At 73.6% G+C, this 113,394-nt stretch carries 102 protein-coding genes and 1 tRNA gene (2 of these 103 running past the window's edge); 47 read left to right on the top strand and 56 right to left on the bottom strand.

What is annotated here, in order from left to right; all coding sequences use genetic code 11:
* Together D6B71_RS09590 and D6B71_RS09585 are read right to left on the bottom strand one after the other, a co-directional pair.
* On the bottom strand, positions 1-170 hold the start of the coding sequence (locus D6B71_RS09590) for a hypothetical protein (RefSeq protein WP_121254380.1). Its footprint begins 874 nt before the window's first position; only the first 170 of its 1,044 coding nucleotides appear in the window; the start codon lies at positions 168-170; its stop codon lies beyond the left edge, outside the window.
* Positions 167-649 carry a SigE family RNA polymerase sigma factor gene (locus tag D6B71_RS09585; protein ID WP_164519592.1) on the bottom strand — a complete coding sequence of 161 codons (483 nt, stop codon included), beginning with the start codon at positions 647-649 and terminating at the stop codon, positions 167-169. Before D6B71_RS09585 ends, D6B71_RS09590 begins: the two co-directional genes overlap by 4 nt.
* Before the next feature lie 98 nt (positions 650-747).
* On the opposite strand from D6B71_RS09585, the gene D6B71_RS09580 reads away from it, so the two are divergent.
* From D6B71_RS09580 to D6B71_RS09565, 4 genes are all read left to right on the top strand, one after another.
* Positions 748-1,566, top strand: a complete 819-nt coding sequence (locus D6B71_RS09580) for an SGNH/GDSL hydrolase family protein (protein WP_121254376.1) — start codon at positions 748-750, stop codon at positions 1,564-1,566.
* A gap of 36 nt (positions 1,567-1,602) precedes the next feature.
* Positions 1,603-1,678, top strand: a tRNA-Gly gene (locus D6B71_RS09575).
* A 324-nt stretch (positions 1,679-2,002) separates the two neighbouring features.
* The gene (locus D6B71_RS09570; RefSeq protein ID WP_121254374.1) at positions 2,003-3,262 is read left to right on the top strand and encodes a fibronectin type III domain-containing protein; all 1,260 of its coding nucleotides are present in this window, start codon (positions 2,003-2,005) and stop codon (positions 3,260-3,262) included.
* 45 nt (positions 3,263-3,307) lie between these two features.
* Entirely contained in the window at positions 3,308-3,961 is a 654-nt protein-coding gene (locus D6B71_RS09565) for a DUF2461 domain-containing protein (protein ID WP_121254372.1), read from the top strand.
* A 50-nt stretch (positions 3,962-4,011) separates the two neighbouring features.
* On the opposite strand, the gene D6B71_RS09560 is transcribed toward D6B71_RS09565, so the two are convergent.
* On the bottom strand, positions 4,012-4,467 hold the full coding sequence (locus D6B71_RS09560) for a nuclear transport factor 2 family protein (RefSeq protein ID WP_121254370.1): 456 nt from the start codon (positions 4,465-4,467) through the stop codon (positions 4,012-4,014).
* A 127-nt stretch (positions 4,468-4,594) separates the two neighbouring features.
* On the opposite strand from D6B71_RS09560, the gene D6B71_RS09555 reads away from it, so the two are divergent.
* A complete protein-coding gene (locus D6B71_RS09555; protein ID WP_121254368.1) occupies positions 4,595-5,398 on the top strand; it encodes a hypothetical protein in 804 nt (267 codons plus the stop codon).
* A gap of 61 nt (positions 5,399-5,459) precedes the next feature.
* Here D6B71_RS09555 and D6B71_RS09550 read toward each other — a convergent pair whose 3' ends face one another.
* Together D6B71_RS09550 and D6B71_RS09545 are read right to left on the bottom strand one after the other, a co-directional pair.
* On the bottom strand, positions 5,460-5,918 hold the full coding sequence (locus D6B71_RS09550; protein WP_121254366.1) for an RrF2 family transcriptional regulator: 459 nt from the start codon (positions 5,916-5,918) through the stop codon (positions 5,460-5,462).
* A 71-nt stretch (positions 5,919-5,989) separates the two neighbouring features.
* On the bottom strand, positions 5,990-6,889 hold the full coding sequence (locus D6B71_RS09545) for a sulfite exporter TauE/SafE family protein (RefSeq protein WP_121254364.1): 900 nt from the start codon (positions 6,887-6,889) through the stop codon (positions 5,990-5,992).
* A 348-nt stretch (positions 6,890-7,237) separates the two neighbouring features.
* Between D6B71_RS09545 and D6B71_RS09540 the strand changes: the two genes are divergently transcribed.
* Together D6B71_RS09540 and D6B71_RS09535 are read left to right on the top strand one after the other, a co-directional pair.
* Positions 7,238-9,103 carry an acyl-CoA dehydrogenase gene (locus D6B71_RS09540; RefSeq protein WP_121254362.1) on the top strand — a complete coding sequence of 622 codons (1,866 nt, stop codon included), beginning with the start codon at positions 7,238-7,240 and terminating at the stop codon, positions 9,101-9,103.
* A 189-nt stretch (positions 9,104-9,292) separates the two neighbouring features.
* Complete coding sequence (locus tag D6B71_RS09535; RefSeq protein WP_121254360.1) at positions 9,293-9,499, top strand: DUF6458 family protein; 207 nt, start codon at positions 9,293-9,295, stop codon at positions 9,497-9,499.
* Positions 9,500-9,531: 32 nt separating this feature from the next.
* Here D6B71_RS09535 and D6B71_RS09530 read toward each other — a convergent pair whose 3' ends face one another.
* Positions 9,532-10,437, bottom strand: coding sequence for a LysR family transcriptional regulator ArgP (locus D6B71_RS09530; protein WP_121254358.1), 906 nt, complete (start codon positions 10,435-10,437; stop codon positions 9,532-9,534).
* Positions 10,438-10,507: 70 nt separating this feature from the next.
* Between D6B71_RS09530 and D6B71_RS09525 the strand changes: the two genes are divergently transcribed.
* The 3 genes from D6B71_RS09525 to D6B71_RS09515 all read left to right on the top strand — a co-directional run bounded on the left by D6B71_RS09525 (position 10,508) and on the right by D6B71_RS09515 (position 13,846).
* Positions 10,508-11,113 carry a LysE/ArgO family amino acid transporter gene (locus D6B71_RS09525; protein ID WP_121254356.1) on the top strand — a complete coding sequence of 202 codons (606 nt, stop codon included), beginning with the start codon at positions 10,508-10,510 and terminating at the stop codon, positions 11,111-11,113.
* A gap of 63 nt (positions 11,114-11,176) precedes the next feature.
* Positions 11,177-12,139, top strand: coding sequence for a TIGR03885 family FMN-dependent LLM class oxidoreductase (locus tag D6B71_RS09520; RefSeq protein ID WP_121254354.1), 963 nt, complete (start codon positions 11,177-11,179; stop codon positions 12,137-12,139).
* Between the two features lie 3 nt (positions 12,140-12,142).
* Complete coding sequence (locus D6B71_RS09515; RefSeq protein ID WP_121254352.1) at positions 12,143-13,846, top strand: alpha-amylase family protein; 1,704 nt, start codon at positions 12,143-12,145, stop codon at positions 13,844-13,846.
* A gap of 40 nt (positions 13,847-13,886) precedes the next feature.
* On the opposite strand, the gene D6B71_RS09510 is transcribed toward D6B71_RS09515, so the two are convergent.
* Together D6B71_RS09510 and D6B71_RS09505 are read right to left on the bottom strand one after the other, a co-directional pair.
* On the bottom strand, positions 13,887-15,242 hold the full coding sequence (locus D6B71_RS09510; protein ID WP_121254350.1) for an MFS transporter: 1,356 nt from the start codon (positions 15,240-15,242) through the stop codon (positions 13,887-13,889).
* Positions 15,243-15,443: 201 nt separating this feature from the next.
* Positions 15,444-17,219 carry an NHL domain-containing thioredoxin family protein gene (locus tag D6B71_RS09505; protein ID WP_206051647.1) on the bottom strand — a complete coding sequence of 592 codons (1,776 nt, stop codon included), beginning with the start codon at positions 17,217-17,219 and terminating at the stop codon, positions 15,444-15,446.
* Between the two features lie 218 nt (positions 17,220-17,437).
* On the opposite strand from D6B71_RS09505, the gene D6B71_RS09500 reads away from it, so the two are divergent.
* From D6B71_RS09500 to D6B71_RS09490, 3 genes are read left to right on the top strand one after another with little or no spacing between them, the layout of a single operon-like run.
* A complete protein-coding gene (locus D6B71_RS09500) occupies positions 17,438-19,150 on the top strand; it encodes a SpoIIE family protein phosphatase (RefSeq protein WP_164519591.1) in 1,713 nt (570 codons plus the stop codon).
* 57 nt (positions 19,151-19,207) lie between these two features.
* Positions 19,208-20,065 (top strand): maleylpyruvate isomerase family mycothiol-dependent enzyme, encoded by an 858-nt coding sequence (locus D6B71_RS09495; protein ID WP_121254344.1) that lies wholly within the window; start codon positions 19,208-19,210, stop codon positions 20,063-20,065.
* Complete coding sequence (locus tag D6B71_RS09490; RefSeq protein WP_121254342.1) at positions 20,062-21,006, top strand: oxidoreductase; 945 nt, start codon at positions 20,062-20,064, stop codon at positions 21,004-21,006. The genes D6B71_RS09495 and D6B71_RS09490 overlap by 4 nt, the downstream gene beginning before the upstream one ends.
* A 23-nt stretch (positions 21,007-21,029) precedes the next feature.
* On the opposite strand, the gene D6B71_RS09485 is transcribed toward D6B71_RS09490, so the two are convergent.
* The gene (locus D6B71_RS09485; RefSeq protein WP_121254471.1) at positions 21,030-21,674 is read right to left on the bottom strand and encodes a dihydrofolate reductase family protein; all 645 of its coding nucleotides are present in this window, start codon (positions 21,672-21,674) and stop codon (positions 21,030-21,032) included.
* A 115-nt stretch (positions 21,675-21,789) separates the two neighbouring features.
* On the opposite strand from D6B71_RS09485, the gene D6B71_RS09480 reads away from it, so the two are divergent.
* A complete protein-coding gene (locus tag D6B71_RS09480) occupies positions 21,790-23,052 on the top strand; it encodes a bifunctional 3'-5' exonuclease/DNA polymerase (protein ID WP_206051646.1) in 1,263 nt (420 codons plus the stop codon).
* A gap of 111 nt (positions 23,053-23,163) precedes the next feature.
* The gene (locus tag D6B71_RS23090; RefSeq protein WP_206051645.1) at positions 23,164-23,502 is read left to right on the top strand and encodes a hypothetical protein; all 339 of its coding nucleotides are present in this window, start codon (positions 23,164-23,166) and stop codon (positions 23,500-23,502) included.
* A gap of 8 nt (positions 23,503-23,510) precedes the next feature.
* Here the strand turns inward: D6B71_RS23090 and D6B71_RS09475 are convergent, their stop codons facing one another.
* The gene (locus tag D6B71_RS09475) at positions 23,511-23,921 is read right to left on the bottom strand and encodes a RidA family protein (RefSeq protein WP_121254339.1); all 411 of its coding nucleotides are present in this window, start codon (positions 23,919-23,921) and stop codon (positions 23,511-23,513) included.
* Between the two features lie 81 nt (positions 23,922-24,002).
* On the opposite strand from D6B71_RS09475, the gene D6B71_RS09470 reads away from it, so the two are divergent.
* Together D6B71_RS09470 and D6B71_RS09465 are read left to right on the top strand one after the other, a co-directional pair.
* Complete coding sequence (locus tag D6B71_RS09470; protein ID WP_121254337.1) at positions 24,003-24,386, top strand: winged helix-turn-helix transcriptional regulator; 384 nt, start codon at positions 24,003-24,005, stop codon at positions 24,384-24,386.
* Positions 24,387-24,589: 203 nt separating this feature from the next.
* Positions 24,590-25,348: a hypothetical protein gene (locus D6B71_RS09465; protein ID WP_121254335.1), complete on the top strand. Its 759-nt coding sequence runs from the start codon at positions 24,590-24,592 to the stop codon at positions 25,346-25,348.
* A 15-nt stretch (positions 25,349-25,363) separates the two neighbouring features.
* Here D6B71_RS09465 and D6B71_RS09460 read toward each other — a convergent pair whose 3' ends face one another.
* The gene (locus D6B71_RS09460; protein WP_121254333.1) at positions 25,364-26,980 is read right to left on the bottom strand and encodes a hypothetical protein; all 1,617 of its coding nucleotides are present in this window, start codon (positions 26,978-26,980) and stop codon (positions 25,364-25,366) included.
* Between the two features lie 90 nt (positions 26,981-27,070).
* On the opposite strand from D6B71_RS09460, the gene D6B71_RS09455 reads away from it, so the two are divergent.
* Positions 27,071-28,363 (top strand): hypothetical protein, encoded by a 1,293-nt coding sequence (locus D6B71_RS09455; protein ID WP_121254331.1) that lies wholly within the window; start codon positions 27,071-27,073, stop codon positions 28,361-28,363.
* Here the strand turns inward: D6B71_RS09455 and D6B71_RS09450 are convergent.
* Genes D6B71_RS09450 through D6B71_RS09440 form a run of 3 tightly spaced genes read right to left on the bottom strand, consistent with a single transcriptional unit; the run spans position 28,327 to position 30,148 of the window.
* The gene (locus tag D6B71_RS09450) at positions 28,327-28,944 is read right to left on the bottom strand and encodes a hypothetical protein (protein WP_121254329.1); all 618 of its coding nucleotides are present in this window, start codon (positions 28,942-28,944) and stop codon (positions 28,327-28,329) included. The genes D6B71_RS09455 and D6B71_RS09450 overlap by 37 nt on opposite strands.
* A complete protein-coding gene (locus D6B71_RS09445) occupies positions 28,941-29,558 on the bottom strand; it encodes a hypothetical protein (RefSeq protein WP_121254327.1) in 618 nt (205 codons plus the stop codon). The genes D6B71_RS09450 and D6B71_RS09445 overlap by 4 nt, the downstream gene beginning before the upstream one ends.
* Positions 29,555-30,148, bottom strand: a complete 594-nt coding sequence (locus D6B71_RS09440) for a hypothetical protein (protein WP_121254326.1) — start codon at positions 30,146-30,148, stop codon at positions 29,555-29,557. Before D6B71_RS09440 ends, D6B71_RS09445 begins: the two co-directional genes overlap by 4 nt.
* A gap of 120 nt (positions 30,149-30,268) precedes the next feature.
* Here D6B71_RS09440 and pgm point away from each other — a divergent pair, with 120 nt between their 5' ends.
* The gene (gene pgm, locus D6B71_RS09435) at positions 30,269-31,912 is read left to right on the top strand and encodes a phosphoglucomutase (alpha-D-glucose-1,6-bisphosphate-dependent) (protein ID WP_121254324.1); all 1,644 of its coding nucleotides are present in this window, start codon (positions 30,269-30,271) and stop codon (positions 31,910-31,912) included.
* A gap of 19 nt (positions 31,913-31,931) precedes the next feature.
* Here the strand turns inward: pgm and D6B71_RS09430 are convergent, their stop codons facing one another.
* A complete protein-coding gene (locus D6B71_RS09430) occupies positions 31,932-32,825 on the bottom strand; it encodes a helix-turn-helix domain-containing protein (RefSeq protein ID WP_206051644.1) in 894 nt (297 codons plus the stop codon).
* Positions 32,826-32,926: 101 nt separating this feature from the next.
* Here D6B71_RS09430 and D6B71_RS09425 point away from each other — a divergent pair, with 101 nt between their 5' ends.
* Complete coding sequence (locus tag D6B71_RS09425; RefSeq protein ID WP_121254320.1) at positions 32,927-33,850, top strand: aldo/keto reductase family oxidoreductase; 924 nt, start codon at positions 32,927-32,929, stop codon at positions 33,848-33,850.
* A 132-nt stretch (positions 33,851-33,982) separates the two neighbouring features.
* Here the strand turns inward: D6B71_RS09425 and D6B71_RS09420 are convergent, their stop codons facing one another.
* Complete coding sequence (locus D6B71_RS09420) at positions 33,983-34,381, bottom strand: hypothetical protein (RefSeq protein WP_121254318.1); 399 nt, start codon at positions 34,379-34,381, stop codon at positions 33,983-33,985.
* A gap of 45 nt (positions 34,382-34,426) precedes the next feature.
* On the opposite strand from D6B71_RS09420, the gene D6B71_RS09415 reads away from it, so the two are divergent.
* Together D6B71_RS09415 and D6B71_RS09410 are read left to right on the top strand one after the other, a co-directional pair.
* A complete protein-coding gene (locus D6B71_RS09415; RefSeq protein ID WP_121254470.1) occupies positions 34,427-35,233 on the top strand; it encodes a Type 1 glutamine amidotransferase-like domain-containing protein in 807 nt (268 codons plus the stop codon).
* Between the two features lie 25 nt (positions 35,234-35,258).
* Positions 35,259-36,242, top strand: a complete 984-nt coding sequence (locus D6B71_RS09410) for a sialidase family protein (RefSeq protein ID WP_121254316.1) — start codon at positions 35,259-35,261, stop codon at positions 36,240-36,242.
* Here the strand turns inward: D6B71_RS09410 and D6B71_RS09405 are convergent.
* From D6B71_RS09405 to D6B71_RS09395, 3 genes are all read right to left on the bottom strand, one after another.
* The gene (locus D6B71_RS09405) at positions 36,235-36,600 is read right to left on the bottom strand and encodes a DUF1330 domain-containing protein (protein ID WP_121254314.1); all 366 of its coding nucleotides are present in this window, start codon (positions 36,598-36,600) and stop codon (positions 36,235-36,237) included. The genes D6B71_RS09410 and D6B71_RS09405 overlap by 8 nt on opposite strands.
* Before the next feature lie 136 nt (positions 36,601-36,736).
* Positions 36,737-37,978, bottom strand: a complete 1,242-nt coding sequence (locus tag D6B71_RS09400; protein WP_121254312.1) for a fatty acid desaturase family protein — start codon at positions 37,976-37,978, stop codon at positions 36,737-36,739.
* Between the two features lie 73 nt (positions 37,979-38,051).
* Positions 38,052-39,182, bottom strand: coding sequence for a ferredoxin reductase (locus D6B71_RS09395; RefSeq protein ID WP_121254310.1), 1,131 nt, complete (start codon positions 39,180-39,182; stop codon positions 38,052-38,054).
* 106 nt (positions 39,183-39,288) lie between these two features.
* Between D6B71_RS09395 and D6B71_RS09390 the strand changes: the two genes are divergently transcribed.
* From D6B71_RS09390 to D6B71_RS09380, 3 genes are all read left to right on the top strand, one after another.
* Entirely contained in the window at positions 39,289-40,503 is a 1,215-nt protein-coding gene (locus tag D6B71_RS09390) for a PucR family transcriptional regulator (RefSeq protein ID WP_240641257.1), read from the top strand.
* A gap of 98 nt (positions 40,504-40,601) precedes the next feature.
* Complete coding sequence (locus tag D6B71_RS09385; RefSeq protein ID WP_121254308.1) at positions 40,602-41,276, top strand: fasciclin domain-containing protein; 675 nt, start codon at positions 40,602-40,604, stop codon at positions 41,274-41,276.
* Between the two features lie 171 nt (positions 41,277-41,447).
* Positions 41,448-42,395, top strand: coding sequence for an SGNH/GDSL hydrolase family protein (locus D6B71_RS09380; protein WP_121254306.1), 948 nt, complete (start codon positions 41,448-41,450; stop codon positions 42,393-42,395).
* A gap of 119 nt (positions 42,396-42,514) precedes the next feature.
* On the opposite strand, the gene D6B71_RS09375 is transcribed toward D6B71_RS09380, so the two are convergent.
* Positions 42,515-44,032, bottom strand: coding sequence for an amidohydrolase (locus D6B71_RS09375; RefSeq protein WP_121254466.1), 1,518 nt, complete (start codon positions 44,030-44,032; stop codon positions 42,515-42,517).
* 129 nt (positions 44,033-44,161) lie between these two features.
* The gene (gene rocD, locus D6B71_RS09370) at positions 44,162-45,418 is read right to left on the bottom strand and encodes an ornithine--oxo-acid transaminase (protein ID WP_121254303.1); all 1,257 of its coding nucleotides are present in this window, start codon (positions 45,416-45,418) and stop codon (positions 44,162-44,164) included.
* 104 nt (positions 45,419-45,522) lie between these two features.
* Between rocD and D6B71_RS09365 the strand changes: the two genes are divergently transcribed.
* On the top strand, positions 45,523-46,191 hold the full coding sequence (locus D6B71_RS09365; protein ID WP_126688224.1) for a hypothetical protein: 669 nt from the start codon (positions 45,523-45,525) through the stop codon (positions 46,189-46,191).
* A gap of 73 nt (positions 46,192-46,264) precedes the next feature.
* Here D6B71_RS09365 and D6B71_RS09360 read toward each other — a convergent pair whose 3' ends face one another.
* Positions 46,265-47,797, bottom strand: a complete 1,533-nt coding sequence (locus tag D6B71_RS09360; RefSeq protein WP_121254299.1) for a serine/threonine-protein kinase — start codon at positions 47,795-47,797, stop codon at positions 46,265-46,267.
* Between the two features lie 79 nt (positions 47,798-47,876).
* Here D6B71_RS09360 and D6B71_RS09355 point away from each other — a divergent pair, with 79 nt between their 5' ends.
* The 4 genes from D6B71_RS09355 to D6B71_RS09340 all read left to right on the top strand — a co-directional run bounded on the left by D6B71_RS09355 (position 47,877) and on the right by D6B71_RS09340 (position 52,605).
* On the top strand, positions 47,877-48,455 hold the full coding sequence (locus tag D6B71_RS09355; RefSeq protein WP_240641254.1) for an RNA polymerase sigma factor: 579 nt from the start codon (positions 47,877-47,879) through the stop codon (positions 48,453-48,455).
* Positions 48,452-49,966: a M1 family metallopeptidase gene (locus tag D6B71_RS09350; RefSeq protein ID WP_121254294.1), complete on the top strand. Its 1,515-nt coding sequence runs from the start codon at positions 48,452-48,454 to the stop codon at positions 49,964-49,966. The genes D6B71_RS09355 and D6B71_RS09350 overlap by 4 nt, the downstream gene beginning before the upstream one ends.
* 111 nt (positions 49,967-50,077) lie before the next feature.
* Positions 50,078-51,121 carry a Rossmann-fold NAD(P)-binding domain-containing protein gene (locus D6B71_RS09345; protein WP_121254292.1) on the top strand — a complete coding sequence of 348 codons (1,044 nt, stop codon included), beginning with the start codon at positions 50,078-50,080 and terminating at the stop codon, positions 51,119-51,121.
* Positions 51,118-52,605, top strand: coding sequence for a carboxyl transferase domain-containing protein (locus D6B71_RS09340; RefSeq protein ID WP_121254290.1), 1,488 nt, complete (start codon positions 51,118-51,120; stop codon positions 52,603-52,605). Before D6B71_RS09345 ends, D6B71_RS09340 begins: the two co-directional genes overlap by 4 nt.
* A 46-nt stretch (positions 52,606-52,651) precedes the next feature.
* Here the strand turns inward: D6B71_RS09340 and D6B71_RS09335 are convergent, their stop codons facing one another.
* Positions 52,652-53,572: an MBL fold metallo-hydrolase gene (locus D6B71_RS09335; protein WP_121254289.1), complete on the bottom strand. Its 921-nt coding sequence runs from the start codon at positions 53,570-53,572 to the stop codon at positions 52,652-52,654.
* A 42-nt stretch (positions 53,573-53,614) separates the two neighbouring features.
* Positions 53,615-53,848: a DUF3099 domain-containing protein gene (locus D6B71_RS09330; RefSeq protein WP_121254464.1), complete on the bottom strand. Its 234-nt coding sequence runs from the start codon at positions 53,846-53,848 to the stop codon at positions 53,615-53,617.
* 65 nt (positions 53,849-53,913) lie between these two features.
* Here D6B71_RS09330 and D6B71_RS09325 point away from each other — a divergent pair, with 65 nt between their 5' ends.
* The gene (locus D6B71_RS09325; RefSeq protein ID WP_240641244.1) at positions 53,914-54,801 is read left to right on the top strand and encodes an SDR family oxidoreductase; all 888 of its coding nucleotides are present in this window, start codon (positions 53,914-53,916) and stop codon (positions 54,799-54,801) included.
* A 106-nt stretch (positions 54,802-54,907) separates the two neighbouring features.
* On the opposite strand, the gene D6B71_RS09320 is transcribed toward D6B71_RS09325, so the two are convergent.
* The 10 genes from D6B71_RS09320 to hisC all read right to left on the bottom strand — a co-directional run bounded on the left by D6B71_RS09320 (position 54,908) and on the right by hisC (position 66,700).
* Complete coding sequence (locus tag D6B71_RS09320; protein ID WP_121254287.1) at positions 54,908-56,278, bottom strand: serine/threonine-protein kinase; 1,371 nt, start codon at positions 56,276-56,278, stop codon at positions 54,908-54,910.
* 138 nt (positions 56,279-56,416) lie between these two features.
* Entirely contained in the window at positions 56,417-56,770 is a 354-nt protein-coding gene (locus D6B71_RS09315; RefSeq protein WP_121254285.1) for a VOC family protein, read from the bottom strand.
* 312 nt (positions 56,771-57,082) lie between these two features.
* On the bottom strand, positions 57,083-58,099 hold the full coding sequence (locus tag D6B71_RS09310; protein WP_121254283.1) for a DUF2804 domain-containing protein: 1,017 nt from the start codon (positions 58,097-58,099) through the stop codon (positions 57,083-57,085).
* Between the two features lie 85 nt (positions 58,100-58,184).
* Positions 58,185-59,678, bottom strand: a complete 1,494-nt coding sequence (locus D6B71_RS09305; protein WP_121254281.1) for a dihydrolipoamide acetyltransferase family protein — start codon at positions 59,676-59,678, stop codon at positions 58,185-58,187.
* Positions 59,679-59,688: 10 nt separating this feature from the next.
* Positions 59,689-60,672 (bottom strand): alpha-ketoacid dehydrogenase subunit beta, encoded by a 984-nt coding sequence (locus tag D6B71_RS09300; protein ID WP_121254279.1) that lies wholly within the window; start codon positions 60,670-60,672, stop codon positions 59,689-59,691.
* The gene (pdhA, locus tag D6B71_RS09295; protein ID WP_121254277.1) at positions 60,669-61,865 is read right to left on the bottom strand and encodes a pyruvate dehydrogenase (acetyl-transferring) E1 component subunit alpha; all 1,197 of its coding nucleotides are present in this window, start codon (positions 61,863-61,865) and stop codon (positions 60,669-60,671) included. The genes D6B71_RS09300 and pdhA overlap by 4 nt, the downstream gene beginning before the upstream one ends.
* A 1,195-nt stretch (positions 61,866-63,060) precedes the next feature.
* Positions 63,061-63,981, bottom strand: coding sequence for a cation diffusion facilitator family transporter (locus D6B71_RS09290; protein WP_121254275.1), 921 nt, complete (start codon positions 63,979-63,981; stop codon positions 63,061-63,063).
* A 153-nt stretch (positions 63,982-64,134) separates the two neighbouring features.
* The gene (locus D6B71_RS09285) at positions 64,135-65,136 is read right to left on the bottom strand and encodes a glutathione S-transferase family protein (RefSeq protein WP_121254273.1); all 1,002 of its coding nucleotides are present in this window, start codon (positions 65,134-65,136) and stop codon (positions 64,135-64,137) included.
* A gap of 101 nt (positions 65,137-65,237) precedes the next feature.
* Entirely contained in the window at positions 65,238-65,480 is a 243-nt protein-coding gene (locus tag D6B71_RS09280) for a dsRBD fold-containing protein (protein ID WP_121254272.1), read from the bottom strand.
* 152 nt (positions 65,481-65,632) lie between these two features.
* Positions 65,633-66,700 (bottom strand): histidinol-phosphate transaminase, encoded by a 1,068-nt coding sequence (hisC, locus tag D6B71_RS09275; protein ID WP_121254270.1) that lies wholly within the window; start codon positions 66,698-66,700, stop codon positions 65,633-65,635.
* 59 nt (positions 66,701-66,759) lie between these two features.
* Here hisC and D6B71_RS09270 point away from each other — a divergent pair, with 59 nt between their 5' ends.
* Positions 66,760-67,212: a hypothetical protein gene (locus tag D6B71_RS09270; protein WP_121254268.1), complete on the top strand. Its 453-nt coding sequence runs from the start codon at positions 66,760-66,762 to the stop codon at positions 67,210-67,212.
* A 4-nt stretch (positions 67,213-67,216) separates the two neighbouring features.
* Here D6B71_RS09270 and D6B71_RS09265 read toward each other — a convergent pair whose 3' ends face one another.
* On the bottom strand, positions 67,217-67,771 hold the full coding sequence (locus tag D6B71_RS09265) for a VanZ family protein (protein ID WP_126688222.1): 555 nt from the start codon (positions 67,769-67,771) through the stop codon (positions 67,217-67,219).
* Positions 67,772-67,887: 116 nt separating this feature from the next.
* On the opposite strand from D6B71_RS09265, the gene D6B71_RS09260 reads away from it, so the two are divergent.
* From D6B71_RS09260 to D6B71_RS09225, 8 genes are all read left to right on the top strand, one after another.
* Positions 67,888-68,373 carry a hypothetical protein gene (locus tag D6B71_RS09260; RefSeq protein WP_121254264.1) on the top strand — a complete coding sequence of 162 codons (486 nt, stop codon included), beginning with the start codon at positions 67,888-67,890 and terminating at the stop codon, positions 68,371-68,373.
* Positions 68,374-68,434: 61 nt separating this feature from the next.
* A complete protein-coding gene (locus D6B71_RS09255; RefSeq protein ID WP_121254262.1) occupies positions 68,435-68,824 on the top strand; it encodes a phage holin family protein in 390 nt (129 codons plus the stop codon).
* Between the two features lie 11 nt (positions 68,825-68,835).
* Positions 68,836-69,363 (top strand): low molecular weight protein-tyrosine-phosphatase, encoded by a 528-nt coding sequence (locus D6B71_RS09250; protein WP_121254260.1) that lies wholly within the window; start codon positions 68,836-68,838, stop codon positions 69,361-69,363.
* Complete coding sequence (locus tag D6B71_RS09245) at positions 69,360-70,217, top strand: fructosamine kinase family protein (protein ID WP_121254258.1); 858 nt, start codon at positions 69,360-69,362, stop codon at positions 70,215-70,217. Before D6B71_RS09250 ends, D6B71_RS09245 begins: the two co-directional genes overlap by 4 nt.
* A gap of 61 nt (positions 70,218-70,278) precedes the next feature.
* Positions 70,279-70,971 carry a response regulator transcription factor gene (locus D6B71_RS09240; RefSeq protein ID WP_164519590.1) on the top strand — a complete coding sequence of 231 codons (693 nt, stop codon included), beginning with the start codon at positions 70,279-70,281 and terminating at the stop codon, positions 70,969-70,971.
* A gap of 110 nt (positions 70,972-71,081) precedes the next feature.
* Positions 71,082-72,563, top strand: coding sequence for a HAMP domain-containing sensor histidine kinase (locus D6B71_RS09235; protein ID WP_240641233.1), 1,482 nt, complete (start codon positions 71,082-71,084; stop codon positions 72,561-72,563).
* Entirely contained in the window at positions 72,560-73,141 is a 582-nt protein-coding gene (locus D6B71_RS09230) for a hypothetical protein (protein WP_121254254.1), read from the top strand. The genes D6B71_RS09235 and D6B71_RS09230 overlap by 4 nt, the downstream gene beginning before the upstream one ends.
* A gap of 187 nt (positions 73,142-73,328) precedes the next feature.
* Positions 73,329-73,622 (top strand): hypothetical protein, encoded by a 294-nt coding sequence (locus D6B71_RS09225; protein WP_121254252.1) that lies wholly within the window; start codon positions 73,329-73,331, stop codon positions 73,620-73,622.
* 14 nt (positions 73,623-73,636) lie between these two features.
* Here the strand turns inward: D6B71_RS09225 and D6B71_RS09220 are convergent, their stop codons facing one another.
* From D6B71_RS09220 to D6B71_RS09200, 5 genes are all read right to left on the bottom strand, one after another.
* Positions 73,637-74,896 (bottom strand): anthranilate synthase component I family protein, encoded by a 1,260-nt coding sequence (locus D6B71_RS09220; protein ID WP_240641232.1) that lies wholly within the window; start codon positions 74,894-74,896, stop codon positions 73,637-73,639.
* Positions 74,893-75,483 (bottom strand): anthranilate synthase component II, encoded by a 591-nt coding sequence (locus tag D6B71_RS09215; protein WP_121254455.1) that lies wholly within the window; start codon positions 75,481-75,483, stop codon positions 74,893-74,895. Before D6B71_RS09215 ends, D6B71_RS09220 begins: the two co-directional genes overlap by 4 nt.
* Before the next feature lie 171 nt (positions 75,484-75,654).
* On the bottom strand, positions 75,655-77,628 hold the full coding sequence (locus D6B71_RS09210) for an anthranilate synthase family protein (RefSeq protein WP_121254251.1): 1,974 nt from the start codon (positions 77,626-77,628) through the stop codon (positions 75,655-75,657).
* 66 nt (positions 77,629-77,694) lie between these two features.
* Positions 77,695-79,887, bottom strand: coding sequence for a HelD family protein (locus tag D6B71_RS09205; protein WP_121254249.1), 2,193 nt, complete (start codon positions 79,885-79,887; stop codon positions 77,695-77,697).
* A 294-nt stretch (positions 79,888-80,181) separates the two neighbouring features.
* Positions 80,182-80,958 (bottom strand): enoyl-CoA hydratase-related protein, encoded by a 777-nt coding sequence (locus D6B71_RS09200; protein WP_121254247.1) that lies wholly within the window; start codon positions 80,956-80,958, stop codon positions 80,182-80,184.
* Positions 80,959-81,013: 55 nt separating this feature from the next.
* On the opposite strand from D6B71_RS09200, the gene D6B71_RS09195 reads away from it, so the two are divergent.
* Positions 81,014-82,630, top strand: coding sequence for a molybdopterin-dependent oxidoreductase (locus D6B71_RS09195; RefSeq protein ID WP_121254245.1), 1,617 nt, complete (start codon positions 81,014-81,016; stop codon positions 82,628-82,630).
* 106 nt (positions 82,631-82,736) lie between these two features.
* Here D6B71_RS09195 and D6B71_RS09190 read toward each other — a convergent pair whose 3' ends face one another.
* The gene (locus D6B71_RS09190) at positions 82,737-87,488 is read right to left on the bottom strand and encodes a DUF7507 domain-containing protein (protein WP_164519589.1); all 4,752 of its coding nucleotides are present in this window, start codon (positions 87,486-87,488) and stop codon (positions 82,737-82,739) included.
* 411 nt (positions 87,489-87,899) lie between these two features.
* Between D6B71_RS09190 and D6B71_RS09185 the strand changes: the two genes are divergently transcribed.
* The 4 genes from D6B71_RS09185 to D6B71_RS09170 all read left to right on the top strand — a co-directional run bounded on the left by D6B71_RS09185 (position 87,900) and on the right by D6B71_RS09170 (position 90,754).
* Positions 87,900-88,574 carry a fasciclin domain-containing protein gene (locus D6B71_RS09185; protein ID WP_121254241.1) on the top strand — a complete coding sequence of 225 codons (675 nt, stop codon included), beginning with the start codon at positions 87,900-87,902 and terminating at the stop codon, positions 88,572-88,574.
* 36 nt (positions 88,575-88,610) lie between these two features.
* Positions 88,611-89,210 carry an ECF RNA polymerase sigma factor SigK gene (gene sigK / locus D6B71_RS09180; protein ID WP_121254239.1) on the top strand — a complete coding sequence of 200 codons (600 nt, stop codon included), beginning with the start codon at positions 88,611-88,613 and terminating at the stop codon, positions 89,208-89,210.
* The gene (locus D6B71_RS09175) at positions 89,207-89,995 is read left to right on the top strand and encodes an anti-sigma factor (RefSeq protein ID WP_121254237.1); all 789 of its coding nucleotides are present in this window, start codon (positions 89,207-89,209) and stop codon (positions 89,993-89,995) included. The genes sigK and D6B71_RS09175 overlap by 4 nt, the downstream gene beginning before the upstream one ends.
* A gap of 189 nt (positions 89,996-90,184) precedes the next feature.
* Positions 90,185-90,754, top strand: a complete 570-nt coding sequence (locus D6B71_RS09170; RefSeq protein ID WP_121254235.1) for a protein-L-isoaspartate O-methyltransferase family protein — start codon at positions 90,185-90,187, stop codon at positions 90,752-90,754.
* A gap of 24 nt (positions 90,755-90,778) precedes the next feature.
* Here the strand turns inward: D6B71_RS09170 and D6B71_RS09165 are convergent, their stop codons facing one another.
* From D6B71_RS09165 to D6B71_RS09150, 4 genes are all read right to left on the bottom strand, one after another.
* A complete protein-coding gene (locus tag D6B71_RS09165) occupies positions 90,779-91,342 on the bottom strand; it encodes a sugar O-acetyltransferase (protein ID WP_121254233.1) in 564 nt (187 codons plus the stop codon).
* 40 nt (positions 91,343-91,382) lie between these two features.
* Positions 91,383-91,883 carry a gluconokinase gene (locus D6B71_RS09160; protein WP_121254232.1) on the bottom strand — a complete coding sequence of 167 codons (501 nt, stop codon included), beginning with the start codon at positions 91,881-91,883 and terminating at the stop codon, positions 91,383-91,385.
* A complete protein-coding gene (locus D6B71_RS09155) occupies positions 91,883-93,265 on the bottom strand; it encodes a GntP family permease (protein ID WP_121254230.1) in 1,383 nt (460 codons plus the stop codon). The genes D6B71_RS09160 and D6B71_RS09155 overlap by 1 nt, the downstream gene beginning before the upstream one ends.
* A gap of 161 nt (positions 93,266-93,426) precedes the next feature.
* The gene (locus D6B71_RS09150) at positions 93,427-95,700 is read right to left on the bottom strand and encodes an alpha-glucosidase (RefSeq protein ID WP_121254228.1); all 2,274 of its coding nucleotides are present in this window, start codon (positions 95,698-95,700) and stop codon (positions 93,427-93,429) included.
* A gap of 69 nt (positions 95,701-95,769) precedes the next feature.
* On the opposite strand from D6B71_RS09150, the gene D6B71_RS09145 reads away from it, so the two are divergent.
* The gene (locus tag D6B71_RS09145) at positions 95,770-96,582 is read left to right on the top strand and encodes a tyrosine-protein phosphatase (protein WP_164519588.1); all 813 of its coding nucleotides are present in this window, start codon (positions 95,770-95,772) and stop codon (positions 96,580-96,582) included.
* Positions 96,583-96,631: 49 nt separating this feature from the next.
* Complete coding sequence (locus D6B71_RS09140; protein WP_206051643.1) at positions 96,632-96,988, top strand: DUF3054 domain-containing protein; 357 nt, start codon at positions 96,632-96,634, stop codon at positions 96,986-96,988.
* A gap of 195 nt (positions 96,989-97,183) precedes the next feature.
* On the opposite strand, the gene D6B71_RS09135 is transcribed toward D6B71_RS09140, so the two are convergent.
* The 11 genes from D6B71_RS09135 to D6B71_RS22675 all read right to left on the bottom strand — a co-directional run.
* Positions 97,184-98,347, bottom strand: coding sequence for an acyl-CoA dehydrogenase family protein (locus D6B71_RS09135; protein ID WP_121254225.1), 1,164 nt, complete (start codon positions 98,345-98,347; stop codon positions 97,184-97,186).
* The gene (locus tag D6B71_RS09130) at positions 98,344-100,398 is read right to left on the bottom strand and encodes an acetyl/propionyl/methylcrotonyl-CoA carboxylase subunit alpha (protein WP_121254223.1); all 2,055 of its coding nucleotides are present in this window, start codon (positions 100,396-100,398) and stop codon (positions 98,344-98,346) included. The genes D6B71_RS09135 and D6B71_RS09130 overlap by 4 nt, the downstream gene beginning before the upstream one ends.
* Positions 100,398-102,083: an acyl-CoA carboxylase subunit beta gene (locus D6B71_RS09125; RefSeq protein ID WP_121254222.1), complete on the bottom strand. Its 1,686-nt coding sequence runs from the start codon at positions 102,081-102,083 to the stop codon at positions 100,398-100,400. Before D6B71_RS09125 ends, D6B71_RS09130 begins: the two co-directional genes overlap by 1 nt.
* Positions 102,080-103,204 (bottom strand): acyl-CoA dehydrogenase family protein, encoded by a 1,125-nt coding sequence (locus tag D6B71_RS09120; protein ID WP_121254449.1) that lies wholly within the window; start codon positions 103,202-103,204, stop codon positions 102,080-102,082. Before D6B71_RS09120 ends, D6B71_RS09125 begins: the two co-directional genes overlap by 4 nt.
* 80 nt (positions 103,205-103,284) lie before the next feature.
* A complete protein-coding gene (locus tag D6B71_RS09115) occupies positions 103,285-105,054 on the bottom strand; it encodes an acyclic terpene utilization AtuA family protein (protein ID WP_121254220.1) in 1,770 nt (589 codons plus the stop codon).
* Positions 105,051-105,890, bottom strand: a complete 840-nt coding sequence (locus D6B71_RS09110; protein ID WP_121254218.1) for a TIGR03084 family metal-binding protein — start codon at positions 105,888-105,890, stop codon at positions 105,051-105,053. The genes D6B71_RS09115 and D6B71_RS09110 overlap by 4 nt, the downstream gene beginning before the upstream one ends.
* A complete protein-coding gene (locus D6B71_RS09105) occupies positions 105,887-106,516 on the bottom strand; it encodes a TetR/AcrR family transcriptional regulator (RefSeq protein ID WP_338036791.1) in 630 nt (209 codons plus the stop codon). The genes D6B71_RS09110 and D6B71_RS09105 overlap by 4 nt, the downstream gene beginning before the upstream one ends.
* 191 nt (positions 106,517-106,707) lie before the next feature.
* Positions 106,708-109,722 (bottom strand): S8 family serine peptidase, encoded by a 3,015-nt coding sequence (locus D6B71_RS09100; RefSeq protein ID WP_126688220.1) that lies wholly within the window; start codon positions 109,720-109,722, stop codon positions 106,708-106,710.
* A gap of 182 nt (positions 109,723-109,904) precedes the next feature.
* Positions 109,905-112,544 carry an ABC transporter permease gene (locus tag D6B71_RS09095; RefSeq protein ID WP_126688219.1) on the bottom strand — a complete coding sequence of 880 codons (2,640 nt, stop codon included), beginning with the start codon at positions 112,542-112,544 and terminating at the stop codon, positions 109,905-109,907.
* Positions 112,541-113,272, bottom strand: coding sequence for an ABC transporter ATP-binding protein (locus D6B71_RS09085; RefSeq protein WP_121254209.1), 732 nt, complete (start codon positions 113,270-113,272; stop codon positions 112,541-112,543). The genes D6B71_RS09095 and D6B71_RS09085 overlap by 4 nt, the downstream gene beginning before the upstream one ends.
* Positions 113,269-113,394: the 3' portion of a hypothetical protein gene (locus tag D6B71_RS22675; protein WP_164519587.1), read on the bottom strand. 48 nt of this gene lie beyond the right edge of the window; 126 of the gene's 174 nt are visible here — the last part of the coding sequence; its start codon lies beyond the right edge, outside the window — the gene reads right to left on this strand; the stop codon is at positions 113,269-113,271. The genes D6B71_RS09085 and D6B71_RS22675 overlap by 4 nt, the downstream gene beginning before the upstream one ends.

Below are 113,394 nucleotides of genomic sequence, written 5' to 3'. Positions count from 1 at the left end.
GCACCGGCGGCTCGCTGCCGGCGCCGGCGGCGTACCGCCGCACGGAGCACCGGAGCGACCGGCCCCGACGGGCGCGCGGACGCCGCGGCGGCCCGCAACCGGTCGTGGACCTCGCCGGGCACCTGCTCGTCGCCGTACCGGTCCTGGGACTCGTGCTGGTGCCCGTTCATCGGCGTACCTCCTCGTGCTGGGCCGCGGCATCGCGGATGCGGGCGAGCCCGCGGGAGAGATGGCTGCGGGCGGTGCCGACCGAGCAGCCGAGCCGCGCGGCGATGCCGGCATGGTCGAGGTCGTCGACACAGCGCAGCACCACCGCCGCCCGCTGGTGCGGCGTCAGGGTCCCCAGCGCGTCCAGCAGCCACGGGTCGAGGCTCTCGTCGACGATCACCGGCGCCGGGGCGTCGGGCACCCGGCCCGGAAGCAGCTCACGGCGGAGCCGCCGCAACCGGTCGACGTTGAGCCGGACCAGCGTGGTGCGCGCGTAGCCGCCAGGGTTCTGGTCGGCCAGGCGGTGCCAGCGCATGCAGACCCGCACCAGCGCCTCCTGGACCAGGTCCCACGCGTCGTGCGGGTCGCCGGTCAGCGCATAGGCGAGCCCGAGCAGCCGGGGCGTCTCCGCCTCGACGAACTCCTCGAACCCTGCGTCCACGCCGACTCCTCGCCCCCCTCGGCCCACCCTGCCCCTGCCATCCTCCAACGCGGAGACCCCCCGGAACGTTGAGACGGCCGCGGCCGGAGAATGGACCCATGGCCTTCCACCGCTACGTCGCGATCGGGGACTCCTTCACCGAGGGCGTCGGCGACCCCGACCCCACCCGGCCCAACGGCCTGCGGGGCTGGGCCGACCGGGTCGCCGAGGTGCTCGCCGGCAACACCGACGACTTCGCCTACGCCAACCTCGCGATCCGCGGACGCAAGCTCGACGCCATCCTCGACGAGCAGGTCGACCCCGCGGTCGCGATGTCGCCCGACCTGGTCACCGTCTACGCCGGCGCCAACGACATCCTGCGCCCCAAGGTCGACCTCGACGCGCTCGCCGAGCGGTACGCCGCGGGCGTGGCGAAGCTGGCCGCCACCGGTGCGCAGCTGGTGCTGTTCACCGCGTTCGACCCCGGCTCCGGAGGCATCTACGGGCCGGTGCGCGGGCGGTTCGCGCTCTACAACGAGCACGTGCGCGGCATCGCCGACGCCCACGGGGCCGTGATCGCCGACTCGTGGCGGGTCTCCCAGCGACTCCCCGACGGCCTGCTCTCCAGCGACCCGCGGATGTGGGACGTCGACCGGATGCACCTCGGCGCGGTCGGCCACCAGGTGACCGCGATGATGGTGCTCGACGCGCTCGGCATCGCCCACGAGCTGCAGCCGCTGCCGCTGCCCGACCTGGCGCAGGTCACCCGCGCCGAGAAGCTGCGCGGCGACGCCCGCTGGGCCCGCGACTTCCTCGCACCATGGGTGCACCGGCGGATCACCGGCCGCTCCTCGGGCGACTCCGTCTCGCCGAAGTACCCCACCCCGACCCCGTTCACCCCCGCCGGCCCCCGGGTCGGGTCACCGACGGAGCGCTGAATCGTCTAGCATGTCGGCGACCGGTTCGCCGGTCGTGCGGATGTAGCTCAGTTGGTAGAGCGCGACCTTCCCAAGGTCGATGTCGCGAGTTCGAATCTCGTCATCCGCTCCACTCCCCGCGGACCGCCTGAACGTAGGCCGCGCTCACGAGCGCGACACTCCGCCGAGCGTCGATCTCGCGAGTTCGAATCTCGTCATCCGCTCCACTCCCCCACGACCCGCCTGAACGTAGGCCGCGCTCACGAGCGCGACACTCCGCCGAACGTCGATCTCGCGAGTTCGCATCTCGTCATCCGCTCCAACTCCCCGCGGGCGTCACACGCCCCGGTCGCTCCGACGACCACCACGTATGACCTCCCCCGCGAAGATCCGAACCACCCGCGGGCCAGCCCGTTCGGGTCTGCCGGCCGCCGTCGGCCCGGCGTAGCGTCGAGAGATGGCCATCCTTCGGCGCGGCCTGCGCTCGGCCGCCCTCCTCCTGCTCCTCCCTGCCCTCGCCACCCTGGCGCCCACCGGCCCAGCGGCCGCCGACCCCGTCCCGCCCGACGGCTACTCCTGGCCCGCCTGCGGCACGGTCCCCGACGACGACGGTCGCTACTGCGTGGTCTCGGTGACCCGCAACGGCGTACCGGTGCCACCGGTCGACTACGGCACCGACGGGGTCTACCTCGACCCATACATCGACCTGATCGGCGCCGGCGACATCCGCTTCGGCGTCCAAAGGCTCTCCGTCGCGGGTGGCGGGGCGGTCGCCGCCGGCGGCGACGTGTCGCCGGCCGACACCTACCGCTGGGTGGTCAACACCGGCTCGATCCGACCGCGCGAGCTCTACGGGCACGTGCGCGACGCGTCGTTCAGCGTCTCCGGAGACACCTCCACCGGCTGGGTGCTCACGCTCGAGCTCAAGCCCACGCCGATCGCCTGGATGTGGCCGCCGGACGGCGACGGTGACGGTTGGGCGGACTGCTCCTACGAGGGTGGGTGCGGGGACGACTCGACGGTGGCGGGCCTCGTCTACGACGGCTTCGTGACCGGCTACGTGACCGACCTGGAGGGCGAGGGCCTGCCCGCGGCCGAGATCACCGATCGGACCGGGCTGGTGCGCGCCTACAACGCCCAGGACGCCTACGTCCTCCACGACCCGGACCGCAACACCCTCGAGGTCCGGATGGCCAACCCGCACCTGCGCGCCCCCGGGGTGCCGGCGACCGGCTACTACGAGACGTTCCTGCCCACGGACTTCCTGATCCACCAGCTGGGCGTGGTCGCCCCGTCCTCACTCGCCGGCGGGTCGTTCGTGGTGCGCCGCACGGGCGTCTCGACACCGGTCCCGTTCGTGCTGACCCACGAGCCGGGCGGGGTGCGCATCGAGATCGACGCGATCACCTACTCCACACCCGCCTACCGGATCCGGCCACGGGCCACCGCGCCCGGCCGCCCTCGGGTGCGGGCGATCACCCGGGTCTCCGCCCACGAGGTGTGGGTCCGGCTGCGCGAGCCGTCAGCCGACGGCGGCGCCAAGATCACCCGGTACGACGTCCGGTGCCGCGCCGGTGCGAGCAGCGACTGGGCGCGCGGTCGCGCCGACCGCACGGAGGTGCTGGTCCGCGGCGTCCCCCGGCGTGCGGTGTCGTGCCAGGGGCGGGCCGTGAACCGAGTCGGCGCCGGACGGTGGAGTGCGGCCGCCGCGGAGTGACGGCCCCGAGGGGAGAGCCGACACGCCGCTCAATAGTCTGGCCGGATGAGCAGCGGCGACACCGGCGCGGCGTTCTCGGGGATCCCCGTGGCCGCGCTCGACTTCTACGACGACCTCGAGATGGACAACACCCGGACCTTCTGGGAGAAGCACAAGCAGGTCTACCTCGAGTCGGTCCGCGCGCCGATGCTCGCGCTGGCCGCCGCCCTCGAGCCGGAGTTCGGGGCGGCCAAGGTGTTCCGGCCCTACCGGGACGTGCGCTTCGCGAAGGACAAGACGCCGTACAAGACCCATCAGGGGGTCTTCGTGCCGGTCGGCCCGGCCACCGGCTGGTACGTCCAGGTCTCCGCGCGCGGGGTGAGCACCGACGCCGGCTTCTACCGCGCCGACGCGACCCGGCTGGGCCAGATCCGCGACGCGATCGGCGACGAGCGCACCGGCGCCGAGCTCGAGGGGCTGCTCGCCGGACTGCGCGCGGAGGGCTGGGAGATCGGCGGCGATCGCCTCAAGACCTCACCTCGCGGGTGGCCGGCCGACCACCCGCGCATCGAGCTGCTGCGCCACCGCTCGCTGACCGCCCACCACGACCTCGGTTTCGAGCCGGTCGTGCACACCCCCGAGCTGCTCGACCTGGTGCGTGCCGACTGGCGCCGGATGCGGCCGCTCGTGGAGTGGGTCGACCGGCACACCCGCGACTGAACCCGGATCCAGGCTGGACGAGGTCGCGCAGGCGTCCGGTCAGGGCCAGATCAGCCCCGGTCGGGCCGCCGCATCGTGGCCATCGCCCGCTCCGGCTCCCAGTAGGCGCGCATCGACGCGACCCGGCCGTCGGGGTGCACGGTGTAGACCATCACCAGGTCGGTGTCGACCTCGGACCCGTCGGAAAACGAGGTCGTGATCGTGCCGACGTTGGCGCACGTGTTGCCGTTGGCGTGGGAGTCGTGGATGACGAAACGGAACGAGGAGATCGGCGCGATCGCCAACTCCCAGAAGGCCCGGATGCCGTCGTGCCCGCGGTGGCCCCGCCCCTCGGGGTCGAACATCGACGGGCCGACGGGGTCCTCGATGACCGCGTCCTCGGCATAGACGGTGAGCCACTCGTCGAGGTCGCCCTTGGCGACGGCGGAGTAGGAGCGCTGCGAGGCCGCCCGAGCGGGGTGCTCACCGGTCGGGGCGTTCCACACGACGGCTGCTGAGGTGATCATGCGCCGCATCCTAAGCCCGCGTCTAGAACACGTTCTAGCTACTGTGTCACGGGACCCTCACGCAGCGCACACGCGGCCCTCACGCGGCGTTCACCCGCCGGCCTCCCCCGGCGCCGACGGTGGAGCCATGGCACGACGCAGGGCGATCCTCCACCTCCCGCTGCCCGACGGCGGCGGCGACCTGGTCGAGGCGGCGATCGAGGCACACGCGAGCACGCTGGAGGCGCGGGGCGTACGCCGACCCGCGCGCGGCCAGGAGGAGATGCTGCGGGCCGCGGTCGAGCTGCGTCGTGACCATCGCGCTTGGGGCTTCCGCCGCCGCGATGTCGAGGGCAGCTGGGCCGACCTGTGCCGGCGCGCCCGGAGCGGCCGGCCTCGCCCCCACACGGTGCTCTTCGGCCATCCGCTGCTCACCGGGCTGACCGCCGAGCAGGCGGCACTGCTGCTCGACGGCCTGGCCGACTTCGAGGTGCACGTCGTGCTGACCGGCCCCGGCGGGACGGCTCCGGATCGTGGCATCGCCGCGGGAGCGACCCCGGCGGTCGAGACGGTGGCCGACCTGTGGCGCTCGGCGCTGCGCCGTCCCGAGCGGGTGCACGTGGTCGCGGCCGACACCAGCGAGGGGGGCCGCTCCGTCGGCGTGTGGACCGGGTTCGGCCGCGCGGCCGGCCTGGACGTGAGCGACCTGTCCGTGCCGCACCGCACGCTGGAGGAGCCGGTCCGCCGGCTCGCCGCCCGCCACCTGGCGTCCCGGCCGCAGCCGACCGGGCGGGACCCGCTGGCCGCGGCGGAGCTGGCGCTGGGCGAGTCGCTGCTCCAGTTGCACCAGCTCAGGGCGCGTCAGGAGCTGCTCGAGGCCAGGCATGCCCAGCTCGCCCGCCGGCGCCGAGGCTGGAAGCTCAGGATCGCCTCCGTGGCGGCCGGCAGCTGACGACCCGACCGGCGGCGCGGCGGGCCGCTCGGGCGCGGCGCACCGGCAGGTCGGCGGCAGATCAGTGTGGCTGCCAGGCGTCCTCGTCGGCGGTGCGGACTGCCACGTTCTCGGGCAGCTCGCCGTCGGCCAGCTGCTGGATCGAGACCCGCTCGAAGACGTCGCGCAGCGAGTGCCGCGCGGCGATCCACACGTGCTGGAGGACCTCCGCGGACTCGTTGTAGGACACCGCCTCCGGGCGCAGCCCGTAGACCGAGACCAGCGGCCCGTCGACGGCGCGGATCACGTCGGCGACCGAGACGTCGCCGGCCGGGCGCGCCATCCGCCAGCCGCCGGACTGGCCTCGCTGGGAGATCACGACCCCCGCCCGGCGCAGGTCGGCCAGGATCGCCTGCAGGAAGCCGTGCGGGATGTCTTGGAGTCGGCCCAGCTCCTCGGCGCTCACCGCCCGCCCGTCGGCCCGGCCGGCCATCTCGATGAGCGCGCGCAAGGCGTAGTCGGACTTCGCCGAAACTCGCATGGATCCCAGTCTGGCAGAGATGTCGACCCTCCTACTCGACAAGGGCGACATCGCGACCTGGGATCGACGGCTCAGGCGGCAACGAGCTCGACCTCGTCGTCGTCGGCCGTCTGGCGGGCGGCGCGCTCCTGCCGGACCGCCCAGACGATGCCGGAGACCCAGAGCGCGGCCACCACGGCGGCGAGCGCTGCCACCTCGGCGCCGGAGGCGCCCAGCGCCTCGGCGATCGTCTTCGAGTTCGTCAGCACGATGAGCCCACCCGCGGCCACGCCCAGCACCCGGGCCGCCAGCTTCCTGACCAGCCAGGCTGCGATGGGCGCCGCCACGACACCGCCGGCCAGCAGGGCCACCGCGTAGGACCACTCGATGCCCTGCGAGCCGAGCGCGAGGATGAAGCCCAGCGAGCCGCCGACCGCGACCACGAACTCCGAGGTGTCGATGGACCCGATCACCTTGCGCGGCTCGAGACGCCCCGAGGAGAGCAGCGTCGTGGTGCCGACCGGGCCCCACCCGCCACCACCGATGGCGTCGAGGGCGCCGCCGACCACACCCATCGGCGCCAGGAACCTGGCGGACGGGCGGGACTTGAAGGTGGGGCGCCGGCCGCCGAGCACCAGGAACCGCCAGATCACGTAGATCCCGAGGCCGAGCAGGATGCCCGCCACCCAGGGCTTGGCGGTGTCTCCGTCGAGACTGACCAGGAAGGTGGCGCCCGCGAAGGCGCCCACGAAGCCGGGCACGGCCAGGATCGAGACCGTGCGCCAGTCGACGTTGCCGAGCTTGTGGTGGGAGAACCCGGAGACCAGGGACGTGCCGATCTCGGAGAAGTGCACCGCCGCGGAGGCGGCCGCCGGGGCGACGCCGGCGGCGAGCAGCAGCGTGGAGGACGTGACGCCGTACGCCATGCCCAGCGAACCGTCGATCAACTGGGCGAGGAGTCCGACGAACCCCAGAACGATGAGCTTGCGCACGGCCGGCAACCCTTCAAGCATTAAGTTACTCAACCCGGTTGGTTGACTAGTTTTATAGACATTACCCCATTGCGCGTCGCCTCGCTCTCTCCTGGCTGCCGACGGCCGCCGGACGCCGCCCGCGGACCCGCCTCGTCGGCGACCGGTCGGCCGGGCAGGGCGGGCCGCCGGGCGCGCCCGGCGCCCAGGTGGCGGTCCCGCCGGCGAGACGCCCTTGCTCGCTGGGAATAGGGCCGGTTACCATGAAGTTACCCATGAGTAAGGTCGTGCGGCGACGTCGCTGCCGCACGGCTTCTGTCCGGGCCGGAACTCCCTGTCGTCCGGACCCACGATCGCGAAGGTGGGGCAGTGAGCCACTACAAGAGCAACATCCGAGACATCGAGTTCAACCTGTTCGAGGTCTTCGGTCGCCAGGACGTCCTCGGCACCGGACCCTTCTCCGAGGTGGACGTCGACACGGCCCGCGAGATCCTCGCCGAGGTCGACCGCCTCGCCCGGGAGGACCTCGCCGCGTCCTTCGAGGACAGCGACCGCAACCCGCCGGTCTTCGACCCGGCCACCCACTCGGCCCCGCTGCCCGAGTCGTTCAAGAACAGCTACCGGGCCTGGATGGACTCCGAGTTCTGGCGGCTGCAGATCCGCGAGGAGCTCGGCGGCACCCCGGCGCCGCCGTCGATCGTCTGGGCGCTCGGCGAGATGGTGCTGGGCTCGAACGCCCCGGTGTGGATGTACGCCGCCGGCGCACCGTTCGCGGGCGTCATCTGGAACAACAGCAACGGGGTCGAGCGCGACCAGCGCGTCGCCCAGATCATGGTCGAGCGCCAGTGGGGCTGCACGATGGTGCTGACCGAGCCCGACGCCGGCTCCGACGTGGGCGCGGGCCGCAGCAAGGCCACCCCGAACGACGACGGCTCGTGGAACATCACCGGCGTGAAGCGCTTCATCACCTCCGCCACCAACGACATGACCGAGAACGTCATGCACCTGGTGCTGGCCCGCCCCGAGGGCGTCGAGGGCGCCGGCGGCCCGGGCACCAAGGGCCTGTCGCTGTTCTGGATGCCCGAGTGGCACTTCGACCACGAGACCGGCGAGCTCACCGGTGAGCGCAACGGCATCTACGTGACCAACGTCGAGCACAAGATGGGCATCAAGGTCTCCAACACCTGCGAGCTGACGTTCGGCGACCCGCAGGTCGGCGGCGGCGAGCCGGCCAAGGGCTGGCTGGTCGGCGAGGTGCACAACGGCATCGCGCAGATGTTCGACGTGATCGAGAACGCCCGGATGATGGTCGGCACCAAGGCCATCGCCACCCTGTCGACCGGCTACCTCAACGCTCTGGAGTACGCCAAGAGCCGGGTGCAGGGCGCCGACCTCACCCAGTCGGCCGACAAGACCGCCCCGCGGGTCACGATCACCCACCACCCCGACGTGCGTCGCTCGCTGATGACCCAGAAGTCGTTCGCCGAGGCGATGCGCGCGCTGGTCCTCTACACCGCCACCTGGCAGGACAAGGTGATGCTGGCCGAGCACGCCGGCGAGCGCGACGAGCTCGCCGAGGCGGTCAACGACCTGCTGCTGCCGATCGTGAAGGGCTACGGCTCGGAGCGCTCGTGGGTGCTGCTGGGCACCGAGTCACTGCAGACCTTCGGCGGCTCCGGCTTCCTGCAGGAGTACCCGATCGAGCAGTACGTCCGTGACGCCAAGATCGACACGCTCTACGAGGGCACCACCGCGATCCAGGGCCAGGACTTCTTCTTCCGCAAGATCGTCAAGGACCAGGGCCGCGCGCTGGGCCACCTGGCGACCGAGATCGGTCAGTTCGTCACCAGCGAGGCCGGCAACGGCCGGCTCAAGGTGGAGCGCGAGCTCCTCGCCACCGCCCTCGACGACGCCCAGGCCGTGGTCGGTCACATGATCAACGACCTGATGTCGGCCCAGGAGGAGATCGGCAACATCTACAAGGTGGGGCTGAACACCACCCGCCTGCTGATGGTGCTCGGCGACGTCGTCTGCGCATGGCTGCTGCTGCGCCAGGCCGAGGTCGCGCTGGAGAAGCTGGCCGGCGACCCGGGCCGCGACAAGGCGTTCTACGAGGGCAAGGTGGCGGCCGCGCAGTTCTTCGCCCGCACCAACCTGCCCAAGATCGCCGCCGAGCGCGCGATCGCCGAGGCGACCGACCTGTCGCTGATGGAGATCGACGAAGCCGCGTTCTGATATCCGCTCCCCGCGCCAGCGGGGCGCACCCCGCACGCCGACCCGCCCGGTCCTCCGGGCGGGTCGGTGGCATTTCCGGCCCCGACGGCGGCGCCGTTTCCGGGCCGCGGTGGTCGGGTACCGGCTGCTCGAAGGCGGTCTCGGGGGGTCGCCCGCCATTCGTCCACCCCACGAGAGGAGACCACCACCATGGGCATCGGACTCGGCATCGTCCTGCTCGCGATCGGCCTGATCCTGGCGCTCGACGTCGTCAACGTCGGCACCTCCGTCCTCGACGAGGGGCCGCTGGGCTGGATCCTGATCGTCGTCGGCGCGCTGGCCATCGTGCTCGCGCTGGTGATGAACCAGCAGCGCTCGCGCACCACGCACGTCCAGGAGCGCCGCTACGAGGCCTGAGCCCCTGAGGCCTCGGGCTTCATCACCTCTGCTCACTGCGCCCCGGCCGGACGGCCGGGGCGCAGTTGCGTCCGGGCGGCGGCGCGCACGGCCGCGGTCAACCGGTCCAGCAGCGGCGAGCCCAGCCGCCACCGCTGCCAGTGCAGCGGTACGTCGACCCGGGCGCGGCCCGCGAGCGGCACCAGCGAGCCGTCGGCCACCGCCGGCTCCAGCTGCGGCTCCGGCAGCACGCCCCAGCCCAGGCCGGACCGCACGGCGGCCAGGAAGTCCGCCGAGGTCGGCACCCGGTGCACCACCGGAGGCGACTGGTCGACACCCCTCCCGCGCAGCAGGTCGTGTTGCAGGGTGTCCAGGTCGTTGAAGACCACCACCGGCATCGCCGCCCAATCGTGCCCCCGCCCGACCCGCCACCGCTCGGCGAACCCGGGCGCCGCCGCCGGCCGGTAGCGCAGCACCCCGAGGGGCTCCACCGAGCAGCCCTGCACGGGCACCGGGTCGGAGGTCACCGCGGCCAGCACCTCCCCGCGGCGCAGGTGGTCGACCGAGTAGGCCTGGTCCTCGACCTGCAACTGCAGCGCGACACCCGGCCAGCCGCCGATCTCGGCGACGACGTCTCGGAACCAGGTCGCCAGCGAGTCGGCGTTGACCGCCACCGGGAGCCGCCCCTGCGGCCCGGCGCCGGCACCCGACAGCTCGGCCCGCGCCTCGTCGTACAGCAGCTGCACCTGGCGGGCCAGCCGCAGCAGCCGCTCGCCGGCGACGGTCGGGCGGCAGGGCGCCGTACGCCGGACGACCACCTGGCCGACGGCCGTCTCCAGCGCCCGGATCCGCTGGCTGACCGCCGAGGGTGTCACCTGCAGCGCGCGAGCGGCGGCCTCGAAGGTGCCGTGGTCGGCGACCGCGGCGAGCGCGGCCAGCTGAGCGGGTTGGGGATCCATGAAGCGATGCTAATGACTCATCAGATTCTTTCGCTGGTCTAAGCACCAGCGGGCGCTTAGCGTCGTTCCCGTGCTCGACTCCTCGCTCGCCGGTCTGCTCACCGGGCTCTCCCTCATCGTGGCGATCGGGGCGCAGAACGCGTTCGTGCTCCGCCAGGGCCTGGCCCGCGAGCACGTCGGTGTGGTGGTCGCGATCTGCGCGGTCTCCGACCTGGTGCTGATCCTGGCCGGGGTCGCCGGCATCGGCGTGCTCGTGGAGCGCGCCCCGCTGGCCCTCGACGTGGTGCGCTGGCTCGGCGTCGCCTTCCTGACCTGGTACGCCGTGTCGTCGCTGCTGCGGGCCAGGCGCGACGAGGCGCTGCGCGCGAACGGCACCGGCGGCCGGGCCACCCTGCGCGGCGCGGTGCTGGGGGCGGCGGCGCTGACCTGGCTCAACCCGCACGTCTACCTCGACACCGTGCTGCTGCTCGGCTCGATCGCGGCCAACGAGGGGCCGACCGGACGGTGGTGGTTCGCGGGAGGAGCCTGCCTGGGCAGCGTGCTGTGGTTCAGCGGGCTCGGCTACGGCGCGCGACTGCTGTCACCGCTGCTGTCCAGCCCCCGCGCCTGGCGGGTCCTCGACGTGCTGATCGGCCTCACGATGCTCGGCATCGCGGTGCTGCTGGCGCGTGGCTGAGCATCGCACCGGGTACGGGTCCCGCATGAGTCGACGCGACCCCCGACCCCGCCAGGTGCGGCGATGACCCGCTACGGGTTCCACGCCAGCCACGAGCAGATCGGGCCGAGCCGGCTGCTGGCCGACGTTCAGCACGCCGAGCGGGCCGGGTTCGAGCTGGCGATGTGCTCCGACCACTTCTCGCCGTGGAGCGCCCGGCAGGGCCACTCCGCCTTCGCCTGGTCCTGGCTCGGCGCGGCCCTGGCCACGACCGGCCTCACCTTCGGCGCGGTCAACGCCCCGGGCCAGCGCTACCACCCCGCGATCGTGGCGCAGGCCGTGGCCACGCTCGGCTCGATGTTCCCGGGCCGGTTCTGGGTCGCGCTCGGCAGCGGCGAGGCCAGCAACGAGCACATCACCGGCGACGGGTGGCCGCGCAAGGAGGTCCGCACCCAGCGGCTCGAGGAGTGCGTCGAGGTGATCCGGCGGCTGCTCGACGGTGAGGAGGTCAGCCACGACGGGCTGGTCACCGTCGACCGGGCGCGGCTGTGGGAGGTTCCCGAGCCCCGCCCCCGCCTGGTCGCGCCGGCGGTGTCCCTGCCCAGCGCGGCCCGGGTGGCCGCCTGGGGCGAGGGCATGGTGACGGTGAACCAGCCGCCCGAGCAGCTGCGACGGATGGTCGCGGCGTACCGCGAGAACGGCGGCGCCGGCCCCCTGGCCCTGCAGGTGCACCTGTCCTGGGCACCGACCGAGGCCGAGGCGGAGCGGATCGCCCACGACCAGTGGCGCAGCAACGTGTTCCCCGAGCCGATCTGCTGGGACCTCGAGACCCCCGTCGCGTTCGACACCGTCGCCGAGGACGTCTCGATCGAGAAGGTGCGGACCGTGGTCGACGTCTCCTCCGACCTGGGTCGGCACCGCGAGCTGCTCGCCGGCTACGCCGCGCTCGGCTTCGACGAGATCTACCTGCACCACGTCGGGCAGTCCCAGGAGCGGTTCATCGACGCCTTCGGCGAGCACGTGCTCCCGGCCCTGCGGGAGGGCTGAGCGATGCCGCGCGGCGTGAGCACCGGCGACCTGTGGTGGAAGAACGCGGTCATCTACTGCGTCGACGTCGAGACCTACTTCGACTCCGACGGCGACGGCGTCGGCGACCTCACCGGCCTGACCCAGCGCATCGACTACCTCGCCGAGCTCGGCGTCACCTGCCTGTGGCTGATGCCGTTCTACCCCACGCCGGACCGCGACGACGGCTACGACGTCACCGACCTGTTCGGGGTCGACGGCCGGCTCGGCACCCACGGCGACCTGGTCGAGCTGCTCCGGGCCGCCCAGGACCGGGGCATCCGGGTGATCGCCGACCTGGTCGTCAACCACACCTCCGACCAGCACCCGTGGTTCAAGGCGGCCCGCCGCAGCGTCGACAACCGCTACCGCGACTACTACGTCTGGCGCTCCGACCCGCCGCCGGACACCTCCGGCAAGGTCGTCTTCCCCGACCAGGAGGACAGCATCTGGGAGCTCGACGACCGCACCGGCGAGTGGTACCTCCACCACTTCTACGCCCACCAGCCCGACCTGAACATCGCCAACCCCGAGGTGCGCGACCACATCGCCAAGGCGTTGGGCTTCTGGCTCCAGCTCGGTCTCTCCGGCTTCCGGGTCGACGCGGTGCCCTACATCGTCAGCGACGTCGAGACCGCCGGCGACGACGTGCCGGCCGACCCGCACGAGCACCTCAAGTCGTTGCGCTCGTTCCTCGGCCGCCGCCGGGGCGACGCGGTGCTGCTCGGCGAGGTGAACCTGCCCCACGAGGAGCAGCGCGCCTACTTCGGGGGCGACGACGGCGACGAGCTGACGATGCAGTTCGACTTCGTCGGCATGCAGGCGATGTACCTCTCCCTGGCCCGCGAGGACGCCGCCCCGCTGGCCACCGCGCTCGAGTCACGGCCTGCGGTCCACCCCGACTGCCAGTGGGCGACGTTCGTGCGCAACCACGACGAGCTGACGCTCGACAAGCTCAGCGAGGAGGAGCGCCAGGAGGTCTTCGCCGCGTTCGGGCCCGAGCCCGAGATGCAGATCTTCGGCCGCGGGCTGAAGCGGCGGCTGCCTCCGATGGTGGGCGGCGACCCCCGCCGCGTCCGCATGGTCTACAGCCTGCTGTTCAGCCTGCCGGGCACCCCGACGCTGTTCTACGGCGAGGAGATCGGGATGGGTGAGGACCTCGCGGCGGAGGGACGGATGGCCGTGCGCACCCCGATGCAGTGGGAGCCCACCCGCAACGGCGGGTTCTCCACCGCCGAGCCGCGCCGGCTGGTGCAGCGTCCGGTGCCGGGCGGCTACGGCCCCGAGCACGTCAACGTGGCGGACCAGCGGCGCGACCCCGACTCGCTGTGGAGCTTCGTCCGGTCGCTGATCTCGACCTACCGCGAGTGCCCGGAGCTCGGCTGGGGCGCGTTCTCCGTGCTGGACCAGCCGCACCCCCAGGTGCTGGCGCACCGTTGCCATTGGGAGGGCGGCACCGTCGTCGCCGTGCACAACCTCTCCGCGGAGCCGCTGACCACCCCGGTCACCCTGGACGCCGCCTGCCTCGACGGCTCCGGCGGCGAGGGGGCCGGTGAGGGACGGCTGTGGCTGGAGGACCTGTTCGCCCACCACGAGCTCGAGCCCTCGCCGCGCGGCGTCGTCGAGGTGACCCTCGAGAGCTACGGCCACCGGTGGTTCCGGGTACGCCGCGAGGCGCGCTCGAACTGACCGTGCCGGCCGGCGCCGTCCCGGGCCCGGCCGGCGCCGGTCAGTCGCGTTCGGGAGCGGGCGCCACCGGGTCCTCGGCGTCGATGAGCGACGGCGGGCCCACCGCGACGTGCTCCTCGGGGGCGAGGGTGCCGGCCCGGGCGGCGGCGAGCACGTCGGCCGGCACGTTCTTCTCCAGGAACCGGAGGGCCAGCCGGGTCGAGGGGTGGATGCCGATGGTCGCGACCACGATGATCCCGGCGATGACCAGCCAGCCGGTGGCTCCCCACTCCATCGCCAGGAACGTGTAGACCGCGGGCGCCCAGACCCGGCCGAGGGTGCCACTGAGCTCGGCGGCGCCCTGGTAGGCGCCGCGTTGCCGCGGGTCCATCAGCTCGGCCTCGAACGACCAGCTGGCGGCGGAGAGGTAGAGCTCGGCACCGGTCACGGTGACGTGGCCGAGCCAGACCAGCGCGATCGTCACCCAGCCCACGGTGTCGTGGGTGGCCAGCGTGATCAGGCAGGAGACCACGAAGAACGACGACGACAGCCGCACCGCCTTCAGCGCGGTCGGGACGTCCTCGACCCCGCGGGCCGCCGCCATCGGCAGGAAGATGCACATCACCGTGTTGGTGCCGAACAGGAAGGCCAGCAGCACCCGGGGCGCGTCGGTCTCCTGCACCAGCCACAACGGGATGACGATGTTGAGCAGCACCTGGTTGGTCCAGAACACGCCGCCGAAGAACGTGGTCAGCAGCCAGCCGGGGTTGCGCAGCGGACCGGGCCCGGGGATCTTGACCGCCCGCTCCTCGGCGGTGCGATCGTCGTGGGGGGCGCGCGGCAGCCGGGTGACCGCCAGCGCGTTGACCACGAACACCGCCGCGGTGAACCAGGGCAGCGCGTGCAGCACGTCGTTGGAGTCGAAGGCGAGCGCGATGCCGCCGAGCAGCGAGCCGAGCGTGAAGCCGACGTTCAGCGCGGAGTACATGTAGGCCCGCGACCGGACCCGCTCGCCCGGTGGGAGCACGTCGATCGTGTAGGCGCCGTGCGCGGCACCGCCGAGCGCGCCGATCACCTCCATGCCGACCGCCATCGCGACATAGCCGCGGAAGTCGGTGATGAACGGCCACACCGCGAACATCGCGGCCTGCCCGCCCGCGCTGACCGCCCACATCCGCTTCGGCCCGAACCGGTCGACGAGCTTGCCCATCGGCACCGCGGCCACGAAGGCGGCGGCGCCGGCGATGGTCAGGCCGAGACCCACCTGGGCGGCCGTCAGCCCGACGATCTGGGTGAAGAACACCGCCGACCCGGTCATGAAGGTGCCCTCGCCGAGGGCGAAGAGCAGCGACTGGACCGCCAGCCTGCCGGCGAGCGGGGACGGTGGGCGCGCCTGGCGCAGGAGAGCGGTGAACATCGCGGCGATTCTCCCTGCTGCCGAGTACGGGTGTCGCCTCGTTTACGCCGGCCTGGGGCGTGGTGGTGACGGGGCTCACCCAGGCTCCTGCACGACCGGCCTCGCGAACCGCACGGTGCCGTCGTCGCGGCCTCCGCCAGCTCGTCGGGCAGGTGGTGCGGAGAGACCGTCGGCGCGCCACGGACCTCCGCGTCCGCACGGTCAGGCCTCGGCGCCGCCCAGCGGCAGCACCAGCCGGGGCGCCGCGCCGTCGGCCAGCCGCACCGGGACGCCCCAGTCCTGCTGGTGCATCCGGCAGGCCGCACCCTCGCCCCCGGCGGCGTCGCAGGACGCCGCGCGCGCCGCGACGTGCAGCACCCCCTCGCCCACCGACGGGTCGAGCACGAGCGTCCGGGTCAGGTCGGTGCCCCGGCCGCCGCCGTCGCGCAGCAGCGCCGGCGGCGTCGCCTCCACGACCAGCTGGGACGCGGGCCCGAACCGGTCGTCGACCTTCTGTCCCGGCGGCGGGGCGAACGAGACGACCAGCTCGAGTGTGGCAGCCACCTCGGTGACCGGACGCTGGGTGGTGTGCGCGAACCCGTCGACCGCTGTCGCAGCGGTGCCCAGCGGCAGCGCGGTGAGCCGGTGCGCCGCGGACTCGACGACGACCAGCTGCCCGGCCACGCTGTCGACGAACGCGCCGCTCGGCTCGGCCAGCCCGGTGGCCAGCGTGCCGAGCTGCGCGGACGCCGGGTCGTAGCGGCGGACCGCACCGTTGTAGGTGTCGGCGACCGCGACGCTGCCGTCGGGCAGCACGGTCACGCCGAGCGGATGCTGGAGCAGCGCCTGGTCGGCCGGGCCGTCGCGGAAGCCGAAGTCGAACAGCCCGGTGCCGACCGCGGTGTGCACCCCGAGGCCGTCGCCGGGAGCGCCGTCGGGCTCGAGCCACCGCAGGGACGAGGTCTCGCTGTCGGCCAGCCACAGCCGGTCACCGTCGGCGGCCAGCCCCGAGGTCTGCGCGAACCACGCCTCCCGCGCCGGACCGTCGAGCAGCCCCTCGTTGGTGGTGCCGGCCACGACGTCGACGGCTCCGGTGCGCGGGTCGAAGGTCCACAGCTGGTGGACGCCGGCCATCGCGATCCAGACCCGGTCCCGCCACCACGCGACGTCCCACGGGCTCGACAGCCGCGAGGTGCCGTCACCCTCGAACCACTGCGTGCCGTCGCCGGCGAGCACACCGACCTCGCCGCTCGCGAGCGCGATCGAGCGTAGCTGGTGGTGCACGGTGTCGGCGACCACCACGTCGTACCCGACCTCGGCGGCCACCTCGGCGGGCAGCAGGCACAGGCCGTTCGGCTCCCGGAAGCCCTCGAACCGGCGCCGCACCTCGCCGGCGGGGCCGAGCTCGACGACCTGGTCGTGCCCCGCGTCGGCGACCAGCACCCCGCCGCCCGGCAGCGGCACCGCCTTCGCCGGGAACCGCAGGTCGGTGGGCTCGACGACGGGCGGGACGTACGGCGAGTCGCCCGGCTGCAGCGTCCCCTTGGCCCGGTGCTCCTCGATCAGCTCGCCCACCAGCGCCTCGATCGCGTGCGCGTGGCCCTCGCCGGCGTACTGCGCGACCACGTAGCCCTCCGGGTCGACCAGCACCAGCGTCGGCCAGGCCCTCGCCGTGTAGGCCTGCCAGGTCACCAGGTCGGGGTCGTCGAGCACGGGGTGGTGCACCCCGTAGCGCTCCACCGCCCGGGCCAGGGCGACCGGGTCGGCCTCGTGCACGAACTTCGGCGAGTGCACGCCGACCACCACCAGCTCCTCGGGGTATGCCGCCTCCAGCGGGCGCAGCTCGTCGAGGACGTGGAGGCAGTTGACGCAGCAGAAGGTCCAGAAGTCGAGCAGCAGGAACCGGCCGCGGAAGTCGGCGAGCGTCTGGGTCCGACCGCCGGTGTTGAGCCAGCCGCGGCCCTCGAGCTCGGGGGCACGCACACGAGGTGATGGCACACGCACATTCTCCCGCGGGCGCAAGGCGGCCCCGGCACCGGTAGGTAAAGAGCACCCGTTGGGGTGAGTTCGCCCGAAACCGGGCGGGGGTATCGGCAGGTCGCACGGCTGGAGGACCCATCACCCACACAGAGCAGGCAGAGCCGACCACCTCGGTCGTCGGGCCAACCCCGACCTCTCAGATGGCCGACGACGCCGGTCTCGTCCGTTACGCACGGATGACCCGGCGTGCTCTCGCGGCTCCGGTGGCGGTGGTGTTCCTCCCCGACGACCCGCTGCCGCTGGCCGCCGCCGCGGGGCTGCCCGACTCCTGGCAGCGGGTCGTCGGAGATCCGGTGCGTTCGCCGTGCCGCTACGTCGTCGACGACCAGCGGCCCGTCGTGCTCGCCGACGCCCGCGAGGACGGGCGCCTGCAGCGCCACCCGGCGGTCGCCGAGCACGGCATCGCGGCGTACGCCGGCTGGCCGCTGTCCGACGCCACCGGCACGGTCGTCGGGGCGCTGGCCGCCTTCGACCCGGAGCCTCGCAACTGGGACGAGCGGGAGCTCGAGGATCTCGAGGACCTGGCCGCGGCGTGCTCGGCCGAGCTGGCCCGCCGCACTCTGGAGCGCGAAGCGGCCGAACGGCGCCGGCTCGTCGATGACGTCTCACACCGGGCCCAGGTGCTGCTGGCGCTCAGCGACGGGCTGTCCGCCACCCGCGACCTGACCGAGATCGCCACCGCCGTCGAGCGGATCGCGCTCGACCAGCTGGGCTGCCTGCGCGCCGGGCTGTGGCTGCGCTCGACCCCCGGCTCGGCGGGACGGGTGGCCGACCTCCCCGCGGCCCCCGACGGCGGGACCGAGTCGCTGAGGCTGGTCTGGGCGCCCGGCCGCAGCGGGCCCAACGACCGGGACTGGCGGCAGCCCGCCGACGGCAGCAACCCGGTCGGGGACGCGCTCTCCCGCAACCGTCCGCTGTTCCTCCGCAGCCGTCGCGAGCGCGACGAGCGCTACCCGCACCTGCGCGACCCCGAGCCCACCGGGCAGGCGCGCTGCTACATGCCGCTCTCGGTGCGGGGCCAGGCGCAGGGCACGCTCGCCCTGCTGTGGGACGACCACCGCGAGCTCTCCGACGAGGACCGCGTCACGATCGCGGCCCTCACCTCCTACACCGCCCAGGCCGTGCAGCGGGCGCAGCTCTTCCAGGAGCGGCTCGACGCCCTGGTGACCCTGCAACGCTCGATGCTGCCGCGGCTGCCGGAGCCCGACGACCTCGAACTGGCCGCCCGCTACCGCACCGCGGCCGAGCGCGACCAGGTCGGTGGCGACTGGTACGACGCCGTCACGATGCCGCACCCGCTCGGCGGTGCGGGCAGCACGGCGGTGATGATCGGCGACGTGGTGGGCCACGACATGGCCGCTGCGGCCACCATGGGTCAGCTCCGCACGATGCTGCGGGCGTTCGCCTGGGCGCTGGACGACGCCCCGTCGGAGAACGTGACCCGGCTCGACCGGGCGATGCGCGAGCTCGGCGTCGACGGGCTGGCCAGCCTGTTCTACGCCCGCATCGAGGACCCCCGGCCCGGGGGTGAGCGGGTGCTGCGCTGGACCAACGCCGGCCACCCACCGCCCGTGCTCGTCGAGCCGGACGGCACCGCCGTCCTGCTGCGCGAGGGGCCCGGTGACCTCCTGGTCGGGGTGAACCCCGAGACACCGCGCTCGGACAACCGCACCGCGATCCGGCCCGGCTCGACGCTGCTGCTCTACACCGACGGGCTGGTCGAGCGCCGCGGCGAGGACATCACCGTGGGCCTGGACCGGCTCGCGGCCTCGGCGTCCCGCCACCATGGCGCGGCGACGGTGGCCGACCTCCTCGACCTCGTCCTCGACGACCTGCTCGGCGACCGGCTCGACGACGACGTCGCGGTGCTCGGCGTCCGGTTCCGCTGACGCCCGCGACCCGGACGCCCTGTTCGGGATCGCCATCCTCTCCTAGGCTCCGACCCCATGAGCCGACCCGATGAGCCGCCGACCGCGACCACCTCCGACGCGCCGCGCCTTGCCGGCTACATCGAGGTCTGGTGGCAGGCGGTGAGCGACTTCGCCGGCCTGCTCGAGCAGCTCGACGATGAGGAGCTGTCGACCCCCACGGACCTGCCGGGCTGGGACGTGCGGGCGGTGGCCGCGCACGTCGCCCACCTGGAGCGGGTGCTGGCCACCGGCGAGGAGGAGACCACCGAGGTCGGCGAGCCGGCACACGTCACCTCGATGATGGGGCTCTACACCGAGATCGGCCCGGCGAACCGGCGCGACCGGACCGCCGCGCAGCTGGCCGCGGAGATCCGTGAGCACACCGAGGTGCGGCGCGCGGCGCTGCTCGCGCAGCCGCCGGCCGACGGCTCGGCGAAGCCCGAGCGCATCTTCGGCGGCGTGCCGTGGAGCTGGGAGACGCTGCTGCGCAACCGCCCCCTGGACGTGTGGATGCACGAGCAGGACATCCGGCGCGCGGTCGGTCGCCCGGGCGGCCTCGACAGCCCGGCGGCGCAGCACACCACCGACTACCTGATGGAGAGCCTCGGCTTCGTGCTGGTCAAGCGGGTCGGCGCCCCCGCGGGCACGACCGCGGTGCTCGAGGTCGAGGGCAGCACGCCGCTCGGCTTCGAGGTGGTCGACTTCGACGGCAAGCTCCGCGGCCGGCAGCTCGCGACCCCGCCCGAGAACCCGACGGTCCGGCTGCGCACCGACCGCGAGTCGTTCATCGTGCTCGCCGGCGGCCGGCGGCAGCCGCCGCCCGGCGCGGTCACGGTCGAGGGCGACCAGGAGCTGGGTGGGCGGATCGTCGCGGCGATGGCGACCACGCCGTGACCGGCCGGCCCGCCACCGACACCTGGGCGCTGGCGGACATCCCCGACCAGTCGGGCCGCACCATCGTGGTCACCGGCACGACCGTCGGCGGGCTGGGCCACTTCACCGCGCTCGAGCTGGCCCGACGCGGGGCGCGGGTGGTGCTCGCCGGGCGCACCCCGTCGCGGATCGAGGAGACCGAGCAGACGATCCGCCGGGAGGTCCCGAGCGCCGAGCTGGAGCGCCTCGAGGTCGACCTCTCCGAGCTGGCGTCCGTGCGCCGGGCCGCCGCGCAGGCCGCCTCGCTCGGGCCGATCGACGTCCTGGTCAACAACGCCGGCGTGATGGGCACGCCGTACTCCCGCACCGTCGACGGGCTCGAGCTGCAGCTGGCCACCAACCACTTCGGCCCGTTCCTGCTCACCGGGCTGCTGTTGCCGCAGCTGGCCGCGAGCGGCGCGGCCACGGTGGTGGCGGTCTCCTCGATCATGCACCGCTTCGCCCGGTCGGCCCCGCTCGACGACCCGCGGCAGCCGAACGGCCGCTACTCGCGGTGGCCGGTCTACAGCCAGTCCAAGCTGGCCAACCTGCTGTTCACCTACGAGCTGGACCGCAGGGCCCGGACGGCCGGCATCCCGGTGAAGGCGGTGGCGGCACACCCCGGCTTCTCGGGCACCCACCTGGCCGCGAACGGCCAGTACGGCCGGGCCAAGGGCGGCCGCGCGACGATCCTCGACGCCGCGATCAAGGCGGTCTCCCAGTCGGCCGCGAAGGGGGCCTGGCCCTCGCTGATGGCGGCCACCGCCGACCTGCCCGGCGGCACCTACGTCGGGCCGGGCGGCCTGCAGGAGTTCAGCGGCGCGCCGCGGGTGGTGTCGAGCACGAAGCTCTCGCACGACGAGTCGGCCCAGCGGCGGCTGTGGGAGATCAGCCAGGACGTCACCGGCATCCGCTACCCGTGAGCGGGTCGGCCGACCGGTGACGGTCAGCGCCGCCAGAACAGGTGGTGGACGACGCCGCTGGGGCTGGGCACCACGTCGCGGTGGTAGCGGTCGAGCAGCTCGTCGGGCGAGGCCCACAGCCGCGACCCGGCGCCGAGCTCGACCGGCGACACCGCGACGTGCAGCGTGTCGACCAGGTCGGCGTCGAGGAACTGCCGGAGCGTGTTCGCGCCGCCGCCGAGCCGGACGTCCTTGCCGTCGGCCGCCGCGAGCGCCTGCTCGAGCACCGTCGCGGGCTCGCCGCCGACGAAGTGGAACGTGGTGTCGGCGAGCGTGAACGAGGGGCGCTCGTGGTGGGTCATCACGTACACCGGGGTGTGGAACGGCGGCTCGTCGCCCCACCAGCCCTGCCACTCGTGGTCGGTCCACGGCCCGCGCTGGGGGCCGAACTTGTTGCGCCCCATGATCTCGGCGCCGATGTTGCGGTGGAAGTCGCGCACCAGGTAGTCGTCGAGCCCGCGGCTGCCGCCCGGGTCGGTGCGGCCCGGCCAACTGGCCGTGGCCCCGGCCCAGGCCATCATCACGCCGGGGTCCGCGTGGCCGAACGGCCGCTCCCGGCTCTGCCCCTCGCCCGCGGCGTACCCGTCGCTGGACACCACGATGTTGTGTGCCCGCACCAGCTGCGTCACTTCTGTCTGCCTCTCCCGAGTGGGTCGTGTGACCGGTTCGACCCGGCGAACGGGCAGGACTCATCGCAGCCCCGTGCGTGCCACGACGGAGGGCGGCAGGTGTCAGGCTGACCCCGTGTCCCGCATCGCGCTCTCCCGGCTGCCGGGCGAGCGCGTCCTCGCGGTCGAGGGAGACGAGGTGAGCGCGGGTGGGGGCGTGGAGCTGGCGCTGGCCGACCTGCCGGGCTACGTGCGCTCCCGCGAGCCCGAGGCGCCGCGCTGGGTCTGGGACGACACCGCGCGCTGGTACCCCCCGCTGCTCGCCGAGGGGGTCCGGGTCGGGCGGTGCCACGACCTGCGGCTCGGTCACCACCTGCTGCGCCGGGCACCCGCTGCCCGGGCCCGGCTGCTGGACGGAGCGCAGTCGGAGCACTGGGACCGGCTCGGTCCGGCCACGCTGTCGCACCCAGCGCTGTTCTCGGCCGACGAGGCCAGCGAGCACCTGCGCGCCGACCTCGAGGACGCCCGGCAGCTGGCCGCCGTCGCGGCAGCCGAAGGGGGTCCGGCCGAGGCCGCCCGGCTGCGGCTGCTGCTGGCGGCCGAGTCGGCGGGAGCGCTGGTCGCCGCCGAGATGACCGCCGCCGGGATGCCGTGGCGGGTCGACGTCCACGAGCGGCTGCTGGTCGAGCTGCTGGGGCCGCGGCCGCCGCGCGGCGCCCGGCCGCTGCTGCTGGAGTCCGTCGCCGCGGAGGTCCGGGCCGCGTTCGGCGCGCCGGGGCTCAACCCCGACTCCCAGCCGGAGCTGCTCGCCGCACTCCGCCACGCGGGGCTGGAGGCCACCGACACCCGGGCGTCGTCGCTGCGCCGTCTGGAGCACCCGGGCATCGCGCCGTTGCTGCGCTACCGCCAGCTCGCGCACCTGTTCTCGACCAACGGGTGGGCCTGGATCGACCAATGGGTCAGCGGCGGCCGGTTCCGCCCGTCGTACCAGCCGGCCGGCTCCGCGACCGGGCGCTGGTCCTCCAACGGCGGCGGCGCGCTGTCGATCCCGGCCCAGATCCGGCCGGCGGCCATCGCCGACGAGGGGTGGCGGCTGGTGGTCGCCGACGTGGCCCAGCTCGAGCCACGGGTGCTGGCCGGCATGAGCGGCGACCGGGCGCTGGCTCGCTCGGCCCGCGGCACCGACCTCTACCAGGGCATGGTCGACGACGGGGCCGTGGCGAGCCGCGACCAGGCCAAGCTCGGCCTGCTGGGAGCGATGTACGGCGGCACCAGCGGGGAGAGCGGGCGACTGGTCGCCGGGCTGACCAGGCGCTACCCCGAGGCGTTCGGACTGGTGGAGGCGGCGGCTCGCGCCGGCGAGCGCGGCGAGGTGGTGCGCACGCTGCTGGGACGGTGAGCTCCCGCCCTGGGCGAGGCGTCGGACCTCGACGCCGACGACCGCCCCAGCGACCCGGAGGCCCAGGCCCGCCGCCGCCGGGCCTACGGCCGGTTCACCCGCAACTTCGTCGTGCAGGGCACCGGCGCCGAGTGGGCGCTGTGCTGGCTCGCCGACCTGCGCAACCGGCTCTGGGCCTTGGGCGGCTCCGGCCCCGCGGCCGATCGGCCACACCTGGTCTTCTTCGTGCACGACGAGGTGGTCGTGCACACCCCCGCCGCCCTGGCCGACGCGGTCGCCGAGCAGGCCCGGCAGGCCGCGGCGACCGCGGCGGCGCTGCTCTTCCGCGACCTGGCCGTCGACTTCCCGCTGTCGGTCTCGGTCGTGCGCTCCTACGCCGACGCCGGCAAGTCCGGTGCCGGCGACGACGCCCCTCGGCTCGCCGAGGACGACAGGTCCGGGCAGTCGTGAGGCACGCCTCAGTCGAGCAACGCGGTCGCCTCGACCTCCACCAGGACGTCCGGCTCGAAGAGGTAGTCGACGCCGATGAGCGAGGCCGGCGGCAACGGCTGCGGCAGCGCGAGGTCGTCGACCACCTGCTCCACGCCGGCCATGAAGTCGACGATCCTCTCCGGCCGCCAGTCGGTGACATAGAAGGTGAGGCGCAGGACGTCGTGGAACGTCGCGCCCGCCCCGGCGAGGGCCGTGGCCGTGTTGCGCAGCGCCTGCGCCACCTGCCCGGCCAGGTCGCCGGGCGCCACCGCGGCACCGTCCGCAAGACGCGCGACCTGACCGCTCACGTGCACGTGCCGCGACCCCGTGCCGACGGCGACGTGGTGGTAGGGGGTGGGCTGCATCAGCCCGTCCGGGGTGAACATGCGTACCGCCATCGAGATGCTCCTTCAGGTGCGATCAACTGGTATCCAAGTGATACTTGGTCTCCGTAGGCCACTTCAACGAGACTAGGTTTCATGGCCGATACCTCGGAGCAGTTCCTCATCTCGATGCCGCACCGCGAGCTCCTCGACCAGGTCCTCGACAAGTGGTCGCTGAGCGTGATGAACGAGCTCTGCGAACGCCCTTGCCGCTTCAACCAGCTGCGCAGCGCGATCCCGGCGGTGACCCAGAAGTCGCTCACGGCCACGCTGCGCCGGCTCGAGCGCAACGGGCTCGTCGAGCGGCGCGTCATCTCCTCCCGGCCGGTCGCCGTCGAGTACCGCATCACCCCGTTGGGCAAGACGCTCCGCCCGCCCGTCGAGGTGCTGCTTGCGTGGGCGGACGAGCACACCGCCGCGATCGAACGGGCCCGGGCCGCCTTCGACGAGGCGCTCGACGGGGACGCACCGGCCAGGTGACCAGGCGGGTGCCGCGAGGCTCGTATTCGGACGGACGTAAGCGGGCTTTCGCCTCCGCCATCCCGCCACGGCCGCACGGCGGACCGGCCCTTACGTCCGTCGATATCCGGCCCGTCGCGGGTCGGAGCCGAGGCCTACCGAAGTCGCAGCCCCGCCGACCGCAGCCCGATGTGCCGAGCGCGTGTGCCTTCTAGCGTGGAGACGTGTCGGACGAACCGCAGATCTGGGAGCTGACCGTCGGTGGCCACGACCACCGGGTCGAGGCGAGCGGGTCGTTCCAGCGCACCGTGCGCTGGCTCGTCGACGGCGCGCTCGTCTCCGAGAAGCGCAGCTCCGACGACCGCATCCGGGTCACGCGGGAGCCCGACACCGGCGAGGTCCTGGTGCGCTACTCCTCACTCGGCAAGCCGCGACGGGCGACCCTGCTCGACCCCGGCGACAACCCCGCTGAGCAGGCCCAGGCCTTGAGCGGCCTCGGCGGGGTCGACCTCGAGCCGGCCGCCGGCTCGCCCGCCGCGGCGTACGAGGAGAGGCTGCGGCGACATCCGCGCCGGTACGCCGTGCTGCGCGCGGGCGGGGCTGTCGCCGGCATCCTCCTCCCGCTGCTGCTGGCCGCGGTCGTGGCCCGGTTCGTGATCTCGCTGCCCTGGCCCGACATCCCGTGGCCGGACCTGCCGCGCATCCCCTGGCCGGACCTGCCCGACCTGCCCGGGATCCCCTGGCCGGACTGGTCGCTCCCGGACTGGTCGCTGCCCGGCTGGGTTCGCGAGCTGCTCGACGCTGCGGGGTTCGTGTGGCCGGTGCTGCTCGCGATCGTCGTCGCCCGCGCCGAGATCCGTCGCCGCCGCAAGCAGGACGCCCTGCGCGACGAGCTGCGCGCCGGCACCGACCCCGCTCGTGGTGTCCACCACGACCTGGACGACCAGCACGACCGGCGTGAGGAGGACGGCCCCGCCGCCTGACCGCGGCCCGCGGGTTCAGTCCCGGTCACGCACGCGCACCAGCCCGGCCGGCGTGGCGACGTAGACCGACGCGTCGGCGCCGATGGTGACCGCGGCGTAGTGGTTGTTCATCAGCGGCCCCAGGCCGGTGCGCACCGCCCACACCCGCTTGCCGGTGCGGGCGTCGATGGCGGTGAGGTACCAGGCGTCGACGCCCCACCAGCTGGACCGCTTGGTGTAGGCGTAGACCAGCCCGGTGGCCAGCGACACCTTGGCGACCGAGGTCGGTGCGACCTCCGTCGAGGTCCACGCCACCGTGCACTCCCCTGCCGCGCGGTCGACGTCGACCCGGGCGAACCCACCGGTGGTGGCCCGGCCCAGAAGTGTGCTCCACGGTCCGGCGTAGCCGTGGTTGTTCTCGACCACGACGCCGCCGTCGCCCACCGGCACCAGCGAGTTCTCCGTCGCGCTCGCGTCGTCGTCGAACACCGCGGCCCGGCAGACCAGCGCGCCGTCGCCCGCGTCGTGGAAGGCCACGTGCATCCGCGGCTCGGCGTTGTCGGTGATCGCCACCAGCCCGCCCGGCAGCAGCGTCGGGGTGGTGCCGCTGCCCTGGGTCAGCTGCCCGGGCTTGCGCTCCTCGCCGCGGTCGTAGGCCGTGCGCCAGTCGACGCGCGGCCGGCCGTCGCGGCCCGCCACCAGCCGGTAGAGCGCGTGGGTGGTCACGACGTAGACGCCGTGCCGGTCGACCGCCAGCGAGTTCGCGATGTCCTCGCCGAGCTCCAGGACGTAGCCGCCGGCCTCGTCGCCGCCCGGTTCGAAGGCCCCCACCCGGCCGTCGCGGGTGACGAACCACACCCGGCCGGCCCAGTCCGGCATCAGCGCGATCACGCAGTCGTCCTCGGGGACCAGCGCGGAGAGGTCGTAGGCCTCCTCGGTGGTGAGGTCCGCGTCGCCGTCGGCGTCGGACGTCGCGACGACGAGCACCCGTCGGTCCGTGGTGGCCAGCACCGCTCGGTCGCGGTCGTCGAGGTAGAAGTAGGAGCCGCCGCAAAGGTCCTCCCACACGCGGGTGCCGGTGTCGCGCCGGTCGGGCAGGTCCTTGGTGGCCAGCGGCCGCAGCGTCTCGGGGTCGATCACCCGCAGCAGCGGGCCGGAACGGGTGCCGCACAGCGCCACCAGCCGGTCGTGGGAGTCGAACGCGAGGGTGGCGCACTCCTCCAGGCCGTACCAGGCGGTGTCCACCTCCGGAGACTCCCCCAGCGGACCGGCCCACGCGTAGGCGTCGCTGGCCGCTCCGTCGTGGTGCATCGAGCTCTTCCCGTTCGGGGCCATCGCCGGGTGCTGGGGGAAGCCGAGGTCGATCGGCTGCGCCCGCGCCGGGCGCCCGACGTACGACGGGGTGACCAGGGCGCCGCTGCCCGGCGGCACCGGCAGCCAGCCGTCCGGGACGACGACCACGACGCCGACCAGCACGACCACCGCCGCCGCCCATCCCGCCACCACCCGCCAGGTCGGCCGCAGCCAGGCCCGCACCCGCGGCCCGACCCGGGGCACGACCAGCAGCAACACCGCCAGGAGCAGGACCACCGGCCCGAGCAGCAGCCAGAGCATCGCCGAGGTCGCCAGCGCGGCGGTGCGCTGGAACCTCATGAGCGCATCGTAGGTAGTCGTGTGCCCCAGAACGCGCCCCGACGCGTCGTGGGGCACACGACTGGCTCACACCGCCCTACACTCCCGCAGGTGACGGTGCTCCGGGAGCTGCGCGACGCCCTGCTGGCAGGCGGGCTCGTCGTCGGGGACGCCGCCCGGCTGTTGTGGCGGCACTGGCCGGCGCTCGTCACGATCTTCCTGCTCGGCCTGGCGGTGCGGAACTCGGCGATGTGGGCCGCGGTGCTGCTCGGCCGCGACCACCCGGTGCTGGCGTCGCTGCTGGTGCCGCTGGCGCCGCTGGCCATCGTCATCGCGCTGGTGCTGATGCTGCGGCAGGCGGCGCGCTCGGCCCGCTGGGGCACCCTCGAGGAGGGCACCACCGGAGCCGAGAAGGTGGGGGTGCTGGCCTCGGCGCTGGTGCCGTTCCTGACCGTCTACTCGCTGCAGGGCGATCTCGACGAGGACCGGCACCAGTTCATCAACGAGAGCTACGCCGACTCGTTCAGCAACACCGACTTCTTCGCCGGCGCGCCGCTCGCCGCCCGCACCATCGCCACCGAGACCACCTGGCAGCTGTGGCTGATCGGGATCGCGCTGGTGCTGCGGGTCGTGATCGCCCAGTTCCGGCTGGCCGAGCGCCACCCCGCCGGCGCCGTGCTCGCCGCCCTGGTCGAGGTCACCTGGCTGACCTGGCTGGCCAGCATCCTCACCTCGCGCTGGCTGGACCTGCGCGACTGGGCCGCCGGCCGGGTGGTCGTCGCCGAGACCCAGGACGCGTGGCATCAGGTCACGGCCACATTCGGGCCGCTCACCGACCCCGTGCGCGAACTGGGCGCCCTCGTCGCCACCATCGTCGACGACGTCGGCGCCCTCGTGGTCGTGCCGGTCGCCTGGCTCGCGGTCGGGTCCGTCGTCCTCGCCGGCGGACTGAGCGAGAGCCGGCGCGCCCGGCTGGAGCAGCACGCGGTGGTCGGGGGCGTGGTCACCGTCGCCGTCGACCGCACCCGGCGCCACCTCGGTGAGCGCGCGGTCGACCTGCTCGGGCGCCGCTTCGAGGACCTCGTGGCGGGCCTGCGCACGATCGCCCACGCCGGGCTGCTCCCGGTGCTGGTCTTCTGTCTGGTGCTGATGCTGGGCCAGGCAGCCGAGTGGGGTGCGGCAGAGGTGCTGCGCGCGCTGCTCGGGCCCCGGGAGAGCGAGACGATGCTGTTCTTCTCGCCCTACCTCGACCTGGTCACCCGCACCGTCTACACGGTCGTCGTGGTGGCCCTGATCGCGGCCGCGGTCGACCGGCTCCTGGCCCGCCCGCTGGCGGAGGAGGCCGCCTCGGCTCAGCGTGCCCCGGGCTACTCGTCGTCCGGGTCGACCTCGACCTCGACGTAGTCCGGCGGCTCCCACCACACCCGGATCCGGTCCGGGGTGGCGTCGTCGGCGGCCAGCACGTAGACGGGGACGACGTACTCCCGGGGCCGCGGGGGCGACGGCTCCTCACCCGGGACCTCCTCGAGCAGCCCCGCGTAGCCCGGCCCCGGCGAATCCGTGGGTTCACAGACGGTCATCGGCAGCATCTGCTCGCCGTAGGACGTGCGCACCGCCCACGCCTCGCGGCCCTCGGTGTCGATCATCGAAACCCGGCAGGATCCGAGCGGCACGTCGGGCTCGACCTCGAAACCCAGCCGGACCTCCCACAGCACCGTGCCGGGGATCGGCCGCACCGGCTCGGTGCCGTCGTAGGTCGGCACCCGTTCGGCGGGCGCCACGGCGAGCACGGTCAACGTCAGGTCGCGGCGATGCGTCTCGCCGTCCTGGTCCTCCCACTCGTCGGACACCTCGACCGGGCTGCCCTGGCTGCCGGCCGTCGCCTCGTGCAGCTGGTCGGGCCACCAGAAGACGTGCAGCCGGCTGGCCGAGGAGGCCAGCGCGAGCACCAGGGCGAGCGGCAGGAGCAGCAGCCACCGTCTCACGACGCCTCCCCGTCGCCGACCCATGGCGCCACGGCCTCCAGCGGCTCGGCGGTGCCGAACTCCTCCGCGTCGGGACCGGTGAGCCCGAGGTCGACCTCGGCGACCGCGTCGTAGCGCTGGTCCAGGGGGCTCACCGCCAACCGAACCCTCAGGCCCGGCACCGCGTCCGGCGGCACCTCGAGGTACGCCGCGCAGTGGGCGGCGACCCCCGGGGAGGACTCCGTGCACAGATTCTCGTTGCGGCCGACCGTCGTCCACCTGCGGCCGTCGGCGGCGACGAGCTCGACGGAGCCGAGCTGGGTGGTCTCCGCGACCGGCGTCGCGGTGTAGCGCACCTCGATCCACACCCCCGGGCTGATCAGCTCGCTGCCGAACTCCAGCCGGGTCCGGGCCCCGGCCACGGCGTCGACACTCACCTCGACCGCGCGGAGGTCGACGGTCTCGCCGACCTCGGCGGAGCGCACGTGCGGGCGGGCGCCGCGGTCGTCCTCGGGGGCTCCCCGCTCGGGGAGGAGGTCCTGCAGCCAGGTGCCGGCCGCGAGCAGCCCGAAGGCGGCCAGACCGACCCCCCAGAGGTGGCCGGTGCCGCGAAGCCGATCGAGCGGACGGCTCATCCGGTCGCCCCCTCCGCCTCGTCTGCTCCGGGCTCGGGCAGCGGCGTCACGTCGAGCCTCACCCGCGCGGCCGGGACCGGGTCGTGCCAGCCCCACGCGCGGTCCAGCGAGCTGCGCCGCCACCCGTGCTCGTGGATCGTCACCGTGAGCTCGGAGGGCAGGTCGGCGAGGTCGAGCACGTGCACCAGCTGCACGTCGTACTCCAGGCCGGGCCCCATGCCGACCAGCGTCGAGCCGTCCCCGGCGACCAGGAACGGCGGCGGCACCTTGCTGGCGTCCCCGCCGTAGACGTCGCGGGCGCCGGGCAGCTCGACGCTCCACAGGTCACCCATGGCGCCCACGCCGACCGGCTCGTCGCCGGTGAGCTCGAGGCGGCCCGCGAGCACCAGGAACGCGGTGCCCTTCTCCGCACGGCTGTCACCGAACCTGCGCTCCACCCGCGCCTCGTCGAGGCGGATCCGGAACGGGTCGGCCTCGACCGTCTCACCCGCCGCCACCTCCCGGATGCCGTCGGGAGTGGCCTGCGACCACCCGCCCAGGAGGCCGCTGATGCCGAACAGCACGATCAGCAGCAGGCCAGAGCTGGCCACGACGGGGTGCCTGCGATGCATGCTCCATCGCCCCGAGGACGGCTCCGAGGTCGGCACCTGCCGCAGTGTAGGGGGCGCATCGGGCTCATGGGTGCCCGGCGGACCGGGCACAATGCGGCCATGGCCTCTCCCCGCGCTGGACAGCCCGCCGAGCCCCGCGACCTGGTCGACGTCGCTCACCTGGTCACCGCCTACTACACGGGGGTGCCCGACCCCGACGACGTCGCGCAGCAGGTGGCCTTCGGCACCAGCGGCCACCGGGGGTCGAGCCTGGCCACGGCCTTCAACGAGACCCATATCCTGGCGACCACCCAGGCGATCTGCGACTACCGGCGCGAGCAGGGCTACGACGGACCGCTGTTCCTGGGCCGCGACACCCACGCGCTGTCGGAGCCGGCGTGGTCGACCGCGCTGGAGGTGCTGGCCGCCAACGACGTCACCGTGCTGGTCGACGACCGCGACGGCTACACGCCGACCCCGGCCGTCTCACACGCGATCCTGCGCGCCAACGGCGGTCGCACCACCGGCTCCGGGCTGGCCGACGGCATCGTGGTCACCCCCTCGCACAACCCGCCGGCCGACGGCGGGTTCAAGTACAACCCCCCGCACGGCGGCCCCGCCGACTCCGACGCGACCTCGGCGATCGCTGCCCGCGCCAACGCGCTGATCCACGGCGGGCTGCGCGAGGTGAAGCGGGTGCCGTTCCCGCGCGCCCGCGCCGCTGCGACGGCGTACGACTTCCTGGGCGGCTACGTCGACGACCTGCCGAACGTGCTCGACCTCGACGCGGTCCGGGCCGCCGGGGTGCGGATCGGCGCCGACCCGCTCGGCGGCGCGGCGGTGCACTACTGGGGCGAGATCGCCGAGCGGCACCGGCTCGACCTCACGGTCGTCAACCCGCTGGTCGACCCGACCTGGCGGTTCATGACGCTCGACTGGGACGAGAAGATCCGGATGGACTGCTCCTCGCCGCACGCGATGGCGTCGCTGATCTCCCGCCGCAGCGAGTTCGACCTCGCCACCGGCAACGACGCCGACGCCGACCGGCACGGCATCGTCACCCCCGACGGCGGGCTGATGAACCCCAACCACTTCCTCGCGGTCGCGATCGGCTACCTGTTCGGCGGTGCCCGGCCGGGCTGGCCCGAGTCCGCACGGATCGGCAAGACGCTGGTGTCGTCGTCGATGATCGACCGGGTCGCGGCGGCGCTGGGCAAGCCGCTGGTCGAGGTGCCGGTCGGGTTCAAGTGGTTCGTGCCGGGGCTGATCGACGGCTCGTTCGGGTTCGGCGGCGAGGAGTCCGCCGGAGCCTCGTTCCTGCGCCGCGACGGCTCGGTGTGGACCACCGACAAGGACGGCATCATCCTGGCGCTGCTCGCCTCCGAGATCCTGGCCACCACCGGCGAGACGCCCTCGCAGCGCTACGCCGCGCTGGTCGCCGAGCACGGCGACCCGGCGTACGCCCGCATCGACGCGCCGGCCACGCGCGAGCAGAAGGCGGCCCTCGGGGCGCTCTCGGCCGACGCGGTGACCGCCACCGAGCTGGCCGGCGAGCCGATCACCGCGAAGCTCACCGAGGCGCCCGGCAACGGCGCCCGGATCGGCGGGCTGAAGGTCACCACCGAGAGCGCCTGGTTCGCCGCCCGACCGTCGGGCACCGAGGACGTCTACAAGATCTACGCCGAGTCGTTCCGCGGTCCCGAGCACCTGGCGCAGGTGCAGGACGCCGCCCGCGAGGTCGTGTCGGCGGCGCTCGGGGGGTGAGGGCCCGCCGACCCGTCACTCATTCCCGCGTTTCCGCGGCGTGTCGGGGAAGGATCGACGGGTCGTCGGGTCGGTGCAGCGAGGGCTCGGCCGCCAGCGAGCCGAGGAGGGCCAGCTTCTGCGCGCTCTCGCTGCCGGGCTCGGCGTGGTGGACGACGAGCGTGATCCGGTCGGTGCCCTGGACGGTGAGCTTGGAGAGCGAGAGCGTCAGCGGCCCGAGCTGTGGGTGGTGCAGCAGCACCTCCTTGCCGTGCACCTCCTTCACGTCGTGCCGGGCCCAGGCCTGCCGGAAATCCTCGCTCGCCAGCGAGAGCTCGCCGACCAGCTGCACCACGCGGGGGTCGTCGACGTCCCCGCCGACCCGGTTGCGGAAGCCGGCCACCAGTCGCGGCAGGAGCATGTCGCACTCGGGCAGCAGGGCGCGCTCGGCGGAGTCGAGGAAGAGCGAGCGCAGCCGATTCTCACCCGGCCGGGCGCCCGGGATCAGCGCCCGGGCGAGCGCGTTGGAGGCGAGGACGTCGAGGAACCGGCCCTCGACGTAGGCCGGGAGCCCGATCACCTCGAGCAGCTGGGCGGTCTCGGGGGGTACCCGCTCGGGCCGCGGCCGCCGAGCAGTACGCCGGCGGCGGGGCGCCGCGAGGCCCAGCAGGTAGTCGGTGGCGGGCGGGTCGAGCTGCAACACCCGTGCGAGCGCCTCGACCACCTGCACCGAAGGGTTGCGGTCGCGGCCCTGCTCGAGGCGCAGGTAGTAGTCGGCGCTGATGCCGGCCAGCATGGCGACCTCTTCGCGGCGCAGCCCGGGAACCCGGCGCGACCGTCCTGGTGGCAGGCCGACGCTCTCGGGCGTGACCAGCTCGCGACGCGCCCGCAGGTAGTCGCCAAGCCTGTTCTCGGGCCGGCCGTCCTCGCTCACCCGGGCCACGCTAGTCGCGTCGCCGCGCGTCTGCCTGGCCCTGCGACTACCAGGATGACGGGGACCTTCTCCGGGGCCCGCGCCCGCCTCACGGTGGAGACATGACCAACACCGCGAGCACCACCGTGACCAGCCCACCGACCGACACCGCCGCCACGGGGATTCCCGGCGGCACGTTCACCCTGCCCGGCGGACCCACCGTCACCCGGATGGGCTACGGCGCGATGCAGCTCGCGGGACCGGGCGTCTTCGGCCCGCCCGCCGACCGGGACGCCGCCGTCGCCGTCCTGCGGGAGGCCGTCGCGCTCGGCATCACCCACCTCGACACCGCGGACATCTACGGCCCGCACGTCACGAACGAGATCATCCGCGAGGCCCTGCACCCGTATGCCGCCGAGCTCACGATCGCCACGAAGGTGGGCGCGCGGCGCGACGAGCAGGGCGGTTGGCCGCCTGCGCGAGCCCCGCAACAGCTGCGCGAGGACGTGCACCAGAACCTGGACCGGCTCGGCGTCGACGTCCTCGACGTCGTGAACCTGCGGGTCGGCGGCCTCCTGGACCCCGAGCCTGGGTCGATCGCGGAGCCGTTCGCCGCGCTCGCCGAACTGCAGCGCGAGGGGCTGATCCGCCACCTCGGTGTCAGCAACGTGACCGCCGCACAGGTCGCCGAGGCCCGGTCGATCGCCCCGGTCGTCTGCGTGCAGAACCACTACAACCTGGCGCACCGCGACGACGACGAGCTCGTCGACGCCCTGGCCGAGGAGGGGATCGCGTTCGTGCCGTTCTTCCCGCTGGGCGGGTTCAGCCCGTTGCAGTCCGCGGCCCTGGACACCGTGGCCGCCCGGCTCGGTGCGACCCCGATGGCGGTCGCGCTGGCCTGGCTGCTGCAGCGCTCCCCGAACATCCTGCTGATCCCCGGCACCTCGTCGCTCGCCCACCTGCGCGAGAACGTCGCCGCCGCCGACCTCGGGCTCTCCGCCGACGACCTCGCCGAGCTGGACGCGATCGGCCGCGTCTCCGGTTGACCGTCCGGGACGTCATACGACTTGGCTGCCCGAGCGACCGGATCGTATGACGTCCCGCGCGAGGTGACCGGTCGCGCCGTGATCAGCCTCGGGTGAGGAGCAGCGGGCGGGTCGTGGCAGGCGGCGAACCGGTCACAGGTGGTCGGGCACGATCAGCGCATCCGGGTCCTGCCGCGGCGGCACGTGCGAGAGCGCCAGCTGCACCAACGCCACTCGGGCCTTGACCAGCACCGCCCGCTTGACCCGCCCCACGTCGCCGCCCATCCGCTCCTCGACCGCGGCGGTCACCTGCTCGTCGGTGAACGTCGGGCGGGTGCCGACCTCGACCTCGACGTCGGGCAGGGCCACCAGCACCGGCAGCAGCTGGTCGCCGAGCCCGTCGAGCAGCTGGAAGCGCTTGTAGCGGTCGAGCCTCTCCCAGGCCTGGTCGACGTCCAGCTTCCCCTTGCGCACGTCCTTGTCCTGCGCGGCCAGCACCGTCTTGGCGGCCCCGGTGAGCGCGGCGGTCAGCTCGTGCTCGGTGAATCGCATGCGTCCAAGCATGCCGCGTGCCGCCGCTGCGCGAACATGGGGCTCATGCCCGTCCCTCCCGCGTCCTCCCCCACTCGGCCGTCCGGCGAGATCCTGACCCTCGGCGGCGGTGGGTTCTCGATGGAGGAGTCCCCGCTGCTCGACGACTTCCTGCTCTCGCTGGCGAGCCGGCGCCGCGGGGCGGACGGTCTGCCTCGGGTCTGCTTCGTGCCGACCGCGAGCGGCGACTCGACCGACTACCAGGCGCGGTTCACTGCCGCGTTCGTCGGGCGCGCGGAGACCAGCACCCTGCAGCTGTTCCGGCTGAACGAGCTGCCCGGCGGTCTCGACCTCCGCTCGTTCGTGCTGTCGCAGGACATCGTCTACGTGGGCGGCGGCAGCACCGCCAACCTGCTGGCGCTGTGGCGCCTGCACGGACTCGACGAGGTGCTCCGCGAGGCGGTCGCGGCCGGCGTCGTACTGGCCGGCATCAGCGCCGGCATGAACTGCTGGTACGACGGCTCGTCGACCGACTCGTTCGGCCCGCTCGCCGCGCTGCCCGACGGCCTCGGCTTCCTGCCCGGCAGCGCGTGTCCGCACTACGACGGCGAGGCCGAGCGCCGGCCGGCGTACCACCGGATGATCGGCACCGGCGAGCTGCCGGCCGGCTACGCGGCCGACGACGGCTGCGCGCTGCTGTGGCGCGACGGTGCACTGGTCGAGGCGGTGTCGTCGCGGCCGGAGGCTCGCGCGTTCCGGGTCGAGCCGGGCGCCGCCGGTCAGGTCACCGAGACGCCGCTGCCGGTGCGGTTCCTCGGCACAAGCGCCGACTCGGCATCAGACACACGACCCGGACCCGGATCGGCAACTTGACCGCGGCGGCGCGCGTCACACCGGCATGAGACCAGCCGCGCTGCTCGTCGCCCTCACTCTGCTGGCCGGTGGCTGCTCCGCGACCGACCCGGACGAAGGCTCGGACGAGAGCGCGGCCACGAGCGAGCCCACGGCGTCGGAGCCGGTTGCGGAGCCCACGGCGACCCCCACCACCGAGCCAGCCCGGCCCACTCCGGCCGACGTGATCGCCGACCCGAGGACGGTCCTGGTCGGCGTCGAGGTGGCTCGTGACGGCGACGGCTACCGGGTCACCTCCCTGTGGCGACCGCAGGGGCAGGACCGCCCGGTGGTGCTGGTGAACGGCGACCAGGGCGGCCCGGACCGGGAACGGTTCGTCACCCCGCGCGAGGCCTGGGCGCTGCTCGGCCACCCCCTCGACCGCGGCTGGCGCCGGCAGTGCGCCGCGTCCCCCGGAGCCGACCTGTGCCTGCGCAGCTCGGCGCGGCCGGCGCGGGTCGTCGTCACCGACGACGACGGCCGCACCTTCGAGCGCGCCGACCTCACCTTGCCGCGCGGCCTGCTGTCCCAGCCGGTGACCTCGCTGGCGCGCGACACCCTCGCGATCGTGAGCGGCGGCGACGGCGCCACCCTGTTCCCCTTCCAGCAGGTCAGCCGGTCCACCGACGGCGGCGCGACCTGGACCACCAGTCCGCTCCCGCTGTTCGACGGCGAACGCGCCTACACCGCCGGCCAGGTGGTCCTGCCGGACGGCAGGCTGCTCGCGCTGCTCACGCACTTCAGCGACGACCGGGCCGGTTCTCCCAGCGGCCGGCCCCACGGGCTCTACGTCAGCGAGGGCGCGGACTGGTCGCGGTTCCGCCCGCTCGGGCAACAGCCGGGCCCCGCCCCGGCCGCCGGCGAGTGGTCCCCGCTCGACGCCCTCGGGGCGGCTGTCCACCCACGACCGGTCGTCTGGATGCAGCTGGGATCCGACCGGCTGCTCGTCACCGACGGGGGTCTCGGCTTCGAGGAGCTGCCGCTCAGGTGAGCGGCACCGTCGCCTGCAGCACCGCCTCGGTGAGCGCGGCGGTGCGCAGCGACGCCACCTCGGCGAACTCGGGGTCGGCCAGCATCTGCGCGAACACCCCCCGCGAGGGGTAGCGCACCAGCATCACGGCGTCCCACGCCTGGCCGTCCTCGGCCACCAGCGCCGTGGACCCCTTGCCGTAATAGACGAGCTCGGCGCCGTAGCGCGGCAGGATCCGCTCACCGACCGTGCGGGAGTACGCCGCGTAGTCGCCGCGATGCTCCGGGTCGAAGCGCAGCAGGTTGAGCATCACCACCGGACCGCCCGGGTCCTCCTCGAGCAGCTGCTTGACCGCCGCGCCGGTCGGGTCGACCGCCATCCGCACACCTCCCGTGTCCGCGTGCGGAGACCTTAGACGGTATGACGTGACCGGACGCCGGTCAGCGGCCTCTGGTGTGTCGTTCACTGCCACCAGGTGACCGCGAACGACACACCAGAGGTGCCAGACGAGAAGATCAGGCGGCGGAGCCCTCAGCCTGCCGGCGCACGAGCTGGTCGAGCCGGGCCTGCGCGGCGCGGCGTACCTTCCGGCCACCGGTGGTCATCTTGTAGAGCGTGGCCAGCTGCTGCGGGGCGTTCTTGGCGTTGGTGGTGGCCAGCCAGCCGTTGGGCAGCGAGAGCCAGACGACCTTGTGCCAGGCGCTGCCGACCTGGTTGAGCAGCGGCGCCTCGTGGTAGTTGAGGTCGTACTTGTCGAACAGCGCCTTCACCCGCGGCGCGATCTCGGCGTAGCGGTTGCTCGGCAGGTCCGGGAACAGGTGGTGCTCGATCTGGTGGCTGAGGTTGCCGGTCATGATGTGCATCGCCTTGGAGCCGGAGATGTTCGCCGAGCCGAGCATCTGGCGCAGGTACCACTCGCCGCGGGTCTCCTGCTCGGGGATCGCGTCGCGCTCGAAGGTCTCGACGCCCTCGGGGAAGTGGCCGCACATGATCACCGAGTGCGACCACACGTTGCGCACCAGGTTCGCCACGAAGTTGGCGGTCAGCGTGGGCAGGAACGAGCCGGTCGGGATCGCCAGCGCGGGGTTGACGACGTAGTCCTTGGTGGCCTGCTTGCGGATCTTGCGCAGCGTCTTCTTCAGGTTGACCGCGAACTCCGGGGGCCGCTTCTCCTTGGGCTTGGAGAGGTTCTTGCCGAGCTCGAGGTCGTAGGCGGCGATGCCGTACTCGAAGAAGCAGGCGTTGATGAAGTTCCAGAGCGGCTGGCCGAGGTACATCGGGTGCCAGCGCTGGTCCTCGTCGACGCGCATGATGCCGTAGCCGAGGTCGTTGTCCTTGCCGACGATGTTCGTGTAGGTGTGGTGGATCTCGTTGTGGCTGTGCTTCCAGCCCTCGGCGGTGGAGGCGTTGTCCCACTCCCAGGTGGTGGAGTGGATCTTCGGGTCGCGCATCCAGTCCCACTGGCCGTGCATGACGTTGTGGCCGATCTCCATGTTCTCGAGGATCTTCGCCACGCTCAGCCCGATGGTGCCCAGCACCCAGGCCGGCGGCAGCGACGAGAACAGCAGCACCCCGCGGCTGGCCAGCTCGAGGCGGCGCTGCACGTCGACGAGCCGCCGGATGTACGCCGCGTCGCGCTCACCGCGGTCGTCGATGACGTCCTGCCGGATCGTGTCGAGCTCGATGCCGATCTGCTCGATGTCCTCCGGGGTGAGGTGGGCGATAGGGCTCTCGGGCTTCTTGGTGATCGTGGTCATCGGGTTCCCTTTCGTCTCACGGTGGGTTCGAGACGGTCGCTGCGCGACCTCCTCGACCGCGGTCGGGCGTCGGTCAGTGGTCGATGGAGCAGGGCCCCGCGGCCGTACTCACACAGGTCTGGATCGGGACGCCGCCGGGGCCGGTCTCGCCGGGCACCGCGACGGTCAGCTCGCCGTTGCGGAGGTCGCGCACGGCGCCCTCCTTCAGCGGCAGCACGCAGCCGAAGCAGATGCCCATCCGGCAGCCGCTCGGCATCAGGACGCCGGCGTTCTCGGCGGCGTCGAGGATCGGGGTGGAGCCGTCGGCCTCCAGGGTGGTGCCGGTCTGCTCGAAGGTGACCGTGCCGCCCTCGCCGGCCACCACCGTCGCCGGCCGGAACCGCTCCACGTTGAGGGTCAGCTCCCGGGCCGCGTAGTGCTCCTCGAGCGCGTCGAGCAGGCCCACCGGGCCGCAGGCGTACGCCGTGCGCTCGGCGAGGTCGGGCACGATCCGGTCGAGGTCGGACACGTCGAGCAGGCCGTCGGTGTCGGTGTGCAGCTCGACCAGCCGGAGCAGCCCGCGGGCGGCGTAGCCGCGCAGCTCGGGGCCGAAGATGACGCTGTCGCGGGTGAGCGCGGAGTGCAGCAGCACGATGCGCTCGGGCCCGGACATCGCGGGCACGGCGCGCGAGAACAGGTTGCGCAGCATGCCGATCACCGGGGTGATGCCGGAGCCGGCGGTGACCAGCAGCAGCTTCTCGGGCAGCGGGTCGGGCAGCACGAACTCGCCCTGGGCCTGGTCGAGCTGGAGCATCTGACCGGGCCGCGCGCGGTGCACGAGGTAGCAGGAGACGACGCCGTCGGGGATCGCCTTGACCGTGATGCTGATGCAGCCGTCGGGGCGCGGCCCGTGGGTGAGCGAGTAGGTGCGCCACATCCGGACGCCGTCGACGTCGACACCCACGCGGACGTACTGGCCGGGCCGGTGGCCGGCCCAGTCCTTGCCGGGCTTGATCACCAGCGTGGCGGCCTCGGCGGTCTCGGGGCGCACCTCGACGATCCGGCCGCGCAGGCCGGGCGTGCCGCCGCGCAGCGGGTGGAAGACGTCGAGCACGTCGTCGAGCTCCAGCGGGGTCACCGCGGCCTCGGCGATCCTGCGCAGGCCCTCCCGCAGGGAGCGGCCGGGCCGCGCACGGCCGGGTCGGTCGGGGAGGACGATGCTCATGGGTTCCAGTCTGCTGGCAGACAAGCGTAAACTCCTGTGCCGACCGCGTGAACCTCACCACCGATCTTGTTCGGCGCAAACAAAAACTGTCAGGCAAGGAGGGTCGTTGACCGGTCAACAGCCGCGCCCCGGCAACCGGCCCGCCATGGCCTCCGACCTGCGGGTGCCGCCCGCGGCGATCGCCGAGATGCGCTCCCAGCTGCCGCGGGTCGCCGACGAGGCGGTCACCGCGATCATCGCCGAGGTCCCCAGCTATGAGAACGCGCTGAGCGGGTCGATGGGCGACACGATCCGCAACGCGGTCCAGCTGGCGCTGGGCGGCTTCCTCTCCCTGGCCAGTGGCCACCGCGGCGCCGATCCGCGCACCCCCAACGCTCCCGCGGTCGAGGGCGCCTACCAGCTGGGGCGCGGGGAGGCGCGGTCCGGACGCAGCATCGACGCGCTGCTCGCGGCGTACCGCATCGGCGCCCGCGTCTCCTGGCGGGAGATGTCGGGGGTGGCCGTCGCGAACGGGGTCTCCGACCAGACCCTGGCCGACTTCGCCGAACTGGTCTTCGCCTACATCGACGAGCTGTCGGCGGCCAGCGTCGCCGGCCACGCCGACGAGCAGACCACGACCGGCCGGGTCCGGCAGCGACTGCTCGAGCGGCTCGCCCAGCAGCTGGCCACGGGAGCCCCGGCCGAGTCCGCGCTGGCCGCGGCCGATCGTGCCGGGTGGGAGCCGCCGGAGACCTTGACCGCGGTCCTGGTGCCGCAGTCGCAGGTGCGGCCGGTGCTCGGCGCGCTGCCCGGCGCGACGCTGGCCCTGGGCGACCTGCCCGAGCTCGACGACCTGAGCCTGCTGCTGGTGCCCGACGTGCACGGGCACCGGCGCGCGGCGCTGCTGGCGGCGTTGCGCGAGCGCGGCTGCCTCGCCGGTCCGCCCCGCCCCTGGCTGGAGGTGCGGGAGTCGGTCGAGCGTGCCAGGCGGGCCCGCGAGCTGGGCCTCGAGCTCGACACCGAGGCCCACCTGGCCCGGCTGGTGCTCACCGCCGACCCCGGGGCGCTCGCCGACCTGCGCGCCCGGGCGCTGGCCCCGATGGCGGGGCTGCGTCCGGCGTCCGCGGAGAAGCTGGCCGAGACGCTCCGGTCATGGCTGCTCCACCAGGGCCGCCGCGACGAGGTCGCCGCGGCCTTGTTCGTGCACCCGCAGACCGTGCGCTACCGGATGGGCCAGCTGCGCGAGCTCTACGGCGACCGTCTCGACGACCCCGACACCGTCCTGGAGCTGACGCTGGCCCTGGCCCTGCCGGGCACCGTCCAGGAGCCCTCAGAGAAATAGTTCGACTTTCTAGCAATCTTCCCCAGATCTCGCTCCGAACTGGCATCCGAGAGAGCGCGACCGACCCGGTCGCCCGATGACCTGAGGGAGAGCCCGAAATGCCGAAGCACAGCTCCGTACGCCGCCCCGCCCGCCTGCTCACCGGCCTCGCCGCCGGTGCCACCGCCGCCGCGCTCGCCGCCACCGCCGCGCCCGCGGTCGCAGCCCCCGAGGCCGAGGCGGCGAAGAAGCCGGGCAACCGGAGCCTGGTCAAGGTCCTGGCCGCCGACGGCGCCAAGCTGGACAAGAACTGGAAGGACTTCGACCTCGTGGAGCGGGCCGTCGTGACCGTGCTGGAGGCGAAGCCGGACAGCGCGGTGGGGGTGCTCGCCAAGGGCGGCACGAAGCTCACCGCGTTCATTCCCACCGACGCGGCCTTCCGCGCCCTCGCCCACGACCTCACCGGTGAGCGCCCCGCCACCGAGCGGGCGACCTGGCGCACGCTCGCCGGCCTGGTCGACGCCGACACGCTGGAGACCGTGCTGCTCTACCACGTCGTCCCCGGCGCGAAGATCAACTCCAAGGCGGCGGCGAAGGCCGACGGCGCCGAGCTCGAGACCGCCCAGGGCGGCACGATCACGGTCAACGTCACCAAGAAGGGCGCGATCCGTCTCGTCGACGCCGACACCGACGACCGCAACCCGCGCGTGCTGCCGCGAGCCCTCGACATCAACAAGGGCAACAAGCAGCTCGCCCACGGCATCTCCCAGGTGCTGCGCCCCGTCAACCTGTGACGGAACGACCGGTGACGGACCACCGGTGATGCGCAACCTGTGACGCGCAGTCCGTGGACCGCCCCGCCCCTCGACCGTCCCCCGAGCCGAGGGGCGGGGCACCGGCCTGCGACGAGCCGCTGTCCGGCCACCGTCACACCGCATTGCGACCCTCACGTAGCGTCTGCCGCCATGGAGCAGCACCCCGCCGCCGCGTCCCCGGGTCGCCGACGTGCCCCACGGGTGCTCGCCGCCGCAGTCGGCGCCGCCGCTCTGCTCCTCGCCGGCTGCAGCGACGACGAACCGGCGCCGCCGGCGACGGCCACCGTCGAGGGCGACCCTGGCAGCGACCTGCGCTACGTCGCCCTGGGCGACTCCTTCACCGCCGCCCCCGGGGTGCCCGAGACCAGCACCGAGACCTTCTGCCTGCGCTCCGACAGCAACTACCCCGCGCTGGTCGCCGACGAGCTCGGCGTCGACCTGGTCGACGTGAGCTGCAGCGGCGCCACCACCGAGCACATGCTCACCGCCCAGTTCTGGGCCGGTCAGCGGCAGCCGCCGCAGCTCGAGGCGCTCACCGACGAGGCCGACCTGGTGACGGTCAGCGTCGGCGGCAACGACTTCGACCTGTTCGGCACGCTGATCGGCACCTGCTCCGAGCTCGCCGACCTGGCCACCTCACCCGATGACGCGCCGTGCCGCACCCGGATGCAGGCCGGGGGCAGCGACATCCTGCTCGACCAGGCGCGCCAGATCCGCGGGCGGGTGGCGCGCGTGGTGCGCGCCGCGCGCGAGCGGGCCCCCGAGGCCGAACTGCTCGTGGTCGGCTATCCGCAGATGGTGCCCGACACCGGCGCCTGCTCGGCGCTGCCGCTCGCCCCCGGCGACTACGACTACGCCCGCGCGGTCAACCTCGCCCTCACCCGCGCGCTCGAAGGGGCCGCCGCCGACACGGACTCGCCCTACATCGACGTGTGGCAGGCCAGCGAGGGCCACGACATCTGCGCGCCGCAGCCGTGGATCAACGGTGCCGGCCTCGACGCCACCGCGATGCCGTTCCACCCCTACCCCGTCGAGCAGGAGGCGGTGGCCGACCTGGTGGTCGCCGAGGTCGAGGGCCGCCTCTTACCGAGGCCCTGACCGGAGGCGTGCCCGCTTGTAACGCGGTGTCCGCGTAGGTAACGCGGTGTCCCGACACCCCGCCGGCTACGGGGACACCGCGTTACATGGGTCCTCGCGAGCGGTCGGCCGCGCCAGGATCAGACCAGCGAACCCCCGCGGTGCACCACCTCGCCGGCCACCGCGGTGAGCGCGACCGGCATCTCGCGCAGCGCCCGAGCGGTCGTCGCATCGTCGGCGCGGGTCGCGAGCGGGTCGGCGTCGAGCAGCACCAGGTCGCCGCGCGAGCCGGGACCCACCATCGGCTGCCCGTCGACGGAGGCCGCCAGCGCCTCGCGAGGCGTCAGCGCCTGCTCCGGGTGCCAGGGCTCGCGCTCGTCGGCGGTGCGGTGCACCGCTGCGGCGATGGCCAGCCACGGGTCGAGCGGCGAGACCGGGGCGTCGGACCCCAGCGCCAACTCGACCCCGTCCTCGAGCATCCAGCGGAACGCGAAGCAGCGCTCCTGCCGGTCGGGCCAGATGCGGGTGGTCAGGTCGCGGTCGTCGAGCAGGTGCGCCGGCTGCACGCTGGCCCGGATGCCGAGCTCGGCCATCCGGCGTACGTCGTCGCGGCCGACGAGCTGCGCGTGCTCGATGGATCCCCGCGCCCCGGTCGCGGCGTACGCCGCCAGCGCCTCGGCCAGCGCCGCGTCGCCGATGGCGTGGGTGGCGACCTCCAACCCCCCGGCGTGGGCCCGGGTCTGCAGCTCGCGCAGCTCGTCGCCCGAGAGGTTGGGCTGCCCGGCGGGGTACTCCAACCGGTGCGCGTCGGCGTACGGCTGGCAGCACCAGGCGGTGCGGGTGTTGAGGGACCCGTCGGAGATGATCTTCAGCGCCCCCATCGTGGCGCGCGGGTCGCAGTCCGGCAGGGTGTCGCCGGTGCGCAGCCCGGCTGAGAGCACGTCGTCGAGCCCCTCGGCGTAGGTCGCGACGCGCACCCTCAGCAGGTCGCACCCCTCGTGCCAGCGCTCCGCCCAGTCCATCGGGCCGGCGGAGAACTCGTAGTCGGTGAGGCCGACCACCCCGAGCGCGGCGGCGGTCTCGAGCATCCGCCGGTAGGCCGCCGGCGAGGTGCCGTCGTTGCCGACCAGCGTGGCCAGCCGCGGATAGACCGCGAACCACTCGGTCTCGCGGACGACCGAGTCACGCACGGGAAGAGCCAGGTGCATCAGCGCCGTGGTGTTCAGCCAGGCGTGGTGGCCGTCGCCGCTGATCAGCACCACCGGTGTCTCGCCCGAGACGGCGTCGAGCTCGGAGACGGTGACGTCGCGGTCCCAGACCCCGGCGCGGTGCCCCCAGCCGATCACCGGCAGCTCGGGCTGCTCGGCGACCCGCTCGGCCACCATCGCGGTGGCCGCCTCCGGGGTCCGCGCCGCGGCCAGGTCGAGCCGCTGGGAGGTCAGCGTCCACTGGGCCAGGTGCGCGTGCTGGTCCCACAGCCCCGGCACCACCCAGCGTCCGAGTCCGGCGATCTCCTCGGCGCCCGCCGGTCGCTCCAGGCCCGGCCCGACGGCGGTGACCACGCCGTGCTCGACGGCGACGTCGACCGGCTCGTCGGGGGCGGTCTCGCCCGGCGCCAGCGGAACCAGGCGTACGCCGCGCAGCAGCAGGTTGCTCACGAAGCGCACCGTAGGTCATCGGGTGCCGCCGGCCCCACACCGGCTCGGGTGAGACCCGAGACGGTCACGGCGCGACCGCCTCGACCGCCGACCCCAGGCTGCGTGACCCTGCTCCGGGGGCCGTCGGGCTCAGCCCGCGCAGATGTCGGCGAACGCGTCGACCAGCAGGTCGATGTCGTCCTCCGAGGCCACCAGCGGCGGGGCCAGGCGCACCGACTGGCCGTGCGCCTCCTTGGCGAGGATGCCGCGCTCGAGCAGGGCCTCGCTGACTTCGCGGCCGCTCGCCATCTCGGGGTCGATGTCGACGCCGGCCCAGAGCCCGCGGGTGCGCACCTCGACCAGACCCTGGCCGACCAGGGCGGCGAGGCCCTCGCTCAGCCGCGCCCCGAGCACCTGGGCGCGCTGCTGGAACTCACCGGTCTGCAGCATCGCCACGACCTCGTGGCCGATGGCCGCCGCCAGCGGGTTGCCGCCGAACGTGGAGCCGTGCGAGCCCGGGGTGATCACCGAGAGCACGTCGCCGTCGGCCGCGACCGCGGAGACGGGGTAGAGGCCGCCGCCGAGGGCCTTGCCGAGCATGTAGATGTCGGGCACGACGTCCTCGTGGTCGCACGCGAAGGTGCGGCCGGTGCGGGCCAGCCCGGACTGGATCTCGTCGGCCATCATCAGCACCCGCTGGGAGTGGCACAGGGTGCGCACCTGCTGGAGGTAGCCGTCGGGAGGGATGATCACGCCGGCCTCGCCCTGGATCGGCTCGAGCAGCACGCCGACCGTGGTCTCGTCGATCGCGGCCTCGAGCGCGGCGAAGTCGCCGTAGGGCACCAGCTTGAACCCGGGCGTGTAGGGCGAGTAGTGAGCGGTGGCGACCGGGTCGGTGGAGAACGAGACGATCGTGGTGGTGCGGCCGTGGAAGTTGCCCTCCATCGCCACGATGGTGGCCCGGTGCTCGGGGACGCCCTTGACCAGGTAGCCCCACCGGCGGGCGACCTTGATCGCGGTCTCGACGGCCTCGGCGCCCGAGTTCATCGGCAGGATCATCTCCTTGCCGGTGAGCGCCGCCAGGTCGCGGGCGAACGGACCCAGCTGATCGTTGTAGAACGCCCGCGAGGTCAGTGTCAGCCGGCCCAGCTGCTCCTGGGCGCGGGCGACCAGCCGCGGGTGGCCGTGGCCGAAGTTCAGCGCGCTGTAGCCGGCCAGGCAGTCGAGGTAGCGCCGGCCCTCCACGTCGGTGACCCAGGCACCCTCCCCGGAGGACAGCACGACCCGCAGCGGATGGTAGTTGTGCGCGGCATAGGACTCGGTCAGCTCGACATGCGCCTCGGTGTCGCTGTGAGGGGCGATGTTGGCGTCGATGACGCCGGTCTGGGAGAGGTCGGTGCCGGTCATGACGACATGCTGCCACCAGGGGTGCCGCGGCGCCGAAACGGCGGGGCGGGGGCTCCGCTCGCCCCCGGACCGTGCCGACGCCGCCAGTCACTAGATTGGGGCGCATGAGCGGTCGGGGGAGGTGGCGCGGGCTCGGGGTGCTGGTGGCGCTGGCCGCCGTCGCCACCGCCGGCGGGTACGCCGCGGCCGACCTCGCCGAGCACGGGCCGGACACGATCCCGACCGCCACGCCCCTGGCGGCCGAGTCGCCGTCGTACCCGGTCACCGTCTACGACGTGCAGCCGGACCCCACGACCCCGCCGCTGCGCCGCGGCATCGAGCTGCGCACGGTGCGCCTGCGCGACGACCCGATCCAGGTGCGCGTGGCGGTGCCCGAGGGCTGGATGCGGGTGGCGCTCGCGCCCGGCTACGACTCGTGGAACTTCTCCCCACCGGCGGCACCGACCAACACCTACCTGCTGCGCATCTCTCTGCTGGGCGAGCGGGAGTCGCTCGCCGTGGCCAGACTGGCGCGGATGGCCGCCCTCGAGGACGCCGAGGCCAACGGCGACCTGCTCGACCTCGACGTCGAGGCCGAGGGCGAGGACGCGTTCACGGCGACGTTCATCGACCGGGGCGGCTACCGGCGGCTGACCTACGAACGGTTCCTGCCCGCGCCGGGCACCACGACCGCCCGGGTGGAGATCGCGGTCAACGGGCGGCTGGCCGACGGCCCCGGCATGCGCGACCTGCTGCGCCGGGTGGCGGCCTCGGTGCGGCTGCCGCAGCCCTGACCTCGGCACCGGCGGTCGAGCCCGCCGTCCCGGTGGTCGAGCCCGCCGTCCCGGTGGTCGAGCCTGCCGAGACTCACATCCCGTGCACGGCGACGGTGTCGAGCACCCGGGCGGCCTCGGCACGGTCACTGCTGCGCACCTGCACCCACAGCAGGTGGTCGGCGGTCACCTGGACCACCCGTTCGACGGTGACGCCGGCCGGGCAGTCCAGGCTCCACACGGTCCGCGCCGAGCCGGAGACGTCGTCGACCGGCAGGCCCGTCTCCGCGCACTCGGGGTGCTGCGGCAGCGTCTCGGGCAGGTCGTCGCCGGGCAGCAGACCGAGAAACACCCCCTCGCCGAGCTCGCCCTCCGCCCAGTCGGCGGTCGTGCCGGCCGAGAGCGCCTGGAAGTCACGGTCGGCGTCCGGCGGTCGCCACCCCTCCGTGCTGGTCGCGACGGTCCAGGACGGGGGCACGGTCACGCTGATCGAGCCGGTGTCGTCGGAGAGCTCGGTCTGCGCGGAGCCGCCGTCGTGCAGCCCCCAGCCCACGGCCGCGCCGCCGGCCACCACGACCGCCGCCGCCAGCGCCCAGGTCGCCCGGCGCAGCCACCGCCGGCGGGACGGCGACGGCGGCCCGGGGGGCTCCGGCTGGGCCTCCGGCTCCCCGGGCCGATCGGCCGCTGCCCCGAGCATCGGCAGCGAGGGAGCGCCGCCGGCCTGGGTCAGCCACGGGTCGGGGCTCGCCCCGGCCGCCCAGGTCAGCTCCCCCGTGTCCTGCTCGAGGACCGGAGCCAGCGCGACCTCCAGCGCGGCGACGAACGAGGCCACGTCGGGCCACCGGTCGTCGCGGTCGCGCGCCAGCCCCCGGCGCAGCACCTCCTCGACCTCGGCCGGGAAGGACCGCTCGTCGCTCGACAGCGGCGGCACGGGCGGCGGATCGGCGGCGGCACCGAGGTCGGCGTGGGAGTACGCCGCGCGGCCGGCGAGCAGCAGGTAGGCGAGCGCGGCCAGCGAGTAGAGGTCCGCGCGAGCGTCCAGCGCCTCGCCGCGAGCCTGCTCGGGGGCGATGTAGGACGGGGTGCCGGCCACCATGGTCAGCCGCGACGACATGTCGAGCGCCTTGCCCAGCCCCAGGTCGCCCAGCATCGCCCGCACCGCCGGAGCCGTCCCGTCGGACCGGCCGGAGCGACCGTTCCCGAGGGTCCGGAACAGCACGTTGGCCGGCTTCACGTCACGGTGCAGAATGTCCCGCTCGTGCAGGGCGGTCAGTCCCGCGCCCACCTGGCGCACCACCTCGAGCGCCTGGGCGGCGGTGAGCCCCTCCAGCTCCAGCCGGTCCGCCAGCGTGCCCTGGTCGGCGTACGACATCACCAGGTAGGGGCGGCCGTCGTCGAGCTCGCCGGCGTCGTAGACGCTCACCACGTGGGGCGACTCGACCCGGCGCAGGTAGCGCCCCTCCTCGACGAACCGGCGGCGCACGTGGAGGTCCTCGGTCCAGTTGTCGGCCAGCACCTTCACCGCGACCGGGCTGTCGAGCTGGGCGTCGTAGGCCAGCCACACCGTCGCGAACGCCCCGGACCCGATCCGGCGGCGCACCGCGTAGCGGCCGAGGCGGCTGGGCATGGACACGTCTGCATTATGTTCGACCCGGGACCCGGGCCGGGTGGCGCACAGCCGCCGGCCACGAGGGGAAGGGAGCCCGGTGGAGCCGAACGACGTCCCGCATGCACCGACGCCCGACGAGATCGACGAGCTGGCCCGGCGTGCCCGCGAGGGCGACCGCGATGCCCTCGAGGCGCTGCTGACCGCGGTCCGGCCGCGGGTGCTGCACGTGTGCCGCGGCGTGCTGCCCTACTCCGCCGACGCCGAGGACGCCTGCCAGGACGCCCTGGTCAACATCGCCGCCAAGATCGGCGGCTGGGGCGGCCGGGGCCGGTTCACCACGTGGATGCACGTGGTCGCGGTGAACTCCGCGCGGTCGACCTACCGCAAGCTGAAGAACCAGGCCACCCCCACCGACACGATGGAGTCCGGCCCGCACGAACGGCCCGACCCGCGCACCACCTCGGTCATCGCCGGCACCCGGCTCGACCTGCTCGAGGCGATGGAGATCCTCGAGCGCGAGCACCCGCAGCTGGTCGAGCCGCTGCTGCTGCGCGACGTCTACGGCATGGCCTACGACGAGATCGCCGCGCACCTCGACGCGCCGCTCGGCACGATCAAGGCCCGCATCCACCACGGCCGCAAGCTCGCCCGGCCGCTGCTGCGGGGCGACGCGTGACCCGCCGCCGCGCCGCCCGGGCGGCGCTCGCCGCGCTGACCGCGACGGCGGTGGCAGGCGCGCTGGCCGGTTGCAGCGACGGCGAGCCGTCGGTCTCCGGACCCGCGACGCTCCCGACGTCGACGGCCGCCACGGCCTCGCCCCCGGCCACCGGCTCCACCGCTCGGCCGGCCCCGACGGCCGACGTCGACCCCGACCTGGCGGTCGCCGTCAACGAGCCGGTCGAGGACTCGGTCTATCCCGAGGTCGGCGAGCCCGACGTCGACGCTCTCCATTACGACCTCGCACTCGACTGGGCGCCCGACACCGCCACGCTCGAAGCGACCCAGACCCTCACCTTCCGCGCCGCCACCACTGGCGACTCCTTCCAGCTCGACCTCGCCGAGCCGCTCGAGGTCTCCACCGCCCGCCTCGACGGACGCGACGTCGAGGTGCGGCACGACGGCGACGACCTGGTCGTGCGGGCCGCGGTCGAGACGGGCGAGCAGTACGCCCTCGAGCTCGCCTACGCCGGCTCCCCCGAGCCGGTCCCGGCGCCGACCACCCGCTCGGACTTCTCCACGCTCGGCTGGACCGTCACCGCCGACGGCGAGGCCTGGACCATGCAGGAGCCCTACGGGGCGCACTCGTGGTACGCCGTCAACGACCACCCCTCCGACAAGGCGCTCTACGACTTCACGATCACCACCGACGCGCCGTTCGTCGGCGTCGCCAACGGCGAGCTGACCTCCCGGCGGACGAGGAACGGCCGCACCGAGACCCGGTGGCACCTGGCCGAGCCCGCGGCGTCGTACCTGATCACCGTCGCCGTCGGCGACTACCAGCGGTGGGACGACGAGTCCCCCAGCGGCGTGCCGATCAGCTACTGGGTGCCGCGCGACGAGACCCGCTGGCAGGTGCCACTGTCGGCCACCCCCGAGGCGCTGCGCTGGGTCGAGGGCAAGCTCGGCGACTACCCGTTCGACACCCTGGGCGTGCTGCTGGTCGACTCGCGCAGCGGCATGGAGACCCAGACCATGATCACGCTCGGCACCACCCGCTACGCCACCTCCCCGGAGGTCCTGGTGCACGAGATCGTGCACCACTGGTGGGGCAACCAGGTCACCCCGAACGACTGGCGCGACCTGTGGATGAACGAGGGCATGGCGATGTACCTCCAGTGGGTCTACGAGGCCGAGGTCGGCGGTCAGTCGATCGACGCGGTGATCGACCGCTGGGTGCCCTACGAGCAGTCGCTGCGGGCGCTGCACGGCCCGCCCGGCGACTTCGACCCGGACAGCTTCGGCGAGTCCAACGTCTACTTCGGCGGCGGGATGCTCTGGCACGCGGTGCGCCAGCGGGTCGGTGACGACGCGTTCTGGGACGCCGCGAGCGGCTGGCCGGCCTCCCGCGACAACGGCCACGCCGGCCGCGACGAGCTGATCGCCTGGTGGGAGGAGCGCACCGGCGAGTCGCTGCGCGACCTGTTCGACGCCTGGCTGACCTCGCCCACCTCGCCCGAGCTCGAGTGAGTCGGCAGGGGCGGCGGTAGCGGCGGTTCTCGGCGCCCCCGCGACCACCTGACCCTCTGCCCAGAGCGAAAGCCCTTGCCCCACGCGCCGGACTCCGCGAGCGTCGTCGCCATGCGACTCCTGGTGCTCGGCGGCTCGGTGTTCCTCTCCCGCGAGGTGGCGGCCGAGGCGCTGCGGCGGGGCCACCAGGTCGCCTGCCTGTGCCGCAGCGGCGACCGGGTTCCCGAGGGCGCCCGGCACGTGGCCGTGGACCGGTCGACCGCGGCGCCGGCCGAGCTGGTGGCGGCCGCCGGGCCGGAGTACGACGCGGTGGTCGACGTCGGTCGACAGCCGTCCTGGGTGCGGCGTGCCACCGAGGCGTGGCCGGAGCCGCACTGGGTGTTCGTCTCCTCGATCAGCGTCTACGCCGACGAGACGACGTCCGGCGGCGGTCCGGGGCACACCCCGCTGCACGAGCCGGTCTTCGAGGACGTCGACCTGCGCACGCAGCCGGAGGCCTACGGACCGATGAAGGTGGCCTGCGAGCGCACCGTGCTCGACGGCACCGGCTCCGCGCTGGCCCTGCGGCCGGGGCTGATCGTCGGCCCGGGCGACCCCACGGGACGCTTCACCTACTGGGTCGACCGGCTCGCGGACCTCGACCACCCCGACGTGCTGGCCCCCGGCGACCCCGACGACACCGTGCAGGTCGTCGACGTCCGCGACCTGGCCGCCTGGATCGTCGACTGCGCCGAGCAGCGGCGCACCGGCGTGCTCGACGCGATCGGCGACGTGACCGGCCTGCGCGAGCTGCTCGCCGCCGTGGCCGTCGGGGTGAGCGAGCCCGCGGCACCCGCCCCGACGCTCACCTGGGTGCCGCAGGAGCTCCTCGAGGCCGAGGAGGTCGCGCCCTGGGCAGGACCCCGCTCGCTGCCGCTGTGGCTGCCGCGTCCGGCGTACGACGGGATGCTCGCCCACGACCCGGGCCCGGCCCGGGACGCCGGGTTGCGCTGCCGGCCGGTCGCCGACACCGCTCGCGACACCCTGGCCTGGCTGCGGGCCACCTCCGAGGCGACGCTGACCGGGCTGACCCGCGCAGAGGAGGCGGAGGTGCTCGCGGCCTGGCGCGGGCGCTGGGACCGCCCGGCCCGTCCGCGCACTACCCTGCGCGGGTGAGCCGCTCCCGCCTGAACGCCGCGCAGCTGATCGACCTGGCCCTCGACGCCGACTCGTGGGTCTCCTGGGACACCCCGCCCGAGCGCAGCGGCGTCTCCGAGGGGTACGCCGCGGAGCTGGCCGCCGCCGAGCGCAAGAGCGGCGTCGACGAGTCGGTGCTCAGCGGCGAGGGGCGGATCAGCGGCCGCCGGGTCGCGGTGGTCGCCGGCGAGTTCGCCTTCCTGGCGGGTTCGATCGGGCGCGCGGCCGCCGACCGGCTGGTCGCGGCGGTCACCCGGGCCACCCGCGAGGGGCTGCCGCTGCTGGCGGCGCCGGTCAGCGGCGGCACCCGGATGCAGGAGGGGACCCCGGCGTTCGTGCAGATGGTGCGCATCTCCGAGGCCGTCGCCACCCACAAGGCGGCCGGACTGCCCTACCTGGTCTACCTGCGCCACCCCACCACCGGCGGGGTGATGGCGTCGTGGGGGTCGCTGGGCCACGTCACCGTCGCCGAGCCGGAGGCGCTGCTGGGCTTCCTCGGCCCGCGCGTCTACGAGGCGCTCTACGGCAAGCCGTTCCCGCCCGGGGTGCAGACCTCGGAGAACCTGTCGGCCCGCGGCATCATCGACGGGGTCGTCGCTCCCGAGGACATCGCCGAGATCCTGGACCGCACGCTGCGGGTGCTGCTCGCCCCGCGCCGCGACATCGTGCCGTCCGCGCCGCTGCCCGACGACGCGCTCTTCGGCGGCGCCCCCGCGGTCGACACGTGGGAGGCGATCACCCGCTCCCGCAACCCCGAGCGGCCCGGCGTCCGCCGGCTGCTCCGGTACGCCGCGCGCGACGTCGTCCCCCTCAACGGCACCGGCCAGGGCGAGCACCATCCCGGGCTGCTGATCGCGCTCGTGCGGTTCGGCGAGGTGTCGTGCGTGTTCCTCGGCCAGGACCGGCGCGGTCAGGCCGACCAGCCGATGGGTCCCGAGGCGCTGCGCGAGGCGCGCCGCGGGATGCGGCTGGCCTCCGAGCTGGGGCTGCCGCTGGTCACCGCGATCGACACCCGCGGCGCCGCGCTCTCCCCCGAGGCCGAGAACGGCGGGTTGGCGGGCGAGATCGCCCGTTCGCTGTCGGATCTGGTCACGCTCGACGCACCGACCCTGTGCCTGATGCTCGGCGAGGGCAGCGGTGGCGGTGCGCTCGCGATGCTGCCCGCCGACCGGGTGATCGCGACCCAGCACTCCTGGCTCTCGCCGCTGCCGCCGGAGGGCGCCAGCGCGATCGTGCACCGCGACGTCGAGCACGCGGCCGAGATGGCTCGCGCGCAGAAGGTGGGCGCGATCGAGCTGCACGAGCTGGGCGTCGTCGACCGGATCGTCGCCGAACGACCGGATGCCGCCGACGAGCCGGAGGCGTTCTGTCAGCGGGTCGGCCTGGTGCTCGAGCACGAGCTGGCCGCGCTGCTGGAGGCCGGACCGGGCTCCCCTGCCTCTCGGGCGGCGCGCTACGCCTGACCCGGGCAGGAAGTGGGGCCCGTGGAACTCGCGGGCTGCGCCCGGGTCAGGACAGCAGCGCCCAGGGGTCCTCGCGCTGCCACAAGGTCGGGAAGCGCAGCACGACGCTCTGGTCGGCGGCGAGCCCGGCGAAGACCCGCATGGTGACGTCGAGGTCGTCGCCGGCGTAGGGCAGCGCCCGCAGCGGCGCGTCGAGCGGACGGAAGAAGTCGTCCCAGTGGATCAGCACCACGACGGTGGCCCCGACGGTCTCGACGGTCTCGGCCCAGTAGGCGCGCAGGTAGCCCTCGTCCTGCAGCCCGAGCTGGCCGACCCCGAGGTAGGCCACGTCGGCGCGGTGCCCGGCCAGGGCCCCGGCGACGTGCCCGGCACTGCCCTGGACCAGCGCGGTGCGACCGCTGGTGTGCCGGACCACCAGCGACCACGCCTCGCCGCACCGGTACGCCTTCGTCCGCGTCGGCGGGACCACGGGTCGGGTGATCGCTCCCGGGAAGCGGTCGGGCGGGCAGTGGTGCGACTCGACCCAGGTGACGTCGAAGCCGCCGAGCCGCAGCGAGTCACCGGAAGCCACGACGCGGAGCCGCTCCTCCGACAGTCCTGCCCCGCGCCCGAGGTTGGCCGCGGACTCGCCACCGACCAGGAGCGCCCCGGTCCGATCGGCGACCGCGGCGGAGTCGAGCGCGTGGTCGTAGTGGGTGTGGACCGGCAGCACCGCGGCGAGTCGGCTGGCCCCGGTGCGGTCCAGCGCAGCGTCGATCCGGGCCGGGTCGGGGGCGATCCTGCCGAGTCCGACCTTGGTCAGCGGAGGCCGGGAGAAGAACCCGTCGGTCATCACCGCCGACTCGCCGTCGTCGAGCAGCAGCGTGGAGACGCCGAGGAACGTGACGCCCAGGCCGTCGTCGGCGGACGGCACGGCGAACCGGTCGGCGTACCGCGTGAGGTCGGGGCGGCCGGGCTTGAGACGCATGGGCGGACGCTAACCGAGCCGCCGGCGCCGGGGGGGGGGCGATCAGTGGTCCTCGCCCCAGTTGGCGACCAGCGCGGCCACCGGAGGGATCACCGCGGCGACGACGGACATCGCCACCGCCGCGGTCGTCGACCAGAGCCGGACGACGTTCCAGGCCAGCAGGATGAGCACCAGGCAGGTGCCCATCAGGGCGAAGTACCACCGCTGACGCCGGCGCAGGCGGACGCTCTGCGCCTCGCGGGCGTCGCTGACGGTGAAGCGCCGATCTCGTCTCATCACCTCCACTCTCACACGGTGTTCCACCCCCGTCGCCCGCGACTAGAACGCGTTACAGTTCGCCGGTGACCAAGACCTACGTCGTGACCGGCGCCGCCTCCGGCATCGGGGCCGCCACCACCACCCTGCTCCGCTTCCAGGGGCACCGCGTGATCACCGTCGACCGGCAGGACTCCCCCGACGGTCCCGTCGACGTGACCGCCGACCTCTCCACCGCGGCCGGCCGCGAGTCCGCGGTGTCGCAGGTGCAGGGCCTCGCCGAGGTCCTGCACGGCGTGGTGCCGTGCGCGGGAGTGGCCGGCCTCACCGGGGTCGACCCCGAGCTGGTCGTCTCGGTGAACTTCTTCGGCGCCCTCGCCCTGGTCAGCGGGCTGCGTGAGCAGCTGGCCGCAGGCGGAGGCGACGGCGGCGCCGCCGTCGTGCTGCTCGCGTCGAACTCCGTCACCTGCCAGCCCGGCTGGGACGCCGACGTGGCCTCGGCCTGCCTGCGCGGCGACGAGCCCGCGGCCCGGGCCGCGGCCGCGAAGACCGAGGCGGTCAACGTGTACCCCGCGACCAAGGCCGCGTTGGCCTACTGGGCGCGGCGCGAGGGCATCACCGACGCCTGGATCGGCGCCGGCATTCGCGTGAACGCGGTCGCCCCCGGGCTGATCGCGACCGCGATGACCGAGCAGCTGCGCGCCGACCCCCAGCTCGGGGTCTTCGCCGACGCCTACCCGAGCGCGGTGGGCCGCCCCGGCCGGCCCGAGGAGGTCGCGGCCACGATCGGGTTCCTGCTCTCGGACGCCGCCAGCCTGATGGTCGGCTCGGTGGTCTTCGTCGACGGCGGCACCGACGCGATCCTGCACCCGCTCTCCCCCGAGGGCATGCAGGTTCCCAAGCTCGCTCTCGGCGTGATGAACACCGTCGCCGGGCTGGCCACCAAGGTCGGGGCGATGCGGCGCAAGTCGTAGGGGCCGCCGGCGGGGAATCGCCGGATATCCGGCGATTCCCGCACACCACACGCGTTGCAACGCGTGTGAAGCGACTACGACACGTGAGAAGTCCCCGCCCGATCGGTCAACCGGTGACGCACGCGGTGACCGCCGAGAAGATGGCGCTGCGGATCTCGGGCGGCATGTCCTCCTCCGGCTGGTCGACGTAGTTCCACTGCTCGTCGAAGTAGCCGGCCGCCGCCATCTCCTCGAGCCCGGCAGCCTCGATCCAGCCCCGCGCCGCGCACTCGGCCTGGTCGGAGGTGATCGGCCCCTCCGCCGCCAACGCGGCGGCCAGCGTCGAGACGGCGCGCTCGCGGTCCTCCGCGGAGGGCGCGCCAGGCTCGGTGGAGGGATCGGTGGGCGGCTCGGTCGATGCCTCGCCGACCGGGTCCGACGCGTCGACACCGCCGACCGGCTCGCTCTGTCCGGTGGTCTCCGCACCTGCCGCGGACCGCGCCGGCTCCCGCTCGCCGCCGAGCACGGCGTACGCCGTCGCCGCCAGGCCGCCGAGGACCAGGGCCGCCACGGCGGCCAGGGCGACGAGCTGGCCCCGAGCGCGCCCCGGTGGTGGGACCTCGGCGCTGCCCGGCCGCACCGGGGCCGGCGTGTCCGGGAGCGCGAGCACGGCCCGCAGGTCGTCGCGCATCGCCATCGCGGTGGCGTAGCGCTCGACAGGCTGCTTGGCCATCGCGGTTCGCAGCACTCGGTTGAGCGCCTCGACCTGGGCCCCGGCACCGGGCAGCTGCGGCACCGGCTGGTCACGGTGGGCGGTGGCGACCTGGAAGTCGGTGGCACCGGCGTAGGGCGGGCGGCCGGTGAGCGTCGTCCAGAGCAGACAGCCGACGGCGTAGACGTCGCTGGCCACTGTCGCCGGTGCACCGTCGTGCAGCTCAGGGGCCATGTAGCCGGGGGTGCCGACCGTGCCGACAGTCGCGTGGGTCTGTTCGGCCAGCACCGGCCGGGCGATGCCGAAGTCGGCGAGGTAGGCGGTGAAGCCGTCGGCACGGCGGCGCAGCAGCACGTTGGCCGGCTTGATGTCTCGGTGCACCAGCCCACCGGCGTGAGCATCGGCGAGGCCGGCCGCGACCTGCGCGACCAGCTCCGCCGCGACCCGCAGCGGCGGCACCCCGTGGACGCGCAGCATGCCGCCGAGGTCGCCGTCGGGCACCAGCTGGGTCGCGAGGTAGAGGTGGCCGTCGGCCTCGCCGTGGGCGTAGACGTGCACCACGTGGGGGCTGTCCAGCCGCGCCTGGGCCTGTGCCTCGCGGGTGAAGCGGGCACGGAAGGCCGGGTCGTCGGCCAGCCCCGGCGTGATCAGCTTCAGCGCGACCGACCGCCCCAACACGGTGTCGTGCGCCTCGTGCACCACGCCCATGCCGCCACCGCCCAGGCGTCGGCCCAGCCGGTAGGGGCCGATCGTGGTGCCTGGGTCGGCGGGGGGCGGGCTGGTCACGGGCTCGTCCTACCCCGTCGGGGCGGTCTCACACCAGGGGCGTGGCACGAGCAGTGGATAGCACGGTCGCGACATGGCTCGCGGGTCACACCAGCGCCCTTCTCGGTGGCGGAAAGGGCGCCGGTGTGACCGCCGAGGTCAGCGCTGGAGCGGGCTGTAGAGCACCAGGCCGTTGCCCTTGTCGTCGTAGACCACGGCTCGGCGCTCGTGGGCGTCGTCGTAGGGCCCCTTGACGATCGCACCCCCACCGGCCTCGACGGCCCGTGCTGCGGCGTCCACGTCGGCGGTCTTGACGCCGACGACGACCTTGCCGGGCAGCGGGTGGTCCACCGAGGTGGCCAGCGCCAGGGTCACCGAGCCGCCGTCGAGCGCCGCGAAGTGGGCGCCGTCCCGGAACTTCAGCGCCATCCCCATGGTCTCGGTGTAGAACCTGATCGACTCGTCGAGGTTGTCTGTCGAGAGGATGATCATCCGCACGTCGAGCTCGCTCATCAGCTGCCTTCCTCTGGGGTCATGACCGCACCGTAGTCCCGTTGGGAGCGTCGTGTCGGTCGGGTCGGCGAATGTGCGCCAGCCCGCTCGGGCGAGGGGTCGATCGTTCCTCGACACGCCGAAGAATCGCGTGAATCGGTGACCCCTCAGCGATCCACCCATCCCGAGACAGGCTGGCGCGGCGAGCGCCAGCGAGCCAGCGGCAGCGCGCACGACCGCGAGCGCAGCGAGCCTGGTTGTGCGCAACAGAAAGGGCGGCGAAAGAAGCGAGTTCCAGGCTCTTGCGGCCGAAGGCCGCCCGCATAGCGGTGTCTACCAGCGGTTGCGGGCCTCCTCGGTCCAGCCGACCAGCCCGTCGAGGGGCACCCGCTCGCCGTCGTCGCTGGTGGCCCAGCCGCTGAACTCGCCGAAGCACTGGTGCGTCTCGGCGGCGACCACGAGCAGGTTGGTCCGCGCGGCGCGCTCGTGGAACGGGTGCAGGGTGGCCTCGACCCGGGAGCCGGTCATCCGCCAGGGCCGCTGCCAGTCGGTGCGGTCGTAGTCCCAGCGCAGCTCTTCGCCGGCGCCGCCGAGGTAGTGCGCCCGCCCGTCGACGAACAGGGCGTTCTCGGTGGAGCCGGTGCCGGCGGTCCACTTGCCGCCGAGCTGGATGCCCCGGCCGGGGCCGCTGCCGGCCGCCCAGTTCCAGGTCATCGAGTAGGGCCAGCGGCCCCGGCCGTGGTCGAGCACGGCGAACGAGTCGCCGGCCGGTACGTCGTGGGGCCGGCCGCCGACGACGAGCTGTCCGCGCACGGGCCGGGAGACGTCCTTCACGGTGTACTGGAAGAGCCGGTCGCTCCACGGCACCACCACGCCCAGCGACTCGTGGCCGGGCACGGCCGGCAGGGTGAGGTCGACGGTGACGTCGGGCGCGGTGGCCCGCAGCGTCGTGGCGTCCACGCCCTGGTCGAAGACGAACGCCAGGTTGCCGCCGTGCGCCTCGACCCGGCCGGTGCCGGCGCGGTCGGGCAGCCGCACGCCGCGTCCTAGCGGCACGGTCGCGTCGTGCACGGTCTCCTGCTTCGTCACCCGGTCGAGGACGTAGATGCCGAGCACCCCGGCGTAGTCCAACGACGACACGACCAGCCCCACCACGTGGGTGGGGGTGACCACGCCCCAGTACTCCCACCGCTTGGTGCGGCCCCAGCCGTGGAGTCCCGCCCGCAGGTCGGTGCGCAGGTTGGCCCGGTGCAGCGGCGTCCGGCTCCACCCCACCGCGTCGCGGTTCAGCCGCCCGTCGGGGCGGCACAGGTCGACGGGCTCGGTGATCTCGCGCAGGTCGGTGGTCACTCGGCGATTGTGTCGTCCCCGGAGGCGTGATCGCGTGGACTTCGGCGCACCTGGTACGCCGAAGTCCACGCGGTCGCGCGCGAGCTCAGAACAGCAGCGCGGACGCCGGGTCGTGCAGCAGCCCGGCGACGTCGGCGAGGAACCGCGAGCCCTTCTCGCCGTCGATGTGGCGGTGGTCGAACGAGAGCGCCAGCGTGGTGACGTCGCGGGCGACGATCTCGCCGGTCTGCTCGTCGACCCACGGCCGCTTGTTGACCGCGCCGAAGGCCAGGATCGCCGACTCGCCGGGGTTGATGATCGGGGTGCCGGCGTCGACGCCGAACACGCCCACGTTGGTGATCGTGAACGTGCCGCCGCTCATCTGCGCGGGCTGGGTCTTGCCGGCCCGGGCGGTGTCGACGAGGTCGCCGAGCGCCATCGCGAGCTCGACCAGCGAGAGCGCGTCCGCGTCCTTGACGTTCGGCACGACGAGGCCCCGCGGGGTGGCCGCGGCGATGCCGAGGTTGACGTAGCCCTTGTAGACGACCTCCTGGGCAGCCTCGTCCCAGAACGAGTTGATCTCGGGGGTGCGCCGCATCGCCAGCACGCAGGCGCGCGCCAGCACCAGCAGCGGGCTGACCTTCACCTCGCGGAACTCCCGGCGCGCCTTGAGCCGCTCGACCAGGCGCATCGTCTCGGTGACGTCGACGGTCACCCACTCGGTGACGTGCGGTGCGGTGAACGCCGAGGTGGTCATCGCCTGCGCCATCATCTTGCGCACGCCCTTGACCGGCTCGCGGGTCTCGCGGGCGCCGCCCATCGAGTGCACGCCGAGCCGGCCCAGGTCGGGGTAGGCCTCCGGCATCGCCCGGCCGGCGCCGGACGCGGCCTGCTCGACGTCCTCGCGGCTCACCGTGCCGTGCGGCCCCGTGGGGGTCACCGTGGTGAGGTCGACGCCGAGGTCCTTGGCCAGCTTGCGCACCGGCGGCTTGGCCAGCGCCCGCGCCCGGGCGTGGCCGGCGGCCGGGTCGGTGACGTCGGGGATCGCGAGACCCTCGAAGGTCGGCGGCTCGGGCGCGTGGGCCGGCACCGGCGGCTCGTCAGCCGGGGCGACGTCCTGAGACTGCGCCCCGCCGGGCGAGAACGCGCCCTGCACCTGCATCTGGGTCTGCGCCCCGGCGACCGACGACGGGGACGCCGACCCCTTGCGGGCACGGCGCAGCGGGCCGCGGTCGGCCTTGTTGCGGCCGACCAGCGACTCGCCCTCGCCGCCGCCGCTGGCGGCCGGGTTGGACAGGTCGATCACCATGTCGGCAGCCAGGGCTGCCGCGTCGTCCCCGGACGGCGGGGCCGCGGCCGGCTCCGCGTCGTCGCCGATCGCGATGATCGGGGTGCCGACGTCGACGGTCTCGCCCTCGGCGACCATCAGCGAGCGCACCACGCCCGCGAACGGCGAGGGCAGCTCGACGATCGACTTCGCGGTCTCGATCTCGCAGATGATGTCGTTGATGGCGACGGTGTCGCCCTCCTTGACCTTCCACGAGACCAGCTCGGCCTCGGTGAGGCCCTCGCCGACGTCGGGCAGCTTGAACTCAGGCATCCGGGTCTCCTCAGAAGCCGAACGAGCGGTCGACGGCGTCGAGCACCCGGTCGAGGTCGGGGAGGAACTCCTCCTCGATGCGGGACGGGGGGTACGGCGTGTCGAAGCCGCCGACGCGCAGCACCGGCGCCTCCAGGGAGTAGAAGCACTCCTCGGTGATGCGCGCGGAGAGCTCGGCGCCCAGGCCCAGGTTGACGTGGGCCTCGTGGACGACGACGGCGCGGCCGGTGCGGCGTACCGACTCGTAGACCGGCGCCATGTCGAGCGGGGAGAGCGTGCGCAGGTCGATCACCTCGAGCGAGCGGCCCTCGTCGGCCGCGGCCGCGGCGGCGTTGAGCGCGGTCTTCACCGTCGGGCCGTAGGCCAGCAGTGTGGCGTCGGCGCCGCGGCGCACGACGCGGGAGGCGAACAGCGGCTCGGGGGCCTCGGAGTCATCGAGCTCGGCCTTGTCGGCGTGGTACTGCCGCTTCGGCTCGAGGAAGATCACCGGGTCGTCGCAGGCGATCGCCTGCTGGATCATCCAGTAGCCGTCGACCGGGTTGGAGCAGGCCACGACCTTCAGGCCCGGCGTGTGCGCGAACTGCGCCTCGGGCGACTCGCTGTGGTGCTCGACCGCGCCGATGCCGCCCCCGAACGGGATGCGGATCACCATCGGCATCTTCGACCTGCCCTGGGAGCGGTAGTGCATCTTCGCGACCTGGCAGACGATCTGGTCGTAGGCGGGGTAGACGAACCCGTCGAACTGGATCTCGACCACCGGCCGGTAGCCGCGCAGCGCCATGCCGACTGCGGTGCCGACGATGCCGGACTCGGCCAGCGGGGAGTCGATGACGCGGTCCTCGCCGAAGTCCTTCTGCAGCCCGTCGGTGATCCGGAAGACGCCGCCGAGCTTGCCGACGTCCTCACCCATCACCAGGACCTTGGGGTCGTCCTCCATCGCCTTGCGCAGCCCCATGTTCAGGGCCTTGGCGAGCGTCACCTTCTGACCGCTCATCGGGCCGCCCCCTCGGTGGTCGAGCCTGCCGAGACCTCGAAGGTGTCGAGGTAGGCCGCATAGCCGTCGCGCTGGGCGGTCAGCTCGTCGGTCAGCTCGGAGTAGACGTGGTCGAACATGCTCAGCGGCGCCGGGTCGGGCATCGCCTTGCAGCCCTCGCGCAGGTGGACGCCGAGCTCGTCGGCCTCCTGGGCCACCGCGGCGAAGAACGCCTCGTCGGCCAGCCCGTTGCGTTTAAGATAGACCTGCACCCGCGCGATCGGGTCGCGCAGCTTCCAGCGCTCGACGTCCTCCGAGAGCCGGTAGCGGGTCGGGTCGTCGGTGGTGGTGTGGGCACCCATCCGGTAGGTGTAGGCCTCGATCAGCGTCGGCCCCTGGCCCTCGCGGGCCCGCTGCAGCGCGGCCTGGGTGACGGCGTACGTCGCCAGCACGTCGTTGCCGTCGACGCGCACGCCGGGGAAGCCGAAGCCGAGCGCCCGCTGGTAGAGCGGGATCCGGGTCTGCCGCTCGATCGGCTCGGAGATCGCCCACTGGTTGTTCTGGCAGAAGAACACCACCGGCGCGTTGTAGGAGGCGGCGAAGATGAAGGCCTCGTTGACGTCGCCCTGCGACGACGCGCCGTCGCCGAAGTGGGCGACCACCGCGGTGTCGCGGTCCGGCTCGCCGGTGCCGACCGCGCCGTCGCGCTGCACGCCCATCGCGTAGCCGACCGCGTGCAGGGTCTGCGCGCCGATCACGATCGTGTAGAGGCCGAAGTTGCGCTCGGCGGGGTCCCAGCTGCCCTGGTCGACGCCGCGGAACAGCCCGAGCAGCTTCAGCGGGTCGAGGCCGCGGCACCAGGCGACGCCGTGCTCGCGGTAGGTCGGGAAGACGTAGTCCTGCGGCCGCAGCGCGCGGCCGGCGCCGACCTGGGCGGCCTCCTGGCCCAGCAGCTGGGCCCAGATGCCGAGCTCGCCGTGGCGCTGGAGCGCGGTGGCCTCGGTGTCGATGCGGCGGGTGAGCACCATGTCGCGGTAGAACCCGCGGATGGTCTCGGCCTCGTCGACGCCCGCACCGGGGTCGAACCGGAAGTCGTGGTGCTCGACGCGCTCGCCTTCGGGCGTGAGGAGCTGGATCAGCTCGGGGCCGCCGTCCTGGGCGGCGGGTCCGAAGACCTCCGCGAGGTCGGGGCCGAAGCCGGGATGCTGGGTCACCGTTGACTCCTTCGGGTCATCCGGGCTGGCGGGGTCGCCGCATGCCGGAGGATCGGGCCGGCGGCGCCTGGGTGGCGCGCCGCCGTCGCCCCATCGTGCACCCCGGGTCCTGCTGCGACGACACGGGATCGCCTGTGACCCGGCCCACACGGGGGCTGGAGCCGAACCTATCCAATCCGCGGCCGACCCGTCACTTCCGGTTGGTGATGTGGCGCTGACCCGTCACTCGTGGTCGATGTTCACCCGGTGACCTGTCACTCGTGGTCGATGTTCACCCGGTGACCTGTCACTCGTGGTCGGTGTGTGGCTGTCCGCTGCGCGGGGCTTCGTGGTGATGGTGAGGACCGGTGCGTGTGTGGGTGGGGCGGGTCGGCTGCGCCGGAGGGGCCCGCTCGGCCAAACCACCCGCTCCGCCCGTCCCTCACGGAGCGGGGGCCAGGCCCATCCACGGCCTCGGGGCCCCTCCGACTCCGCCGCCCCACCCCGCGCCCGGCACCGGGCTCACCGCCCCGGGTGGGAGGGGGTTCGCGGCTGCGCCGCGATGTCACGGCTGGTCGTGATGCGGTTCGCCGGGTGTCGCTCGGGGCTGGCGGGGTTTCCGCTGCGCGGGGCTTCGTGGTGATGGTGAGGACCGGTGCGTGTGTGGGTGGGGCGGGTCGGCTGCGCCGGAGGGGCCCGCTCGGCCCACCACCCGCTCCGCTCGTTCCTCACGGAGCGGGGGCCAGGCCCATCCACGGCCTCGGGGCCCCTCCGACTCCGCCGCCCCACCCCGCCGCTGGGCGCCGGGCTCACGGCCCCGGGGGGAAGGACGGTGCGGCTACGCCGCATGACCCGGCCAAGCCGTGACCCGCACTGCCCTGCAGCCCAGGGCAGATGACAAGCCCCGCCACCAGGTTGCAGGTAACGCCGGCCCGTGACCTCCGCCGACCCGTCCGGCATTCCCGGAGGAGCGAAGCGGGGGAGGGAATGCTTGACGGGTCGGGGCACGCCCAGCCCACGGTGAGCCGACAGGCAGCCGTGACCAACAGTGGGTTGGTCTGAAGCCCAGCCCCAGGCAGCCGCGAGCTGCCCGCCCCACCCCCAACCCCGCGACCCGAGACCGCGGCGACATGCCCACCGACGGTGACCGACTGCGGGGGTTGGTCTGAAGCCCAGGACGAGACCGGCAGGCGAGTCACACCACGCGTGGTCCGCGTCAGTGGACCTCGCCGAGGTCCTCGTGGGCGCGGTGGCTGACCGGCTCGACCTGGAAGGTGGCGTGCCGCACCTCGAAGTGCTCGCCGAGGCAGGCGCACAGGTCGTCGAGGACGGCGCCGAGGCCGCGGGCGGCCAGCGTCTCGTCGGTGACCGTGACATGGGCCGAGAGACTGGGCATGCCGCTGGTGATCGTCCAGGCGTGCAGGTCGTGCACGTCGACGACGCCGGGCGAGCCCAGCAGGTGGCTGCGGACGGCGTCGAGGTCGAGGCCCTGCGGCGCGATCTCGAGCAGCACCACGCCGGCCTCGCGAAGCAGCGCGAAGGCGCGGGGAAGGATCAGCGCCGCGATCACCAGCGATGCGATCGGGTCGGCCTGCTGGAAGCCGGACACCCAGATCACCGCCGCGGCGGCGATGGCGAGCACGGAGCCGAGCGCGTCGGCCATCACCTCGGCCGAGGCCGCCCGCAGGTTCAGCGAACCCGTCCGCGAACGGCTCAGCACCAGCAGCGAGACCAGGTTCGCCAGCAGCCCCACCACCGCGAAGCCGAGCATCGGGCCGGCCGCGACGTGCGCCTCGCCGGGGTCCAGCAGCCGCGAGGTTCCGGCGTACGCCAGATAGCAGCAGACCCCGAGCAGGACCAACGCGTTGGCGAGGGCGGCGAGCACCTCGGCCCGGTGCCAGCCGAACGTCGACCGGGGGCCCGCGGGCCGGCTCGCGAGGTGCGAGGCAGCGAGTGCCACGACGACGGCTGCCGCATCGGTGGCCATGTGGGCGGCGTCGGCGAGCAGCGCCAGCGATCCGGCGATCCAGGCCCCCACCAGCTCGACGACCAGCACCACCGCGGTGATGGCCAGCACCAGCCGCAGCCGGCCGCGGTCCTCGGCGCGGCCGGCGGCGTGGCTGTGTCCGTGGCCCATCGGTTCCCCTCGTCCGGTCCCTCTCGGTGGCCTGCCCATTCTGCCGGGACCGGTCCGCCACGTCCGAGAAGCCGCGGTCCGAAGCGGGCTCACCGACTCGTCGATCGTTCCCCGACACGCCGCGAAAGGGCGGGAATCAGTGACCGGTCGGCGTCAATCCCAGGGCTGCAGCGTCTCGCCGCCGAGTCGCTCCCGGCCGTGGGGGGTGAGCCAGACCTCCGGGTCGGGGCCCTGCGGCACGATGCCCGACGGGTTGATGTCGGTGTGCACGACGTAGTAGTGGGCCTTGATCTGGTCGAAGTCGATGGTCTCGCCGAATCCCGGCTGCTGGTAGAGGTCACGGGCGTAGCCCCACAGAGCCGGCATCTCGGCCAGCTTCTCGCGATTGCACTTGAAGTGGCCGTGATAGACGGGGTCGAAGCGCGCCAGCGTCGTGAACAGCCGGATGTCGGCCTCGGTGATCCGGTCGCCCATCAGGTAGCGGCGGTCGGTGAGCCGCTCCTCGAGCCAGTCCAGGGCCGTCCACAGCCGCTCGTACGCCGCGTCGTACGCCTCCTGCGAACCGGCGAAGCCGCAGCGGTAGACGCCGTTGTTGACCTCGGTGAAGATCCGCTGCATGACCTGCTCCATCTCCTCGCGCAGGTCGTCGGGCCACAGGTCGGGGGCGCCGGGGCGGTGGTGGTCGCGCCACTCGAAGAACAGGTCGTGGGTGATCCACGGGAAGTCGTTGGTGACCACCTTGCCGGTGGCGACCTCGACGATCGCCGGCACGGTGATCCCGCGCGGATAGTCGGGGAAGCGGGCGAAGTAGGCCTGCTGGAGTCGCTCGATGCCCAGCACGGGGTCCACGCCGCCGGGGTCGAGGTCGAAGGTCCAGCTGCGCTTGTCGTGGGTCGGGCCGGGCATGCCGAGCGAGAGGACGTCCTCGAGCCCGAGCAGCCGGCGCACGATGATCGATCGGTTGGCCCACGGGCAGGCCTTGGCGGCGACCAGCCGGTAGCGGCCCGGCTCGACCGGCCACAGCTCGCCCTCGACCGGGCCGTGCTCGGGCACGGTGGCGTCGCGGGTGATCCGGTCCGGGATGTAGTTCATGTCCCGGTCGAAGGCCTTGCCCTGCTCGACGTAGGTCGGGGTCTGGTCGCCGTCGTCGCTCATGGCGGCAAATCTAGGCGGGGGCTGGGAACCCGGCCGGTCCCAGGACGCCAGCATCCCCCGGCCGTGATCGACGACCGGGGGACGGGTGCTCGGGGGTGGGGTCAGTCGACGGCGGCCGCGTAGACGTCGTCGTCCACGGACTCCGAGAGCCGGTGAGCCAGGTTCTCCAGCGACCGGGCGAGGGCCAGCTCGGTGCCGTCGGTGCCGCGGACCGCGCAGGCCCGCTGCTTGCCGGCCTCGCCGAGACCGACGACCCGGGAGTGTCCGTCGCGGGCCAGCGCCGTCATGATGCGGACCTGGTCACCGACGTGCTCGATGTGGATCTCGATCTTCTGGGTCGACATGGGCCTATCCCTGCTCTACTCGGGCTGTCCGGCGCGAGTGCGCCACCCCCAGCATCGGCCAATCGGGCGCCCGGGCTTAGGGAGATAAGTCGTGTGTCGCACAGGTCTTTCGGCCTCACCCCGACAGAAGGTCCGTCAGAAGGTCCGTCGCGTCACGCGAACCGGGCGGCCAACTCGACGAAGCGGTCGCCCGCCTCCGGCTCGGCGATGCTCACCCGGCACCCGTGGCCGGCGAACGGCCGCACGGTCACGCCTGCCTCCTCGGCGGCGGCGGCGAACTCGGCGGTGCGCTCGCCCAGCTCGAGCCAGAAGAAGTTGCCCTGGGCGTCGGGCACCCGCCAGCCGACCTCGCGCAGCGCGGCGCCGACCCGGTCGCGCTCGGCGACCAGGGCGTCGACCCGTTCGAGCAGGGCAGGCTCCGCCTCGAGCGAGGCGACCGCGGCGGCCTGGGCGACCAGGTTCACCCCGAACGGCAGCGACACCGCGCGCACCGCGGCCGCCACCGTCGGGTCGGCCACCGCGTAGCCGACCCGGAACCCGGCCAGCCCGTAGGCCTTCGAGAAGGTGCGGAACAGCACCACGTTGGGGTGCTCCCGGTGCAGCGCCAGGCCGTCGACGGCGTCGGGCATCCGGACGAACTCCAGGTAGGCCTCGTCGACGACCACCACCACGTGCCCGGGCACCCTCGCCAGGAACGCGGTCAGCTCGGTGTGGGTGACCGCCGGGCCCGTCGGGTTGTTCGGCGTGCACACGAAGACCACGCGGGTGCGGTCGGTGATCGCGTCGGCCATCGCGTCGAGGTCGTGCCGGGCGTCCGCGGTCAGCGGCACCGTCACCTCCACGGCGCCGACGGCGGCGGTGGCGATCGGGTAGGCCTCGAACGAGCGCCAGGCGTAGACGACCTCGTCGCCGGGCGCGCAGTACGCCGTGAGCAGCTGGTAGATCAGCGCCACCGACCCGGTGCTCAGCGCCAGGTGGTCCTCGGGCAGGCCCAGCCGCCGCGAGAGGGCGGCGTACAGCTCGGTGTTGCCCAGGTCGGGGTAGCGGTTCATCCGGGCCACCGCCCGGTGCGCCGCCTCGACGACGCCGGGCAGCGGCGGGTAGGGGTTCTCGTTGGAGGAGAGCTTGTACGCCGTCAGCCCGGGGCGCACCGTGGCAGGCTTGCCCGGCACATAGACGGGGATCGCGTCGAGCGTGGGCCGGGGCCGGGGGGCGTCCATCCGGTCAGGCTAGCGACCAGCGATCGCCACTGCGATCGGACCGAGGAGGGCGGCGCCCGGTGGAGGCGATGCACGACTTCGCGGCCGCGCTGCTCGCCGCTGCTCCCGAGCTGGGCACCCAGATGGTGGCCGCCGGGGACGACCCGCGGCCGGACGCCGAGCTGCCGGGGCTGTGGCCGGGTCGTGCCGGTGCCGCGATCGTCGCGTGCCTGCCGACCCTGGGCGATCCCGCCCGGCAGCGGGTGTTCGAGGTCGTGGAGCAGCACCTGGTCAGCGGCCCCGAGCCCGTGCGGTCGGCGGTGGCCACCGGCCTGCTCGAACAGGTGGCGAGCGCGCTGTCGTCGGGGCGGGCGGACCCGGCGCTGGTCGCCCGACTGCTGGGTCCGCAGTCGCGGGCCTACCTCGACGCCTGGGACGACTTCACGCTCGGCCGGTCCAGCCTCGAGCCGCCGGCCGCCGAGCAGGGCCGGCCCGGGCGGCTGGGTCGATGGCGTCGATGGCGGCGCGGCTGAGCCGTCACCGTCTCCGGTAGCGCCACGGCCGCAGCACCAGCGCGACCACCAGCCCGACGAGCACCCCCAGCACGGCCCCGGTGACGTTGTCGACGACGTCGGTGACGTCGCAGGCCCGGTCCAGGCGGGCCAACTCGAGCTGGGTGAGCTCGATCAGCGCGGAGTACGCCGCGAGCCCGGCCAGGCCGAGCGGCACCAGCACCCATCCGGCGCGCCACCGGGTGGCCGCCACCACGAGCAGCGCCCCGGACGGCACGAACAGCACCGTGTTCAGCAGCCGCTGGCCGCTCTCGAAGATCCAGAAGCCGTCCGGGGCGGGGCCGCCGATGTCCCACGAGCAGGTCTCCAGACGGCCCTCGGCGGGGACGATGCCGGGGGCGCCGTTCGCGGGCACCAGCGTCACGAGCGCCACCACGACCAGCGACCACACCAGCCCGCACCCGGCCCAGGCGGCGACCCAGCCGACCCGCCGCTGCAGCCCGAGCGCGAGCAGGGCGAGCACGAGCGCCGACACCACGGCGCCCGCCAGCATCACTCCCACGCCACCCACCGGGACCACGCACGGAAAGGTACCGGCGGGGGTGGTGGGCCGGTCGGGCACCGGGGTGGGCTACCCGACCCCAGGGTGCGCCCGAACCCGGTCGGCGGCGGCGCTGGGCCACCTACTGTCCCGGGATGACCGTCCACTCCAGTCGCCGCGTCCCGACCATCGGCCTGCTCGGCCTCGTGACCCTGTTCGGTTCCGTCGGTCTCGCCGGCGTCGGCACGGCAGCGGCCACTCCGGAGGCGGCGCCCGTCGCGGCGCCCGAGACTGCCGGGGAGCGGGCGGGGGTGAAGACCGTCTACTTCGACATGTTCTATCAGCAGAAGGTGGCGCCGAAGCGGATCTTCCTGACCGCCTCGTCCGGCCCCTATCTCAAGCGGCTCGACTGGAGCGACTGGGGCTCGCGGCGGGCGTCCGCGACCGGTCGCTACATCAGCGACTGCGCCAGCTGCCCGCCACCGGCCAAGCGGTCCGCGACGGTCCGGTTCAGCAAGCGCACCTTCTGCGCGGACGAGAAGGTGCGGACCTACCGCCGAGCCGTGGTGACGGTCAGTGAGCCCGACGAGGGTGGCGAGAAGACCACCTTCCGGCTCCCGATGGGCTGCCCGAAGGGCTGATCCGGCGCGACCGGCGAGCGACCGGGGGCCGGCGACTCGTCCGGGCTGGGAGGATGGCGGCATGCGCTTCCTGACCTGGTTGGTGACCAACGCGATCGCCCTGGCGGTGGCGGCCTGGATGATCGACGGCATCCGCTTCCGCGGCCCCGTCTCCGGGCAGGCCGAGCTCGAGGAGAAGATCGTCCCGCTGCTGGTCGTGGCGTTGATCCTGGGCACGGTCACCGCGCTCGTGAAGCCGGTCCTGCAGCTGCTCTCGCTGCCGTTGATCGTGCTGACGCTGGGCCTGTTCCTGCTGGTCATCAATGCCGCGATGCTCAAGCTGACCGCCTGGTTCGCCGACCTGCTCGACCTCGGCTTCCGGGTCGACGGGTTCTGGCCGGCGGTCGGCGGCGCGATCGTGGTCACGATCGTCACCTGGGCCGTCGACGGGCTGATCGGCTCGGACGACTGAGCGCGGCGCCGATGCTCCCCGAGCTCCCCGAGCCGCGTCACGGCGACGGCTACCGCATCGCGCTGGTCTGCCTGGGCAACATCTGTCGCTCCCCGATGGCCGACGTGGTGCTCGAGCACCGCGTCGGCGAGGCCGGCCTCGCCGACCGGGTCCGGGTCGCCAGCTGCGGCACCGGCGGCTGGCACGTCGGCCGGCCGATGGACGACCGCGCGGCCGCCACCCTGACCGCCGCGGGGTACGACGCGACCCGGCACCGCGCGCAGCAGCTGGCCGGCGGCTGGCTCGAGGAGTTCGACCTGCTGCTGGCCATGGACCGTCAGAACCTCGCCGACGTGCAGCTGCACGCCACCGCCGACACCCAGCACCGCGTGCGGCTCTTCCGCGACTTCGACCCCGTCGGTCCCGGGAGCGAGGTTCCGGACCCGTACTACGGTGGGGGCGCCGGCTTCGAGGAGGTGCTGACGATGGTGGAGCGCACGTCCGCCGCGATCGTCGCTGCCCTCCAGCAGCGCGTGCCCCGGTGGTGGGACCTCTCGTGACCCGCCAGCCGCTGGTCGCCCGCCGTGCCGAGGAGCTGCTCGGCGCCGCGGTCGTGTCCACGGCGCCCGTGGCCGGCGGCGACGTCGCCACGGCCACCAAGCTTCGCCTCTCCGACGGCCGCACCGCCCTGATGAAGACCCTGCCGCACGCTCCGCCCGACCTGTTCGCCGCCGAGGCGCGGGGCCTGAGATGGCTGGCCGAGGCCGGAGGGGTCCGGGTGCCGGAGGTGCTGGCCACCGACGCCGAATGCCTGATCCTGCGCTGGGTCGAGCCCGGCCGGGGCGGCACCGACGCGGCCACTGCGTTCGGCCGGGCACTGGCGACCACCCACGCCGCCGGCGCCCCGACGTACGGCCTGGACCGCGACGGCTTCATCGCCCGACTCCCGCTGCCGAACCGGCCGGCGCCGACGTGGGCGGAGTTCTACGCCGTCCGCCGGGTGCTGCCCTACCTCAAGCTGGCCCGCGACCGCGGCCAGGTCACCGACGGCGAGGCCCGCACCGTCGAGGCGCTGGTCGGCCGGCTGGCCGCCCTGGTGCCCGAGGAGGGGCCGGCGCGACTGCACGGCGACCTGTGGAACGGCAATGTGCTCTGGGGCTCCGACGGCGAGGTCTGGGTGATCGACCCCGCCGCGCACGGCGGCCACCGCGAGACCGACCTCGCGATGCTCGCGCTCTTCGGGCTGCCGCACCTGCCGCGGGTGCTCGAGGGGTACGCCGAGGTCTCGCCGCTCGCCGAGGGCTGGGAGGACCGCGTGCCGCTGCACCAGGTGCACCCGCTGCTCGTGCACGCCTGCCTGTTCGGTGGCGGCTACGGCGCGCGGGCCGCCGCCGTAGCGGCGAAGTACCTCTGACCCTCGCCGCCGTGCCGCCGGCTTTCAGCCTCGCCTCAGGCACCGGTGGCAGAGTGGGAGCGTGCCTGCCCCGAAACCGCGTGTGCTCGTCGTCGACGACGACCAGTCGGTCCGGGAGTCCCTGCGTCGCTCGCTGGAGTTCAACGGCTACGACGTCAGCCTGGCCACCGACGGCGCGGAGGCCCTGGCCGGCATCGGCGTCGCCGCCCCCGACGTGGTCGTGATGGACGTGATGATGCCGCGCCTCGACGGCATCGACACCACCAAGGCGCTGCGCGCCGCCGGCCACGAGGTGCCGATCCTGGTGCTGACCGCCCGCGACGCCGTCGGCGACCGGGTCGAGGGCCTCGACGCCGGCGCCGACGACTACCTCACCAAGCCGTTCGCGCTGCAGGAGCTGCTGGCCAGGCTGCGGGCGCTGCTGCGGCGGGTGGCCCCCGCCGACGGCGAGAGCGAGGTGCTGGCGTTCTCCGACCTCACCATGAACCTCGCGTCGCGCGAGGTGGTGCGCGGCGGGCGTCTCATCGAGCTGACCCGCACCGAGTTCACGCTGCTCGAGATGTTCCTGCGCCGGCCGCGCCGGGTGCTGGAGCGGGCGTTCATCCTGGAGGAGGTGTGGGGCTACGACTTCCCCACCACCGCCAACTCGCTGGAGGTCTACGTCGGCTACCTGCGGCGCAAGACCGAGGCCGAGGGCGAGTCGCGGCTGATCCACACGGTGCGCGGCGTGGGCTACGTGTTGAAGGAGCAGTGACGGCGATGGCCGCCGCGGACCCCGCCGGCGCCGGCCCGCCGGCGCCGCCGCCTGCGTCACCCCCTGCGTCACCCCCGACGTCAGGCCCGGCGTCGCCTCCGGGACCGCCCGTGGCCGCCCACGAGCGGTGGCACTACCGGCGCTCGCTGGCCAGCCGGGTGATCCTCTTGACGATGATGGCGGTCGGGGTCTCGGTGGCCGTGGTCTCGCTGGGCGCCTACGTGACCGTGCGGATGCAGCTGCAGTCGACGCTCGACGAGTCGCTGCGCGAGCGCGCCCACGAGGCGGCCAGCTCCACCGCGCTGGAGCAGCTCACCACCAAGGGAGTGGTGCCGGCGTCGGTGCTCGGCGCCGCCGACATCAAGATCGCGTTCGTCTACGTCAACGGCTACGGCAACGGGGTGGCCTGGCAGCCCGACCAGGGCGACCGGCTGCCGCTCGGCCAGCCCGAGCTCGACGTGGCCCGCCGCGACCGCCGGTCGAGCATCCGCACGGTCACCGCGGAGGGCAACACCTACCGGGTCGTGGCGGTGCCTTCGGAGACCAGCGAGGGTGCCCCGGTGGCACTGGTGCTGGGCCAGTCCCTCGACACCCAGGAGCGGGTGCTGACCAAGCTCGGCGTGGTCACGCTGGTGTTCGGGCTCGCCGGCGTGGTCGCCGCCGGCATCGCCGGCTGGGGCGTGGCCCAAGGCGGCCTGCGGCCGGTGCGACGGCTCACCGCGGCGGTCGAGAAGCGGGCCCGCACCGAGGACCTCCGGCCGCTGGCGGTCGAGGGCGACGACGAGATCGCCCGGCTCGCCGCCGCGTTCAACCAGATGCTGGCCACCGTGGCGGCCAGCCGCGACCGGCAGCGGCGCCTGGTCGCCGACGCCGGCCACGAGCTGCGCACCCCGCTGACCTCGCTGCGCACCAACCTCGAGCTGCTGGCGCAGGCCGACGCGCTCGCCGACGCCGGAGACGGTCGGGGCGGGCTGCCGCCCCAGGCCCGGGCCGAGCTGCTCGACGACGTCCGCGCCCAGATCGAGGAGCTCTCGACGCTCGTCGGCGACCTGGTCGAGCTGGCCCGCGACGAGACCACCCACGTCGTCGAGCCGGTCGAGCTGCCCGAGATCGTGGAGCAGGCAGTCGCCCGGGTGCGGCGCAGGGCGCCCGGCGTCACCTTCGACGTCACCACCGCCCCGTGGTGGGTGGTGGGCGAGAGCGGCACCCTGGAGCGCGCCGTCACCAACCTGCTCGACAACGCCGCGAAGTGGAGCCCACCGGGCGGCACGGTCACGGTGCGACTGGAGGGCGGCGCGCTGACCGTCGACGACGAGGGCCCGGGCATCGCCCCCGAGGACGTGCCGCACGTCTTCGAGCGGTTCTGGCGCTCGGAGGAGTCGCGCACGATGCCCGGGTCCGGGCTCGGCCTCTCGATCGTGCGCCGGGCGGCCGACCGGCACGCCGGCACGGTGCACGTGGACCGCTCCCCCGCCGGCGGCGCCCGCGTGGTGCTGACGCTGCCGGGCAGCCCCGACCCCGTGCCGACGACGACACCCACGACGGCCGCTCCCACGCCCGCCGGCGCCAGGACCTTGGACGGCCGCCGATGAGCCGGACCGCGACCCGGGCGGCGGCCATCGCACTCTGCCTCGGGCTGTCCGGGGGGCTCGCCGGCTGCTCCGGCGACGACGAGCCCGGCGAGGTGCCGGAGGCGGCCGACCCGTGGAACCCGTGCGACGGACTATCGGCGCGCGAGGTCTCCGGGGTGCTCGGCCAGCAGCTGCGCAAGGACACCGGTGCCGGCACCGAGAACACCGAGAGCACCGAGCCGGGGGTCGTGCGCTGCGCCCTGCTGCCGGTGCGCGAGGGCGACGCGACGTTCGACGCGTCGTACCTGCTCTTCGACGGCGGTCTGGACGCCGCCTGGGCGACGCTGGGCGACGGCCCGGACGGCAGCGTCGGGGGCCGGGTCACCCGCCCGTCGGTGCCCGGCGCCGACGCCGCCCGGCTGGTGGTCAACACGACCAGGAAGGCGGCCCTGGTCACCGGGTTCGTCGAGAACGGCGACCTGATCCAGACCGTCAACGCGGTCGACCTCTACCCCTACGACGCCGGCGCGCTGGTGCGGGCGACCCGGCTGGTGCTCGAACAGCTCTCCGCGCACGCCGCCGACGCCGGCGTGGAGTGATCGCCGAGCCGTCACTGGTTCCCGGCCCCGGTGGTCGAGCCTGTCGAGACCCGGCGCGTTGAAGAGGGGCTGCCGGGTCGAGACGCCACGCGGACCGCCGGGTCCCGCGATCGGTGACCTTGGTCCCTCCCGCCGCGCCGGGGTGCGGGCGAACACTGGGTGCGCACCACCGGAGAAGGAGACACCCATGACCACCACGTACGCGGGGACCCGCCACCCGCTCTCGCCCGAGACCGCACGCCACGAGGTCGAGGACGCGATCGAGTACGTGGCCCCCACCGCCGACCTCGACACCATCGAGACCGACGACCCCATCTGGCCGGCGTTCGGCCTCGACGAGCAGGCCTTCGAACGGTTCGTGCAGGCGCTGGTCGAGCACACCCACGTCCCCATCGAGCCGGCCGACCGTCCGCGACTGGCCTCGCTGGACTCCGCCGTCGCGTTCCTGGTCGTCGCCTCCCGGACCCGCGAACCCGTCTGAGCCGGCGGGCGGCGTCAGGCGTCGAACACCCGCAGCAGCCGCTCCGCCTTCCAGCGCGACTCCGCGTGCTCGTCGGCGACGTCCGAGCGCACCGTGATCCCGCCGCCGGTGCCGAGCCGGTAGCGGCCGTCGCCGGTGGTGGTCAGGCTCCGGATGACCACGCCCAGGTCGGCCCGGCCGTCGGCGGCCAGCCAGCCGAACGCGCCCGAGTAGGCCCCGCGCGGGGAGTCCTCGACCTGCTCGATGATCTGCATGGTGCGCAGCTTCGGGGCGCCGGTCATCGACCCGGCGGGGAACAGCGCCCGCAGCGCGCCGACCGTGGTCACCTCCGGCCGCAGCCGCCCCCGCACCGTCGACACCAGCTGGTGCACCGCCGGGTAGGACTCCACCGCCATCAGCGCCGGCACCTCCACCGAGCCCGGCTCGCAGACCGCCGACAGGTCGTTGCGCAGCAGGTCGACGATCATCAGGTTCTCGCTGCGGAACTTCGCCTCGGTGGCCAGCCGCTGCCGCAGCACGGCGTCCTCGTCCGCCGTCGCGCCGCGGGGCGTGGTGCCCTTGATCGGCCGCGTCTCCAAGGCGCGGTCGGCGCCGATCACCGCGTAGCGCTCGGGTGAGGAGCTGAGCAGCCAGCCGCGCGCACCCGGCACGTCGTGCTGGAGGAACCCGGCGTACGGCGCGGGGTTGAGCGCGCGCAGCCGCAGGTAGGCGGCGACCGGGTCGAGGTCGCTGACCGTGTCGAGACGGTAGGTCAGGTTCACCTCGTAGGTGTTGCCCGCATGCAGCTGCTCCTGCACCGCGTCGAACGCGCGCCGGTACGCCGCCGGCGCAGCCTCGGCGGGCCCGGCCGGGTGGCTCGGCGCAGCGCCGAGCTCCGACGGCGGGTGGTCGAAGAGCCGCAGCTGCGAGGGGCGCATCCACACCGCGTCGGGGACGTCGCCGGGCCCGGTGCGTGCCGGCAGGTCCGGCCGGGCGGCGTACCCGAGGTAGCCGAACCACTGGTCGCGGGAGCCGCCCGCGGCCAGCTCGGCCTCGAGCGCGGCGAACACGTCGTCGCCGACCACCTCGGCCCGGCCGCCGGCGTGCCTGCTGACCTCGCGCCGGGCGGCGTCGTAGGTGAGTGAGACGTCCTCCGGCTCCAGCCAGCCCACCAGCGACCGACGTCCAGACCAGTCGCGGGCGCCGCCGCCGTCGAGCCAGAAGCAGCGCGGCGACGCCGCCGCGACCTCCGGCAGCAGCCGGGCCGGGTCGTCGACCCGGTGCAGCGGGCTCACGCCGGCACCCGCTCGGCGAGGAAGTTGCCGACCAGGGCGGCCCCCAGCTCGGTGAGCACCGACTCGGGGTGGAACTGCACGCCCTCCAGAGGCAGGGTGCGGTGCCGCACGCCCATCACGACCGGCCGGCCGTCGGCGCCGGCGCAGGTGGCGCTCACCTCGAGCTCGTCGGGCACCTCCAGCGCCGCCAGCGAGTGGTAGCGCACCACCCGGAGGCCCCGCGGCAGCCCGGCGAACACGCCGCGGCCGTCGTGCTCGACCTCGGCCACCTCGCCGTGGGCCGGCGGCACCCGGCCGACCCGCCCGCCGTACGCCGTGACCAGCCCCTGCATGCCCAGGCAGACGCCCAGCACCGGGCGGGTGCCGGCCCGCAGCACCTCGCGCCCCACCGAGAAGTCGCGCGGGTCGTCGGGCCGGCCGGGCCCGGGCGAGAGCACCACGTGGGAGTGCGCCAGCACCTCGCCCGCGTCGACCTCGTCGTGCTGCACCACCGCCGGCAGCCGGCCGGTCACCTGGGCGACCAGGTGCACCAGGTTCTGCGTGTAGGAGTCGTGATGGTCGACGACCACGACGTCCGGGGGCGGCACGAGGAGCACGCTATCGGCTGGGGTGGCCGGGGACGTCGTACGACCTGGGCGCCCGGGCGACCGGAACGCATGACGTCGCAGGTGGCCGAGGGCGTCGAGTGGGCGTGCAGACGGGCCCCGGTAGATCTGGGGGGATCTCCACCGGGGCCCGCACTCCAACGATAACGCGTCCTACGAAAACAGGAGCTCTCGGGCCAGATCGTGCAGCAGGTCGTAGCCGTGCTCGGTGAGGATCGACTCGGCGTGGAACTGGATGCCCCGGTAGTGCGGCCCCCGCACCGCGTGGACGTCGCCGCTCTCGGGGTCCGCCTCGACGGCGACGCCGGGTGGCAGTTCACCGGCCGCACCCTCGCCGGTGGTCGCGCCCTCGCCGGCGGTCGAGCCCTCGCCGGCGGTCGAGCCTGCCGAGACCCGCCCCACGAAGGTGTTGTAAAAGCCCACCCGCTCGGTGCGGCCGGCGAGCGACACCGGCGACTGGGTGCCCTGGAAGACGATGTCCTTGTAGGCCAGCGGGATGCCGAGCTGGTGGCACAGCGCCTGATGGCCCAGGCACACCGCCAGGAACGGCTTGCGCTGCTCCAGGAGCGCGGCGACAGCGGCCCGCAGCCGCGCCATCTTCGGGTCGGCGTCGTCGCGCGGATCGCCCGGGCCCGGGCCCACGATCACGAGGTCCCACGGGTCGAACCAGCCGTCGAGGCCGTCGGGGATGTCCTCGTGGCGCACCACCTCGCTGGTCATGCCCAGCACCCGCAGCACGTGGCGCAGCATCTTCACGAAGTCGTCCTCGCCGTCGAGGATCACCACCCGCTTGCCGGCCAGCCGCGGGTCGGGCGCCGACCCGCCCTGGTCGGTGAGCCAGAACGACGACAGCCGGCGGTTGCGGGCGTTCAGCGAGAGCATCACGTCCTCGTCGAGCACCAGCTCGGCGACGTTGATGGCCGGCACCGGCGCCGCCGGCACCAGGCCGAAGGCGCTCAGGATGCCGCCGGCCTTCGCGTGCGTCTCGGCCACCTCGTAGGCGGGGTCGGAGTCGCGCACCAGCGTCGCCCCCGCGGTGACCTTGAGGTTGCCGTCGAGGTCGACGTCGGCGGTGCGGATCACGATCGGGCTGTCGACGACCGGACCGCCCTGGGGGTCCCGGCCGAGGATCGCCAGCGCCGCGCCGTAGTAGCCGCGGCCCTCCGCCTCGTACTCCTTGATCAACCGGCAGGCGTTCTCGACCGGCGAGCCCGTGACGGTCGCGGCGTACATCGTGTCGCGCAGCACCTCGCGCGGGTCGCGGGTGGTGCGGCCGGCGAGGAGGTACTCGGTGTGCACCAGCCGGCTCATCGGCTTGAGGAAAGGACCGAGCACCTGGCCGCCCTCGGTGCAGATGTCGCACATCATCTTCAGCTCTTCGTCGACGACCATGAAGAGCTCGTAGATCTCCTTCTCGTCGGCGAGGAAGTCCATCAGCTGCGCCTTGGTGTCGCCCTCGCCCGGGATGCGGAAGGTGCCGCTGATCGGGTTCATCCGGACGTCGCCGCCGAAGATGGAGACGTGCCGCTCGGGGCTCGCCCCGATCAGGTAGCGGTCGCCGGTGAAGAACAGGAACGTCCAGTAGGCCCCGCGCTCGCGCTCGAGCAGCCGCCGGAACACCGCGAGCGCCTTGTCGGCACCCCAGTCGGCGACCTGCGCGCGGTAGTGCCGGCCGACGACCAGGTTCGCGCCCTCGCCCTGGCCGATCTCGTCGCGGATGATCGCCTCGACGAGCTTCGCGTAGTCCTCGTCGTCGGTGTCGAAGCCGCCGCGGTCGACGAAGCCGACCTCGGCCTCGTCGATCGCCTCGATCACCTCGGCGACCGAGAACTCCAGCTCGGTCTCGACGTCGACCACCACCAGCGGGGTGCCGTCGTCGTGCGCCTGGAAGCCGCGCTCGCGCACCTGCCGGAAGGGTACGGCGAGCAGCCGGTCGGCGATGTGCCCGTCCTGCGGCGCCCCCTGCTCGAGCGGCACGTCGAGCAGCGACTCCACGACGCTGCGCCGCCCGCCGACCATGCCGACGGTGTCGCGGTCGCCCGCCCGGGTGGAGCGCCGGATGATCGCCCACGCCTCGTGCCCCTGGAGCGCCTCGATCGCGGTCCGGGCATCGGTCGTGGCAGTCATGGTCGAACTCTAGAGGGGCGACGCGCCGCCCCCGACGGGATATCAGCGCCCGGGCGGGCGCAACCGTCAGGAGACGGTCGTCAGCAGCTGCGTGGCCCGGGTGAGCACCACGTAGAGAGTTGCCCGGCCGGTGGCCGACTCGTCCTCGATCTCCTGCGGGCGCACCACCACGATGCCGTCGAACTCCAGGCCCTTGGTGTCGAGCCCGGTGAGCACCACGACCCGGTCCTCGCCCGAGGGCGGCACCGACGAGTCGACCGCGGCCCGTGCCCCCGGGGCGTCGGCGGCCAGCTCGGGCCACGACGCCAGCCAGGCGTTCACCTCGGAGCGGCGAGCCACCGGCACCACGATGCCGACGGTGCCGGACACCTCGGCGGCCACCGCCACGACCGCCTCGCGGGTGGCCGCCTCGAGGTCGGCGACCCCCTCGACGACCCGCGGCGCCACCCCGGTCGAGCGGACCGCGGTGGGGAGGTCGGCGTCGAGGCCGACGCGCTCGGCGTACGCCGCGGCGTACTCGTAGATCTCCGCGGAGTTGCGGTAGTTGGTGGACAGGTGGAACTCGTGCACCGGCTTGCCCTCGAGCGCGGCCGCGCGGGCGGTGGCCGCCTCGGCGGGCACCGGCCACGACGACTGGGCGGGGTCGCCGACGATGGTCCACGAGGCGGTGCGGCCGCGGCGGCCGACCATCCGCCACTGCATCGGGGTGAGGTCCTGGGCCTCGTCGACGAGCACGTGCGCGAACGGGTCGTCCTCGATGCGGTTCGTGGGTGGTGCCCACGCGCGGCTACTGGGGGCGTACTCGCGGTCGGCGGCGGTGGTCAGCTCGTGCAGGTCGACCCCGCCCTCGAGCAGCCCGGTCTCGTCGAGGTCACGCTCGTCGTCGGTGCGCTGCGGAACGTCGCCGAGCGCGTAGCGCAGCTCGTCGAGCAGCGCGACGTCCTCGACCGAGAGCGATCGGGAGTCGGTGCGGTCGCCGCCCCACGACTTGATCAGCAGCCGCTGCTCCTCGGCGCTGAGCAACCCCTCGCCCACGCGGGCCAGGAACTCGGGATCGCGCAGCCACGACAGCACCGTGGCCGCGTCGAGCGGTGGCCACCAGGCGGCCGCGAAGTCCACGAACTGCTGGTTGGACAGCAGCTCCTCGTCGAACGCCTCGCGCCCACGCTCGCGGCCGCGCTCGCCGCGGACCTGGCGCCACATGGCGTCGAGCAGGGTGCGGGCCACGCGCGGCAGCTGACGGTTGCGTCGGCCCTGCGACATCAGCTGGCGGCGCAGCCGGCCCAGCGTGCCGCGGTCGAGCACCACCACGTCGTCGCGCCAGAAGACCCGGAACTCGCGCGGGCTGCCCGGGGCCTGCTGTCGTGCGGCCCGGCGGAGCACCTCGGCCATCCGCTCCGCGCCCTTGACGTCGGCGACGGCCGGCTCGTCGTGCCGGGTCGCCCGGACCCCGTCGACCACCTCGCCGAGCGAGCGCAGCGCGACCGCGGTCTCGCCCAGGCTCGGCAGCACCCGCTCGATGTAGCGCATGAACACGCCGCTGGGGCCGACGATCAGCACGCCGCCGCTCTCGTAGCGGCGCCGGTCGGTGTAGAGGAGGTACGCCGCGCGGTGCAGCGCGACGACGGTCTTGCCGGTGCCGGGGCCGCCGGAGATCGTGACCACGCCCTTGCCGGGCGCCCGGATCGCCTTGTCCTGCTCGGCCTGGATGGTCGCGACGATCGAGTGCATCGAGCGGTCGCGGGCACGGGAGAGCTGCGCCATCAGCGCGCCCTCGCCGACGATGGGCAGGTCGGTCTCGGCGTCGGCGTCGAGCAGCTCGTCCTCGACGCCGGTCACCGTGGGGCCGGAGCAGCGCAGCACCCGGCGGCGTACGACATTGTGGGGCTCGGCGGCGGTGGCCTGGTAGAACACCGCCGCGGCGGGGGCCCGCCAGTCGACCAGCATGGAGTCGCGGTTCTCGTCGCGCAGGCCGATGCGGCCGATGTAGCGGGGCTCCTCGTCGACGTCGGGGCGCAGGTCGAGCCGGCCGAAGACGAGGCCCTCGTGGGCGGCGTCGAGCTGGGCGATGCGGCGGGCGGCCTGGAAGACCATCGCGTCGCGTTCGACGAGGCCGCCCTCATGCCCGAGCCGACCGCGCTCGTGCCCCTCGCGGGCCAGCTGGCGGGCGGCCGTCGTGGACTTCTCGAGCTGGCGGTAGACCTGGTCCACGAACTCCTGTTCGCGGCCGATCTCTGCCTCGACCAACGGGTCGGTCACGCCTTGATCCCCTCGCACCTCGGCTGAGTCACCGGCCCACAGCCTGGATCCGGCGAGTGGACAAGCCTACCCGCGCAGACGTTGCTTTCTCGCGCGGGTTCCGGCGTCCGCGTCGCGGCACCGGTGCTCGCCGGTCGAGGCGTCGACCGAGAGTCGATCGAGGGGTCGATCGTTCCCCGACACGCCGCGCGAACGCGGGAATCAGTGACCCCTCGGCGCCCCACGCTCACCCGAGACACGCTGGCGCGGCGAGCGCCAGCGAGTTCCCTGCCCGTCCGGCCGCAGGCCGGGGGTCTACTTCTTCCGGGTGAGGAAGGCCAGCATCGCCTCGCGGGCCTCGTCGGAGCCGAACAGCCGGGTGCTGACCTCGGCCATCTCCTCGCCGAGGGCGTCGATGCGGGCGAGCAGGTCGCGGTTGAGCAGCCGCTTGGACTCGCGCAGCCCCTGCGGTGCGCCGGTGGCGAGCGAGGCGCAGACCCGGGCCACCTCGGCGTCCAGGTCGTCGGCGGGGACCGCGGCGGTGACCAGGCCGTACGCCGCGGCGTCACGGCCGGTGAAGACCTCGCCGCCGAGGGTGGTCAGGGAGGCGGCGCGGGGGTTCATCCGGTGCAGCACGGTGAGCGAGATCGTGGCGGCGGCGAGGCCGAGCTTGACCTCGGTGAGCGCGAAGGTGGCGTCGTCGGCGACCATCGCGATGTCGGCGGCGGCGACGACCCCGATGCCGCCGGCGCGGGCGGCTCCGCGCACGCAGACGACGACGGGCTTGTCGAGGGAGACGATCAGCCGCTGCAGCTCGACGATGCGGCGGGTGCCCTCCTCCATGCTGACGGTGGCGGCCTCGGAGAGGTCCGCGCCGGAGCAGAAGACCCGGTCGGCGGAGGCGAGCAGCACGACCCGCACCTCGGGGTCGGCGGCGGCCCGCTCGAGCCGCTCGAAGAGCTCGGTGACCAGCTGCCGGGACAGCGCGTTCTTGTTGTGCGGCGAGTCGAGCGTGATCGTGGCGACCGCGTCGGCCACGTCGTAGTGGACCAGCTCGGCGGGGGCGCTGTCGGGGGTGGGGGTCTCGGCCATGGGCGCATCCTGCCGCACCGCCCATCCGGATCGTCGCTGGGTCCGAATCCACCGCATGGACAGCCCATCGCCGGACCGCGCCGTGCCCACCGAGCGAGGGCGAGGACGCGACCGGAAGCCGGTCCCGGCGCCGGGCTCGACCCGGCCGGGCGCGTTCGCCGCGTTCGGGGCGGGGGTGCTGGCCGCGCTGGCCGGTGCGGGGGCGGGCCATCTGGCCGCGGCCCTGTCGCAGCCGGCGGCCTCGCCGGTGCTGGCGGTGGGCTCGACGGTGATCGACCTGACGCCGACCCCGGTCAAGGAGTGGGCGGTGGCGGAGCTGGGCTCCGCCGACAAGCCGGTGCTGGTGGGCTCGGTGCTGGCCGGCACGCTCCTCCTGGCGGGCGTGGCGGGCGTGGTGGCGCGGCGCCACCTCGCGCTCGGCACCGGGCTCCTGGTGGGGCTGGTCGGGGTGGCCACGGCCGCCGCGGTGACCCGACCCGGCGCGGGGCCGGCCGACTCTGTGCCCGGTCTGGTCGCGATGGTGGCCGGGGTCGCCGCGCTGCGGCTGCTGCTGCCACCCGCCGATACCGGCACCGCCACCGGCACCGAGGGGGATCGGTCCGCCGCCCGGGTCGCGCCCGGTCGGCGCAGCGTGCTCCTCGCCGCCGGCGTCGCCGCGTTCGCCGCCGCGACCGGGGCCGCGGGCCGCTGGGTCACGGCGTACCGCAGCAGGGGCGTGGATGTCGCCCTGCCGGCGCCCGCCGACGGGGCCGGGTCCTTCCCGAGGGGGCTGGAGGAGCGGGTGCCCGGCGTGACCCCGCTGCGCACGCCGGAGGGGGAGTTCTACCGGGTCGACACCCGGCTGAGCGTGCCCGTCATCGACCCGGACTCCTGGACGCTCACCATCGACGGCGACGTCGAGCGTGAGGTCACCTTCACCTTCGACGACCTGCTGGCGATGCCGCTGGTGGAGCGCGACATCACGCTCGCGTGCGTCTCGAACAGCGTGGGCGGTGAGTACGTCGGGGGCGCGCGGTGGCTCGGCGTGCCGCTGGTGGCGCTGCTCGAGCGGGCCGGGGTGGGCGACCGTGCCGACCAGATCCTCTCCACCGACGTCGACGGGATGACGATCAGCACCCCGCTCGACCTCGCCACCGACGGCCGCGACGCGATGATCGCGGTCGGCATGAACGGCGAGGGGCTGCCGCGTGAGCACGGGTTCCCGGCGCGGATGGTCGTGCCCGGGCTCTACGGGTTCATCAGTGCCTGCAAGTGGATCACCCGGATGACCCTGACCACCTACGCCGACGACTCGGCGTACTGGACCGACCGGGGCTGGGTGACCGACGCGCCGATCAAAATCTCCAGCCGGATCGACACCCCACGGGCGCTGGAGACCGTGCCCGCGGGTCGCCGGCTGATCGGCGGCGTGGCCTGGGCCCAGCAGCGCGGTGGGGTGGCGGCCGTCGAGGTCCGCATCGACGGCGGCGCGTGGCAGCCGGCCCGGCTGGGCCCCGACGTCGGCAACGATTACTGGCGCCAGTGGTACCTGCCGTGGACCGCCGAGCCTGGCCGCCACTCCCTGGCCGTCCGGGCGGTCAGCGGCGACGGGGAGGTGCAGACCGCGGTCCGGGCCGAGCCGTTCCCCGCCGGCGCCAGCGGCATCCAGGAGCTGCTGGTCGACGTCGAGTGACCCGCCGCGCCGAGCTGTAACGCGGTGTCCAGGTAGCTGGTGCGGTGTCGTGACACCGCGGTAGCTACCCGGACACCGCGTTACATGCGGGCGGGGGCCCGGGCGATCAGCGCTTGATCCGCACCACCCAGGTGCGGTCGCCGATGCGCAGCTTGGCCTTGTGCACGCCGTCGCGACCCAGCGCCTTGCGGCCGATCTTGGTGGCCTTCAGTCGCAGCACGACCTTCTTGCCGCCCTTGATCTTGTACGCCGTCTTGGCCAGCACCGCGCCCTTCTTGACGACGGTGCCGTTCACCTTGGTGGTGGACGCGGCCAGCAGCGACGCCTTGCCCTTGCAGACCCCGCCCGCGCCGCAGCGCACCTTGGCGGTGACCGCGGCCTTGTGCACCTCGACCTGAGGCGCCACGGCGGCGACGGTGGGTTCGACCTGCACCGACACGCTGTCGCTGTTGTTGGCCGTCGACGACTCCGCGGTGGCGGTGGTCACCGACGCGGTGTTGACGATCTTGCCGCCCGGGTCGGCGCCCTTCTCGGTCCGGGTGCCGAGGCACCGCAGGTAGAGGCGGGCGTCGAGCGGCTGCGCCGTCGGGTTGAACAGCTTGAACACGCGCACCACGGGCCGCGGGTCGTTGCCGAGCGGCACCAGACCCGGGTCGAGGTCGTGGCCGCCGACGATGCCCTTGGCGTCGTTCGCGCAGGTCAGGGTGTACTCCCCGACCTGGCCGGCCGGCACGGTCACCGTCTGCCGGACCTCGTCCAGGGCCAGCGAGTGGGTGTGCCCGGAGGCCGTGGTGAGCCGGACGTCGAGGCAGCCGATCGAGAACGTGCCCGTGGTCGCCCCACCGGCGTTGACGACCCCGAAGGTCCAGCCGGTGGCACCGGAGGGGTACGTCGTGAGCACCCGCGCCGGCCCGTCGAGCAGCCAGCTTGGCCGGACCGGCACCTGGCCGGCGGCGCAGGTCAGGGTCAGGTCGGTGCGACCGATCGGCAGCGGCGCGGTCTCGGTGACGGCCGCGGCCGGGAGGACCAGGTCGTGGGTGTGCCCGCCCACCTCCTCGGTCGTCTGCTTCAGGCAGACCGCGAACACCTTGGCCTGGGCGCGGCCGGTGGCCGAGCTCTCGAAGGTGGCGCGCCAGCCGTTGCCGTTGGTCGCACGGTTCTCGGTCATCACGACGTCGGCGAGCGTGCCGGTGCCCTGGTCGACGTGGTCGACGCGGCCGGAGCCGTCGGAGACCAGGTAGCCGGGCTGGCAGGCCACCGTGCCGACGGCCTGCTGGCCGGGCAGCACGTCAACGTGCACCTCGGTCTTCTGGACATCGACCCAGTGCTGGTGGTCGGTACCCAGCGTGGGCAGCGGGTCGACGGTGACCTTGATCTTCAGCGCCACCGACTCGTCCGCGGCCAGCGCGCCGAGCTCGCAGCGCACCGTCGTACCGGTCTTGGTGCACGGCGCCTCCGCGGAGACGAACGTGACACCGCTGGGAAGCGCGTCGGTGACCACGACGTCGTCGGCGACGCCGGGGCCGTTGTTCGTCACGGTGAGCGTGTAGGTGAGCGTGCCGCCCACCTGCGGCGTGGCGTCATCGACGGTCTTCTTGACCTTGATGTCGGCCACGGTGGCCACGATCGGGGTCAGTGTCGAGTCCTCGTCGGTGACCGTGTCGTCATCGGGCGTGGTGCCGGTGACCGTCGCGGTGTTCGAGACCTCTTCGGCGGCGATGTCGGCGGCGGTGAGCGTGTAGTCGGCGTCGTCGCACTGCATCGACTCGTCCGGCGCCAGCTCGTCGTCGGGGCAGGTGACCTCGCCGACCTTGGGGTCGCTCACCTCGATGTCGGTGAGCACCGTGTTGCCGGTGTTGGTCACGGTGAACGAGTAGGTGATCGTGTCACCGGCGTCGGCGCCGTTGCCGTCGAGGTCGGTGACCTCGCCGGCGCTCTTGACCAGCTGGATCCGTGCCGGCACCTCCGGCAGGTCCACGAGCAGCTCGTCCTCGTCGGTGACGGTCCCGCCGGTCGGCGTGGTGCCGGTGACCGCCGCGGTGTTCTCCACCTCGCCCGCGTCGACGTCGGCCTGGGTGAGGCTGTAGGTCAGCGGGTCGCAGTCGCGCGATTGGCCCGGAGCCAGCGGGGCGCTCGAGCAGGTGACCACGCCGAGCTTGGGGTCGGTGACCGTGACGTTGGTCAGCGTCACCGCGCCGGTGTTGCTGACCTTGAACGAGTAGACGAGCTGGTCGCCGTCGTCGATGCCGTTGCCGTTGAGGTCGATGACGCTGCCGGCGAACTTCACCAGCTTGATCGCCGCCACGCCGGTCACCGTCGTGGTGGTCGAGTCGTCGTCGGTCACGTCCGGCCCGACCGGCGGCGTGCCGGTCGCGGTCGCGGTGTTGGCGACGACGCCGGCGTCCACGTCGGCTTGGGTCAGGGCGTAGGACTTGTCGGTGCAGTTGCGGCTGTCGCCTGGGACCAGCGCACCGGTGCCGCAGGTGACCGCCCCGACCTTGGGGTCGGACACCGTGACCGGGTTCAGCGTGACGTTGCCGGTGTTGGTGACCTTGAACGAGTAGGTGATCGTGTCCCCGGCGTGGGGGCCGTTGCCATCGCCGTCGACGATCGCACCGGCGGTCTTGGTCAGCTTGATCGCGGGCGAGCTGGGCAGCGGGGTGGTCGTCGAGTCGGTGTCGGTCACGCCGGGTCCGCTCGGCGGCGTTCCTGCCGCGGTTGCGGTGTTCGCGACGGTGCCGGCGTCCAGGTCAGCCTGGGTCAACGTGTAGGTCGCCTGGCACTGCTCGGACTGCCCGGGCTCGAGCGTCGCGGCGGCGCAGCCGGCCTGGGGCCCGCCGAGCAGCGGGTCGGTGACGGTGACGCCGGTCAGCGACTGGGTGCCGGTGTTGGTCACCGTCAGCGTGTAGGTGATCTTGTCACCGGCGTCGGTGCCGTTGCCGTCGGTGTCGGTGACCGCAGAGGAGGTCTTGACCAGGCCGATGCCCGGGCTGCCGTTCAGCGGCACGGTCTCGGAGTCGGCGTCGGTGACGGTGCCGCCGCCGGGCTTCGTGCCCGTGACGGTCGCGGTGTTGTCGACCTTGCCGGCGTTGAGGTCGGCTTGCGTGACCGTGTAGTCGGCCGTGCACTCGCGCGGCGGGGACTGTGGCGCCAGCGCCGCAGTAGGGCAGGTGACCGGGCCGACCTTGGGATCGACCAGGTTCACCGGGTTGAGCGTGACGTTGCCGGTGTTGGTGATCGTGAAGGTGTAGCCGACCACCGTGCCGCCCGGCTTGAGCGCGCCGGTCTTCACCAGCTCGATCGCGGGCAGCTGGGGCACCGGCTTGGTCTCGGTGTCGGTGCCGGTCACCGGACGGTCCTTGGGGTCCTTCGCGGTGGCGGTGGCGGTGTTGACGACCTTGCCGGCGTCCACGTCGGCCTGGGTGAGGGTGTACGCCGCGGCGGTGCAGGTGGTGGACGCGCCGGCGGCGAGCTGGGTGACCGGGCAGGTCACCGGCCCGACCTTGGTGTCGCTCACCGCCAGGCTCGTGAGCTTCACGTTGCCGGTGTTGGTGACCTTGAACGTGTAGCTGATCCTGTCGCCGGCGTCGGGCCGGCCGCTGCCGTTGGTGTCGGCGATCGCGCCGGCCACCTTGTCGAGCGTCAGCGAGGCCCGGACCGGGAGGTTGGTGAACGTGCACACCACGGTCTTGCCGGAGCCGGGCGGGACCATGAATGCCCCACTGCTGCCGGTGCCGTTGGCGAACGGGCTGCCGTTCGACTCCGTGCACTTCCACGTGGTGTCGTAGTCGGCGAGGTCGGCGCCGTTGGCCGCGGTCTGGGTGAGCGTGTAGGTCTGGCCGGGCAGCACGACGACCGGGCCGCCGACCTCGGCCGGCTGCTCCTGCAGGCCGGTGTCGGTGCCGGCGGTGGTGCCGGTGTTGCCGGTGGTAACGCCGTTGCCGGTGATCTTGACCGTGAACTGGTCACCGGTGTCGTAGCGGCCCTGGGGCAGGTCGACGCGGACCGCGGCGGTGCTGGGGGCCGAGCAGGAGGCCATGTCGTGCAGCTTCAGCCCCACGGACTTCGTGGCGAGGAGCTCGCCGCTGGACGGATCGACCCGCAGCACCTTGCCGGACCCGGTTCCGATGATCAGCTCACCGGTGCCGTCGAAGGCCATCGCGGCGTAGGCGCCGGAGTTCGCCGGCAGGTCGTCGGTCAGGACGGTGCCGGTGAGCGAGCCCGACCCGGCATCGTCGGGAACGTCGTTGAACCGGGTCAGGGTGCCGGCGTTGTCGCCGTCGTTCGTCGAGGGGTTGCTGACGACGTAGAGGTTGCCGACCGCGTCGAAGGCGAAGTCGCCGTTGCCCGATGAGCCGGCCATCGTGCCGACCTTGCCGACCGCGGTCTGGGTGCCGGGGTCGAACGCGTAGAGGGTCCACGGGCTGCCGTTGGCGGCGTAGTAGTAGATGCCGTTGGCAGGGTTGATCGCGCCGGCGATCACGTCGCGGTTCTTGCCATCGGCGGAGCCGGGGAAGTAGTCGACGTCGTTGGAGCCGGCTGCGTAGCGGAGGACCTTGTTGTAGTAGCGGTCGAACGCGTATGCGTAGGGCCCTCCGCCGGACGGCAGCGCCAGGGCGTTGTAGCGACCATCCGCGAAGTACCCAAGGTCCCCGTTGGCGCTCGTAGCACCTGTCGTCGGGTTCAGACGGGTGATCTCACCGGAGTCCCCGTCGACGCTGTAGACGGTGTTGTCGGCGCACACGAAACTGGGCACCGTAGGCGGCGGCTTGGGGGTGGTGCGCGCCGCGGCGGACGGGGCCGGCAGCACGCCGAGCACCGCCACCACCAGCGCCAACGGCACCAGCAGTGGGACCACCCGCCCGCGACCGGGCCGCGACCGCGCTCTGCGGTGCGGCCGGCTTCGCCTCGAGCCCCGGAAGAGGGCAGGGAAGATGGGCGTGCTCGTTCGCTGCGTCATGGTGACCGGCCCCCAACCGGATGCCCCTCGCCAGGAGGCATGTGGGTTCGTCGCTTCGGTGACCCCACGTCGGCGAAGGGCCTTGTTCTGGACCCGGGCCCTGGACCTGGCTCGGCGCCGGCAGTGGCGTCACTGCTGTTGCTGGGAACGTAGGCGCGCCGCAGTAACGCCAGTCCCTCACCGCGGTAACGAGCGGTCACCGAGAGGCCTCCACTCCTGTGACATCAGGAACAGCCGCGCCCGACCAATCCGCCGGCGGATCGGTGCCGAAGACCTCTCGACACCTCCACCGACGGAAGGCCCGAACCGATGAAGCTCCAGACCCTGCGCCGCACCGGCGTGGCCGCAGCCGCCCTCTCGCTCTCCCTCGGCCTCGCTGCCTGCAGCGAGGAGAACGGCGGCGACACCGCCGCCGCCGACGCCCCGGCCAGCGAGACCACCGAGATGACCGACGAGATGACCGAGGACGAGAGCATGGGCTCCGACACCGAGATGGACGAGGCCTCCGCCGCCTCGCAGGTCTTCGGCCCCGGCTGCGCCGCGGTGCCCACCGACGGCGCCGGCTCCTTCGACGGCATGGTCGCCGACCCGGTCGCCACCGCCGCCAGCAACAACCCGCTGCTGACCACGCTGGTCACCGCCGTCGGCGAGGCCGGCCTGGTCGACACCCTCAACGACGCCGAGGGCCTCACGGTCTTCGCCCCCACCGACGACGCGTTCGCGAAGATCCCGGCCAAGGACCTCAAGGCGGTGCTGGCCGACAAGGACCTGCTGACCTCGATCCTCACCCACCACGTGGTGGCCGGTCAGCTCGGCCCCGACGAGATCGCCGGCGAGCACGAGACCCTGAACGGCGACATGATCGAGGTGATGGGCTCCGGCGAGGAGTTCACCGTCGGTGACGAGGAGGCGGCCGTGATCTGCGGCAACGTGCCCACCGCCAACGCCACGGTCTACGTCGTCGACACCGTGCTGATGCCCTGACGTTTGGCGAATCCCCGGCTGCGCAAGGATCACGACGTGGAACATCTCCGGCCCGTGCCCGCCGGCGACCCCTCCCCGGGGTCGCCGGCGGCGCCCGACCTCACCGACCTGCTCCGCCGCGCGGCGCGCGGTGACCAGGCGGCCTTCGCCCAGCTGTACGACGCGACCGCGGCGCGGGCCCTCGGGCTCGCGACGCGAGTCGTGCGCGACCCCGCTCAGGCCGAGGAGGTCGCCCAGGAGGCGTTCCTCGAGATCTGGCGGACCGCGAGCCGGTTCGACCCGCAGCGGGGCAGCCCGCTGGCGTGGATGATGACGATCGTGCATCGCAAGGCCGTCGACCGGGTGCGGTCGGCGGAGGCGGCGACGCGCCGCGACGCGACGTACCACCGCGAGAGCGAGCCGGTGCCACACGACGCGACTGCGGAGGCCGCGCACGCCTCGCTCGAGGCCCACCGCGTCCGCACCGCGCTCGGGAGCCTGACGCCGGTCCAGCGCGAGGCGCTGGAGCTGGCCTACTTCGGGGGTTACACACACACGGAGGTGGCGACCATGCTGGAACTGCCGGTCGGCACCGCCAAGACCCGCATCCGAGACGGACTCATCCGGCTGCGCGACACGATGGGAGTCGGAGCATGACCACCACGCCCGGTGGACGCCACGGTGGCCCGAGCAGTGGCGACATCCACGCCCTGTCCGGCGCGTACGCCGTCGACGCCCTCGACGACGCCGAGCGCGCGGAGTTCGAGCACCACCTGGCCGGCTGCGAGGCCTGCCGCTGGGAGGTCGACAGCCTGCGCGAGGCCTCGGCACTGCTGCCGGAGATCGCCCCGATCTCGCCCCCGCCCGCCCTCCGTGATCGGGTGCTGGCTGAGATCGCGACCGTGCGGCCGCTGCCGCCCGAGGTGCCGGCCGGCAGCCGCGCCCCGGAGCCGGCCGACACCGTGGTGCCGATCCGCCGCCGTTCCCGGCGCCTGGTGACCGGACTGGTCGCCGCCGCTGCCGCCGTCGCCCTGGTGGGTGGCGGGGTCACCGTGTGGCAGCCGTGGGACGACGAGCCCGGCCAGGAGATCGTGGCCTCGCCGATGCAGCAGGTGCTCGAGGCCGAGGACGCCGAGCGCTACGAGCAGACCTTCCCCGACGGCGCGAAGGCGACGCTGGTGCGCTCGGAGTCGATGAACAAGGCCGTGCTGCTCACCGAGGACATGCCCCCGCCACCCGAGGGCAAGGTCTACGAGCTGTGGCTCGACCACGAGGAGGTCGGCATGGTGCCCGCCGGGCTGATGGAGGCCGGGGAGCACTCGCTGATGCTCGAGGGTGACCCCGCCACCGCCCTGGCCGCCGGCATCACCGTCGAGCCGGCCGGCGGGTCGGAGGAGCCGACGTCGGAGCCGGTGGCGCTGTTCCCGTTCGACGAGGCATAGGAGCCTGCTGAACATCACGCTCTGCTGCGCGCCGCGCTGCACGCACACTGGCTGCGTTGCCGTCGGTCGACAGGCGCCCAGCCTGCCTTCCCTCCGGCGCCTGGCCATCGCACGCGCATCGCGACGCTCGCGACGAGCAGTTGTTCAGCAGCCTCCCAGCCGACTCGGTGGTCGTGTTTGACTGACCCCGTGGACACCACCGACCGGGTGGCCGCCGCGTTCGCAGCCACCCCACGGTCCCGGTTCCTGCCGCGTGCCGCGCGCCGGCGGGCGGCGTACGACGGGCCGATCCAGATCGGCTGGGGGCAGACCAACTCCCAGCCGCGCACGGTCGAGAACATGCTCCGGCTGCTCGACGTGCGGCCCGGGCAACGGGTCCTCGACGTCGGGTCCGGCTCCGGCTGGAGCACCGCGCTGCTCGCGCAGCTCGTCGGCGACCAAGGGTCGGTGGTCGGCGTCGAGCTGGTGCCCGATCTGGTGTCGATCGGCCGCACCAACCTCGGCGCCTTGGAGCTGCCCTGGGCGCGCATCGAGCAGGCCGATCCGGAGGTGCTCGGCTGGCCGGCCGACGCGCCGTACGACCGGGTGCTCGTCTCGGCGGAGGCGCGCTCGCTGCCGCAGCCGCTGGTGGACCAGCTCACCCCCGAGGGGCGGATGGTGATCCCGGTGCAGGGGCGGATGCTGCTCGTGCGGGCCCGCGCCGGCGCCGAGCCCGAGGTGACCGAGCACGGCGCCTACCGGTTCGTGCCGCTGCTGTGAACCACGCCGGGCCGGCTGGTCGGCTCAGAGCTCTCGAACCACCCGGGCCGGTACGCCGAATGCGACCACGTCGGCGGGCAGGTCGCGCACGACCACCGCACCGGCGCCGACCACGGTGTTCTCGCCGATCGTGACGCCCGGCCCGACCACGACGCCGCCACCGAGCCACACGTTGTCACCGATCACGATCGGCTCCGCCGCCTCCCACTTGTCGCGCCGGGGGCCCGGCTCCAGCGGGTGGGTGGCGGTCAGCAGCTGCACGTGGGTGGCGATCTGCACGTCGGCGCCGATCGTCACCGTGGCCACGTCGAGCACGGTCAGCCCGAAGTTCGCGAACGAGCGCGGCCCGAACCGGGTCTGGTAGCCGTAGTCGCACCGGAACGGCGGACGGATCTCGGCCCCCTCGGCGTACTCGCCCAGCAGTTCGGTGAACAGCGCCCGCAGCGTCTCGCCGTCGGTGGGGTCGCAGCTGTTGATCCGGTGGGTCAGCCGTTGCGCCCGCTGGGAGTCGGCGGAGAGCTCGGGGTCGTCGGCGAGGTAGGGCTCGCCGGCGAGCATCCGCTCGCGCATGGTGCGTTCCTCGGTCATGGCCCCCACCGTAGGCCGGGCACGGTCGGGCCGGTCGGTGTCACCGGGACGTCAGGGCGGTGACCACCTGCTGCACGATCTCTTCCGGTGACTGCTCGATCGCGACCGGGATCGCCGGCTCGTCGGCACCCGGTGGCTCGAGGGTCTCGAGCTGGCTGGCCAGCATGCTGGCCGGCATGAAGTGGCCGGTGCGGGCCCGCATCCGGGCCTCGAGCGTCTCGCGCTCGCCGTGCAGGAACACGAAGACCACGCCGTCGCCGCGCCGGTCGAGCACCTTGCGGTAGGAGCGCTTGAGCGCCGAGCAGGTGACGACGCCGTCCTCACCCGCGTCGTGCCGCTCCTCGATCCAGTCGGCGATCCGCTCGAGCCAGGGCCAGCGGTCGTCGTCGGTCAGCGGCTGCCCGGACTCCATCTTCGCCACGTTCTCCGGCGGGTGCAGCGAGTCGCCCTCGAGGAACGGCCAGCCCAGCCGCTCCGACAGCCCCTCGCCGACGGTGGACTTGCCGCAGCCGGAGACCCCCATCACCACCAGCACCGTCATCAGACCACCACCCACAGCGCGGCGGCGATCGCGAACGCCGACAGCCCGAGCGTGGTCTCCATGACCGTCCAGGTCAGCAGCGTGGTCTTCACGTCCATGCCGAAGAACCGGCTGACCAGCCAGAAGCCGGAGTCGTTGACGTGCGAGAGCACGGTCGCGCCGGCGGCGACGGCGACCACCAGCAGCGCGATCTTCAGGTCGCCCAGCTCGGCGGCCTTGACCGCCGGCGCGAGCAGTCCGGACGCGGTGGTGAGCGCGACGGTCGCCGAGCCCTGCGCGACGCGCAGCAGGGTGGCGATCACGAACGCCTGCACGACCAGCGACATGCCCAGGTCGGAGAGGCTGTCGCTGAGCGCGTCGCCGATGCCGCTGAGCTCCAGCACCCCGCCGAACATGCCGCCGGCCCCGGTGATCAGGATGATCGCGCAGATCGGGCCGAGCGCGTCGTCCAGCAGGCCGCTGACCTGGCCCATCGGCGCGTTCGGGCGGCCCAGCAGCAGGATCGCCACGAGCACCGTGATAAGCAGGGCGACCGGCGTGTAGCCGAGCAGGGTCAGGAAGTTGACCCATCCCGCGTCCGGGTCGACGACGTCGGCATCGCTGAGCGTGGTCAGCACGGTGTCGAAGGAGATCAGCACGAACGGCACGAGCAGCAGCCCGAGCACCGTCGGGAACGACGGCGGCCGCTCCCCGAGCCGGTTGGTCTCCTCCGCGTCACCGAGCACCAGGTCGGGCAGCGACACCTCGATCCGCCGCCCCAGGAACCGGGAGACGAGATAGACGCCGACGTACCAGGCGAGCACCGCGACCGGGACGCCGACCAGCAGGGTGATGCCGATGCTGCCGCCGAGGAGGGACGCCGAGGCGACCGGCCCCGGGTGCGGCGGCACGATCGCGTGCATCGCCGCGAACGCGCCGGCCGCGGGCAGCGCGTAGAGCAGCAGCGAGCCGCCGAAGCGCCGGGCCACGGTGAGGATGATCGGCAGGAACACGACCAGGCCCGCGTCGAAGAAGATCGGGAAGCCGAACAGCAGCGCGGCGACGCCCAGCGCCAGCGGGGCCCGCTTCTCGCCGAACCGACCGATCAGGGTGTCGGCCAGCACCTGCGCCCCGCCGGTGACCTCGAGCAGGCGGCCGAGCATCACGCCGAACGCGACCAGGAGCGCCACCGAGCCGAGCGTGTCGGCGAACCCGAACATGAGGACGTCGGGCACGTCGGCGAGCGGGAAGCCCACCGCGAGCGCGGTGAGCACGCTGACCAGGACCAGCGAGACGAACGCGTGCAGCTTCGCCACGATGATCAGCACCAGCAGCAGCGCCACCGCGGCCGCGGCGATCAGCAGCAGCGCCGTCGCGCCGTACTTCGGATCCATCGCCTCCATGAGCACCCGTCCTCAGGTTGGCTTCTCGTCCGGTCGGAGGCCAGCCTGACGTGACGTGGCTCACCTCGCAACCGGTGCGGCCCCACGGCACGAGGACGACCGCTGCGTTCCGGTGCTCTGAGACGAGGCGCTGCTCCGGGTCGTCGACTCGGAGCAGCGACTCAGAAGCCTGCCGCCTCGACCCGCTTCCGCAGCCGCTGCTGCCACGGGTCGTCGGCACGGACGAACGCCGCCGGCCGGCCCAGCGGCGCCCGGACGGTCACCCGGGAGTCGCCGCGGTGCCGCTCGCCGGTGAGCAGGTTCACCCACCGGTCCGCGGGCGGCAGGTCGACGGTGACCGTCCGCGCGCCCTCCTCCAGCACCGGCGCGACCAGCACCGAGGAGCCGAGGAAGAACTGGGTGTCGCTCTCAGCGGCGTCGGTGCCCGGGGCCACCAGCCAGGTCGGCCGGATTGCGGGGACGCCGGTGTCCACCGCCTCCCGGACGACCGCTCGGCGGTACGGCGCCAGCGCGCCGTAGAGCCTGGTCATCCGGGCGAACGCCCGCGCCGTGCCCTTCGTCGAGAAGACCTGCGGGTTCTCGTCGGGCCGGTTGCCCTCGTGCGTGCGCATCACGACCCCGAAGGCCTCGAGCTCCGCCCAACGGCGCAGCAGCTCGGGGGTGCGGACGTAGTCCTTGACGTAGGCGTTGACCGAGGTGTAGCCCCCGATGTCGGAGTGCACCAGCGGCCAGCCGGACACCCCGGCCGACAGCATGCCGAGCAGCGCGGAGGCCAGCCCGTCCTCGCGCGACCAGGTGACCAGCTGGTCGCCGGCCCAGAACAGCGGCGCGTCGGCCGCCTGGCCGAGCGACCCGGCTCGGAACCAGGTCACGCAGTCGGGCTGCCCGGCCCGCTCGCAGCCCAACCGCACCGTCTCGGCCCACAGCGCCGGCCAGCGGTTGTGCAGCACCGCCGCGTCACCCTCGTGCAGCACCGCGTCGACGGGCAGGCCCTCGGCGAAGTCGGCCATGAAGCCGCTCACCCCGTCGGCCAGCACCTCGGTGGCGATGACGTCGGCGAACCACGACCTCGCGTCGGGGTTGGTCAGGTCGACCAACGTGGCGGTGAACTGCCCCTGGTCCTGCTCGTACGGCGTCCCGTCGGGGCGGCGGACCAGGTAGCCGCGGTCGCGGGCCTCGGCGAAGAGGTTGCGCAGGCCCGGGGTGTCCTTGGCCGCCGCGTCGGTCAGCATCGGGTTGACGTAGGTCGTGGTGCGGATCCCCCGCTCCGCAAGGTCGGCGACCAGCCGGCGCCAGCGCGGGTAGCGCTCCCGGTCCAGCTGCCAGGTCCACCACAGCCGCTTGCCGAACTCGGTGACCCGCTGGCCGGTCCAGTCCTGCAGCCACACCGCCGAGACGCGCGCGCCGGCGTCGAGCAGCGTGCGCAGCTCGGCGCGCACCTCCTTGGTGCCGCCCTGCAACCCGACGATCGCACCGCGGGTGGCCCAGCGCGCCATGCCGGCGCGGGTGTCGCCGGCCTGCTGGGCGGCCACGAGCGCCGTGGGGTCGTCGCCGGCGACGACCTCCGCCGACAGGGACGGCGCCCAGACCTCGAGGCCGACCGCGGCCGGGTCACGCAGGTCGGCGACCGCGAACGCGTGGGAGGCGGGGTCGTCGGCAGCGAGGCGCAGCCCGCGCAGGTCCTCGGTCACGAACGACGACCACGCGGCGTACGTCATCTGGTCGGTGCCGCCGGCACCGTTCTGGGTGAGGTCGGCGAGCTGGGTGATCGGCTGCTCGCCGCGGCCCACGCCCTGCTCGCGGACCACGATGGGCAGCAGCCGGCCGTCGAGGTCGAAGTCGGCGAACTGCTCGCCGAAGCCGTGCACGCCCGCGCCCGCGGAGCGCCCCGAGACGAGCGCGACCGAGTCGAGGGGCGTGGCGCCCGCGGTCGCGACGTCGATCGTGGCGCCGCCGTGCGACCGGTCCTGGATCGTCAGCGTGTAGGTCGCCCCCTCGTCGCCCGCGCCGTCGGCGCCGGCGAGGGCTCCAGTCACCACGACCGCGCCGTCGACGACCTCGACCCGGTCGACGGTCTGCTCGCCCAGCCGGTCGGCGTACTGCACGGTCGGCCAGAAGTAGCCGCGGTGCTCCTGCCAGGTGACGTCACCGCGACCACCGGTGACGAACGCGCTCGCGGGCTGGGAGGTCCAGACCGAGCGGCCGTCGACGTCGACGCTGAGGCCCTGCGCGGTGACCGACACCGCCACGGCCTCGCCCTCCCAGGTGCCGACCGCCGCCGTGGCGACGGTCAGCGCTCCCGGCTCGACGGTGTCGACACGGTCGGCCGGCAGGACGGGCGCCAGGGGCGCGCTCTGCACCGCGGCGAGGCCCCCGGCCAGGGCGATGGGCAGCGAGGCGGCCAGGACGACCGCGCGGACGTGGGCTCGGCGCATGGGCTGACGCTACGCGCAGATCAGCCACGCCGCGGTCGGGATGGGCGAGTCCGCATAGGCTCCCGGGTCGTGAGCACGCACGGGCCGAGCGACCTCCTGGACGACGCGGAGCGGGAGCACGAGTTCTCCGAGGAGCTGGTCCGCCTCGCCTCGGCGGACAACTTCCGCGACGTCGCCGGGCCGGGCCCGGGCTACCCGACGGCCGGCGGCGGCCGGGTGCGCACCGGGGTGTTCTACCGCTCCAACGGGCTGCGGCTGACCCACCACGACGCCACTGAGCTGGGCCGGCTCGGCATCACCGGGCTGCTCGACCTGCGCAGTGCGGTCGAGGTCGAGGCGCATCCGGACGTCGCCGTGCCGGGCGCGCATTGGCACCACCACGAGGTGCCGGGCATCCCGCTGGACGATCTGGCCGGGCTGTCCGACGACGACGCCGCGGACGAGGTGATGCGGCGCGTCTACCGCGGGTTCGTGGCCGACCCCGGGGCGCGGGCGGCGTTCGCGGGGCTGTTCCGCCACCTGGCCGAGGCGGAGGGTGCCCAGCTCTTCCACTGCACCGCCGGCAAGGACCGCACCGGCTGGGCGGCATCACTGCTGCTGCACCTCGCCGGCGTCGACGACGACACGATCCTGGCCGACTACCTGCTCACCAACGAGCGCTCCGCCGGCACCCGCAAGAAGTACCTCGCGATGGTGGCCGAGGGCCTGGGACCGGAGAAGGTCGAGGTCTACGAGCGGGTGCTGGTCGCCGACGAGACGTTCCTGGCCGAGGCGTACGCCGCCGTCGAGCTCGCCTACGGCGACCGCACGGCGTACCTGCGTGAGGGGCTGGGCCTCGACGACGAGGTGCTCGACGCGCTCCGCGCGAAGCTCATCGGGTAGGGGCCGACCCGCGCTCGGACGCGAGTGGCGGGGCCCTGAGAATGGTCGGGTGCGCCGACCCGTCCACCCCGCCCTGACCGTCGCGATCGACGCGGCCGTCGTGATCCTGTTCGCGGCGCTGGGACGCCGCTCGCACGACGAGGGCGGCGCCCTGGGCGGGGTGCTCGACACCGCCTGGCCGTTCCTGGCCGGGCTGGCGCTCGGCCACCTGCTCGTGCGCGGCTCCGCGTCGCTGCGGGCCGGCTCGGTCGTCTGGGGCTGCGCCGTGGTCGGCGGGATGCTGCTGCGCCGGCTGACCGGCGACGGCACGGCCTGGTCGTTCGTGCTGGTCGCCACCGGGTTCCTCGGCGCCCTCCTGCTGGGCTGGCGGCTGGCCTCCCGGCTCCTCGTCGCCCGCCGACGGTGATCGCTCGCAGCCGCTGTAACGCGGTGTCCCGGTAGCTTCTGCGGCGTTGTGACACCGCGGTAGCTACCGGGACACCGCGTTACAAGGCGGCGGGGAGCGGACTCAGCGGGTCTCGACCCGCCGGTCACGACCTCGCAGGCTCGGTCGTGCGGCTCGCTCGACCTCCTACCACGCCAGTCCGCTGACGCGTCCTGGCTAGTAGGACTTCGGCAGCCCAAGCGAGTGCATCGCGACAAAGTTGAGGATCATCTCGCGGCTGACCGGGGCGATCCGGCCGAGACGGGCCGCGACCAGCATGTTGGCCAGCCCGAGCTCGGTGGTCAGCCCCGAGCCGCCGTGGGTGTGCACCGCCACGTCGGTGGAGTTGCAGGCGACCTCGCCGGCGGCGTACTTGGCCATGTTGGCGAACTCGCCTGCCCCCATGTCGTCGCCGGCGTCGTAGAGCGCGGCCGCCTTCTGCTGCAGCAGCTTGGCCTGCTCCAGCTCGATCTTGACCTTGGCCAGCGGGTGCGCGATGCCCTGGTGGGCGCCGATCGGCTGGTCCTTCCAGACCGACCGGGTCTTGGCGTAGTCGACCGCCTTGGCCAGCGCGAACCGCGACATGCCGTTCGAGTACGCCGCGCCCATGATCCGCTCGGGGTTGAGGCCCGCGAAGAGCTGCAGCAGGCCGGCGTCCTCGTCGCCGACCAGCGCGTCACCCGGCAGCCGGACGTCGTCGAAGAACAGCGTGAACTGCTTCTCGGGGGCGTCGAAGGTCATCTCGATGACCTGCTTCTCCAGGCCCGGCGCGTCGGTCGGCACCACGAACAGGCAGGGCTTGAGCTTGCCGGTCTTCGCGTCGGCTGCCCGGCCCACGACCAGGATGCCCTCCGCCTCGTCGACGCCGGAGATGTAGGTCTTCGATCCCTTCAGCACCCAGCCGTCGCCGTCACGGGTCGCGGTGGTGGTGATGTTGTGGGAGTTCGACCCGGCGTCGGCCTCGGTGATCGCGAACGCCATCGTGTAGGAGCCGTCCGCGATGCCCGGCAGCCAGCGCTTCTTCTGCTCCTCGGTGCCGAACCGGCCGATGACCGACCCACAGATCGCCTGCGAGACCACCATCATCAGCATCGGGGCACCGGCCGCCGCGGCCTCCTCGAGGACCGCCGCGAGGTCGCCGATGCCGCCGCCCCCGCCGCCGTACTCCTCGGCGATGTTGACGCCGAGGAAGCCGTGCTTGCCCATGTCGGCCCACAGCTCGGTGACCTTGCCGCCCTCCCGGGCCTTCTCGGCGATGTAGGTGTGGCCGTACTTCGAGGCCAGCGCGAAGACCGCCTTGCGCAGCTCCTGGCGCTCCTCGGGCTCGGTGAACGTGCTCATGCGGTCTCCTCGGTGGTGGCTGGGTTGTCGTCGTGGCCGTCGGTCTCGTCGGGTTCGACCACGGCCAGCACGGCCCCGGCGGCCACCTGGTCGCCCGCGGCGACGGGGATGTCGGTGACGACGCCGTCGTGCGGCGCGGCCACGGTGTGCTGCATCTTCATCGCCTCCATCACCAGCACCTGCTGGCCCGCGGCGACCCGCGCACCCGCCTCGACGGCGACGCTGAGCACGGTGCCGGGCATCGGCGCGAGCAGCGAACCGCTGGCGACCTGCTCGGCGGGGTCGGTGAAACGCGGCCGCCTGGTGAGCCGCACGTGGCCCTCGGGGCTGTCGACGTCGACGACCGGGGCGTCCAGGCGCCCGGGGATGGTGACCGAGACGTGGTACGCCGTGGCGACGCCGTCGCGCTCGAGGACGACGCGGTCGGCGGTGGCCGCGAGCACCACGCAGGACTCGTCGCCCAGCCGGTAGCCGTCGCGGCCGCCGTACCAGGCGACCTCGAGCGCCTCGTCGCGGCCGGCCACGTCGAAGGCGGTGCGCTGGGGCTGGCTGACCACGTTGCGCCAGGCCACCGGGGCGCCCTGCTGCACCGTCCGGGCCGCCCGGTCCCGCTCGGCGAGCGCGACGGTCGCGGCCAGCGCGGCACGACCGGCACGCTCGGCGTCGTCGCCGCCACCGCGGGAGGCGAGCTGCTGGGTGTCGAAGAAGTCGGTGCTCACGTCGCCGGCGACGAACACCGGGTGGCGCAGCACCTCGACCAGCAGGTCGCGGTTGGTGACCAGGCCGTGCAGCCGGGCCTTGGCCAGCGACCCGGCGAGCTGGCGCAGCGCCTGCTCGCGGGTGGGGGCCCAGGCGATCACCTTCGCCAGCATCGCGTCGTAGTGGGTGCCGACCTCGCTGCCGGCGACGAAGCCGGTGTCGAGACGGAGTCCGTGGGTCGCGGGGCCGGTGAACTCGCTGACCACACCCGGGATGTCGAACGCGGTGAGCAGACCGCTCTGCGGCTGCCAGTCGTGGGCGGGGTCCTCGGCATAGAGCCGCACCTCGACGGCGTGCCCGAGCGGAGTGTCGTCGCCGATGCGTGCCGCGACGTCGGGGGCCAGGGAGTCCCTGACCGGGCGCCCCTCGGCGACGGCGAGCTGGAGCTCGACCAGGTCGACGCCGAACACCGCCTCGGTGACCGGGTGCTCGACCTGGAGCCGGGTGTTCATCTCCAGGAACCAGAAACGGGTCGGGTCGGCGGCGTCGACCAGGAACTCCACGGTGCCGGCGCCGACGTAGTCGATCGCGTGCGCGGCGGCCCTCGCCGCCTCGTGCAGCGCCTCGCGGGTCTCGACCGAGAGGCCCGGGGCTGGCGTCTCCTCGACGACCTTCTGGTGGCGGCGCTGGATCGAGCAGTCGCGCTCGCCGAGCACCAGCACGGTGCCGTGCCGGTCGCCCACGACCTGCACCTCGACGTGGCGGCCGTGCTCGACGTACGGCTCGACGAAGACGGTGCCGTCGCCGAACGCGGACGCCGCCTCGGCGGAGGCCTTCTCGACCTCGCCCGGCAGGTCGGCCAGCGCACGCACGACGCGCATGCCGCGACCGCCGCCGCCCGCGGAGGCCTTGACCAGCAGCGGCAGGTCGGCCTCGGTCGCCGAGGCACCCAGGTCGGCCAGCACCGGCACCCCGGCGGCCTCCATCAGCTTCTTCGACTCGACCTTCGAGCCCATCGACTCGATCGAGGCGGGCTCCGGGCCGACCCAGGTCAGCCCGGCCGCGGTGACCGCGCGGGCGAAGTCGGCGTTCTCCGACAGGAAGCCGTAGCCGGGGTGGACGGCGTCGGCCCCCGCCTTGCGGGCCGCCTCGATGACCAGGTCGGCGCGCAGGTAGGTCTCGGCCGGCGTGTTGCCCGGCAGGCGCACGGCGGCGTCGGCCTCGGCCACGAACGGCAGGCCCGCGTCGGCGTCGGAGTGCACGGCCACGGTCTCGATGCCAAGGCGCCGGCAGGTGGTGAACACCCGGCGGGCGATCTCGCCACGGTTGGCGACCAGCAGTTTGGTGATCATCAGCGAAAGACTCCGAACCGGTCGGTGCCCTCGAAGGGCGCGTTGTCGATGACGGACAGGCAGATGCCGAGGATGGTCCGGGTGTCGCGGGGATCGATGACCCCGTCGTCGTAGAGCATCCCGGACAGCACGAACGGGAGGCTCTGCTCCTCGATCATCGACTCGACCATCGCCCGCATGCCGGCGTCGGCCTCCTCGTCGTACGGCTTGCCCTTCGCCTCGGCCGCGGCGCGGGAGACGATCGAGAGCACCCCGGCCAGCTGCTGGGGACCCATCACCGCGGACTTCGCGTTGGGCCAGGTGAACAGGAAGCGCGGGTCGTAGGCGCGGCCGTTCATGCCGTAGTTGCCGGCGCCGTAGGAGGCGCCGATCAGCACCGAGATGTGCGGCACCTTCGAGTTCGACACCGCGTTGATCATCGCCGAGCCGTGCCGGATGATGCCGCCCTGCTCGTACTCCGCGCCCACCATGTAGCCGGTGGTGTTGTGCAGGAACAGCAGCGGGGTGTTCTTCTGGTTGGCCAGCTGGATGAACTGGGTGGCCTTCTGCGCCTCCTCGCTGAACAGCACGCCCTGGGCGTTGGCGAGGATGCCGATCGGCCGCCCGTGCAGCCGCGCCCAGCCGGTGACCAGCGAGGATCCGTAGAGCGGCTTGAACTCGTCGAAGGGCACCTCGTTGGTCGCGCTCACGCCGTCGACGAGGCGCACGATCACCTCGCGCGGGTCGAACGGCTCCTTGAGGTCGGTCGGGATCAGGTCGAGCAGCGTCTCGGGGTCGTGCTCGGGCTCGGCGTAGGTCACCACCCCCGGGACGCCCATGTCACCGGCCGAACCGGTCGCCAGGGCAGCCGGGACGTATGCCGTCTCCGAGGCCTTGCGCCAGTTGAGCCGGGCGATGATCCGGCGGCCGATCCGGATCGCGTCGAGCTCGTCCTCGGCCAGGTAGTCGGCCAGGCCGGAGGTGCGGGCGTGCATCTCGGCGCCGCCGAGGGTCTCCTCGTCGGACTCCTCGCCGGTGGCCATCTTCACCAGCGGCGGGCCGGCCAGGAACACCTGCGCCCGCTCCTTGACCATCACGGTGTAGTCGGACAGACCCGGCACGTAGGCGCCGCCGGCGGTCGAGCTGCCGAAGACCAGCGCGATCGTCGGCTGCTTGCGGGCGCTGGCTCGCGTCAGGTCCCGGAACAGCTTGCCGCCCGGGATGAAGATCTCCTTCTGCGTGGGCAGGTCCGCGCCCGCAGACTCGACCAGCGAGACCGTCGGCAGCCCGTTCTCCTCGGCGATCTGCGAGGCCCGGAAGATCTTCTTCAGCGTCCAGGGGTTGGAGGCGCCGCCCTTCACGGTCGGGTCGTTGGCGGTGATCATGCACTCCACGCCCTCGACGACGCCGATGCCGCAGACCACGCTGGCGCCGACGGTGAAGTCGGTGCCCCAGCCGGCCAACGGGCTCAGCTCGAGGAACGCCGAGCCCTCGTCGATGAGCAGCTCGATCCGCTCGCGCGGCAGCAGCTTGCCCCGCTCGTGGTGGCGCGCGACGTACTTCTCCCCGCCGCCGGCCACGGCCTTGGCGTGCTCGGCGTCGACGTCGGCGAGCTTGCCGAGCAGGTGCCGGCGGCGCTCGGCCTCGGGGGTCAGCGCCTCGACGGCCTCGGTCGCCTCGGGCGACTCGGTCTCCGTGGCGGTCATGCGGTGTAGCCCAACAGCTTGGCGGCAAGGTCGGTGAGCACCTCGGTCGCTCCTCCTCCGATCGGCAGCAGCCGGGCGTCGCGGTAGTGCCGCTCCACCTCGGTGCCGTGCATGTATCCCGTCCCGCCGTGCAGCTGGACGGCCTGGTCGCAGACGTACGTCGCGGTGTTGCAGGCGGTCTCCTTGGCCAGGCAGGCCGCGGCGATCACCGCCTCGTTCACGCCCCCGGCAGCGACGTACTGCTGCGCGACGGTGTGGGTGTGGGCCCGGGCGACCTCGACCTGCCGGTGCATCTCCACGAGCTTGTGCCGCACCACCTGCCGCTTGATCAGCGGCTCGCCGAACGTGGTGCGCTGCCGGCAGTAGTCGGCGGTGAGCGCGAGGGCGCGGCCGGCGATGCCGTAGCCGTGCACCGCGAGCGCCATCCGCTCGACCACGAACTGCTCGGCGATGTAGAGGAACCCGGCGTTCTCGTGACCGACCAGGTTCTCCACCGGCACCCGCACGTCGACGAACGACAGCTCGGCGGTGTCGGAGCAGTGCCAGCCCATCTTGGCCAGCTTGCGGTCGACGGTGAAGCCGGGCGTGTCGGTGTCGATCACCAGCAGACTGACGCCGCCGGCACCGGGGCCACCGGTGCGCACCGCGGTGGTGACGAAGTCGGCGCGGGTGCCGGAGGTGATGAACGTCTTCGACCCGTTGACGACGTAGTGGTCGCCATCGAGGACGGCGTTGGTGCGCAGGTTGCCGACGTCGGAGCCGCCACCGGGCTCGGTGATGCCCAGCGAGCCGATCTTCTCGCCGGCCAGGGTCGGCCGCACGTAGCGGTCGACCAGGGCGGGCGAGCCGTGGGCGGCGATGTGCGGCAGCGCGATGCCGTGGGTGAACAGCGCGGAGGCGAGCCCGCTGGAGGCTCCCTCGCGGAACATCCCCTCCTGCAGCGCGATCGTGTCGAGCAGGTCACCGCCCTCGCCGCCGACGGACTCGGGGAACGAGATGCCGAGCAGGCCCTGCTGGGCGGCCTTGCGGTGCAGCTCGCGCGGGATCTCTCCGGCGTCCTCCCACTCCTGGAGGTGGGGTGCGATCTCGCGGCGGGTGAACTCGGCACCGAGGTCGGTCAGCGCGGCGCGGTGAGCCGTCAGGTCTTCCTCGACACGCCGCGGATCCGCGTGAATCAGTGACGGGTCGGCGGGAGTGGTGATCACAGCAGGTCCTCCTGGATGTGCACGATGCGCGAGCGGACCCACTCGCCGAGGGCCTTGGCCTGCGGGTCGAAGCGGGTGGAGGCGGCGACGCCGCGGCCGAGCAGGCCACGGATCAGCACGTTCACCCCGCCGAGGTTGGGCAGCACGTAGACCTCGATGTCGAGGTCCTCGGCCTCCGGGACGAGCTCGCGCACCTTGCGGGGGGTGATCAGCTTCGCCAGCCAGGTGACTCGCTCGTCGTAGCGCGGGTGGCCGTCGTTGATCACCCAGAGCCCGAGGTTGGCGTCTCCGCCCTTGTCGCCGGAGCGGGCGTGGACGAAGGTGCCGAGCGGCATCCGGCGGGTCAGCGAGTCCGGCGGTGCGGGGTACGGCGAGGGGCGCAGGCCGCTGTCGTCGACCTGCTCGGCGCCGAAGACCGTCGGGTCGGCGATCGTCTCCCGGCTGCCGTCGGCGTGCACGACGACGTGCTCGACGGCCGTGCGCTCGACGTACGCCGGGCGGTAGACGCCGAACGGCGTGGGCCGGCCGGGCGGGGCGGTGAGCGTGAACCCCGGGTAGGACGCCAGGCCGATCTCAACCGCGGGCGCGGTGAACGCCTTGCCGCACGGGTCGGCCTGGGGGTCCATCACCGTGCACCGCAGCAGAGTGGAGGCACCCTCCTCGGTGTCGGCGTCGGGCGCCGGCGGTCCGCCGCGGGTCCAGGTGACGGACTCGGCGGTCAGGCGGGGCGCGAGCTGGTTGCGGACCCAGTCGGCCTTGGCGTCGACGTCGAGCCCGGTGAGCACGAACTCCACGGTGTTGCGGAATCCTCCGAGCTCGTTGACGCAGACCTTGAGGTGCTCCGGCGGCGCCTCGCCGCGGACACCCGTGATCGCGACCCGGTCCTCACCCTGCTGCGCGAGCTCGATGGTGTCGAGAAGCGTGGTGACGTCGGGGCCGAGGTAGCGGGTCGACTGGATCTCGTAGACCAGCTGCGCGGTCACGGTGTCGACGGTGACCGCGCCGCCGGTGCCCTCGTGCTTGGTGATCACGCTGGAGCCGTCGGCGGCGATCTCCGCGAGCGGGAACCCCAGCGGCAGCCGGGCGTGCTCCTCGGAGCGGAACAGCGTCTTGAACCCGGAGAAGTTACCGCCGGTGGCCTGGGTGCCGCACTCGAGCACGTGCCCGGCGACGACGGCGCCGGCCAGCTCGTCGTACGACTCGGGCGTCCAGCCGAAGTGCGCGGCGGCCGGCCCGACCACCAGGGAGGCGTCGGTGACCCGGCCGGTGACGACGACGTCGGCGCCCTGGCGCAGCGCCGCGGCGATGCCGAAGCCGCCGAGGTAGGCGTTGGCGGTGAGCGCGCCGTCGAGACCGAGCTCGGCGGCACGGGGGCGCAGGTCGTCGCCCTCGAGGTGGGCGACGGCGACATCCAGGCCGAGCCCCTGGGCGACCTCGCTGACCTTCTCGGCGAGGCCGGCGGGGTTGAGGCCGCCGGCGTTGCTGACGACCTTCACCCCGCGCTCGAGCGCGAGACCGAGGCAGTCCTCGAGCTGGCGCAAGTGGGTGCGGGCGTACCCCAGGGCGGGGTCCTTCATGGTGTCCTTGCCGAGGATCAGCATGGTCAGCTCGGCGAGGTAGTCGCCGGTGAGCACGTCGAGCGGGCCACCTTCGAGCATCTCGCGCATCGCCGAGAGGCGGTCGCCGTAGAAGCCGGAGCAGTTGCCGACCCGCAGCGCCCCCCGGTGGTCGAGCGCCTCCCGGTGGTCGAGCTTGAGACCGCTCATGCCGCGCCCCCCTGCGGCGCGCGTCCCTCGCCCGCCGGGCCGGCGAAGGCCTGGGCGATGTCGAGCCAGCGGTCGGCGTCGTCCCCGACGGCGACCAGGTCGGTGTCGGCCCGGTGCACCCGCTGGGTGACCAGCTGGCAGAAGGCGTACGCCGAGCCGGTCACGCGCTGCGCGGCGTCCTCGGGGCCCCAGGTCCACAGCTCGCCCGACGGGGCGGTGAGCGCGACGTGGATCTCGGCGGTCGGCGGCTCGAGACCGCGGTTGGCGAAGGAGTAGCCGCGGGTGCGCACCCCGAGGTGGGCGACGTGGCGGACGCGGTCGGTGGGCTCGTAGCCGAGCCCGAGCGCCTCGTAGACGTCGAGCGCGTGCGCCCAGGTCTCCATGAAGCGGGCGGTCGCCATCGACGCCGCAGACATCGGTGGGCCGAACCACGGCATCTTCTGCCCCTCGGGCAGCTCGCGCAGGGCGGTCGCGAGTGCCTGGCGGGCGGTGCCCCAGCGGGCGAGAAGCGCCTGCGGCGCGAGGCGGCCGGCGTCGAGCGCACAGGCGTCGACGTAGCCCTCGGGGTCACCGATCGCCTCGAGGACGACGGCGTCCCACGCGGCCTTGCCCGCCTCACCGTCAAGGCTGTGCGCGGCGAGCACGGCGACCTCGTCGGTCCAGGCGAGGTGGCCGACCGACGTGGCGACGTCCCAGCCCTCGGCGGGAGTGGGGGTGCGCCAGGCCGCCTCGTCGAGGCCCGCCACAGCATTCCAGAGCTGGTCGCCCTCGGCGGTCAGATCGGCGAGCAGGTCGTCGAGCAAGGACCGGGCGGGTGGTGCGTCGGGGGGTGTCATGCGTGCTCCTTCGCGAGCTCGGCGTCGATGGTGCTGGCCCACTGGTCGAGGATCCGGGCGCGACGGCGGGTGTCGTCGGTGATGGTGTTGGCGAGGCCGAGGCCGCGCACCAGGTCGAGCGTGGCCTGCACGAGCTCGCGCACGCCCGGCTGCGTCTCGTCGGCGCCGAGCAGCTCGACGGTGAGCCGGTGGGTCTCGCGCCCGACGCGCTGCTCGAGCGGCGCCACCGCGGCCATCAGGTGGTCGTCGGTGCGGGCGGCGACCCAGAGCTCGAGGGCGGCGGTGAAGACCGGGCTGGTGAAGTGGTCGGCGAGCATCTGCAGCACCGCGCGGGTGCGCCGCGGGCCGGCCGGCAGCTTCTGGGCCGCCTCGGCGAGCTCGGCGCCGCGGATCTCGGTGAGGTGCTCGACGGCGGCCACGACCAGGTCGTTCTTGGTCGGGAAGTGGTGCAGCTGGGCGCCGCGGCTGACACCTGCGCGCTCGGAGACCAGCGTGGTCGAGGTGCCGCTGAAGCCGCGTTCCACCAGGCACTCCACCGTCGCCTCGAGCAGCCTGGCCCGCATGGCGCGGGTGCGCTGCTCCTGCGGCACCCGGGCGAGGCCCGGGGAGGGGGTGGTGGGGGTCACGCGGAGCAGCATGCCGCGAGCACTAACAAACAGTCAAGCCTGACTTTTTCTGGTGAGACGTCGATCGTCCCGCGGCACGCCGCCGATAGGCGGGCATCTGTGACCCCTCGGCGAAGACGGACCGGGCGCCCGGAGCCGACTGGCCCCGGACGCCCGGTCCGATGGTGCGGTGGTGCTGGGTCGATCGCGCCTCAGCCGGTGACGAACACCAGGGTGGGCGCCAGCGACCCTTCGTACTCCAGGACGCCGAGGTACTTGCGGTCGGCCTCGAGGCCCGACCAGCTGACGTCGAACGTCGTCTCCTGCTGGTTGGTCACCGGGACCGGGTTCGGCGTGGCGGTGAGGTCTCCGACCTCGGCCGCCGGGTTGACGTCCCAGAAGTCGAAGTCGAAGGCGATCGGGTCGCCCTGCTCACCGGCCGCGAAGCCGTCGATCTCGACGAAGTACGCGCCCGCCTCGGGAGCCAGCAACGTGAGCGCCTCGTCGGCCGAGCCGGTCGCGGACGAGCCGGCCTCGGCGAAGATCGTGCCCGGGTCGCAGGTCTCGGCCGCGTAGACGTACATGTCGAGGTCGGCTGTGTCGTCGACCGCGTCGATCGCGAAGCGGGCCGCCTCGCTCCCCTCGGCGACCGTGACGCACTGCAGGTCGTAGTCGCCGGCGGCGACCTCGGTCGACACGGTGTCGGAGACCGCCAGGCCGGTGACGCCCACGTTCAGCTCACCGGTGAAGCCGGCCGTGACCGGCACCGCCACCGAGCCCTCGACGCCCTCGCCCTCGACCGCTGCCGGGGCCTTCACCGAGACCGGACGCAGCGCGACCGGCAGCCGCACCGTGGTCGGCCCGGTCAGCGTGACGTGACCCGAGGTGACCTCGCCCAGCGGAGCGTCGGTGCGCGCGAAGGTGAAGGTGACGTCCTCGGCGTCCCAGCGACGCTGGGAGACCACCCGGGTCTTGTCCATGGTGACCTCGAAGCCCGGCACGTCGGAGGTGATCTTCCAGGTGCCCTTCCGGGCGGCGACGAAGCGCCGGGTGAAGGTGGCGCTCGCGGTGAGCTGGCCCTTCGACATCGACGGCAGGTTGATGTCCTGCGCGGCGATCGGCTCGAGCGGGAAGCCCGGGTTCGGCTGGTAGCCGACCCCGGCCAGGTAGCGCTGCCACTCCCGCGGCGTCGAGGTCACGAACAGCCCCGGGTTGAAGAACCTGCGCGGGTTGACCATGCCGGCGCCCTGGGCCATGGCGTCGGTCGAGTCCGCGCCGTTGGCGTCCTTGAGCGGTGTCGCCGTGGTCATCATCGCCGACTGAATCTGCTGCGGCGTCCACTTGGGGTGCACCGCGGCCATGAACGCAGCCAGGCCCGCGATGTGCGGAGCCGACATCGAGGTGCCGGAGTAGAGGTCGTAGCTGCGGTCGGAGTTCGACGGCGGCGCCACGGCGGCCAGGATGCTGGTGCCGGGTGCGGCGATGTCGGGCTTGAGGATGTCCGCGTCGTTGGCCAGCGACGGGCCCCGCGAGGAGAAGCCGCTCACCTGCGGCAGCGGCGTGGGGGTTCCGGTGGTGTTGCCGACCACGAACTTCGCGGTCGCGGCCTCGCCCTGCGCCGCGACGTAGGCCAGCACCTGCTCGCCCGCGGCGGCGTCGAGGTGCACCGACGGCACCGAGTGGAAGTCGGCGTCGAGGCTCTGGCCTTCGCTGGTGTTGACCATGACCATGCCCACGCCACCGGCGCGGTCGACCTCGGCGCTCTTGGCGACCCGGTCGTAGGCACCGCGCAGGCAGACCACGATCGTGCCCGTCACCGCGGCCGGGTCGAGGGTGTCGGGGCCGCAGAGCGCGGCGTCGGCGGCGTCGCCGCCGTCGACCACGGAGGCCTCGGCGGTGACCAGCGGGCTCGAGGGCAGCGGCCGGTTGGCGATCGAGGCGCCGGCGAACTTCTCGCCGTTGCCGAGCACCACGGTGTTCTCGAAGTTGAAGTGGGTCGCCGCGGCGACCGTGGTCAGCCAGGGGCTGTTGTGCGCCACCGTCGAGGCGTCGGGCCCGCTGTTGCCGGCCGACGCCGCGGTGAAGATCCCGGCCTCGGCCGCACCCTCGAAGGCGATCTCGGTGGCGTCCAGGACGGTGTCGAGCGCGCCGGAGATCGAGAAGTTGATGACGTCGACGCCGTCGGAGACCGCGTCGTCGATGGCGGCGACGATGTCGCTGGTGGTGCCGGAGGCGCGGCCGTCCTCGGTGGCCCAGAGCACCTTGTAGGCGGCGATCCGGGCACCGGGCGCCATGCCGGTGGCGGTGCCGAACTCCACGTCCTCGACCTGGACGCCCGTCACGATCGCGCCGGCCGAGGTGGAGGCGGTGTGGGTGCCGTGGCCGTTGCCGTCACGCGGCGAGAGCCAGTCGCTCTCGATGATCTCGCCGCCGCCGGCGAGCAGGCCGTCGGCGTAGTGGCGGGCGCCGACCAGCTTGGTGTTGCAGTCATCGGCGGTCCACTCGTCGCCTGCCTCGCAGGAGCCGGTGAACACACCGCCGTCGGCCTTCTCGACCCGGATCACGCCGCCCTGGCGGGAGATGTCCCACTTGGTCTGGGGACGCTCGGTCAGCGGCTTGCCGCGGAACGACTCCGACTCGGGCCAGATGCCGGAGTCGAGGATGCCGACCACCGTGCCCGCGCCGGCCCGCTTCTGGCCGCCGTAGCGTGCCCAGACGCCCTTCTTGCCGGAGAGACCGAGCAGCTCGGGGGTGTTCCAGGTGTCGCCGTAGCGCAGCTGGTCGCGCTCGACCAACAGCACCCGGCGGTCCGAGGACAGCTCGACGGCCTGCTCGGTGGTCAGGTCGGCGGCGAAGCCGTTCAGCGCGGTCGTGTAGTGGGTCGCCACGTCGGTGCCGACCTCGTCGGCGATCCGGTCGTGGCTGACCCGGAGCCGCCGCTCGTAGGCACGGACCGCGTCGGAGTCGGCCCGGAAGGACTGGCCCGAGGCGGCGCGGGTGGCGCCGGCGCGGGTGCTGCCGGGCTGGCGCAGGACGACGACGTAGCGACCGTCGCTGAACCGCGACGGCGTCGCCCGGGTGGCGGGCGACTCCGTGGCGGAGTCGGGTGTGGGCTCGGCCGCGGTGGCGGCGGGGCTGCCGGCGAGCAGGCCGGCGACGACCACCCCCGCCGAGACGAGGCCGACGTGGCGGCGGGCCACCCGTGACCTCGGGGAACGATTGGACACGCTTCCTTCTCCCTCTGCTGGGTCCACGCGGCGGCCGCCCCCCTCGGCGCAGTCGCGTGGGTCTGGTGAGTTCACCCAAGGGCTCCGGGGCCGGGCCGTCAAGCACCCTGAGGGAGCAAGTTGTGAATCGTTGTCCAAAGGTGGCTGCCCCGAGCCCCGCTCGCGACCGGCTGCGAGAGCCGTCAGTCGAGCCGCGACGCCAACGGCAGCCGCGACCGGGCGGCCAGGCCCACGATCGCCGCGGTGAGCAACGGCAGCGCCACGACCACGCCCAACACCAGCAGCCAGGGCACGTCGAGGTAGTGCCCCTCGGCCTGCCCCGCGTCGGTCCAGCCCCGTCCGGTCAGCGGGAAGGTGACCGCGATGCCGGGCACGAACCCGACCGCGGCACCGAGGACCGCACCCACCAGGCCGACGACGAGGGCGTACGCGGCTGCGACCGCGCGGCGGGTGCGGGGCCCGGCGCCCACGGCCGCGAGGGTGGCCAGGTCGGGGCGGGCGTCGGAGAGCGCGAGGAACGTGGCGGTGAGGGTGCCGCCGAGCATCAGCAGCGCGCCGAGCCCGGCCAGCACCAGCTGGACGATCACGGTCTCGTCGGGCGTCTGGTAGCCGCGCTCGACGTAGACGTCCGCGCGGGCGCTGACCTCACCGACCGCGTCGGACAGCCGCTCCTCGTCGGCGGGCGCGAGGTCGCCGTCGACCAGCAGCCCCACCGGGGAGACCGTCAGCCCGAGCTCCTGCGCGAGCTCGTCGGAGAGGACGGCCCGGAACGGCGCGTAGCCGTTCGTGACCGGCACGACGAGCGCCGGCGCCACCGCCGAGGTGCGCTCGGCGCGGCCGCGCGGAGGATGCACGGCGGCCTTGACCGTGAGCCGGTCGACGCCGGTCGCCGGCTCAGCACCGAACACCAGCACGCCGCCGTCGGCCAGGACCCGTTCGGCGCGCTGCCACGTCGTCGCCGGCTGGTCCGGCAGGGCGACGGGAAGCGCTGCCGGACCGACCAGGATCGACGACCCCATGGTCGACCCCCAGCCCGACAGCCGCACCGCACCGTCGTCGTGGCGGAAGCGCAGGTCGGTCCATCCCCGGGCACCCTCGCGCACCCCTCGCATGTCGATGACCGTGGCGTCCGGCACCTGCGCCTCGGCCGCGCGCCGCATCGCCGCCCAGTCCGGCGGCGCGCCGGAGGTGGCGGTCACACTGCCCATGCCGGCGGGGAGGGAGGCGGTGTACTCCCCCCGGTTCTCGGCCTCGTCGCTGGTGACGGCGATCCCCAGCGCCACGACACCGGCCACGGTGGCCGCCACCGCGGCCACCGCCGGCACCGTCCGGGTGCGGTGCCGGGCCGCGTCGCGCGCGGCGTACCGCACCGGCAGGGGCAGCCGCCCGGCGACGCGCGCGACGGCGGCGACGACCACCGGCACCAGCGCGATCATGCCGAGCACCGCGACCACGGCGGAGGCGGCGATGACGGCCTCGCCGTTCTGGTCCGCCCGGGCGCCGTACGCCGACCCGGCCACGCCGGCGCCGAGCACCAGCAGCCCGAGCAGCGGCGACCGGCGGCTCGGCGGACGGTCCCCCCGCCGTCCGCCGAGCACCGCCACCACGTCCTGGCGCGAGGCGATCCAGGCCGGCACCAGGGCCGCCAGCAGAGCGCTCACCAGGCCGAACGAGGCGATGCCGGCCAGCTGGAGCCACGGCACCTGGAACGGGCCGAACCACTCGCCGCTGAACCGCTGAGCCAGCGGCAGCAGCGCCCAGCCCAAGCCGATGCCGAGCCCGACCCCGCCGAGCGAGGCCAGCCCGCCGAGGACGATCGCGCTGCCCAGCACCACCCGACGCGCCTGGGGCGGGCTGCCGCCACTGGCCGCCATCAGCGCCAGGGTGCGGGTCTGCCGCTTGGCGCCGACCGCGAAGGCAGGGCCGGCCAGCAGCACCACCTCGAGCAGCACCATCGCCACGACCAGGGCGAGGACCGCCGCGGCGGCGTCGTCACTGCCGGTGTACTCGTCGGCCATCGTGGAGGCGGGCGGGTCGAGCACGACGGCTCGCGAGAGCACGAGCAACCCGAGGCGGTTGAGGTCGAGGACCTGGCTCCAGCTGACCGGTCCGCCGCCCAGCAGCCACTCGTCGCGGCCCGACTGCGGCAGCCCGAGCGCCCCGGGCCCGGCGGCGACGAACGGCTGGTCACGAAAGATGGTCGACTCGGCGGTGCCGACGATGGTGCGCGTGTCGTCGGCACCGACGGTCACCAGCTCGAGCTCGCCGCCCAGCTGCGAGCCACGGTCGAGGAGCGCCTGGTTGACCACCACCTCGTCGTCGGCTCGCGGCCACCGCCCCTCGGTCAGCCGGGCCAGGCCGTCGGTGAGCGGGTCGGCGAGATCGGTCTCCACGGCCATCGCCGTCGCCACCCCGGCGTCGGTGCGCACCCGGCGGACCCCGTCACGCACCGACACGGCCGGCCGGCCCCCGCCGAGCACGTCGGTGACGTCCTCGAGAGTGGGCCGCCTGCCGTCGCGACGCCCGCCGTAGGCGAGACCGTCGTCGGGGTCGGGCGCTTGGTACTCCACGACGTCGGCGGCGTTCTGCGAGATCACCCGCGCATCGGCGGCTCCCAGCCGCCGGTCGAGGCCCTCGGCGGCGTTGACCTCGGCGGTGCTGATCACCACGTCGGCCGCGGTGACCGCGAGCACCGGCAGCGCGATCATCACCAGCACCAGGATGCTGCGGCCCCGGGCCCGGCGGGCGTCGCGCGCGGCGACCCGGAGCGCGAGCCGCCAGCCGGTCCACCAGTGGGTGAACCGGCCGCCGGAGACGCTCATCGGGTCAGGCCCGGCTCGAGCAGCGCGTCGACCGGGGACGAGCCGGTCTCGTCGACCACGACGCCGTCGCGCAGGAAGACCACCCGGTCGGCCCAGGCGGCGTGCCTGGCCTCGTGGGTGACGAGCACCCCGGCGGCACCGGCGTCGCAGCGGGCGCGCAGCAGCCGCAGGATCTCCTCGCCGGTCTCGGTGTCGAGGGCGCCCGTGGGCTCGTCGGCCAGGATCAGGCGGCGCTCGCCGACGACCGCGCGGGCGATCGCGACCCGCTGCTGCTGGCCGCCGGACATCTGGTCGGGGAACCGGTCGGCGAGGTCACCGATGCCGACCTCCTCCAGGGCCGTGCGGGCCGCGTCTCTCGCCTTGCGGGTGCGGGCGCCGTCGAGCTCCAGCGGCATCGCGACGTTCTCCGCGGCGGTGAGGGCGGGGATCAGGTTGAAGTCCTGGAAGACGTAGCCGATCGAGGTGCGCCGCATCCGGGCCAGTTCGGCCTGGCGCAGCGAGCCCAGGTCCCGGCCCTCGACGGCGACGGTGCCCTCGGTGGGGGTGTCGAGACCGCCGGCGAGGGTCAGCAGGGTCGACTTGCCGGAGCCCGAGGGGCCCATCACCGCGACCAGCTCGCCGGCCGAGGCGATGAACGACACCGAGTGCAGCGCCCGCACCGCGGTCGCGCCCTCCCCGTGCACCCGGGTGACTCCGGTCAGCTGCAGCACGTCGGTGCTCCGCGTCATCGTGCCACCTCCCGACCCTCGAGCCGGTCGCCGCGGCGCCGCGGACGCGGACCGGCGGCGCGCAGCCGGGCCCGGGCGGTGTCGAGCCAGCGCTCCTCGGCGCGATGCAGGAGGGCTGCCTC

The sequence above is a fragment of the Nocardioides ferulae genome (assembly GCF_003660455.1).
Lineage (GTDB): Bacteria > Actinomycetota > Actinomycetes > Propionibacteriales > Nocardioidaceae > Nocardioides > Nocardioides ferulae.
Note: the sequence above shows the minus strand (reverse complement) of the source record. Positions and strands in the feature narration are given on the sequence as shown.

Excerpts from the sequence above, each read along its gene's own strand:
- D6B71_RS09580 (WP_121254376.1), top strand. The coding sequence starts at position 748 with ATGGCCTTCCACCGCTACGTCGCGATCGGGGACTCCTTCACCGAGGGC.
- D6B71_RS09570 (WP_121254374.1), top strand. The coding sequence starts at position 2,003 with ATGGCCATCCTTCGGCGCGGCCTGCGCTCGGCCGCCCTCCTCCTGCTC.
- D6B71_RS09565 (WP_121254372.1), top strand. The coding sequence starts at position 3,308 with ATGAGCAGCGGCGACACCGGCGCGGCGTTCTCGGGGATCCCCGTGGCC.
- D6B71_RS09560 (WP_121254370.1), bottom strand. The coding sequence starts at position 4,467 with ATGATCACCTCAGCAGCCGTCGTGTGGAACGCCCCGACCGGTGAGCAC.
- D6B71_RS09555 (WP_121254368.1), top strand. The coding sequence starts at position 4,595 with ATGGCACGACGCAGGGCGATCCTCCACCTCCCGCTGCCCGACGGCGGC.
- D6B71_RS09550 (WP_121254366.1), bottom strand. The coding sequence starts at position 5,918 with ATGCGAGTTTCGGCGAAGTCCGACTACGCCTTGCGCGCGCTCATCGAG.
- D6B71_RS09535 (WP_121254360.1), top strand. The coding sequence starts at position 9,293 with ATGGGCATCGGACTCGGCATCGTCCTGCTCGCGATCGGCCTGATCCTG.
- D6B71_RS09530 (WP_121254358.1), bottom strand. The coding sequence starts at position 10,437 with ATGGATCCCCAACCCGCTCAGCTGGCCGCGCTCGCCGCGGTCGCCGAC.
- D6B71_RS09520 (WP_121254354.1), top strand. The coding sequence starts at position 11,177 with ATGACCCGCTACGGGTTCCACGCCAGCCACGAGCAGATCGGGCCGAGC.
- D6B71_RS09515 (WP_121254352.1), top strand. The coding sequence starts at position 12,143 with ATGCCGCGCGGCGTGAGCACCGGCGACCTGTGGTGGAAGAACGCGGTC.
- D6B71_RS09510 (WP_121254350.1), bottom strand. The coding sequence starts at position 15,242 with ATGTTCACCGCTCTCCTGCGCCAGGCGCGCCCACCGTCCCCGCTCGCC.
- D6B71_RS09500 (WP_164519591.1), top strand. The coding sequence starts at position 17,438 with ATGACCCGGCGTGCTCTCGCGGCTCCGGTGGCGGTGGTGTTCCTCCCC.
- D6B71_RS09495 (WP_121254344.1), top strand. The coding sequence starts at position 19,208 with ATGAGCCGACCCGATGAGCCGCCGACCGCGACCACCTCCGACGCGCCG.
- D6B71_RS09475 (WP_121254339.1), bottom strand. The coding sequence starts at position 23,921 with ATGGCGGTACGCATGTTCACCCCGGACGGGCTGATGCAGCCCACCCCC.
- D6B71_RS09470 (WP_121254337.1), top strand. The coding sequence starts at position 24,003 with ATGGCCGATACCTCGGAGCAGTTCCTCATCTCGATGCCGCACCGCGAG.
- D6B71_RS09460 (WP_121254333.1), bottom strand. The coding sequence starts at position 26,980 with ATGAGGTTCCAGCGCACCGCCGCGCTGGCGACCTCGGCGATGCTCTGG.
- D6B71_RS09445 (WP_121254327.1), bottom strand. The coding sequence starts at position 29,558 with ATGAGCCGTCCGCTCGATCGGCTTCGCGGCACCGGCCACCTCTGGGGG.
- pgm (WP_121254324.1), top strand. The coding sequence starts at position 30,269 with ATGGCCTCTCCCCGCGCTGGACAGCCCGCCGAGCCCCGCGACCTGGTC.
- D6B71_RS09425 (WP_121254320.1), top strand. The coding sequence starts at position 32,927 with ATGACCAACACCGCGAGCACCACCGTGACCAGCCCACCGACCGACACC.
- D6B71_RS09420 (WP_121254318.1), bottom strand. The coding sequence starts at position 34,381 with ATGCGATTCACCGAGCACGAGCTGACCGCCGCGCTCACCGGGGCCGCC.
- D6B71_RS09415 (WP_121254470.1), top strand. The coding sequence starts at position 34,427 with ATGCCCGTCCCTCCCGCGTCCTCCCCCACTCGGCCGTCCGGCGAGATC.
- D6B71_RS09410 (WP_121254316.1), top strand. The coding sequence starts at position 35,259 with ATGAGACCAGCCGCGCTGCTCGTCGCCCTCACTCTGCTGGCCGGTGGC.
- D6B71_RS09405 (WP_121254314.1), bottom strand. The coding sequence starts at position 36,600 with ATGGCGGTCGACCCGACCGGCGCGGCGGTCAAGCAGCTGCTCGAGGAG.
- D6B71_RS09400 (WP_121254312.1), bottom strand. The coding sequence starts at position 37,978 with ATGACCACGATCACCAAGAAGCCCGAGAGCCCTATCGCCCACCTCACC.
- D6B71_RS09395 (WP_121254310.1), bottom strand. The coding sequence starts at position 39,182 with ATGAGCATCGTCCTCCCCGACCGACCCGGCCGTGCGCGGCCCGGCCGC.
- D6B71_RS09385 (WP_121254308.1), top strand. The coding sequence starts at position 40,602 with ATGCCGAAGCACAGCTCCGTACGCCGCCCCGCCCGCCTGCTCACCGGC.
- D6B71_RS09380 (WP_121254306.1), top strand. The coding sequence starts at position 41,448 with ATGGAGCAGCACCCCGCCGCCGCGTCCCCGGGTCGCCGACGTGCCCCA.
- rocD (WP_121254303.1), bottom strand. The coding sequence starts at position 45,418 with ATGACCGGCACCGACCTCTCCCAGACCGGCGTCATCGACGCCAACATC.
- D6B71_RS09365 (WP_126688224.1), top strand. The coding sequence starts at position 45,523 with ATGAGCGGTCGGGGGAGGTGGCGCGGGCTCGGGGTGCTGGTGGCGCTG.
- D6B71_RS09360 (WP_121254299.1), bottom strand. The coding sequence starts at position 47,797 with ATGCCCAGCCGCCTCGGCCGCTACGCGGTGCGCCGCCGGATCGGGTCC.
- D6B71_RS09345 (WP_121254292.1), top strand. The coding sequence starts at position 50,078 with ATGCGACTCCTGGTGCTCGGCGGCTCGGTGTTCCTCTCCCGCGAGGTG.
- D6B71_RS09335 (WP_121254289.1), bottom strand. The coding sequence starts at position 53,572 with ATGCGTCTCAAGCCCGGCCGCCCCGACCTCACGCGGTACGCCGACCGG.
- D6B71_RS09330 (WP_121254464.1), bottom strand. The coding sequence starts at position 53,848 with ATGAGACGAGATCGGCGCTTCACCGTCAGCGACGCCCGCGAGGCGCAG.
- D6B71_RS09315 (WP_121254285.1), bottom strand. The coding sequence starts at position 56,770 with ATGAGCGAGCTCGACGTGCGGATGATCATCCTCTCGACAGACAACCTC.
- D6B71_RS09305 (WP_121254281.1), bottom strand. The coding sequence starts at position 59,678 with ATGCCTGAGTTCAAGCTGCCCGACGTCGGCGAGGGCCTCACCGAGGCC.
- D6B71_RS09300 (WP_121254279.1), bottom strand. The coding sequence starts at position 60,672 with ATGAGCGGTCAGAAGGTGACGCTCGCCAAGGCCCTGAACATGGGGCTG.
- D6B71_RS09290 (WP_121254275.1), bottom strand. The coding sequence starts at position 63,981 with ATGGGCCACGGACACAGCCACGCCGCCGGCCGCGCCGAGGACCGCGGC.
- D6B71_RS09285 (WP_121254273.1), bottom strand. The coding sequence starts at position 65,136 with ATGAGCGACGACGGCGACCAGACCCCGACCTACGTCGAGCAGGGCAAG.
- D6B71_RS09280 (WP_121254272.1), bottom strand. The coding sequence starts at position 65,480 with ATGTCGACCCAGAAGATCGAGATCCACATCGAGCACGTCGGTGACCAG.
- hisC (WP_121254270.1), bottom strand. The coding sequence starts at position 66,700 with ATGGACGCCCCCCGGCCCCGGCCCACGCTCGACGCGATCCCCGTCTAT.
- D6B71_RS09260 (WP_121254264.1), top strand. The coding sequence starts at position 67,888 with ATGACCGTCCACTCCAGTCGCCGCGTCCCGACCATCGGCCTGCTCGGC.
- D6B71_RS09255 (WP_121254262.1), top strand. The coding sequence starts at position 68,435 with ATGCGCTTCCTGACCTGGTTGGTGACCAACGCGATCGCCCTGGCGGTG.
- D6B71_RS09250 (WP_121254260.1), top strand. The coding sequence starts at position 68,836 with ATGCTCCCCGAGCTCCCCGAGCCGCGTCACGGCGACGGCTACCGCATC.
- D6B71_RS09230 (WP_121254254.1), top strand. The coding sequence starts at position 72,560 with ATGAGCCGGACCGCGACCCGGGCGGCGGCCATCGCACTCTGCCTCGGG.
- D6B71_RS09225 (WP_121254252.1), top strand. The coding sequence starts at position 73,329 with ATGACCACCACGTACGCGGGGACCCGCCACCCGCTCTCGCCCGAGACC.
- D6B71_RS09210 (WP_121254251.1), bottom strand. The coding sequence starts at position 77,628 with ATGACTGCCACGACCGATGCCCGGACCGCGATCGAGGCGCTCCAGGGG.
- D6B71_RS09200 (WP_121254247.1), bottom strand. The coding sequence starts at position 80,958 with ATGGCCGAGACCCCCACCCCCGACAGCGCCCCCGCCGAGCTGGTCCAC.
- D6B71_RS09195 (WP_121254245.1), top strand. The coding sequence starts at position 81,014 with ATGGACAGCCCATCGCCGGACCGCGCCGTGCCCACCGAGCGAGGGCGA.
- D6B71_RS09185 (WP_121254241.1), top strand. The coding sequence starts at position 87,900 with ATGAAGCTCCAGACCCTGCGCCGCACCGGCGTGGCCGCAGCCGCCCTC.
- D6B71_RS09175 (WP_121254237.1), top strand. The coding sequence starts at position 89,207 with ATGACCACCACGCCCGGTGGACGCCACGGTGGCCCGAGCAGTGGCGAC.
- D6B71_RS09165 (WP_121254233.1), bottom strand. The coding sequence starts at position 91,342 with ATGACCGAGGAACGCACCATGCGCGAGCGGATGCTCGCCGGCGAGCCC.
- D6B71_RS09160 (WP_121254232.1), bottom strand. The coding sequence starts at position 91,883 with ATGACGGTGCTGGTGGTGATGGGGGTCTCCGGCTGCGGCAAGTCCACC.
- D6B71_RS09155 (WP_121254230.1), bottom strand. The coding sequence starts at position 93,265 with ATGGAGGCGATGGATCCGAAGTACGGCGCGACGGCGCTGCTGCTGATC.
- D6B71_RS09150 (WP_121254228.1), bottom strand. The coding sequence starts at position 95,700 with ATGCGCCGAGCCCACGTCCGCGCGGTCGTCCTGGCCGCCTCGCTGCCC.
- D6B71_RS09135 (WP_121254225.1), bottom strand. The coding sequence starts at position 98,347 with ATGAGCACGTTCACCGAGCCCGAGGAGCGCCAGGAGCTGCGCAAGGCG.
- D6B71_RS09130 (WP_121254223.1), bottom strand. The coding sequence starts at position 100,398 with ATGATCACCAAACTGCTGGTCGCCAACCGTGGCGAGATCGCCCGCCGG.
- D6B71_RS09125 (WP_121254222.1), bottom strand. The coding sequence starts at position 102,083 with ATGACCGCCACGGAGACCGAGTCGCCCGAGGCGACCGAGGCCGTCGAG.
- D6B71_RS09115 (WP_121254220.1), bottom strand. The coding sequence starts at position 105,054 with ATGAGCGGTCTCAAGCTCGACCACCGGGAGGCGCTCGACCACCGGGGG.
- D6B71_RS09110 (WP_121254218.1), bottom strand. The coding sequence starts at position 105,890 with ATGACACCCCCCGACGCACCACCCGCCCGGTCCTTGCTCGACGACCTG.
- D6B71_RS09095 (WP_126688219.1), bottom strand. The coding sequence starts at position 112,544 with ATGAGCGTCTCCGGCGGCCGGTTCACCCACTGGTGGACCGGCTGGCGG.
- D6B71_RS09085 (WP_121254209.1), bottom strand. The coding sequence starts at position 113,272 with ATGACGCGGAGCACCGACGTGCTGCAGCTGACCGGAGTCACCCGGGTG.